Source organism: Streptomyces toyocaensis (assembly GCF_000725125.1).
Taxonomy (GTDB): Bacteria; Actinomycetota; Actinomycetes; order Streptomycetales; family Streptomycetaceae; genus Streptomyces; species Streptomyces toyocaensis.
The window spans coordinates 1-115,343 of sequence record NZ_JFCB01000022.1 but is presented as its reverse complement, the minus strand read 5'-3'; the positions used below and the strand labels follow the sequence as shown (position 1 = coordinate 115,343).

Sequence of the window (115,343 nt, the reverse complement as noted above, 5' to 3'; positions counted from 1 at the left end):
GGGGCCGGCCGTCAGGATTCCCCCCGTGGAGCTGCCGGTCACCGCCAACGGGACGTCGGCGTCCGGGCTTTCCGCGCTCGCCAGTTCGCCGACGCGGTGGACCGGTGGCGGCCTGGTCGGGACGACGGCCGGCAAGGTGTTCTTCACCAGGGCCAACGGTAGTGCCTACGCCTGTTCGGCGTCCGCGGTGAACAGCGTCAACAAATCCACCCTCCTGACCGCCGGTCACTGCATCGTGGACGGCCGTACGGGTGAGGTGTACAGGAACTGGGTCTTCATTCCGGGGTACGACGAAGGCGCACGTCCTTTCGGTACGTTCACCGCCGCGCAGCTTCTCCATGACGCGGATTATGTGAGCAGCGGCGGCAACCTCAACTACGACTACGGGTTCGTCGTCGTGTCCCGCGACAACACCCGCTCCCTGACGGACATCGTCGGTGGCCAGGGGCTCGCCTTCAACACCGCGGCCCCCGGTGTGCGGGTCCACTCGTTCGGCTACGGAGCGTCCGACGCCGAGGGCAACGGCCAGTGGATGAACCACTGTGAGGGTGACACGCGCGAGGACGTGGGACGCGCCGACTCGACGATGCTCGGCATCGACTGCGTGCAGACCGGCGGATCCAGTGGCGGTCCGTTCCTCTCGGACTTCGATCCCGCCAAGGGGACGGGATACACGGTCGGAGCCATCTCGGCGAGCGCGGCCGGGATCGAGTACTACGCCCCGCTGCGCGATTCCGCCTATGCCATCTACCGTCAGGCGGAAGTGCTGGACGGCGGAAATGTCGGCGAAATAGTGCACTCCAGTGGTCGCTGCATGGATGTGAGGAATTCCAGTACCGCGAACGGGGCCGTCGTGCAGCTCTGGGGATGCAACGGGACGGGCGCCCAGCAGTGGTACGTCGGTTCCGACGGTGCGATCCGGGCCCTCGGCGCGTGTCTCGAGGTTCCGGACGGGGCGACGGCGGACGGGACGCTGGTCCAGCTGTGGGAGTGCGACGGCGGGGCGAACCAGCGCTTCACCGTCACGGACGCGGGCGAGATCGTCGTCCGGGCAACGAACAAGTGCCTCCAGAACGCGAACGAGGACAACCGCATCAAGATGACCTCGTGCACGGAAGCCGTCGGCCAGCACTGGAAGGTTTCCGGCCATGCGAGCGAGGAGTGGGAGTCCGGCGAGCTCGTCGACAGCCGGGGTGACTGTGTGGACGTCCCGTCCTCCAGCCCGGCGAACGGCAGCAAGGTCCAGCTCTGGGGATGCAACGGGACGGGCGCCCAGCAGTGGTACGTCGGTTCCCAGGGTACGATCCAGGCCCTCGGCGCGTGTCTCGAGGTTCCGGACGGGACGACGGCGGACGGGACGCTGGTCCAGCTGTGGGAGTGCGACGGCGGGGCGAACCAGCGCTTCACCATCACCGACGCGGGCGAGATCGTCGCCCGGGCGACGGGCAGGTGTCTTGAGGCCGCCGAACCCGACGGAGGGTGGGGGAGCCACGTCAAGATCGCGCCGTGCAACGGGTCGGGCAATCAGAAGTGGACGATCAAGTACGGCACCCGGTAGGAGAGGCCGCTCCGGTCACGGCGGCCGGTGAGGGCCTCTTCTGTGAACCGCTGGGGTACCGCGGTACTCCAGCGGTCTTCTTCTGCCTCATCGCCGAGCCGGGGCACGGAGCCTGAGCCGCGTACTTCCCGTACCGCGTCGCTCTGCCCACCGGGGGCTGGAGCGGACGGCTCCGCGTACGGACGGTGCGAGCGGGTTCCGCGGTGGCGTCCGACGCTGTGTGGCTCATGCCTCCAGCAGTCGCTGGCCCACGTACTCGCCGTCCGCCGCCCCGCCCGGGACCGCGTACAGGCCGCTCGCCTCGTGCCGGATGTACTGCGACAGCGCGTCGCCGCGGTCCAGATGGCGCTGCACCGGTACGAAGCCGCGCAAGGGGTCCGCCTGCCAGCAGAGGAACAGCATGCCCGCGTCAGGCGTGCCGTCCTCGTCATGGCCGTCGTGGTAGGAGAACATGCGGCGCACCATGGTCGCGCCCTGGTTGTAGTCGGGCCGGCTGACCCGGGCGTGGGCGTTGATGGGGACGACGAGGTTTCCGTCGGCGTCGGTCTTCTCCAGTTCCATCGCGGTGGTCTCGGTGCCCCCGGTCAGGGGCGCCCCGTCGGACTTGCGCCGCCCGATGACCTTCTCCTGGTCCCCGCGCGACAGTTTCTCCCAGTCGTCGAGCAGCATGCGGATGCGGCGTACGACGACGTAGGAGCCGTTCGCCATCCAGTCCGGCTCGCCGTCGGCGGGGACGAAGACGCTCCTCCCGAAAGAGTCGTCGCCCGGGCGCGGGTTGCGGGTGCCGTCGATCTGGCCCATCAGGTTGCGGGCCGTCATGGGACGGGCGGTGGCGCCCGGGGAACGGTTGAAGCCGCTCATCTGCCAGCGCACACGGGCGGCGGAGCCCGCGTTCCGCTGGATCACGCGCATGGCGTTGAAGGCGACCAGCGCGTCGTTCGCGCCGATCTGCACCCACAGATCGCCGTTGCTGCGGGCCTTGTCGAGCCGGTCGGAGGAGAAGTCGGGCAGCGGGTCCAGTGCACGGGGCCGCCGATGCTGCAGTCCTGTCCGGTCGAAGAAGGAGTGACCGAAGCCGAAGGTGACCGTCAGCGAGGAAGGCCCCGCATCCCGGGCCACGTCGGTGTTCCCGTCACCGGCCGGTCCGCCCGCCATGAGCCGCGCGGCCGTCGCCGACCACCGGCGCATCAGCGCGGCGGCCTCCCTGCGGCCGGCTCCGGCCGTGAGATCGAACGAGAGGAGATGACCGCGTGACTGAAGTTCACTGGTGATGCCGGACTGATACGTCCCGTGGAACGGTGATCGGTCGGAGCCGAGCGCGGTGAGCGGCGTGACGTTCCCGGGCGCGGCCGCTGCGTGCCCGGCCACCCCAGCCGCGCCACCGAGCAGCATTCCGGTGGCGCCGGCCGTGCCGAGCAGCTGACGGCGTGACACACCCGACGCGCCCTTCACCCGGACCGGAAGGGACGGACGACGGGACCCGCTGTCGGGATCCACGGGCGAGGGCTGTTCGGACACGGCGCGGGCCAACCAATCTGCGTGTCCGGCGGCCCGCCGGGCGACGACGGTCCGCCGAGTGCGCATGAGACGACGTTCACTGTGGAATACGCCCCTCTGTCACGGAGTGTTGAATCCGAGGCGGAGAGGGGCATGCCGCACCACGGCTCGGTGCTGCTCAGTGGTCGTCGCGGATGGTGGTCGCGATGCCGTTCTCGATGACCACCTCCGCGGTGAAGCCCTTCTTGGCGGCCTTCTCCAGTTCGGCCTCGGTGCATTCGATGCCGCCCTCGCCGCCCTCACCGGTGTCCGTGCTTCCGCAGATGTCCCCGTACCCCCAGATCTCGGTGTCCTCGGCGAGGAGGAACTGCTGCTCGGTGCCCTTCAGGTCGGAGACGGTGTACTTACCCGGCGCGAGGTAGCGGACCTCGCCGAACCAGGTCCCGTTGACTCCATTGCCCTGGTCGATGCCCTCCTTCGCGGTCCCCGGGGTGTCCGAACTGCTGCCGGAGCCGGAGCCGGAGCCGGAGCCGGAGCCGGAGCCGGAGCCGGAGCCGGAGCCGGAGCCGGAGCCGGAGTCCGGCTGGGCGCCGCGCCGCTCGGTCACCTGCGTGGCGATGCCGTCCTTGACCTCCACGTCGGCGTTCACGGCGCCCTTCTTGGCGGCCGCCTCCAGTTCGTCCGGCGTGCACGGCGCGTCGACCTTGGTTCCGGCCTCGCCGCAGAGGGTCCCGGCGCCGTACACCTCGGTGTCGTCGGCGACCAGGAACTGCTGGTCACCCTTGCCCGGCACGGACACCGTGTACTTGCCCGGGGCGAGGAAGGTGACCGTGCCGTCCTTGAACGTGCCGCTCACACCCTTAGCGTCCTTCGCGTTCGCGGCATTCTCCACGGCCGCGGAGTCCTTGCCCGACGAGGCGCTGCCCGAGCCACCCTGACAGGCCGTCATCAGCAGTCCGGCGGTGAGGACGGTGGCGACGGCGACGGCGTTGCGCAGATGGCGGTTCATCATGGGGGTTGCCTTTCGAAGGGAGGGTGAGGGTACCGGCGGCGGGAGCGTCGTTCCCGCTCTGTGATCCATGAGAGGGATCCGGGGATCCCCTGGTCACGCCCTGTCTTCTTGCGAGGACAATCCCGTAACACGTTGGTGACGAACCATCACCGGTTGGCCGAGCCCGCTGCCGGTAAGCGGTACAGCCTGCTGTACCAGCGTTCGGGGTGCCTGGCGCAGTGATTTACGCACTGCCCGCTGATGTGCTGAACACGTCGCATCCAGCACATCGAAAGGACACGATGATGAGTCACCAGGCACCCGTCGGCACGGTGGCCGCACCGGCACCCCCTGAGCCGCCGACCCGCCCGGGACTGCGCGGTCATGTCCGGCGCTTCCCGCTGACCTGGTTCTTCGGCCTCGCGTTCCTGCTGAGCTGGGTGGCCTGGACGCCGTACATCCTGTCCGAGAACGGCCTGGGCGTGCTGCACTTCGCATTTCCCTCGGTGCTCGGCACCAGCCAGCTCCTGGGAGTCATTCCCGGTGCCTACCTCGGGCCGGTGCTGTCGGCCCTGGTGGTGACCGTTGTCGCCGACGGCCGCCCCGGCCTGCGGGCCTGGATCGGGCGGATGACCAAGTGGCGGGTCGGCTGGAGCTGGTACGTGGGCATCGCGATCGCGGTGCCTGCGGTGCTCACCCTCACCACCGTCCTGCTGTCCGGTCAGCGTCCCGGCATGCCGAGTGCGGTACTGCTGGCCGCGTACATACCGGGTCTGATCCTGCAGATACTGACCACGGGCCTCGCCGAGGAGCCCGGCTGGCGCGACTTCGCCATGCCGCGCCTGCAGCACAAGTTCGGCCCCCTGCGCGGCACCCTCGTCCTCGGCCCGCTGTGGGGCGTGTGGCACCTGCCGCTCTTCCTGAGTGAGTGGGGCGGCTGGCCGGACGTCTCCTGGGACAAGCCGGTGGAGTTCCTCGCCATCACCGTCGCGTTCAGCTTCGTCATGACCTGGGTCTTCAACCACACCGGTCAGAGCCTGCTGCTGGCCATGGTGCTGCACACCAGCGTCAACAACTTCTTCTCCGTCGCCTGGTCCGACATGTTCCCGTCACTGTCGTTCCGGTACACCGACCACGCGTTCCTGGTCAGCTCGGTGGTGGTGGCCGTCGTCCTGCTGGTGGCGACCCGGGGGCGGCTCGGCTGCCCGCCGGACGCCGTCGGCGGCCCAGCGGGGCCCCGCTGGGCCCAGCGGTGACCAGCCGTTGCTCATGGTGAGGTGCGCGACAGGGGGAGCAGACGGAGCTGGAGCATGGCGGCGAAGCGCGCCTCGGGGTCCTCCAGGTCGATGCCGCCGACCTCGGTGAGACGGCGCAGACGGTAGCGGAAGGTGTTGGGGTGGACGTGTACCGCGGCCGCGGCAGCGGTGATGTCGCCGAAGGCGTCGAGCCACGCGCGCAGCGTTTCGACGAGATTCGCACGGCGCCGCTCGTCGTAGGCGGCCAGCCTCGCGATCAGATCGCCGGGCTCGTCGCCCCGAGCCGCCACGAGGTCGCGCAGGTCGCAGAGGAGGGCTTCGACCTGTACGTCGGCGAGCCGGGCCACCCGGCGCTCGGACGCCCGGGCACGGAGCACCCGCAGCGCCCGGTCGGCGCCCGATCGCGCGTGCGCGAGGCCCACGGCGTCCGCACCCGTCGGGCCCACACCGATCACCGCTGCGGTACGCGTCACCACCCGGTCGAGGAAGTCGGCGGCGATCCGCACCGCACGCTCCTCACCGGTCCCGCCGTCCTGCTGGGCGGGGACAAGCCCGTAGGCGGTGTCGCCGAGCAGGGCGGCGGCGCAGTGCGGGTGCACGGCCGCCAGGTGCATCGCGAACGCGTCGGCCAGGCGCGCCCGCTCGGTCGCGAGCTCCGCCTCCGCCCCGGTCACCGGCTTTTCGCCGGTGTCGTCGCACAGTGCGAGGGCCAGTACCACGACGGGTCCGCCGGACAGGCCCAGCCTGTTCAGCGCCTCTCGGGCTCCCGCCCCTCCCTCGAGGGCGGTACTCACCAGATCGGCACGCAGCCTGCGTTCGACGTCGGCCCCGGCCCGCAGTCGGAGCATGTGGAGGGCGACGATCTTGGCCGAGTCGCGCAGCGCCTGTGACCGCCCGGGACTGAGGGGCTCGCGCACGGCGGCCCAGATCGAGCCGACCACCTCATCGCCTGCCCGGACGGCGACCGCCACCCGGGGCACGGTGGTGCCGTCCATCCCGTCCGGCAGCGGTGGGATGTGGACCAGCCCGTCACTGCGGTAGAGGTCGCGGAAAATGCCGCGGGTGGTGAGCTGACGCCAGAGCCGCTCGGGAACCTGACGGCCGAGGATCGTCTCGGCCCGGGAGGCGTCGGCCCTGTCCTGCTGGCCCGAGAAGGCCAGCACCCTTGAGTGGCGGTCCTCGATCGTCACCGGCGCGTCGATCAGCGCGGCGATCGAGTTGGCGAGCGCGAACAAGTCACCGGAGAGGGTACTGCCCAGGGTCTCGGGACCGTCCCCGCCGATGTCGCCCTCGGCGAGGACCGCGCGCAGCATGGCGGCCACCTGCACCCAGGACGCCCCGCGGGTCAGTGCGAGGAGCCCGACGCCCGACGCCTCGACCGCCGCCGCAACCCTCGCGTCCTCCGGTACGGGGGCTCGCACCACTAGGGCGACGGTTTGTCGGCGCCCCAGCTCACCGAGCAGACGGGCGACGTCGTCCGGGTCGCGCAGGCCGACGCCCAGCACCAGGGCGTGCGGCGGCGGCGCGGAGTCGTCCACGGGGTCGTGGATGACCACGCCGCCGATGGCCGCGGTGTCGCGCGCCCCGCCGTGGACCACCTCGAGCAGGGTGGCCCCTAGATGGTGCAGAACCCTGACCAGGCCACCGTGGGCGTGTGCGTTCATGGAACCGGCGCCTTTCGAGCTGATAGCGACGAGGGCACCACATCCGCCGCGTCCCGACAAGCCCGGCAGCCGGGTCCGCTCAGCAGCCGATGTCCCGGCTGCCCCGCCCCCTGGTCCGCCCGCACCCAGGAGACGCCCCGGCCGAGTCGTCCGGCTGAGAGGAAAGGTAAAAGGGTGAATATTTCACCAACCATTAGAATGCGGGTGGAAGCCTCTGGTGTAAACGCGTGGGGGGCACTTCCCGACGCGTGAGCCGGGCGAGGGATGATCATGAAGGCACACTTCCGCCGAATCCGGCACACCCCGCCCGGCTCGGCTTCCGGTACGGGTCGGCGCGCCCTGCTGAGTCCGCACAGCGCCGCCGGTCAGGTGTTCCTCCTCCAGGTCGTGATCGTGGTGCTGCTGGTCGTGGCCGCGGTGACGGCGCTGATCCTGCAGGCTCACCGGGACAGCACCAGGGAGGCCAGACGGCAGTCGGTGGCCGTGGCCGAGGCGTTCGCCAACGCTCCGGGCATGGAAGCGGCGCTGGACTCCCCGGATCCGACGGCGGTACTCCAACCGCGGGCCGAGACGGTCTGGAAGAGGAGCGGTGTCGACTTCATCACCGTCATGGACACGCACGGCATCCGTTACACCAACCCGATCCCCGACCGGATCGGCAAGAAGTTCGTCGGAAACATCGAGCCGTCGTTGCGCGGCGAGATCTTCGTCGAGACGCTCGACACTCCCTCGGGCCGCGTCGTCCAGGCGGTGGTGCCGGTGACCGGACCCGACGGCTCGGTGATCGGCCTGGTGTCCTCCGGGCTCAAGGTCCGTAACGTGACCAGTATGGCCGCGAACCAGCTGCCGATCATCCTGATCACCGGCGCCGTCGCGTTCACCGTGTCCACGACCGGGACGGCACTCGTGGCGCGCCGGCTGCGCCGCCAGACGCACGGCCTGGGCCCGGTGGAGATGGCGCGGATGTACGACCACCACGACGCGGTGCTGCACGCGGTACGGGAAGGCGTGCTCATCACAGGGTCCGACGGACGGCTGGTGCTGGCCAACGACGAGGCCCGGCGGCTGCTGGACCTGCCGGCGGACGTGGAGGGCCGTCCGATCGGTTCGCTCGGACTCGACGAGGGCATGGACGGAGTGCTTGCGTCGGGTGAGCCGGTCACGGACGAAGTGCGGCTGGCGGGTGACCGGCTGCTGGCGGTGAACAAACGGATCACGTCCCCCCGGGGCGGGCAGCCCGGCAGCGTGACGACCCTCCGGGACACCACCGAACTGGCCGCGGTCTCGGGACGGGCCGAGGTCGCCCGGGCCCGGTTGACGCTGCTGTACGACGCCGGCATGCGGATCGGGACGACACTGGATGTAACCCGCACGGCGGAGGAACTGTCCGAGGTGGCGGTGCCGCGGTTCGGCGACATCGCGGCCGTGGACCTGCTGGAGGCGGTGCCTCGGGGGCAGGAGCCGACATCCGAGGCATGGGGACCGCTGCGTCGCACGGCGTTGTGCGGCGCGGCCGGGGCAGCGGGGCTTCCCCCGGTGGGAAAGCTGATCACGGTCGTACCCGGGACCGCACCGGCCCGGGCACTGGAGTCGGGCCGGGCCGTCGCGGAGACGGCCCCGCGCGACGTGGCCGTTCCGCCGCCCATGGAGCAGGACCAGAACCCGGAGCAGGACCAGAACAAGGACCGGGACCAGGTGCGGGCGATGCCGGAGTACGGTCTGCGGTCGCTGGTGACGGTGCCCCTGCGGGCGCGGGGCGCGGTGCTGGGCATGGTGCACTTCTGGCGCACGGAGGGCCTACCTGCCTTCGAGGAGGACGACCTGGCCTTCGCCGAGGAACTGGCGGCACGGGCGGCGGTCGCCCTCGACAACGCCCGCCGGTTCACGCGTGAGCACGCGATGGCCGTCGCGCTGCAGCGCAGCCTGCTGCCGAGGGGGGTCCCGGAACAGAACGCCCTGGAGGCGGCATGGCGGTACCTGCCCGCGGAGGCGGGGGTGGGCGGGGACTGGTTCGACGTCATCCCGCTGCCCGGCAGCCGGGTGGCGCTGGTGGTCGGCGATGTCGTCGGCCACGGCCTGCACGCTGCGGCGACGATGGGCCGGCTGCGGACCGCCGTGCACAACCTCTCGGCGCTCGACCTGCCACCGGACGAACTGCTGGCCTACCTGGACGACCTGGTGATCCGCATCGACGCCGACAAGAGGACCGACGAGGAGCCGCGCGACGGCGAGAGCATCGGGGTGACGGGGGCGACGTGTCTGTACGCGGTCTACGACTCGGTGACCGGAACGTGCACGGTGGCCCGGGCCGGGCACCCGGCGCCGGTGGTGGTGCTTCCGGACGGATCCGTCGACAGTCCGCAGGTGCCCGTCTCCCCTCCACTGGGCCTCAACGGCATCCCCTTCGAGACAGCGGAACTGCGCCTGGTCGAGGGCTCGAAACTGGTGCTGTACACCGATGGGCTGATCGAGGACAGGAAACGGGACATCGACAGCGGACTCGAGCTGCTGCACGAAGCGTTGCGTGGTGCGTCGGACCGTACTCCCGAGGAGATGTGCCACATGGTCCTCGACGCGTTGCTGCCGGAGCACCCGTCCGACGACATCGCGCTGTTGGTGGCGCGCACCCGGTTGCTCGATCCGTCGAAGGTGGCGGAGTGGGACGTGCCGTCGGACCCGCGGGCGGTGGCGGGTGTGCGCCGGGAGTGCGCCCGGCGACTACGGGAGTGGGGCCTGGAGGAAGCGGCCTTCACCCTGGAGTTGATCCTCAGCGAACTGCTCACGAACGCGATCCGGTACGGGACCGAGCCGATCGGAGTGCGTCTGCTGTACGACGTGACCCTGACCTGCGAGGTGTCCGACGCCGGAAGCACATCCCCGCAGGTGCGCAGAGCCGCGACCACCGACGAGGGCGGCCGGGGACTGTTCCTGGTGTCCCACTACGCACAACGCTGGGGCACCCGCTACACGCCGGGCGGCAAAGTCATCTGGGCCGAACTGGCGCCGCATGCCGAGGGGGCCGGCGGCACGGCCGACATCACCGCCGACACACTCCTCGCACAGTTCGACGACTCGGTTTGACGCTGCGACGGACGGCGATGACATCTGTCGTCGCCGAGCACACCCCGGGTCGGGCAAGTTCGCCCACCCTCATCACGATCTGCGGTGCGGCGCAGGGGCGGGTCCCGGGGGCCGTGGGGTCGGCGGACCTCGGCGAGCACGGGTGGGGAGCAGAACCGCAGGTCGTGTCAGGGGCTCTTCGGACCGTCGGCGAGCGGCTCGGCCTCGTCGGTGCTCGTGGGGCGCACCCGCACGCAGAGATCCGTCCCCACGTCCCGCAGGGTGTGCCCGGCGATGGTCGTGCCCGCGCCGGTGCCAGTCGCCCGGGCCGAACCGCGCCACGACCCCGACCGGCGAGGGCTCGGCCGAGCCGCGCGCCCGCCGCGGTGCGGGGTGTTGTGGATCACCGGACAGCAGCTCGGCCGCGTTACGCCCGCCTGATACCCGGTGTCGCCTCAAGAACAGGTACGTCCACCACGAAGGTCGGGCCGCGGTCCCGGTGAGCGGCAGCGTGGTGCGGATACGGACCCGCGGCGAGACCTGGGGGGAGGAACCTTCCACCGGTCCGCGTAGTGCCGCAGCGGCGCCCCGTAGGCGAGTGGAACCGCTCTGGATGGTCAACCGCCCACTGGCGGTAAACCTCGGACGCGACCACCAGGCGGGGCACGCCGGATTTCTCCGGCGTCGTGTCGACGGCGTGCTGAGCGACGTCCACCAGGTTCTCGTTCGCCTTGGTGGAACGACATGTGCACGAGACCGGGGCGCCGGTCGGTCGGGTCATGTCGGAGCAGCCCTGCCGGTCCACGGCTGTCAGGCCCCTGGGATGTCAGGAGGCGGCCGCATCGCCGACCCGGCAGCGCGGGCAGGCACAGGGCGGGTACAGGTACTCCATCAGTGGCAGCGGCTCCCGGACGTCGGGAACGTCGATCGTGCCGTGGTCCTCGACGACGGCGCAAACCTGGTTCACCGTGTAGACGCGCAGGGTCATTTTCGTCCGCTGGCTCGTCGGCTCCGTGCTGTTCGTCATGTCGGTGCTCCTTGTCGGGGTGTCGGTGCGGGCCGCGTCCTGAGGGCGGTCGCTCGGAGTCCGGCTCACGTGACCACCTCGGCGATGAACGCGGCGAGGTTGGCCACGGTCCGCTGGACCTTCTCCTGCGGGGTGAGGGACTCGTGGAGGCGTCCGCCCATGCCCGCGTCCTTCTTCCCGCGTACGTACAGGGAACAGGCCAGGTCGCTGCAGATGTAGGTGCCGACCGAGTTGCCCTGCTGGCCGGCCTTCCCTGCCTTCGGTGCCACCATCAGGGAGACACCTCCGGTGTGCGTGGTCACGCACACCGAGCACATGCTGCGCCGGGTCTGCCACGAACCGGCGCCGGAGGAGCGCAGCTGGATGCCCACCGGGGGCCCGTTCAGCTCCGCCACGAGGTAGGCCCGGTCGGGGGCGCGAGGGTCCCGCCAGCCCAGGAAGTCCAGGTCGCTCCATGGCTCCCCGCTCAGCTCGCGGGGCACATACAGTCGCTTGGCCTCTCCCTTGGTGCAGTTCACGAAGGCGTTGCGGATCTCTGGTTCCGTCAGAGGTTTCACAAGAATGACGGTAATTTGCCTAAACAATTTAGGCAAGCCCATAATGTGTCAAGGCTGGCTCGGTGAGCGATGTGGAGGACGGGTGTGGCGCGCGCAGGACTGACCACGGAACGCCTGGTCAAGGCAGGGGCCGAGATGGCCGACGAGATCGGATTCGAGCAGACCACTCCCTCGGAGCTGGCCCGACGCTTCGGCGTCAAGACCGCGAGCCTGTACTCGCATGTGAAGGACGCCCACGACCTGAAGACCAGGATCGCGCTGCTCGCCCTGGAGGAGCTGGCCGACCTGGTGTCCGCCGCGGTGGCCGGCCGAGCCGGCAAGGACGCGCTGACCGCGTTCGCGAACGCCTACCGCGACTACGCCCTCGAACACCCGGGCCGCTTCGCCGCCACCCGGTTCCGGCTCAGCCCGGAGGCGGCCGCCTCCAGTGCCGGTGTGCGGCACGCCCAGATGTCGCGGGCGATCCTGCGCGGATACGACCTGGCCGAACCGCACCAGACACACGCCGTGCGACTGCTGGGCAGCGTGTTCAGCGGATTCGTCGGCCTGGAGGGCGCGGGAGGCTTCAGCCACAGCTCCCCCGACGCGCAGGAGAGCTGGACCGAGATCCTCAACGCCCTGGACATCCTCCTGCACACCTGGCCCACAGCGTCCTCATGAGGACCGAGATCACCCCTGTTCGGAACCGGCTCCGCCAGAAGACGCTGGCGCGCGGTGTGCCGTCGGAACGCGTGGAGAGGTGGCTGGGCACCGCCCGCCCGTGGGAGGAGCCGGTGACGGGCGCGGACGGCGCGAGTCGATCCGGGTCAGCCAGTTGTGAGGGCGAAGGGCCCGTTGTCGGCGAAGACGAGCTTGGCGAAGTTCTCGCCGATGCGGCGGTGTCCTTCGGGGCTGGGGTGGATCGCGTCCGGCAGGGGGAACTCGTCGTGATCGCTCTCGCCGTAGAGGTCGAGTCCGTCGAGGTAGTGGAGGTTGGGGTCCTCGGCGGACCGCTGCTTGACGAGGTCGGCCAGGACGTCGCGGACGATCGTGAGCGTCAGCCGTCCGGCGGCGGTCTCGGCCGGATCACCGGTGGCCTTGAACTTCAGGGTTCCACTGGAGAGGTCCGGCATGAGAGGTCCGGGGGTGTTCTCGTGGGTCGGACACAGGACGGGGGAGACCAGGAGCAAAGGGGTTGTGGGGTGGCCGTCGCGGATGGTGTCGAGGAAGCCGTGGATGGCGGGGGCGAAGGCGCGCAGGCGCATGGCGTCGCTGTTGACGACGTTGATGCCGAGCTTGACGCTGATCAGGTCCGCGCGGGTGTCGCGCATCGCGCGGGCGGTGAACGGGTCGACCAGCGCGCTGCCGCCGAATCCGAGGTTGATCAGCTCCACATCGCCTGCGGAGGCGGCCAGCGCGGGCCAGATGGTGCTGGGGAAGACGGCGTTGGATCCGTGACTGATGGAGCTGCCGTGATGCAGCCACACCCGGCGCCCGGTCTTCGGGGCCGGCTCGACGGGTGCGTCGGTGCGCAGGGCGATGACCTCGGTGATCTCCGCGTGCGGGAGCCAGATCTCGATGTCCTTCTCGCCGGTGGGGAGGCCGGTGAAGTGGGCGGTGCCGGCAGGGCCCGGGGTGAATTCCGCGGTCTGGGTCTGCATGTCGGTGACGGTGCGCAGGTTTCCGCCGTTCACGGTGGCCTGGGCGGTGAGGCGGCCGTCGACCAGGAGGTCGTAGACGCCGTCCGGCGGGGGCGGGAAGCCCCGGTAGATGCGTTTGGTCGGCAGGGTGTCCAGGCGGATGGCGGTGGCGCTCGTACGGAAGGCCAGCCGGACACCGGAGGGCTGAGCCTCGGCCACGGCCAGCAGGTCGTCGGGGATCTGGCGGCGCGCCCAGGCAGGCAGCCGGTGGGGCAGCAGGCCGTGGGCAGTCTCTTCCACGTCGAGGTGTCCGTGCAGGAAGTCGACGGTGATGGGGGTGGTGATCAGGTTCTGTTCGGTGCTCATTGCCTCAGGCCTTCTCGTTCTGGGGGTGAGGTGTCGGGTCGGTATGGAGAAGCCGTCGCGGGTGACGCGACCGGTCAGGGGGCGGACCGGCTCCGCAATGCGGTGTTGAGGCAGTCCAGGGTCCAGGCCCAGGACTGCTGCGCGGCGATGCCGGTGCGGTCGAAGCCGCCGACTGCCTCCAGGGAGGCGTGGCCGTGGAAGACGCTGCCCAGCATGCGGACCGCGTGCGTCTGGTCCGGCTCAGCCAGGTCGTAGCCGCGCAGGATCGCCCGAGTCATCTGCGCGTGCCGGACGCCGGCGCTGGCCGCGGCGGTCTGCGGGTCGAGCCGGTACCGCGCTGCTTCGTACCGGCCGGGGTGCGCCCGGGCGTAGTCCCGGTAGGCGTTCGCGAAAGCCGTCAGGGCGTCCTTGCCCGTCCCCCCGGCCACGGCGTCGGCGACCCGGTCGGCGAGTTCCTCCAGCGCGAACAGCGCCGCGAGCGTCAGCCGCTCCGGGCTCAGTCCTGCCCGAACCACAACCATCACCTACTCTCAGTATACCTATGACCAGCATGCATTAACCTATAACTTATAGGCAAATGAGCTCTCATCAAGGTTTGGCGACTCTTCAGGGGGTGAGCGCGACGGCAGGGCCGGCAAAGCCGCACGGGCCCCCTCACCTTGATGCGCACAAACGGTCCTATGTCCGAGCGAGATCAGACCTGACGGCCCGGCGACCGCGAAGCGCCCTTCCGGTTCGTCGAAACCCGTTCTCACTCGAAGACGGGTTCGGGGCACTTGTGAAAATTGGTTCGTGACAGCATCCGGGGCATGGCGGCCCCTCAAGACGCCTCCCAGAGCGACACGGACGACGTCGAGCGCCACCCCTGCCCACGCTGCCGGGCCGAACCCGGCTCGCCACGCTCCTGCGCAAGCCCGCCCCCGCCGACCGCGGCCCTCCTGGCCGGCCGTGGCGCCCGGCCCCTCCGTCCCACCCGTTCTCGACGCCCGACACCCCGACCGCCGACATCCGCATCGGGTGCGCGAGGTGCTCGACGCTCACCAAGGCGCAGCTCGACGCCCTCGCCAAGCACGGCATCCCGCGCGACGAGCACGAGAAGCAGGCGTACCCCGAAGCCGTCGCGGCGGCCCGCGCGGACGTCGCCGACCTCCAGGATGCCGACGACATCCCCCCGCCGAGTCCGCATCCGGCGGGCGGCCGGATGATCCGCTCATCCCGACGCCGGCCGGACCATGATCAATCTCAGCGGCACTTTCTGTACCGCAACTACTCACACCCGGAGAGCCCCGTGGGTTCACGGAAACCGAAGTCTCTTCAGTGTGAACCCACGGATCCACTGGTGTGCTTCAGCTCAGGGGATCCGTGGGTTCGGGTGTAACACGAGGATGCTGAGTGAGTCGAAGAGCTTCCGCCAGAACCTCGGCGTCGACCTGTGCCGATGTCCTGTCGCCGTATTCGAGGATGTCGTACTCGTCGTCCAGGTTAGCGAGTCGTTCGACCAACGGCAGTTCGTGCCCGAAGCGCTGGTGGATCCGAAAGGCCAGCTCGCGTGGAGTCAGTTCGCCGGCCAGCACCCGGGCGGCAAGTGCCCGTGCAGCGGCTTCCTGTCCGGCAACGCTGCCCACTGGGTAGAAGGTGAGGCCCAGTTCGTCGAGTGCTGGGGGAAGGAGGTCGGGGACGTCGTAGTCCGCCTCCGCACGCGTGCATGCGGCCAGGATCCGCAGGGCGGGACTGTCGAGGCCGGCGACGAGCGCATTGCAAGCTCCAGTGACGACATCGGTTGCACGGATCTCGCCCATGCTCCAGAGGGCGGCATGGTCCTGTAGGGCGAGTGCTGCTGCTTCGGTCGACGTCACTCGCCCATGATTCCCTTCATGGTGCATCCCGGTCGAGCCGGTTTCATCAAAGTTGCTGTTCAGCGCTCTGTTCCAGCAGAGCTCGTGCGGAGTCCGCGTAGCGCATGGCGGTCTTCTCGTCGAGCCCGAACACCTCGGCGAGGTGGAGGGGGTCGGGCCCATGGGTGAGGGCCTCTTCAAGCTGCCGGTCGACGCGGAGCCGCTCCAGCGTCGCGTCCTGTCCGCGCAGGGGCGCGCTGATCCAGTGATTGCTGGCGCGGTTGGTCTTCGTCGCGGTCTGGTTGTTGATCAGCAGGTGGAGGTTGGCCGTGTTCGGCCACCGGCGTCGCCGGTGTTCCAGCCAGTCCAGCAGCAGTTTCAGGGTGAGGTCATCGAGAGGGCGGACGCGTCCGGCGATCGCCAGTCGGCGGTTGCCGAGGTCGACGTCGTCGAGCATGAGGGTGGCGATCTGGGCAACCCGGGCGGCATGGACCGCGGCGAGGGCGAGGATGAGCCGCGTCGCCGGTGTGGTGGCCGCCGCGACGGAGCGGTCGACCTGGGCGGGGACGAGCGGTTGCAGCACGGCGTACTCGTACTGGCCGACCTTGATCCGGCTGGTCGGGTTGCGGAAGATCAGCCCGTTCCGCTTGGCCCAGGTGAACAGCGAACGCAGAGCCACGAGTTGGTCATGTCGCTGGTGGCCGTGCAGTGTCTTGACGTAGGTGACGACGTCGTCGCGGGTCACTTCCCGCAGGTGGTCGTAGTGGTTCGACCACTCCAGCAGGGCCGGACGGACTCGGTTGAGGTAGAGCCAGACCGTGCCTTCCCGTCGCGGGACGCTGCGGGGGCCGCCGTCGTGCAGGACGCGGGTCCAGCGCTCGGCTTCCGAGCGGATGCCGGGTGCGAGTCCTTCCAGCCGCTCGGCGAGCCAGCCCTCGAAGGAGGGTTCGCTGTCGTCCTCGAAGATCCCCATTTCCTCCAGGACTGTGACGACGTGGCCGAACCGCAGGTCCAAGGCTCGCAGCGGGGCGAAGGTCTCCGTGTGCCGGATGACGTCGCCCTCGACGTAGCCGGTGAGGACGAGGGCCAGGCCGCGGTTGACTGCAAAGCGAATGCCGCGTCCCCAGCCGCGGGCCTCGGCGAGTTGGTAGGCGAGGTACTTCGCCCAGGCCAGCCAGGGGCTGGCCAGGGCGAAGTCGGCCGGGTCGAGACGGCTGTAGTCACGGGGGACCTGTCCGAACAGCGGTAGCTGTCTCCAGTCGGCATTCGGCCGCCAGGCCGGCGCGGGTGGCGGCTTCCGGACGGCTCCCCGCCCTCCTCCGCGTCGCGCGACGACGGGTGCAGATCCTCTGCGGTAGTGCAAGCCCATGAAGAACAGTTGGTGGTGCCGGACGGCGTTGAGCCGGGCTCTCACGTCGGCTTCGGCCGGCGGCCGACCAGCAGTGGCCTTGGCATGGAGCCGGGCCTGGCACCAGCACAGACGGCAGTAATCCCACTTCAGTGGCTGGGTGCGGCGGCAGCCGGCACAGACGGCCGTCGCGTGGCTGCGGCCGAACATGTAGCAGGCGGGGCAGAGCCGTCCGCTGAAGTCACCCCAGGCCAGGCATCCGTCGCAGGAGTCCGTGGGTTTGCGGTAACCCTTCGGATACCGGCTCATGCAGGCGGCAGCGACCGGCCGTCGCGGCGCTTGGGCACCACCGCCGAAACCGGTCCGGCGGCGCCGACAGCGTTCTGGGTAACGCTCTCCTCGCCGGGACGGGTGACCTTCTGCGGTTCCGGGATCAGCAGGTCGCCGATCTCGCAGCCGAGCACGACGCAGATGACGTCCAGGTCCTCCAGCTTGAGGGAGACCGGCTGGCCGGACCACAGCCCGGACATCTTCCCGGCCGAGATCGCCAGGCCGTGCTCAGCCAGGCTCCGCTGAAGCTCGGACGCCTTCCAGATACCCTTGTTCGCGGCGGTCAACCGCAGGTTCCACCTCATCGGGCCAGTCCTTCCAGCCGCTTCGCGGCCCGTTCCATCCCGGCGACCCAGGCGTCCTCGACCCGGGTCTGCTGCACGTGGATATACCGCATCGTGGTGGCGATCCAGGAATGCCCCAAAACCTCCTGGATTGCAAGCAAGTCCAGCCCTTTCCCATAGAGGTGGGACGCGCAGAAGTGTCGCAGGACGTGCGGTGTCAACTTGTCCGTCCAGCCCGGCAGATGAGCCTCGACCGCGTTGTCGAGACCGTTGCGCAGGGCGTCGTCACCGACCCGGCGGGCGGAACCGTCGGTGTTCTTCCGTTCGCTCGGGAACAGCGGGGCGCCGGGCCGGGTGTGGTCGTCGTCGAACTGGCCCCACACGTCCTCGATGAACCACCGCAGCGTGCGGTCGGCGCCGTTGATCAGCGGCACCATCCGCTCGCGCGGTCCCGAACCGCGGGCGCCCTTGCCGTGGCGGACGTGGAGTTTGCCGAAACGGCCCAGGTCCCACTTGATGTCGTCCAGGTCGAGGCCGCATGCCTCGCTCACCCGCAGGCCGACCTGGGACATCAGCTTCGAGGCGGTGTAGTTCCTGGCGGTAGGGGCGAACTTGCGGCAGGTGGCCAGCTCACCGCCCCATCCGGTGAAGAGCGTTCCGATCTCCGGCTCGCTCGGCGGGATCCGCAGCTGAGCGTCCTTGGCCCCGCGCGGCCGGTTCATCTCGTCGATCGGGCACTCGACCACCCGGCCGGTCATCCGGTGCAGCTCGACCTTGTGCCGCAACTCCAGGAACATGAAGTACGTGCTCAGCGCCTGTGACCGGCCCAGCCGGGTGCCGCTGGGAGAGTGCCGCAGCACCTTCCCGAAGTACACGTCCGCGTCGGCGGGCTCCATGTCCCACAGTGGCCGGCCGAACCAGGACCTGATCTGATCCAGGTGACCGACGTCTCCGCGGATCGTGCCGTCCGCCAGCCCTGCCGAGGCCCGTGCGAGAACGAAACCGGACAGCACGTCGGTCTCGAACCGCTCCAGTTCCTCCGCCGATGCGGGCGCCCAGTGCTCACGCAGATCCCGTACGACTGCCAGCGCCGCCAACCCGAGCCTCCCCACCTTCAGCCCGACTGCGGAACGGTCGGACGCGATGAGAACGCTTCAGGAATCCCGAAGTTACGTCACAGGGCAGCAGAGCACACGAAGGAGGAAGAACGCCCTGGCTACGGGGCCAGCGACTCAGCGGGCCTCAGGGAAACTCACGGGATGTCGCACAGCTGCGAGTGGCGCATTGAGGCGACACTGCTGTGTCCTCGTTACCGCGGCGGCACGTGGCGCGGGCTCGGGTCCGGACCGCGAACGAAACCGGCAGCCCGCCCCACAGATGTCAGGCCACCGTCCTGCACCTGCCTCTCCAGCCGTTCGGGCCGTACTCAGGCGGAGAGGAACGTCAGCACGACAATGACGGCGAGCAGGGCGAAGGTCTCCCAGCGCATCGCACGTTTCAGCGTGCTCCAGGAGATTCCGGTGTCCGTGCGGGCGTTGTGCGAGCTGTGGTCGTCGTAGTCATCTTCGCTCACGACTGACGCCCCTCCTGTGTGTGCGACTGCGCTGGCGGCCCACCCGTCGGGGAAGAGCGCCGACATCGTGGGCGAACTCGCCCCGGGTGAGACGTCGAGCAGCATACCCAGGGTGTCCGCGAACTCGGTGCCGGCCGGCTCCCGCGCGGCCGCTCGCCCGGACTCCGGGTCGCCGTGGCTCGAACTCCCCCTGAGCCCGCTTCTCGTCGATGTGACCGGGGAGAACCCGGCACAGCCGGTGCGCCACCCTCGCCGGCCGTTCGTCCGTCGCGCTTCCCTCGATGACATCCGACCTCGGTCTGTCGGCCACGCAACCGCAGTGGGCCGTCAACGGATTTCGGGCCGCCCCGCCGGTTTCCTGCTGACGCCGCTCTCCTCCGTGCCCTGGCCGAACCGCCGGACGCACCCGGGACGGAGAGCCGCAACGACGGAGCGGGCCGGGCCCTGCCGGCCCGGCCTACGGAAACCCCTCCGGCCGCAACGGCTGCCCGGTCGTCGACCGGAGTCACTGACCTGCCTCGGAGCGACGCGGCGCGTGTTCCTCGAACTCGGCGTGGTGGACATGGGGGCTGTGTGCCGGCCCGCAACTCGTGCGAACTGCACAGGCCTGGGGCCGCTGACTTCGTGCGGAAGCACGGAGTCGCGTCCCGGGCTTTGTGTTCCGGCACGAATCCGTGCCGCGTACGGGCCCCTACGTTCACGGCATGTCGAAACTCAACGAGATTCACGGCTGGTGGGAGGAGCGGCTGCCCGCCCTCCTCGACCAGTACGGCGTTCCAGGCGCGGCGGTCGCCGTGGACCTGGGCGGAGAGGTCGCGGACCACGGCACGGGGGTTCTGAACCTGTCGACGGGGGTGGAGGTCAATGCCGACACCTTGTTCCAGATCGGTTCCATCACGAAGGTGTGGACGGCGACCCTGGTGATGCAGCTCGCCGACGAGGGTCTGGTGGAGCTGGACGAGCCGGTACGGGTGCGGCTGCCGGAGTTCCGGGTCGCCGACGAGTCCGCCTCGGACGAGGTCACCGTGCGGCAGCTGCTCAACCACACCGCCGGGTTCGAGGGCGACATCTTCACCGACACCGGCAGGAACGACGACTGTGTGGAGAGATTCGTCGCCACCCTGGTCGACGTACCCCAGCTCTTCTCCCCGGGGGAGTTGTTCTCCTACAACAACGCCGGCTACTGCGTGCTGGGCCGGCTGGTCGAGGTGGTGCGCGGCAAGCCGTTCGCCGCCTGTCTGCGCGACCACCTGTTGTCCCCGCTGGGCCTCACCCACGCCGCGCACGGGCCGGAGGAGGCGATCCTGCGCCGGACGGCGGTCGGGCATGTGCGGCCGTCACCCGAGGACGCTCTCGTGCCCGCCCCGGTGTGGGCGCTCGCCCCCTCGAACGCCCCTGCGGGCTCCATGCTCGCGATGCGCCCGCGGGACCTGCTGGCCTTCGCCCGGATGCACCTCGACGGCGGCACGGCGGCCGACGGCACGGTCGTTCTGCGGGACACCACGGCGAAGGCCATGCGGGAGCGGGAGGTGGAGCTTCCCCGGCTCGGGGTGATGGGCGATGCCTGGGGGCTGGGCTGGGAGATCTTCGACGGCGCGGGCACCCCGGTGATCGGGCACGACGGCACCACCATCGGCCAGGCCTCTTTCCTGCGGATGGTGCCCGAACACGACCTCGCCGTCACCCTGCTGACCAACGGAGGCGACGCCCTCGGCCTTTACCGCGAGGTCGTCGGACATGTGCTGCGGGAGCTGGCCGGCACGGAGCTTCCGTCGACACCGGTGCCGCCCGCCGATCCCCGGCCCGTCGACGCCGGCCGTTACACCGGTACCTACAGCTCGCGTCTGTTCGACAACACCGTCACCCAGGATGACGCACGCCGGGTCTGGGTCAAGTGTGTCCCCAAGGGGCTCGCGGCCGAGATGGGCATGGAGACGACCACGTTCGAGCTGGTCGCCTTCGATGGCGACACGCTCATCGCCGCGGAGCCGGAGAACGGATTCCACCAGCCGTACGCCTTCGTCGGCGGCGCTCCCGGTGGTCCCGCGCAGTTCCTTCACACAGGCCGGGCCGACCGCCGCACGTCCGACTGACCACCTGGGCCGGTGGTCCGCCCCGGCCCATGACGAGCCTTCTCGGGAGGCACCATGAAATACGCAGGGCCGACGACCATCGCGATGGCCGGAGCGCTGACCATCGCCCTGACCGCGTGCAGCGGATCCGGCGGCACGAGCACGTCCGGCAAGCCCGTCGAAGGGGGGACGTTCACCCTCGCCATCTCCGCCGATCCCGGTACCCTCGACCCGCACGCGACCGCGCTGTCCGTCGCCCACCAGGTCGGCGCGTTCCTCTACGACTCGCTGGTCGCCGTGGACGCCTCCGGCAAGGAGATCCCGGCGCTGGCCGGTACGTGGAAGAGCACGGCCACGACCGCGAGTTACACCTTGCGCAAGGGGATCACCTGCTCCGACGGCACCCCGCTCACCGCGACTGATGTCGCCGACAACATCAACTACGTGGCGGACCCGAAGAACGGGTCGAGCGCCATCGGACTGTACGTACCGCCCGGCGCGAAGGCGAAGGCCGACGACTCGGCCGGAACCGTTACCGTGAGCTCACCCGTCCCCGACGCGTTCCTCGGCCGGAACGTGGGTGGCCTGCCCATCGTGTGCCGCGCGGGCATGAAGGACCGCTCGATCCTCAAGCAGGGCGGCTCGGGCACCGGAATGTTCACCCTCACCGAGGCCGTCGCAGACGACCACTACTCCTTCACCCGGCGCAAGGACTACGCCTGGGGACCCGGAGGCGGGACGAAGGACGCGAAGGGCCTTCCGGACACGGTGGTGCTGCAGGTCGTACCCAACGAGGCCACCGCCGCCAACCTGCTCCTCGTCAACCAGGTCAACGCGGCCGTGATCACCGGGCAGGACAGGAAGCGGGTGGCGGAGCGGCTCGACTTCCAGCGCTCGATGCACGCGCCGCTGGGTGAGCTGTGGTTCAACCAGCGACGCGGCGCTCCGACCGCGGATGCCGGGGTGCGGCGCGCGCTCACCCAGGCCCTCGACCTGAAGGAACTGCGCACGGTGGTCACCAATGGTGGTGGCGAGCCGCCCACCGGGCTGGTCGCCAAGGGGCAGGGACCCTGCACCGCGGACACCGTCGAGGGAAACCTGCCGGACCACGACCGGGCCGCCGCAGAGCGGGCTCTCGACGCAGCGGGCTGGAAGCCGGGTGCCGACGGCGTACGGCAGAAGGACGGCAAGCGGCTCTCCCTGACGTTCTACTACCCGACCAGCCGCGGCATTCCGATGCAGAACGCCGCGGAACTGCTGCGTTCCTCCTGGCAGAAGGTGGGTGTGAAGGTGTCCCTGCGGGGTGCGGCCGACGCCCAGTTCGACCAGGTCATCTCCGGCGAGGGCTCCTGGGACGCGCTGTTCCTGCCGCTGACGGTCACCTTGCCCACTCAGGCCGTGCCGTTCCTCTCGGGCCCCACCCCGCCGGACGGCAACAACTTCGGCTCCGTCGACAACGCCGCGTACGAGGCCCACGTCGAAGCCGCCTCGGCGCTCCCCGGCGCGAAGGGGTGCGACGAGTGGGCCGCCGCTGAGAAGGCGCTGTTCCAGCAGGCCGACGTGGTGCCCTTCGCCGACCTGGTGACCCCGGTGTTCGGCAACCGCGCGACCTTCGAACTCGCCGACGGCTCCATCGTCCCGACATCGATCCGCATGGTCGGATGACCAGCCCCGTGACCCGGAGGCACCCGCACACATGAAAGCGCAGACGGCCGGCCGGCTCCTGTCCGGGCCCGGTACCCCACGTCCCCCCGCCGTGCCGGGCCCGGCCATCGGCCTGCTGGAACACCCCTGGACGCGTTTCACGGTACGCCGCCTCGGCCGCCTGGTGGTGTCGGTGTGGGTCCTGGTGACGGCCGCGTTCCTCATGATCCACCTCATCCCGGGCGACCCGGTGCGCGCCGCGCTCGGACTGACCGCGTCGCAGCAGGTGGTGGACCAGCGGAGGGAGCAACTGGGACTGAACGACTCCCTGCCGGCCCAGTACCTGCGCTTCCTGCGGGACCTGGCCGGGGGTGACCTCGGCGTATCGGTGACCAGTGGTCTGCCCGTGACGCAGACGATCGGTGACCGGCTGCCGTCCACCGTCGCGCTCGCCGTGGCCTCCTTCCTGCTGGCGGTGCTGCTGTCCGTGCCGCTGGGCGCGGCGATGGCGGTCCTGACCCGCGGTGGCCGCCGGCACCGCTCCGAACTGACCTTCACCTCCGCCGGCGTCCTGATCGCGACGATCCCGGAGTTCCTGCTCGCCGTGGGCCTCGTCTGGGTGTTCGGCGTGCGGTTGGGCTGGTTCCCGGTCGCGGGCCAGGCCGGAATCGACTCCTACGTACTGCCGGTGGTCTCCCTGGCCGCCGGGCCGGCGGCGGTGCTCGCCCGGATCGTGCGGATCGAAATGCTGTCGGTGCTGCACACCGACTACATACGCACCGCACGCGCCAAACGCCTGCCGGCCCGGCGCATCCATCTGCGCCATGCCCTGCCCAACGCCGTGACCGCGGGACTCACCATCGGCGGGCTGCTGCTGAGCGGCCTGGTGGCCGGCACGGTGCTGGTGGAGAACGTCTTCGCCTGGCCGGGCCTGGGCAGCACCATCGTCCGGTCGATCCTCACCAAGGACTACCCCGTGGTACAGGGCGTCGTCCTCGTCTACGGCACGGGGGTGCTGCTGGTGAACATCGCGGTCGATGTCGTGCTGGCCCTGCTCGATCCCCGTTCCGCGATCCGGGAGAGCTGACCGATGGCGGTGGAACACCGGACCCGCACGGCGGGCGAGAAGGAACCCCGAACCCGCGAGGACGGATCCCGGAGCGGGACGCGGGACGGCGGTCCGGCGGGCGGCGGCCAGTGGTTCGGCGTACTGCGCTCCCCGCTCGGCTGCTGCGCGGCCGGGCTGCTGCTGGCCGTGCTGCTGCTGGCGGCATTCGGGCCGCTGCTGTGGTCCGGCCGGGCCGCCGCCGTCGACACCGGCCGGCTGCTGCAAGGGCCCTCGGGCCATCACTGGATGGGCACCGACAACCTCGGCCGGGACGTCTTCTTCCGGGTCCTGGTCGCCACCAGGCTGTCGGTCGCCCTGGCGCTGCTGGCGACGGTGCTCGGTGTGGCGACCGGCCTGGTGCTCGGCGTGGCACCGGCTCTGCTGGGACGCCGGGCCGGCAGGGCGGTGACGGCGGTGGTGAACATCGCCGTGGCCTTCCCCGGGCTGCTGCTGGCCCTGTTCTTCGCCGTGGTGTTCGGTGTCGGCACCCAGGGCGCGGTGCTCGCCATCGGCTTCGCGACGGCACCCGGCTTCGCCCGGCTCACCCAGACGCTGGTGGCGTCGGTGAGCGAGCGGGACTTCGTCTGCGCGGCCCGGGTCGCCGGGGTCGGCAGGCTGCGGGTGCTCACCCGCCACGTCCTGCCGAACATCGCCGAACCGCTGATCGTCAACGCCACCATCGGCGCAGGGAGCGCGCTGCTGGCCTTCTCCGGGCTGTCGTTCCTCGGCCTGGGCGTCCAGGCGCCGTCGTACGACTGGGGGCGGCTGCTCGGCGAGGGCCTCACCGGCATCTACACCCATCCCGCCGCGGCCCTGGCGCCCGGTGCCGCCGTGGTGATCGCCGGGCTGGCGTTCAACCTGACGGGCGAGGCCGTCGCCAAGGCCGTCGGCATCCCCACCGCGCACGGCATCCGCCTGCCGCCCCCCGTCGGGAAAGCCGCCGCCGGTAAGGCACCGGTCGAGCCGGAAGCGGCTGCCGGGCCCGGCACGGAGCCGGTGCTGTCGGTGGAAGGGCTGCGGGTGAGCTTCCCCGGCCCGCACGGTCCGGTGACCCCGGTGCGCGGTCTCGGCCTCTCGGTCGGCCGGGGGGAGTCGGTGGGCGTCGTGGGGGAATCCGGGTCGGGCAAGAGCCTCACCGCGCTCGCCGTGAGCGGGCTGGTCGAACACCCTGGCACGGTGGACGCCGACCGTCTGGAGTTTCTCGGGACCTCCCTGCGCGACGGGGAGAAGAAGACGGCGGCCACCCGGCAGTTGCTCGGCACGTCGCTGGCCATGGTCTTCCAGGACCCCATGACCTCCTTCAACCCCACCATGCGCATCGGCCGGCAGCTCTCCGAAGTGGCGGAACAGCACCTGGGGATGAACCGGCGCGGGGCGTGGGCACGGGCGGTGGAACGGCTGCGCGAGGTGCGCATACCGGCGGCGGAACGGCGCGCGGCGCAGTACCCGCACGAGTTCTCCGGCGGCATGCGCCAGCGCGCGATGATCGCGCTCGGCCTGATGGGCCGCCCGGCGCTGATCATCGCCGACGAACCGACGACCGCGCTGGACGTCACGGTCCAGCGACAGGTCCTGCGCCTGCTGGAGCGGGTGCGTACCGCGGACGGCGTGGCCCTTCTGCTGATCAGCCATGACATCAACGTGGTGGCGCAGACCTGCGAGCGGGTCCTGGTGATGTACGCGGGCCGCGTCGTGGAGGAGCTGCCCTCCGACCGGCTGCTCACCGCCGCCCGGCACCCCTACACGCGCGCCCTCATCGCCACCGTGCCCCACATGGAGAGCGACCTCGACCGGCCGCTCCCCGTCATCCCGGGGCGGCCCGTCACCCCGGGCCAGGTGCCGTCTGGGTGCGCCTTCGCGCCCCGGTGCCCCGCCGCGCGGGACCGGTGCCATACGGACGACCCACGGCTCCGGGTGAGCGAGCCGGGGCACCGGATCGCCTGCTGGTATCCGCACACCGGTGCCACGGTCCGGCCCGACGAGCAACTCTCCGACCCCACCACGGAAGCGGGAGGACGACCGTGAGCGAGCTGCGGTTCGAGAACGTCACCGTGCGCTACGGCACCGGGCGCAGGGCACTCAGGGCCGTCGACGGAGTGAGTCTGACCGTGCCCCCGGGACAGGTCGTCGGCCTGGTCGGGGAGTCGGGCTCCGGGAAGTCGACCCTGGCCCGTGCGGCGGTCGGCCTCGCCCCCCTCGCCTCCGGCCGGGTGCTGCTCGGCGGGCAGGACGTCGTCCACCGTGCGAGGGGCGGGGGGCACCGGCCGCTGCAGATGGTCTTCCAGGACCCCTACGCCTCACTGGACCCGCGGATGCGGGTCGGTGACTCGGTGGCCGAGGCCATACCGCGCACCGGCCCGTCCGACGGAGCGGGGCGCCGCGCGGAGGTTGCCCGGCTGTTCGACCTGGTGGGCCTCGACGCGGGGCACGCCCTCTCCCGGCCGGCGGAGCTGTCCGGCGGGCAGCGCCAGCGGGTGGCGCTGGCACGGGCGCTGGCGGGACGGCCCTCGGTGGTCGTCGCCGACGAGATCACCTCGGCGCTGGACGTGTCGGTCCAGGGCACCGTGCTGAACCTGGTGCGCGACCTTCAGCGGCGGATGCACCTGGGCATGCTGTTCATCTCGCACAACCTCGCCGTGGTGCGCTACGTCAGTGACGTCGTCGCGGTGATGTATCTGGGCCGCATCGTCGAGTGCGGTCCCGCTCACGACGTACTGGCCGATCCGCAGCACCCCTACACCCGTGAGCTGCTGGCCGCCGCACCGCAGCGGGACGGGTCCGCGTGGGCCGACACGGGGCAGGGCGAGGGTGCCGTCACGGAGGTCGACCCGCCGGATCCGCACCACGTGCCGGCGGGGTGCCGCTTCCATCCGCGATGCCCCGTAGGGCCGTTGGTACGGCCCGATCGGGCCGAGTGCCTGACTCTCGATCCCACTCCGGGCTCCGCGGGCCGCGTGCACGGCGCGGCCTGCCACTTCGCCGCGGACCGGCTCCCACCGCCGGGTACGGCGCGGTGAGCGCGCCCGGCTTTCCCTGCCCCTACTCGATCCATCAGTGAGGAGGACCGCCATGACCCGGCCCCTGCGTCTGGAGGACCTGTCCGGTATCGCGACACCGGAGCAGCCGGCGCTGTCCCCGGACGCCCGGCGCATCGTGTACGTGCTGCGCACCGGTGACACGGAGACCGACCGGACCGTTCGCACCCTGTGGATGGTGTCGCGCACCGGCGGCGATGCCCGCCGGCTGACCCGCGGCGACGACGACCGGGCGCCGGCCTGGTCTCCGGACGGGACCCGTGTCGCGTTCCTGCGTACCGGCGACGGACCGCCGCAGGTGTGGCAGTTGCCCGTCGACGGCGGCGAGGCCGAGCAGCTCACCCGTTTGCCGCTGGGCGCCGGCGCCCCGGTCTGGAGCCCGGACGGCACCCGGATCGCCTTCACCGCGCCGGTCGACACCGACCCCGAGCGGAGGACACGAGCCCCGGGGGCGCCGGGCCGGCCGGTGGTCACCGAGCGGCTCGACTACCAGGTGGACGGTGCCGGACTTCTCGGCACGGTCCGCCGGCACCTGCATGTCCTCGACCTCGCGACCGGACGTTGCCGCCAGGTCACCGACGGGGACCGGCACGCTTCGCCGCCCCGGTGGTCCCCGGACGGCACGCGCCTGGCGTTCACCGCCGCGACCGGCCCGCGGGCGGACCTGACCGCCCACTCGGCGGCCCATGTCGTCGCCGTCGAGAAGGAAGGGGCGTCCGCGGTGCGGGTCGGCCCGGCCGAGGGTGTGGCGCTGAGCGCCGACTGGACCGCGGACGGTGGGGCGCTGCTGGTCATCGGTCATCCCGGGGCCCCAGTGGGCCATGCGCGGCTGCTGCACCTCCCGCTCGGCGGCGAGCCCGGCACCGGGGTGAGGGATCTCGCCTCCTGTCTCGACCGCAATGTGATGCCCGGTGGCCCCGGCTACCCCGGTGCGCTGCCGCAGCTCGCGGACGGCGGCCGCTCGGTGCTGTTCTGCGTCCGCGAACGGGGATGCACGCATGTCTACGCCACCGGTGTCGGTGGCCCGGACGGGCCTCGGCCACGCCCGGTGCTGGGCGGCGCCGGACGCACGGTGTCGGGCCTGAGCGTGCACGGCGGTACGGCCGTCACGGTGCTCGCAACGCCCACCTCCTTCGGCGAGATCGTCGCCGTCGACCTGGCGTCGGGCGCCGAGACGGTGTGCACCGCGCACGGCGCCGCCCTGGCCGATGTCGAGCTGTTCCCGCTCACGGAGCGGCAGTTCACCATCTCCGACGGCACCGTGGTGCAGGGCTGGCTGATCGAAGGGGCGCAGGAGGAGGACCGGCCGCGGCCGCTGCTGCTCGACATCCACGGCGGGCCGCACAACGCCTGGAACGGCGCCGCCGACCCCGTACACCTCTACCACCAGCTGCTCGCCGCCCGCGGCTGGGCCGTGCTCCTGGTCAACCCGCGGGGCAGCGACGGTTACGGCGAGGACTTCTTCGACGCCGTGCACGACGCGTGGGGTCTGGCCGACGCCAAGGACCTGCTGGAACCCCTGGACGCACTGGTCGCCGAGGGCCTCGCCGACCCCGGCCGGCTCGCGGTCACGGGGTACAGCTACGGCGGCTACATGACCTGCTATCTGACCGGCCTCGACGACCGGTTCGCCGCGGCCGTCGCCGGCGGCATCGTCAGTGACATGACCAGCATGGCCGGTTCCGCCGAGGACGGGCCCTTCCTCGCCCGGTACGAGTTCGACGGGCCGCCCTGGGCCCACGGGGAGCGGTATGCGGCCATGTCTCCCCTGACGCGGGTGGACCGGGTCCGTACGCCCACCCTGATCTACCACGGCACGGACGATCTGATCTGCCCGGTGAGCCAGGCCGCGCAGTGGCACACCGCCCTGCGCGAACGAGAGGTGCCCACGCGGCTGGTGCTCTACCCGGGCGGCTCCCACACGTTCCCGCTGGACGGTCCCCCGTCACATCTGCTGGACCTCAACCGCCGTGTCGCGGCGTGGGTGGAGCACCATGCGGGCGGCCGGCCGCCGATCGACACCGCGCACTGGCAGCGCCGGCTCGACGCCCTCGCTGTCCGGCACCGGGTGCCCGGGGCGGTACTGGGGATCCTGCGGACCCGTCCGGACGCGGGCGGCGCGCGGCACGACGAGTCGGCCGAGGCGGCCCACGGCGTGCTCAACGCCGATACGGGGGTGCCGGTGACCACCGACTCCCTCTTCCAGATCGGCTCGATCTCGAAGGTGTGGACGGCCACCCTGGTCATGCAGCTGGCCGACGAGGGGCTGCTCGACCTCGACGCGCCGCTCACCGCGGTGCTGCCCGAGCTGTCCCTGGCCGACCCGCAGACCACGAAGTCCGTGACGATGCGGCATCTGCTGACCCACACCAGCGGCATCGACGGTGACGTCTTCACCGACACCGGACGCGGTGACGACTGCCTGGAGAAGTACGTCGCGGGGCTGGCCGACGTGGCGGTCAACCATCCCCTCGGTGCCACCTGGTCGTACTGCAACTCCGGCTACTCCCTGATGGGCCGGGTCGTGGAGCAGCTCACCGGTGTCACCTGGGACCGGGCGATGCGCGAGCGGGTTTTCACACCGCTGGGACTGCGGCACACGGTGACCCTGCCGGAGGAGGCACTGCTGCACCGGGCGGCCATGGGCCACGAGGGGCACGACGGCGACGGCTCGCCACGGCGGGCGCCGGTGTGGGGCCTGCCCCGCTCGCTCGGACCGGCCGGGCTGATCACCTCCACGGCCGCCGACGTCCTGGCGTTCGCCCGGGCTCACCTGTCCGGGGGGCTGACCGCCGGCGGCCGGCTGCTGAGCGAGGCCGGTACCGCGGCGATGGCCGAACGGCACGCCGAGCTGCCTGACCCGTACACGCTCGGCGACTCCTGGGGCCTTGGCTGGTGCCGCTTCACCTGGGACGGGCGGCTGGTCCTGGGCCACGACGGCAACACCATCGGCCAGTCCGCCTTCCTGCGGCTGCTGCCCGCCGACGGCCTCGCCGTCACGCTGCTCACCAACGGCGGCAACGCCCGCGACATGTACGAGGAGCTGTTCGGGGAGATCTTCGCCGAGCTGGCCGGACTCGACATGCCGCGCACACCGGCGCCCGCGCCGCATCCCCCGGCCGTGGACGTCCGGCCCCACACCGGCGTCTACGAGCGGGCGGGGGCACGGATCGAGGTGCTGGAGCGGGACGGCGAAGGGGTCCTGCGGACCACGGTCACGGGCCCGCTGGCCGAGCTGATGGACGACCCGGTGGACGAGTACCCGCTGATCCCGCTCGACGCCTCCGGTGATCTCTTCGCCGTACGGGACCCGGACAGCAGAACCTGGCGGCCGGTGGTCTTCTACACGTTGCCGGGCGGCGAGAGGTACCTGCACTACGGGGTGCGCGCCACTCCCAAGGTGGTCTCCAAGTGACGGGGACCGCGCTGGTCGCGCACATGACCGCGGCGCTGCCCCGGATGCTCGCCGGCCTCGAGTCTCTCGTTCGCTGCGAGTCGCCGTCGGCCGACCTCGACGCGGTCGCCGCGAGCGCCGACGTGGTGGCCGAAGTGGGGACCTCCCTGCTCGGTGTCCGGCCGGAACGGATCGTCATCGAGGGGCGCGCCCATCTGCGGTGGCGGCTGGGCGACGGACCGCCGCGGGTGCTGCTGCTCGGGCACCACGACACGGTGTGGCCGATCGGTTCGCTGGACCGCCACCCGTTCTCCGTCGTCGACGGCGTACTGCGCGGCCCCGGCTGTTTCGACATGAAGGCGGGGCTGATCATGGCCTTCCATGCCCTCGCGGCCCTGCCCGACCCCTCGGGTGTCACCCTCCTGGTCACCGGAGACGAGGAGATGGGCTCGCCAACGTCGCGAGGGCTGGTGGAGGAAGAGGCGTCGCGCTGCGCGGCGGCACTGGTACTGGAGGCGTCCGCGGACGGAGGCGCCCTGAAGACCGGCCGCAAGGGGGTGTCGCTGTACGAGGTCGGGGTGCGCGGCCGGGCCGCCCATGCCGGACTGGAACCGGAGCGGGGTGTGAACGCCACCGTGGAACTGGCCCACCAGGTCCTCGCGGTCAGCGCGCTGCCGGACCCGGCCCGCGGGACGAGTGTGACGCCGACCGTGCTGGTCTCCGGCACCACCACCAACACCGTGGCGGAGGCCGGACGTTTCGCTGTCGACGTACGGGTGGCGGACGCGGCCGAGCAGTCCCGGGTGGACCGGGCGATGCGCACGCTGCGGCCGGTCCTTCCCGGCGCGAGGCTGGACATCGGAGGCGGCCCGAACCGGCCGCCGATGGAACCCGCCGCCTCCGCGGAACTGTTCGCCCGCGCTGTCGCCGTCGCGGCCCGGCTCGGTCTGCCCGAGCCCGTGGGCACGGCGGTGGGCGGCGCGTCCGACGGGAACCTCACCGCGGGCGTTGGTACGCCCACGCTGGACGGGCTCGGCGCGGTGGGCGGCGGAGCCCACGCCGATGACGAGCACGTGCTCGTGGCCGAACTCCCGGGCCGCAGCGCACTGCTGGCCGCGCTGACGGACGATCTGCTCACCGTTCCGGCGCTCCGGGCGGGCAGGCCCGCCCGGCTCCTCGGGGAAGGGCGCGCATGATTCAGCCATCGACGGCAGGAGGCATCAGGCCCGTGTTCGACTCGAACCACCACCCCGGGAGCAGCACGCACGCGGCCGTCGCGGACGCCGTCGCCCAGGCGGTGGCCGCCGCCGACGCCTCCGGGGTGCGGGTCCGGGAGGTGACAGCCGGCCGGGAACTCGACGAGGTGCACGCCTTGTTCGACCTCATCTGGCGGCCCGGTCCGACCAGTGCCCTGATGACCGGCGAACTGCTGCGGGCCCTGGCGAAGTCGGGCAACTACATCGGCGGAGCCTTCGACGGGGACGAGCTGATCGGCGCGTGCGTCGGATTCTTCGGCGCCCCGGCGGACGAGACGCTGCACAGTCACATCGCCGGGGTGTCCAACGCGGCCCGGGGCCGCAGTGTCGGCTTCGCCCTCAAGCTGCACCAGCGTGCCTGGTCGTTGCAGCGGGGCGTGTCGGCGATCAGCTGGACCTTCGACCCGCTGGTGCGGCGCAACTCCTACTTCAATCTCGTCAAACTCGGCACGCGGCCGGAGGAGTACCTGACGAACTTCTACGGCGACGTGCACGACGGCATCAACGGCGATGACGACACCGACCGCCTGCTCGTGCGGTGGGAACTGGTCAGTGAGCCGGTCCGTGCGGCCTGCGCCGGGGCGCCCGCGCCGGGCGACGTGGCGGCCTGCCGTGCGGCGGGGGCCGTGGAGGCGCTGGGCAGGGGCCAGGATGCCGGTCCTGTCCCCGGCACGCTGGACGGCCCGACCCTGCTGGTCGCGGTCCCGCAGGACATCGAACGGCTCCGGCTGACCTCGCCCGGGCTGGCCAGGGAATGGCGTGCGGCCCTGCGCGACGTGCTCGGCACACTGCTGGCCGGCGGTGCCCGGGTCACCGGATTCGACAGGACCGGCTGGTACATCCTGCAGAAGGGGAACCGATGAAGCTGACAGGCGTCGAACTCCGCCATGTCGAGATGCCGTTGGTGGCACCGTTCCGTACGTCCTTCGGCACCGCCACCGTCCGTGAGGCGCTGCTGGTGCGGGTCGTCACCGACGAGGGCGAGGGGTGGGGCGAGTGCGTGGCGATGGCGGACCCGCTGTACTCCTCGGAATACGTCGAGGCCGCCGCCGACGTCCTGCGCCGTTTCCTCGTCCCGGCGCTCGCGCACGCGGACCGTCTCGACGCGGTCGGCGTGGCGCCGGCCCTGGCGGCCTTCCACGGTCACCGGATGGCCAAGGCGGCGCTGGAGATGGGCGTCCTGGACGCGGAGCTGCGTGCCTCAGGGCGCCCACTGGCCCGTGAGCTGGGCGCGGTGCGGGACAGGGTGCCCTGCGGTGTCTCCGTCGGCATCATGGACTCGGTGCCCGCGCTGCTCGACAGCGTGGCGGGATACCTGGACGCCGGATACGTCCGCATCAAGCTCAAGATCGAGCCAGGCTGGGACGTGGAACCGGTCCGGGCCGTGCGGGAACGCTTCGGTGACGAGGTGGCGCTCCAGGTGGACGCGAACACCGCCTACGGCCTGGCCGACGCCCGTCATCTGGCCCGCCTGGACGACTTCGGTCTGCTGCTGATCGAGCAGCCGCTGCCGGAGGAGGACGTCCTCGGGCACGCGGCGCTGGCCCGGCAGATCCGTACGCCGGTCTGTCTGGACGAGTCGGTCACCTCGGCGCGGGCGGCGGCCGACGCGATCCGGCTGGGCGCCTGCGCGGTCGTCAACATCAAGCCCGGCCGGGTGGGCGGTTACCTGGAGGCCCGGCGCATCCACGACGTCTGTGTCGCGCACGGGGTGCCGGTGTGGTGCGGCGGGATGCTGGAGACGGGACTGGGCCGGGCCGCGAACGTGGCTCTCGCGGCGCTGCCGGGGTTCACCCTGCCCGGTGACACCTCGGGCTCGGACCGCTACTACCGCGCCGACATCACCGAGCCGTTCGTCGTGCGCGACGGTCACCTTGCGGTGCCCACCGGGCCCGGGATCGGGGTGGAGCCGTTGGACGACGTGCTCGACGGTGTCACCCGGCGGGTGGAATGGATCCCCGGCGGGGTGGGGTGAGACGCACTCCTGCCGTGCGTTCCAGGCGACCTCGGTCACCGTCCGGCACGACGGCCGCACGGGGCGGCCGTGTCCCGCTCCCGCTCCTGCGCATACCGTCGTGCACGTCTGCTCCCACCCGGCACCGCGCGGCTCGTGGGTTCTCACCTCCCGGTCTCCAGGTGCCTCCGAGCATGGTGGTCCTGCCTACGGATGTGGCGGCCCAGGCCGGGTCGCCGGTCCCGCCGTGGTGAGGACGGCACGACCTCCGGCCACGGCCGGCACCGCCCGTGGCCGGGGGCCGTGCCGCGGCACCGCGGTTCGGGCGTGCCTCGGTCCCGGCTCAGTCCGCCAGCCCCGCCAGCAGGCTGCGGCGCGCGGAGTCCACGTGCTCCTCGGCCAGTCGGGCCAGGGTGTTGGGGTCGCCGGAGCGCAGCAGCGCGGCCAGTTCGCGGTGCTCGTCGACCACGCGTGCGCGATAGTGGTCGTAGCCCGCGTCCGCGCGGCGCAACTGGAAGAGGTGCAGCTGCGAGCGGATGGTCCGCCAAGCGGTCGTCAGCCTGTCGTTGCCCGCAGCGGTGTAGATCTGGTCGTGGAAGGCGATGTCCAGCGCGACCAGGCGGCGGGCGTCGGCGGCTCCGGCGATCTCGGCCGCCATGTCGGCGACCGTCTGGTCCAGCCGGGAGAGATTCTCCGGTGAGGCGGTACGTCGCGCGGTGGTGGCGGCCAGTCGGTCCAGCGCGGCGCGCAGCGTATAGACCTCCTCGACGTCCTTCGCCGTGACATCGATGACCGTGGTGCCCCGGTGCCAGCCGCCCCGGACCAGCCCTTCACGTTCCAGCCGCGCCAGACCCTCGCGGACCGAGCCCCGGCTCACGCCGAGGCGTGCGGCCAGCTCCACCTCGCGCAGGGGGGCTCCGGGTGGGAAGTGCCCGGAGAAGATGGCCGCTCGCACGAGGTCGGCGGATTCGTCGGCGAGCCCGCGACGGGGGGCCTTCGGCAGTGCGGATGACATGTCTCGATGTTGACATCGAAACTGTTCGTTGCCAATTGGCTTGATGTCCTTATGTTGACATTCGACCATTAGCCTGAGCATGCTGCTCCGGTCAGCGAGCCCACGGAGGCGCACCATGACCCATCGACCCGCCATGCATCTGGCCATCCCCGTAGACGATCTGGCCGCCGCCCGTCACTTCTACGGCGGGGTGCTCGGCCTGCCCGAGGGCCGGAGCACCGACCACTGGGTGGACTGGAACCTCGAGGGGCATCAGCTGGTGACCCACCTGGTACCGAACGTTCCGCAGCTGGCGGGCACCAGCCGGGTCGAGAAGCACACCGTGCCCGTCCCGCACTTCGGCCTCCTGCTGGACGAGCGACGCTTCCATGCATGCGTCGACCGGCTTCGCGCCGCCGGGGTGCGCTTCGGCATCGAGCCCCACCTCCGCTTCCCCGGCGAGCCCGGTGAGCAGTGGACCATGTTCTTCCGCGACCCGGCCGGCAACGCCCTGGAGTTCAAGTCCTTCCGTGACGCATCCATGGTGTTCGCGCGATGAGGGGCGTCCTCGTCACAGGCGGCTCGCGCGGTATCGGCAGGGCCGTCGCACTGGCCTTCGCCGAAGGCGGCGACCGCGTCGCCCTGCAGTACGCCGCCCGCCGCTCGGACGCCGAGGAGACCCTGCGGCAGATGCCGGGCGAAGGACATGTCCTGCTCCGGGAGGACCTGGGCGAGCCCGACGCGGCCGAGCGGCTGGTGACCGAGGCGGTGAACGCGCTGGGCGTGGTGGATGTGCTGGTGAACAACGCGGCCGTGGGGCCCACGGCGGAGACACAGCACCGGATCCCGGACACCCCGCTGGCCGACTGGCAGCGGATCTGGCGCCGCATGGTCCAGGTCAACCTGCTCGGCGCGGCCGACCTGAGCTGGGCCGTCGCCCGGCACCTCATCGACCGTGGCGCCGGCGGGGCGATCGTGAACATCGGCTCACGCGGTGCGTTCCGGGGAGAACCGGATTTCCCGGCCTACGGTGCGACCAAAGCGGCGCTGCACGCCCTCGGCCAGTCGCTGTCGGTGGCGCTGGCCCCGCACGGCATCGCCGTCACCTCGGTCGCGCCCGGTTTCGTGGCCACCGAGCGCCAGGCCGCGCGCCTGTCAGGACCGGAGGGCGACCGACTGCGGGGGGAGAGCCCGTTCGGCAGGGTCGGGACGCCGGCCGAGATCGCCGCCACGGTCCACTTCCTGGCGTCTCCCGCGGCGGCCTGGGCCTCGGGAACCGTCGTCGACCTCAACGGCGCGTCCTACCTCCGTACATGACCCGCCGGCAACCCACGAGGAGGGCGGCCATGCCCACGGATACCGCGGACACCTCACCGAGCCGGACCGCGCTGGCTGTCCGCCACCTCGGCTTCGAGGACCTCGGACTTCTTGGACCGTTGCTCAGGGAGCGCGGCTACCTGACGCACTACCTGGATGTCGTCACCCAGCCGGTCGACACCGCGCTGATCCGGGCCGCCGACCTGGTGGTGGTACTCGGCGGCCCGGTGGGCGCCCATGACGCCGGCCGTTATCCGTTCCTGGCCGACGAACTCCTTGCGCTGCGCGCCCGGCTGGCCGACGGTTCGCCGACGCTGGGCATCTGCCTCGGCGCGCAGTTGCTCGCCCGTGCCCTGGGTGCGCAGGTCACTCCCGGCGCGGCACGAGAGATCGGCTACGCACCGGTGGAGCTCACCCCGGAAGGGACAGCCTCCCCTCTGCGCCACCTGGCGGGAGTGCCGGTACTGCACTGGCACAACGACATGTTCGGCATCCCCGGGAACGCACAGCTCCTGGCCGGCACGCCGGCTTGCCCGCACCAGGCCTTCGCGCTCGGTACACAGGTCCTGGCCCTGCAGTTCCATCTGGAGACCCCCGCGGAGGACATCGAGAGGTGGCTCGTCGGACACGCCGAAGCCCTGGCCGCGGCGGACATCCATCCGGCAGGTCTGCGCCGGGCGGCCGTCGAAGCGGCACCCCTCCTGCGCACCCGTGCCGTCGCGGCCGTCAAGGAATGGCTCACCGCCGCGGGCCGCTGAGCGGACCCGGCTGCCGGGCTTGTCGGGACGCGGCGGATGTGCGGCTTGATGGAGACACGTTGTCAGGACGGGGCGCGCAACGCCTCGACCGGTTCCATCCGGGAAGCCCGCAGCGACGGGTACACGCCCGCCAGCAGCCCGACCACCGCACCGACCACCGGCGCGCCGAGGGCAAGCCGGCCGTCGAGTACGGGAGTCCAGTCCTTGACCGCCGACACGGACACCACGACGACCGTGCCCAGAGCGGCGCCGATGACCCCGCCCAGCAGGCCGATCGTCGTCGACTCCATGAGGAACTGCCCGGCGATCTGCCGGCGCGAAGCGCCGAGGGCGCGCCGCAGTCCGATCTCTCCGACCCGTTCCATCACGGTGACCAGCGTGACGTTGGCGATACCGATGGCACCCACGATCAGGGAGACCAGCCCGAGCACCAGGAACAGGCTGTTGACGTCGCCCTGGACCCCTTTGCGTGCCTTCGACAGATCGGGCGGGGCGAGGACAGTGAGTGCCTTCGCGCTGTTGGGCGTCAGGGCGACGGGTGACTGCCTGGCGACCTGCTGCGCGGCGCCGAGGGAGGTGTTGATCAGGACTCGGTTCACCGTACCCAGGCCGAGGCGGTCCCTCGCTGTCGTGGGCGGCAGGATCACCGAGGTGGACAGGCGCTGCTCGCGCTTGAATCCGCCGAGGATCCCGATCACGGTGAAGGAGTGCCCGTTGAAGAAGACCGCGGGCGAGTCGTTCACCTCCGTGATGCCGAGGAGACGAGCCGCCTGGTCGCCCAGAACCGCCACCCGGGCGTGCCGGGCGATGTCGCCGCCGTCGTAGAACCGGCCGGCCGTGACGTCGCCTCGCACCGCCGCCGGCAGGGAGGGCGAGGCGGCGGCGACGGCCAGCGTCTGGCCGGACAGGCCACCGGGCGTGACCACGTCGTTGGTCCGCACCTGTACGGCGGCCAGTTCGTCCGTCTGCGCGAGCGCGGCGGACGATTCCACCCCGGCCAGCCGGTCCACGGCAGCGATGCCCTCCCAGTCCACCAGCGGGACGGTGTCGGACGCCGGGGGCGGCACCTCGACGGTGACCGAGGTCGCGGTGAGCGCGTTGAACCGGCCGACGATCTGGTGGGCGGCCGTCGACGCCACCCCGATCGTGATGACCAGCGTGCCGATACCCAGCACGGTGCCCAGTGTGGTCAGCGCGGACCGCAGGGGACGGGCCAGTACGCCCGCCACCGCTTCCGTCCACAGGTCTCTCGGAGCGATCCAGGGACGCCCGGCCTTCTTCTCCGGGTCCGCGGCGACAGCACGGCGACGGTGCCTCATGCGTACTCCTGACTGAGCTGCCCGTCGTGGATCCGCACCCGCTTGGTCGCGCGCCTGCTGACCGCCTCGTCATGGGTGATCACGACCAGGGTCATGCCCTGCGCGCCGAGTTGGTCGAAGAGGTCCAGGACCGAGAGCGTGTTCTCGCTGTCGAGGTTGCCGGTGGGTTCGTCGCACAGCAGCAGGGCCGGTTCGCTCATCAGCGCCCGGGCTATGGCCACACGCTGGCGCTCGCCGCCGGACAGACGATCGGGCCGGAAACCGTGCCGGTGGGAGAGCCCCACCCGGTCCAGTGCCGCTCTGGCGCGTTCGGCACGGCTGCGGCGCGCTCTGCCCGGGCGGGGCCTGCGGTAGATCTCCGCCAGCATGACGTTCTCTTCCACGGTCCGGTAGGGAAGCAGATGGAAGGACTGGAAGACGAAACCGATACTGCTTCCGCGCAGCGCGGTGCGCTGACGGTCCGTGAGGGCGCCGGTCCTGACCCCGTCCAGCCAGTAGTCCCCCGAGCTCGGGCTGTCCAGCAGCCCGAGCGTGTTCAGCAGGGTGGACTTGCCCGACCCCGACGGCCCGACGATCGACAGGTGCTCTCCTCGCCGGACCGTCAGGTTCACATCGCGCAGTGCGTGCACGGGCGGATCGGAGTCGAAGGTGCGATGGACACCGATCAGCTTGATGACGTCGCCTTCGTCCGGAATGTCACCGGGTGCCAGGGGTCCGGTCACTGGCCGACCACCACGAGGTCGCCCTTCTTGAGCGCGCCACCGTCCGGCTTCACCTCGACCAGCCCGTCCGCGGAGATCCCGAGGTCGACCTCGACACGCCGCACACTTCCGTCCCGCTCGACCCGTACGCGCGCCTGCCCGCCCGCCGAGGTCTGGACCGCGGCGACGGGCACGGCCAGGACCTTGCCGCTCGAGTCGCCCACCTCGATGGTCACCGTCACCGCGCCGCCCGCGTCCTTGGCGAGCGGGCCGGGCTTCGGGATGGTGACCTTCAGAGGCACAGGGTCCGACGTGCCGCCGCCGGACGCTCCGGTGGTCTCGGGCTCCCCACCGGCTTCAGCGTGTCCCGCGGCGTCCTTCGGTGCCGACCCCGGTGCGCCGATTTCGCTGAGCACACCCTTGGCTTCCTTGCCGTCCGCTGTCGTGACCTGGACCGCCGTCCCTTCGCGCAGGGAAGCGGCGTCCGCGCCGGGCACCACGGCGTCCACCACGACGTCGGAACTCGTCACGGCGGCGACTTCCCCGTCCGGGGTGTCACCGGCGCGCACCTTGGCCTTGTCGACCCGGACCGGAAACTCGGGCAGGAAGATCACTTCTCCCGCAGGCACCTTGGTCCCGTAGCCGGCCTTGAAGGAGGCCAGCGCGGAGTTCGCCAGCTGAAGCTGCTTCTCGGCCGACTTGATCTGCAGGCGCCGGACCTCCTTCGATTCCGGTCCGGACTCACCGTCGCCCTCGGACTTCCCGCCGTCCCCCCGCGCGGTGAGCAGCGCGAGCTGCGCGTCGGACACCGCGGTCTCGAGTTGCCCCAGTTGCTGCCGGTCGGCGCTGGTGGGCTCCTGCGCCGTGTACCCCTTGCTCCGGTACCAACGGCCGACCGCGGACGCGGTGCCCTGCCCGTAGGTCCCGGTGACGCCGCCCGTCGGGAAGCCCAGCCTGTTGAGGGCCTTCTGCAGTTGTCTGACGTCGTCCCCCGAGGAACCGGGGCCGATGGTCCGGTACATCGGTACCGGCCCGAGCAGCACCAGCACCGGCCTGCCGTTCACCTGCATGAGGACATCGCCTTCCGTCAGCCGGCTTCCGGCGGACGGCGCCTTGGTGACCCGCTGGGCGGCACCGGCTTCCTCGTCGCTCTCCTGGGACGCGCCGACGGACCCTGCCAGGGTGAGACTTCGCGGAGAGCCGTACTCCAGGCTGCCCTGGGCCACCACGGTGGCGGTCAGTGCACGGTGCTCCACGGGCACGGTCACCGCCCCCGCCTTCGGCGGCTGCTGCGAGGCCGCGGCATCGGCGGGTGACTGCATACGGGTGCCGGCGAACCAGCCGCCCGCCCCGACGACGGCGACCACGGCGACGATCACGCCCAGGCGCCTCGTACGGCTGCTCCGCCGCTTCTCGCGGGGCCTCATCCGTTGTCCCCGACGTAGGGGTTCTTCTTGTACTTGGGCCAGTAAGCGGCCCTGAACTGCTTGCCGCACTCGAGGTCCTTGAGCGCGAGGTCGATCTCACGGGCGAGCTTCGGCAGCGCTTCTTCCTTGCTCGGTTCCGACAGCACCTGGGCGCCCACCTGGAACTTCACCATGTCGCCGATGCCGGTGGGCTGGGTGGTGGTGACCGTGATGCCCTTCTTGCGCAGGCAGGCGGCGTACTCCTGGGCGAGGGAGACGAGTTGCGGGTCGCCGTTGAGGGCCTGCCCGGCCTGCTTGTCCCGCTCCGTCTGTCGCGCGTTCTCCCGTTCCTGCTCGGCTTTCGACTTGGGCGGTCCTTCCACCTTCAGTTCGGCCTGCGCGACGCAGCCGTCCTTGGGGGGACGCGGAGGTGCGGCAGAGTCGTCGATACCTTCCAACTGCCCCAACGCCTTCTTGTACGCCTTCTGCTGGGCGGCGGGAAGGGAGTCGAGGTAGGCGTCGTTGGGGTCGGGCTTCACTTCCGCGGAGGCCAGGGCCGGATCATTGGGGTAGACGGCGGGAGCGTAGAGACCGAAGCCGTACTTCTGCCGGTACTTCTTCGCCAGGGCGTAGTCCTCGCCGTCGATCGCCGAGGCCGCCTCCCCCGGTGACGTGAGAGCCTCGGCGACCGGTGTGTAACTGAATCCCCGCTCCTTCATGCAGGCGGCTATGGCGTTCTCGGTCAGGTAGTGGTTCTTCGTCTCCGGGTCGGCGTCCTCGGGGACGGTGAGCGCGCCGCCCGGCGCGGCCGACGGGCTGTCCCCGGCCGCGGTGCCCGCCTGGCCGCGGGAGGACGTGTCGGAGTCGCTCTGGCCGCATGCCGACAGGGTCAGCACGCTCATTGCCGCGAGCACCGTCCATGTAGTGCGCAAACGCAAGGTGATCACTTGTCCGTCCGATGAGGAAGTCGTCGTGCGGCGGCTCGGCGCCGTACGGGGACGGGCGGCCCGGCCGGGCCGCCACGGAGTGTGCCGTGGGCGCGGTATCGCCACCGCACAAGGAAAAGGACCTGGCCGTGCCGGTTCCCTGCACGATCCACGTGTGACGTCGGTCACGTTTGTGGCGGCCGTGGCTGTCGTACTCCGCTCGTCACCGCGTTACAAGGCGTGAGGCGCGCGGCCGGGGGCCGCGCACCCGAACCGATGAGGCACGGCAGACGAGGGGTGCAGCGCATGCGGACGGGAAGTACGACGGAGTGCTCGTTCGACGAGTTCGTGACGGCCCGTCGGCCGGCGCTTCTGGGGTACGCGGACACGCTGGCGGGCGGCGACCGTCACGCGGCCGAGGATCTGGTGCAGGAGGCACTCGTCAAGCTGTGGCTGGTCTGGCCGCGGATCGCGAACGGAGCACCCGAGGCATACGCCCGGCGGATACTGACGCGTGCGGCCGCACGAGCGGCCCGACGACGCTGGCAGGGCGAACGGCCCACGGAGAGGCTGCCGGAGCCCACCGTCACGGCCGACTCCGCGGGCCTGGTGGAAGACCGTCTCCGGCTGGGCGCCGTCCTGGCCCAGTTGCCCCCGCAGCAGCGGACAGCGGTAGTGCTGCGCCACTATTGTGATCTACCGGAAAGACAGGTCGCCGAAGATCTGAACTGCGCCCAGGGGACCGTCTCCTCGCTCGCCTCACGAGGCGTGGCGATGCTGCGGTCCCTGATCGCCCGCCCCGAGGCGGGCCTGCCGGCGTGAGCGGTGAGGTGACCGGCACCCTCTCCGTCCGCCGAGCGGAGATGCCCGGGGCGGGCGGACCGGGGCTCGGGACGGTGCGGCAGCCACGAGGCGCTTGGGGAATCCGTCCCGAGAAGCCCGGACGCGAGGGTGAAGGGGCGTCGGTGAAAGGCTCGTCGTCGGACTTCGAGCAGTTCGTCACGGCACGCGGCCCGCGGCTGCTGCGCGCGGCGTGGCTGCTGACGGGCGATGCCCACCTGGCGGAGGACCTGGTGCAAACGGTACTGGCCAAGCTGTGGCCCACATGGCACCGGATCGCCGAGGGCAACCCGGAGGCCTATGCCCGCAAGGCTCTGGTCACCACCTTCTCGTCCTGGTGGCGGCGGCGCTGGCGCGGCGAGGTTCCGCACGGGGAGCTACCCGAGTCCGCCACCGAGGACGTGTTCGCGGGGATCGATCTCCAGCATTCGCTCGCCGTCGCGGTGCGGTCCTTGCCGCCCCGGCAGCGCGCGGTGGTCGTCCTGCGCTACTTCGAGGACTTGAGCATCGAGGAGACCGCCGAGACGCTCGGTTGCCGGCCCGGCACGGTCAAGAGCCAGTCCCTCAAGGCTCTGCGCGCGTTGCGTGGCATGCCGGCCTTGCACACTCATCTCGAGGACGGGGAGCACGGTGCGCGACGCTGACGAACAGCAAGCGGGGGAGCGGCAGTTGCGAGAGCTGCTGGAACGAACCGTGCCGGTCCTGCCGGCGCCTGCGGACCGCATGCGCCAGGTCCACAAACGGGTGAGGACGCGCAGTCGACGACGCAGAGCACTGGCGGCGACGGTGGTGAGCGCTGCGGCGGTCGCCCTGTTTCACAGCCCTCTCGTCCAGCCGCTCCAAAGTCAGGTCGCCGCGCCGCCCTCGGAGCACCGGATCGCTCTCGCGGGCGGGGCGCTCCGTCTCGATGTGCCCGACGGCTGGTACGCGCGTGAGCAAGCGGGCCCGCCGGACACCGAGGGCGTCCTGGTCGCCAACAGGCCCGTGACGGCGACGCCGTCGTGCCTCGGCACGCCGGCCAGGGACGGCTACCCCTGCGCGTCCCTGCCTCGTCTCGCCGAGGGAGAGGCAGTGATCTCCTTCAGCCGCTCGGAGGAGCGGGACCGGGGGATCGTCGACACGGACACGGAAGTCGAACCCAGCCCGTATCCCGCGCCCGGCGAGCGTTGTCGTGCGCTCGGAGGGGACCAGGAGTGGGCACGCCCGGCTTTGGTTTCCTTCCGGCCCGGCGTCGGTGAGACGGTGTTCCCCTTCAGCGTCCGTGTCTGCCTCAACGGCGCCTCGGCCACCACGCTTACCGAGGTCAGAGAGATAGTCATCGGTGCGTCCTATGACGACGCCGCCACGTCGGCACCCGGCTCGGAGGGGGGCGAGGACGGCTGGGACCGGAGCGGTTACGACAGGTAGGCAGACGCGGCCGACTCGACGGCCGCCTCGCGGCGCGCACCGGACACCGGTGGGCGCCGCGACATCCGCGGGCCATGCCCACACCGGCGACCTGAGCCCCTGGCAGTCACCTGACCGCCCGGACAGGCCTCAGGGGACGCGTGGAACACCGAGCCGGACCGCAGGGGGAAACCGGGTCCGGCTCTCTCCGATGCGGGGTGTCAACGCACCTCGACGAAGACGGGGTTGGAGTAGAACCACAGGTCGTCCCAGGGGCTCTCCAGGCCGTCGGCGAGCGGCTCGGCCTCGTCGGTGCTGGTGCCGCGGACCCGGACGTAGAGGTCCGTCCCGACGTCGCGCAGCGTGTACCTGATGACCTGGTCGTGTCCCTGCCGACGCCAGTCGCTTGGGCCGAACCGTGCCACCACCTTCGTGGTGGGGTTGGTGTCGGAGTCGAGGTCGGAGCCCGGGCCCGTGACCTGTCCGACGATCAGGTCGACGCGGCGGACCTCCGGGTGGTCCCCGTTGGCGTTGCGTCCCTTGAGCGGCCGGAACCTGATCTCGATGTCCACCTGGTCGCGGTCACGGCGGTCGAGGACGAGCGTCTCGCTCGTGGCCGCACTGCGGTGCCGGCCGGCGACGGTGAGGTCGAGTCCGGTGATCAGGTCCCCGGTGCCCACCCAGATCCGGCCGTTGCGGAGCCCGTCCATGATGTCGGCGTAGTCCTGCCGGGCGTACACATGGGTCTTGCTGTACTCGCCGGGCCAGAAGTCGGAACCGCCCCGCGTCCAGTGCACGTGCGAGTCCGACGTCGCGGTGATCCACCAGCGGCGCCCCTCGCCCAGCAGCGCGTCCCACAGACCGCCCACCCGCGCGGTCATCTGGTCGAAGCCGCCGTACGTGGGGTGGTTGCCGTAGCCGCCGCGGGCACGGTCGACGAGCGGGCCGGCCTGGTGCCCCGGCGACCCTTCGAAGCCCACGTAGACGTCCGGCGCCACGTTGTTGCCGTTGCGGAACTCGCGCGGTGTGTCCTGTCCGTAGACACCGAGACCGGTGGCCGAGCGGGACGCGTGATGGGCAATGACCAGCGGCTTGTTCCGCATGTCCTTCGCGGTCTTCAGGAACTCGACCATCTTGGCCTCGGTGTTGCGGCCGGGGTCGGTGGGGAACGCGTCGTACTTGGCGAAGCGGTTCTCCAGCTCGAACAGCTGCTGGGCCTCGTCCGCGTGGTGCGGGATCATCAGCGTGTGGTGGTCCAGAGCCGGGGCGTCGAACTCCATGCCCCAGAACTGCAGGACCTCGGGCACCAGCACGCGCGAGCGCAGCAGGTCCGGATAGGCCAGCTCCAGGTTCACCTTCGAGTGTGTGGGACCGCCGTGGTCGGTGCACATGGCCCAGCTGAGGCCGAAGTGCTTGGCCATGATCGCGTTCGTGACGATCGGGTACACCGCGTCCGCGCCCTTGTGGAAGGTGGGCGGGGTGGTGGAGGTGTCGAACTCGCCGCTGTACTCGGAGTGCACGTGGTGGTCCCCGGCGCGCCAGGCCCTCCTGCGGGAGCCGCCGCCTCGTGCAGGGCCGCCCTCCGCGGCGGCCGCGGTCGTGGCCGCCGCCAGCGGGCTCGCGGCGACGAACGTCGCCCCCACACCGGCGTACTTGACCAGCTGACGTCTGGAGACGGCCGAGGAGGCCTCGTCCTGGATGGTGTTGTGCTTCACCGGAAGTCCTTCGTTCAAGTGTGCGATCATGCTGGGTGCGCTCGATTCTCGAGCCGCCCGCTGAACTCGGCGTGAACGGAGCCCGCCGGACCGGGAGAACAAAGCGTCGGTTGCCGGAGCCCGGCGAGGGGCGGGGCGGCGACGCCGCCGGCGCACCGGCCCATGGCCGGACTGCTCCGGTTCCTCGGCGCATACCGAAGCCGGAACCTGCTCCGGTTCAATGTTCCGTCCGCGAGTGGGGCGGCACCGATGTGCGTGCATATCCGCCCGCCGGGCAGCGGCCGGTGTCCCCTGGCGGTCGGTACCGAGAGCGTCGGCCTGCCCGACCCGCTCGCGGTGCCGGGTACTCAGGAGATCGCCCGGGCGGCCGCACCGGACAGGCCGTGGCCGGCGGGACGCCCTGCCGGCGGGGTTCCGGGCCGACCGCATCGGCAGCCTCCGCCGAGGGGCTCAGCCGGCGAGGGTGAGGAAATCTTCGACGGGCAGGGGCCGTCCGACGATCCGGGTGTCGCCCATCCAGCCGTGGAACCCCTGTCCGAACCTCTCGTCGAATTGGGTGGCGCCCAGGACGAAGGGCTTGCCGAGGGTGGCGATGCCGGTCGACGCCTGCGCCGGGTTGCGGGCGATCTCCGACCCGTCGACGTACATCACCGTGCGGCGGCCGTCGTTGACGACGGCGATGTGCATCCAGCGTCCGGCCGGCACGGAGTGGCTCCATGACGTGGGGTCGGCGTCCTGCCGGTGCGGGTACACGACGAACTGAAGGAACCGCTGTAAGGGTCCGGAGGATGCCGGCCGGGCGCGGGACGACATGCTCCAGGGTGAGGGCCGCCGCCCGGATGACCGCCGACCAGGCAGGAGGCCTCGCCTCCGCACGTGAGCGGTCCCGGGAGCACCCGCAGACCCCGGTCCACACCGTCTGGCGCGACAGTCGGGCAAGCATTTGCCCGTAAGTCTTCGGATCCGTCTGCGTGGCGTTCTTCCCCGGCGACCACGGGGGATGCGAGGGGACGCGCGATCCGGCTGCGCGTCCCGAGGCGGAAGCGAGGCGCCCGGCCGGCTGGAGAGCCGGCCGGGCGCTTCCGGCCCCGGGGCGACCCGGGGGGCAGCCGGTCAGGGGGTGTTGTAGCCGAGGGTGTAGGTGCCGTTGCCGCTGTAGGCGTGGATGCGGTAGCGGTAGTAGCCCGCGCTTCCTGTGTAGGTGAGGGTCTCGTCGGCCTGGGGTGTGGTTCCGCCTGCGACGGTGGTCCAGCTCGAGCCGCTCCACTTCTGCAGGTAGAGGTCGTAGTCGGAGTTGTCGGGTCCGTCGAGGCAGGCCTCGTGGGTGCCGGTGACGGTGGTGCGGAAGTAGGCGCCGTCCGGCTGGTAGGCACTGGAACCGGTCGTCAGAGAGCCGGTCCTGACGGTCTCGGCGTCCTCGCACTTGCCCGGAGCGGTGCCGTTGACGGTCAGCATGTAGGTGGCGGTACGGGTGGTGTGCTCGCCGGTGGCGGTCACGGTGACCGGGTAGGTGCCGGGCGGAGTGCCGGCGGTGGTGGTGACGGTCAGAGTGCTGCTCTCACCCGTGGTCAGGGTCTCGGGCTCGAAGGCCGCGGTGGCCCCGGCGGGCAGACCGGCCGCGGTCAAGGTCGCCTGTTGCGGCTCACCCGCGGTGGTCGCGGTCCTGACGGTGGCTGTGGTCCGGCCACCGGGATCGGTGGAACCGGCCGAAGGCTCCGCCACCACGGAGAAGTCGTGCGCCGGAGCGTCGGCGCAGTACTTGTCCTGTTTCCCGATCGCCCGGTAGGGGCAGTCCGCGTACTCGGCGAGGGTGAGCACCGACTCCTTGTTGCGGGCGGTCTGCTCGGGGATGACCTCGTCCGGGGGGTAGAACCCCGGGTAGGCGGAGGCCGGGTACATCTCGAAGACGTACGACCAGATGCCCTGGTCGCCCCACATCCAGTCGATGGAGTCACCGTCGGTGATGTACAGGTCGCTGCTCTGCTGCGGCGTGTACCCGTTGGTGGCGGCCATCTGCTGCCCGATGGTGCGGAAGGTGGCCTCCTGGTCGGCGCTCAGTCCGGTGTCGGTGTCGGAGTAGGTGTAGCCGAAGGGCCACAGGATGAGTTCCGAGTACGAATGGATGTCGATATGGGCCTTGATCTGCTGTTCGCCGCCGACCCGCCGGGACAGGACGAAGTCGCGCAGGACCCGGGTCTCGGTGGCCGAGAAGGGGGCGGAGCCCCGGTAGGTGTCGCTGGAGGGGGAACCGCTGGATCCGTTGCAGCACCCCCACTTGTAGCCGAAGTTCCGGTTCAGGTCCGTGCCCACGCTCGACGTGCCGGCGTTGGGCTGCCGGTTCTTGCGCCACGACCGGTAGGAGCCCGTGGCGTGGTCGTACTCGCTGCCGTCGGGGTTCAGCATCGGGATGATCCAGATCTCCCGTGAGTCGACCACGTTCGTCACCCGTGTGTCGCTGCCGTGCCGCGAGGTGAACAGGTCGGCCAGGTAGAGGGCCTGTTCGGTGGTGAGGTGTTCCCTGGCGTGGATGTTCGCGTTGAACAGCACCTCGGGTTCGTCCTCGTCGGTGCCGACGTTGTCGGAGATCTTCAGAGCGACGATGTCGCGGCCCTCGTGGGACTTGCCGACCACCGACTTCTGCGCGAGGCCCGGGTACGCGTCGACGATACGGTCGAGCTCGGCCACCGTCTCCGCGTAGTCGTGGTATCCGGCGTCGGCCGGCGGGAAACCCGCCGCCGCCCCGTCGGTCGCCCTGTCCGACGGAGCCGGTGGCACGCGCTCGACGGTGAACCCCAGGCGGCGGATGCTCCGGACCTCGGCGCCGGTCGCGGTGACGTAGATCGTTCCGTGTTCGACGAAGTCGACCGCCGCGCCGGTGGCGGCGATCCTGGTCCGGTCCGCACGCGTCTTGGCCCCCGAGACACGGTACTGGACCGACTGTTCCTGGGCGGCTGCCGCGGGGTCCGGTGCGGGACCGGCGGCCGCCGAGCCGACGGGACCGACGAGGGCGGTCGCCCCCAGGACGAGGGTGGACAGTAGTGCGATGCGCCATCGCATCGGTTCCTCCTGCGAAGTGGGGTGGATGAGGAGAGCGGGCGGGGCCGTGCCCCCACGAGAACCGGGACGGCCCCGCCCGCATGGGGTGAGCACCCGTCAGAGGTCGCTCACCTGGCCGGCGTGCTCACGTGGATCGGGCCGGCCGGCCGTGGCGTGCCGGGGAGGCAGCTGCGGCACACCGCCCACGGCAGCTCGGAACAGGCCGGGAGTCGGGCACTCAGGGGGTGTTGTAGCCGAGGGTGTAGGTGCCGTTGCCGCTGTAGGCGTGGATGCGGTAGCGGTAGTAGCCCGCGCTTCCTGTGTAGGTGAGGGTCTCGTCGGCCTGGGGTGTGGTTCCGCCTGCGACGGTGGTCCAGCTCGAGCCGCTCCACTTCTGCAGGTAGAGGTCGTAGTCGGAGTTGTCGGGTCCGTCGAGGCAGGCCTCGTGGGTGCCGGTGACGGTGGTGCGGAAGTAGGCGCCGTCCGGCTGGTAGGCACTGGAACCGGTCGTCAGAGAGCCGGTCCTGACGGTCTCGGCGTCCTCGCACTTGCCCGGAGTGGTGCCGTTGACGGTCAGCGTGAAGACCGCGGTACGGGTGACGTCCCCGTTGGTGCTGGTGGCGGAGACGGTGACCGGGTAGGTGCCGGGGAGCGTGTCGGCCGTGGTGGCGAGGGTGAGAGCGGAGGACTCACCCGCCGCCACCGTCTCCGGGGCGAACGTCGCGGTCGCCCCGGCCGGAAGGCCGGTCGCCTTGAGGGCGATCTTCCCCGGGTCACCCTTCACGAGGGAGGTGGCCAGCGTGGCCTTCACCGATCCACCCGGATCGGTGGTTCCGGCCTTCGGCGAGAGCGACACGGAGAAGTCGTCCTCTGCCGGTGCCTCGTTGCCTACGTGCAGCAGCTTGTTCGGTGAGCCGGATACAGGGTCGGTCACGACTCCGTCCGTCGCGTCGGTGACCATCGCGTCACGCACCTGCTGCGGCGTGTACGACGGGTTGGCGGCCGTCACCAGCGCGGCCACCCCCGCCGCGTGCGGCGCCGCCATGGAGGTACCGCTGTTGCTCTTCGTCGCGGTGTCGCTCGTGTGCCAGGCGGAGGTGATGTCCACACCGGGCGCGAACAGGTCCAGGCACGTGCCGTAGTTGGAGAAGTAGGCGCGCCTGTCGGTGCGGTCCGTGGCGCCCACGGTGATGGCCTCCGGCGTACTGGCCGGTGATGTACTGCAGGCGTCGGTGTCCTCGTTGCCCGCTGCCACCACGAAGGTCACGCCGTCCGCGACCGCCGCGGCGACGGCGTCGTTGACCGACCGCATCGTGGCACCGCCGATGCTCATGTTCGCTACGGCCGGCTCGCCCGGGTCGTGGTCGGAGGCGACCCAGTCGATGCCCGCGATGACATCGCTCCAGGCCCCTGACCCGCTGCAGTTCATGATGCGCACACCGACGACGGTGGCGTTCTTGGCGATGCCATGGGCCGTTCCGGCGACCGTCCCGGCCACATGTGTGCCGTGTCCGTGGCAGTCGCTGGGATCGTTGTCGTCGTCGACGATGTCTCTGCCGGGTACGACTCTGCCCCCGAAGTCCGTGTGGCTGGCCCGCACCCCGGTGTCGAGGATGTACGCCCGCACTCCGTCACCGGAGTTGGGGTACGTGTACGAGTCGTCCAGCGGAAGGGCACGCTGGTCGACGCGGTCCAGGCCCCAGGACGGCGTCGGGGACTGTGTGCCGGAGATGCTCGCCCTGCGGTCCCGCTCCACGTAGGCGACCGCCGGATCGGCGGCCAGGCGGCGGGCCTCCGTCTCCGACATCCGCACGCTGAACCCGCGCAGGGCGGTGCGGTAGGTGTTCGTCACCGTGCCGCCGTATTCGGTGGCCAGGCGCAGCGCACGGTCCACGGTGCCCGAGGCTGTGACTGCGCCGTCGCGGAAGACGGCGACGTAGGAGCCCGATATCGCGGTCGGGCCGGCGGTACCGGTGATCCGTCCTGTCGGCGCCGCCGGTTCCGGGGAGACGGCTGCGCCGGCCGGTGTCGGTGCGAGCACCAGTAAGGCCGCGAGCGCGGTGACGGCGCCGTACCGGCGGCGTCTGGAGGATTCGGACATGGAGGGCTTCCTTTCTGACGTTCTGATGACGCCGGGCTGCGTCCTCCTGATGCGGAGGGTGGCCCCGGCCATGGGTGAGGGGGATTGAGGTGAGGCCGATTCAGGGGGTGTTGTAACCGAGGGTGTAGGTGCCGTTTCCGGAGTAGGCGTGGATGCGGTAGCGGTAGTAGCCGGGGGTGTCGGTGTGGGTGAGGGTCTCGTCGGCCTGGGGTGTGGTTCCGCCTGCGACGGTGGTCCAGCTCGAGCCGTTCCACTTCTGCAGGTAGAGGTCGTAGTCGGTGTTGTCGGGTCCGTCGAGGCAGGCCTCGTGGGTGCCGGTGACCGTGGTGCGGAAGTAGGACCCGTTCGGTTGGTAGGCGCTCGCACCGCTGGTCAAGGTGCCGGTCTTGACGGTCTCCGCGTCCGCGCAGGCGTCGGGTGTGCCGCCGTTGACGGTGAGCGTGTAGGTGGTGCTGCGGGTGGTGTGCGACCCGGTGGCGGTGAGGGTGATCGGGTAGGTGCCGGGCGGGGTCGCGGCCGTGGTGGCGACGGTGAGGGTGCTGTTCTGGCCGGTGGTGACGGTGTCCGGGCTGAACACCGCGGTGGTGCCGGTGGGCAGGCCGGTGGCGGTCAGCCCGGCCTGCTGGGGATCACCTGCGGTGGTCGTGGTCCTGACCGTGGCGGTGGTCCGGCCGCCCGGGTCGGTGGACCCCGCCCGCGGGTCCGCCTCGACGGAGAAGTCCCGCGCCGGGGCGTCGCCCTCACCGGCCAGTTCCCAGACCGTGTGCGCGATGGCGTTGGTGGCGATGCCCATGGCCCGTGGGCCGACGTTGTCCATGGTGTCGCACGCGGAGTGGTAGCACGGGTCGTCGGAGGATCCGATGCCGCCGACCGGAACGTCGTGGCGGGTGAAGGAGGAGTGGTCGGAACTTCCGTCCCATCTGATGTCGTACGTTCCGATGTCCCGGCCGGCGAAGTACTCCTTGAAGACCGTGCTCACGGCCGGCGTGTGGCTGTAGACACCCCACCTCGTGGTGTTCTTCTGGCCGACCATGTCGAAGTTGAGATAGATGTCGATCTTGTCGCGTTCGGCCGCGCTCAGTCCGTCGGCGTAGTGGCGGGAGCCGATCAGGCCCAGTTCCTCCGCACCCCACCAGCCGAATCGCAGCCGCTTGTCGGGCCGCAGACCGGCCCGGGACACCGCGAGTGCGGTCTCCAGGACGGCTGCTGAGCCCGAGCCGTTGTCGTTGATCCCGGGACCGGCCGTCACCCCGTCCAGATGGGCGCCGGCGAACACCACGTCGTCCGGGTCGCCGTGCGGCCATTCCGCGACGACGTTCCAGCCGGTGGCCCCGCGGTAGGTGAAGGACTGGAGCGAGGTGGTGAACCCGGCCGCGTCGAGCTTCTCCTTGACGCAGTCGGCGGAGGCCTTGAAACCGGGCCGGCCGTGGGCGCGGTTGCCGCCGTTGGCGTCGGCGATCCGCTGAAAGGCACTCAGGTGCTCCATGATGTTCTCGGCCGGGATCTCCGGAGCCTGGCTGTTCGCCCCCGCGGCCGTCGTGCCGGGCGGAGTGCGGGTGTGCGGTGCGGTCGATGGCGCGTCGGTGCCCGCGAGGGCGGTACCGGAGGCGGCGGTCAGGGTGCCCAGCGCCAGGACCAGGGTGCCGGCCAGTGCGACGAGGCGTTGTCTCATGGAGGATGCCCTTTCGAAGAAGGTGTTGGGGGAGGGCGCTGTTCGTCGGTTGCCTGTCATGGACTGTCGTAGCCCAGGCTGTAGTCGCCGCCGCCCGACCGTGCCTGGATCCGGTAGCGGTAGTAGCCGGCCTGACCGGAGTGGGTGAGTGTCGTGTCCGCTCCCGTGGCCTCGGCCACCACCGTCCACGACCGGCCGCTCCACCTCTGCAGGGCGAGGGCGAGATCCGTGTCGTCGGGTCTGTCCAGGCAGGCCCGGTGTGTGCCGGAGACGGTTGTGCGGAAGAAGCCGCCGTCCGGTTGGTACTGGGTGGAGCCGGCGGGAAGGGTGCCGGTGCGGATGGTCTCGTGCCGTGGGCAGGGGGCCGGTGCCGACTGCCGGACCGTCAGGTCGAATGTGGTGGTGCGGCTGCCGGCCGAGCCGGTGCCGGTCACGGTGATCCGGTGGGTCCCCGCGGGCGTGCTCTTCGCGGTGGACACCGTCAGTACGGACGAGTTGCCCGAGACGACCGACGGAGGGTTGAACACCGCCGTGACGCCGACCGGGAGGCCGGACGCTGCGAGGCCGACGGTCTGCGGGTCTCCCGCCGTCGTGTGCGTGATGACAGTGCTGCTCGCCGTGCCGCCCGCATCGGTCTCGGCCGTCCCCGGCACCACGTCCAGGGAAAAGGAGTCCGCCGGCTCCCCGCAGGTGCCGGGGCGGCCGGGCTCGGCAGCCTGTGCGGGCACCGACACGGCGTCCCAGGCGGCCCTGACCGTGTCGAAACGGGCGCAGTCACCGGGGTACAGCTGCGTCACGGCGTTCAGGGTCGCCACTCGGGCGTCGGCGTACTCCCAGAAGGACGTCTTCTGCAGCAGCGCGGTCATCCATATCCGGCCCGCGGTGCGGATACCCAGGCCCGTCACGCTGTCCGGTCCACCGGCGCAGATGGGGCTGGACGGCTTGTCGCCACCGGGGTCTGATCCCTCGGCGACCAGGTAGAACCAGTGGTTGGCGGGTCCCGCGGCGTCGTGCACCTCGGTGTCGGGAATCTGTGGCGACCAGCAGTTCGGCTCGTCACGGGGCCCCGCCGAGGGGTCGTACATCACGCGCTCCGGGCCGCGTCCCAGGGCGTCCGCCTCCTCCGCGTACACGTAGTCCGGCTCGTCGGAGGGGTGGTTCGCGTAGTGCTCGGTGAGAGCGCCGAAGATGTCGCCCGTGGCCTCGTTCAACGCGTACGTCTCCGTGTAGCCGTCGAAGCCTCCCGGGGTGTACTGGAAGACGGAATGTCCGAATTCGTGTGCCACGACATCGAGTTCGGTGAGCTGCCGCTGACTGTCCTTGGTGTGGCCGATGTTGACTGTGTGGCCGTTCCAGTAGGCGTTGACCGCGTTCAGGCCCACGAACAGGGGGAAAGCGCCACCGGCGCCGTCGAATCCGTCCCGTTCGAGCCAGTCGCGGAGCATGTTCCACTCCTGCTGCGCCGCGTAGTAGGCGTCCGCGCAGGCGGTCTCGAGGTCGGTGCCGCTCCCGTTCCCCCAGGAGTCGTCCGGACCCGTGACGGCGCCGTTGCCCTGGATACCGCAGAACAGGCCGCGACGGTCGGGATCGGACATCGCGTATCCGGAGCTCGTACGGCGGGTGTCGATCACCGTGTCGTCGTAGTAGTAGCCGTTGCCGCTGCCGTCGAGCACCTCGTCCCATGTCACGGGTATGGCACCGGAGCGGGCGTCCACGATCACGTGCAGCCGGCTCGGTCTGCCGTTGCGGGAAGTGCCGGTCAGCACCACCTCGTAGGCCAGACGCTGTTCCGTTCCCGGGGCGAACACCACCAGACGGGTCTCGCTGACGCTGCCGGCATCCGGCATGCGCGTATGGGCGGCGGCCGCCGCCCGGCGGGGTGTGAGGTACGGAGTGACGTCGACGTCGATGGGTGGCCTGCCGTGCAGGGGGGTGCCCATCAGGTTGCCGGAGGCGTCGGTAACGGCCACGAAGTCGCCGCCCACCACGGGTAATTCCCGATAGGTCCGCTGGTAGGCGTGGTAGGTCAGCCCACGCGGACCCGCGGTGGTGCCGACGCGGATCAGCCTCTCACCGTCCCGTCCGGCTGCCAGATGCGTGAGCATCTCGCCGCTCCGGCCGCCGGGCGCTGTCTGCGCCGCGTACGGTGCCGGGCCCGGCATGATTGCTATGAGCATGACAATTACGCCAAGCAGTCCCAGTCTTCGCATGAGCCCGTCCTTGTCCGCAGACCGACGTCCGGCCGCAGGGCCGAACCGACGCTGGGCGGAAACGTGCCAGCCCCCGGTGTCAGTGGCAACGGTTCCCGTGCGAGGAGGCACATAACGGCAAAGGGGGCCCCGGCAGCCACCGTGAGGTGTGGGTCCCCATGGAGGGCGCCCCACCTGATCAGGTCATGGCCTGGTGCGGCCTGATGATGATGTGGTCTGCCATCCGGCCGGGCGCCGAGGGCCAGGGTCAGCGGAACGGCGGCTGCGGGCCGAGCCCTTGACGCGGGGGAAGGCTGCCTCCGGCTGACGGTGAGAGCGGCCCTCGGAGCCTTCGGGCAGGGAGCCCCGTTGATCGCATGTCCGATCGGTCACATCGGACAGGGCATGGAGACACATCGAGCCGCGTTGGCTGGCTGCCGTCATCGCACACACCCCGATCGCAAGCAGCGTGGCCAGTCGGCATCGGACACCCGGATCACGCGGGTCGGGCACCCGCGCAAGCGCCTGGAGCGGCCCATCCGCCGGCACTTCCCTGACCACACCGGTGAACAAGCGGGGTGACGTAACCGGGGCACGGACATGAGGGAAGAGGGAGCGACGAGCACGGCAGCCTTGCTGATCTGGAAGCGGCCGGCGGCCACCGGTTGAACGGGCTGTCGCCTGGCTCGTCCACCGGGGCAACCGGCGCCCGCGTTACCGCGGCACCCGCCCGAACAACACCTGGCTCCACACCCACAACCGGGCCACCGCCCTCAATCTCCGCCGCCTGATCAACCTGGGCCTCACCCACACCCACAACACCTGGCACCCCGGCATGACCACCGAATGACCGGAGGGGCTGCCCGGCCTCCGGCCGGACAGCCCCTCACCGAGATCTTCTCAGTCCCCCTGGGAGCGTACTGCTTCCCGCGCCATGGCGGTGAAGTCGCTGTACAGCGTGGGGTCGTCACCGTCGCCGGGCCACCACTCATACGCGGTCCACTCGCCGTTCTCCCCCATGCTGTCGGCGTGCAGCAGCCAGTAGCAGCCACTACCGCCGTCGTCGTCGCCGATCAGCAGGGAGCGCTTGAGCATGGGGAAATGCTCCCCGAAGACTTCCGGCTCCGACCATGCTTCCATGAGGTCGGCACACAGGTCGGCGAACCAGCCGATGTCCCCGACCTGGAAGAGGTCGACGAACCCGATGTCCTGCCAGCCGTCGCTGACCCGGAGGAAGTTTCGGTACGAGGGAGGAAGCCTCACCCCGAGCCGCTCCTCGGCGGCCACGATCGCTTCCTCGCTGGCCGGTTCGGCACCGGCCCACCCGGCCTCCAGCCGCTCCTCACTGATGACCTGCCGACCCTCCTCGATGGCCTCACGGACCTCGTCCGAGTTGATGTGCCTGGCGTTGTAGTCGGTGAGGAACGCACGCCATTCCACGACCGTCATGGTCGAAGGGGTCGTCATACTCAACTCCGATGAGTCACACGGTAGGTCTCGGACAGCCTTACACGACCCACTGACAGTCGAGGTTGTGCAAGTGCAGACGATCCAGGCTGCCGAGCCGACCTTCCGGAGACAGCACCGCCCGGTCCCATATCGCCCAACGATCATTGGGTAAACGTTGCTGCTTCCTTGCCCGGCCCTCCTGCACCGCACGACCGGCCGCCTCGCCCGCGGCAGAGCCGGTGTCAGCGACCCGGCGGCCGGCACACGCGACATGCGGGTGCCCGGAACGGAGCCGAGCAGGGCGTTATACCGCGGGGCCACCTGACCGCTGCCGGGCGACCACCGACGGTTGCAGAAGGGCGCCGGTCACGCCGATGTCGCCGGACTGACCAGCGCGTACTCCACCGTGTCGCAACCGCTCCGGCCACGCGGCGCGGGTCATGCCCCGTGCCGGATCGCCGCCGACCTCGCGGTGACGGTGGCGGACGGCGGCGAAGCGATCGCGGACCCGACTGTCCTGCGCGACCAGGGCGCCGGTTCGCGCCTCCTTCAGCGCAATGGCCGAACGCGGCATAGAGGTGTGATCGGTATCCCTCCAACAGCGGCAACGAGCCGACGGAGGTATGTGCCCTGGCGGGCGCGCGAATAGCAAATGACCGGTTGCGTCACCGCAACAGCCCAAAGAGGGACGATGCCCCTGTGTGAGAGCCCCCGGGACGCGCTCACCTGGTGCTCGGCTCGGCACGGCGTGTGGAACCGCGTACGACCACGGTGCACGGGACGACCGAGTTGCCCGGCTCCTTGCCATCGAGAACGTCGATGAGCGCCGCTACGCATTCGGCGCCCAGGCGGCGGGCGTCGAGGCTGAGCGCGGTCAGGGGGACCTCCCAGTCGGTGGTCCCGGCCGCCTGGTCGCTCGCCCGCATCACGCTGATCATGAGGTCGCCGGGGACGGTGAGGCCCAGTCGCCGGGCCGCGACGATGAGGGCTTGCCCGTAGGTCTCGTTGAGTCCGTGCACGGCGTCGGGCCGGTCCGGGGCGGACAGCATGCGCAGAGCCGCTTCGACGGGGTCCTCCGTGACGGCGGGGGTCTCGACGAGGGGGGCCTGGCCGGCCGTGGCGCACCACTGGCGGTAGAGACGCTCGCAGTCCTGGGTGTACGCGTCGGGTTCGGGGCCGGAGAGCAGGCCGACCCGGGCGGCGCCGGCCTCCCGTAGGTGGCCGAGAATCGCCGCCATGCCCTGCTCCAGGTCGCTCTCCACCGTGGGGACGTCCTCGTACCCCGGGTCGATGGGGCGGCCGTCCGTGACCACGGGCATGCCGCGCCGGGCGCAGTCGGCGAGCAGCGGATCCTCACGTACGGGGTCGACGATGATCATCCCGTCCATGGGGACGCGTGCCCACAGTCCCGAGGCCGGGTCGCCGGGGACGGCGACGAGCGCGTAGTCGCGCTCCACGGCAGCCATGGTGGCGCCCGCCGAGAAGGCTGCGTAGTAGGGCCGGTACGTGCTGGCCCAGGGGAGGTCCGCCATGTGGCCGACGACAAGGCCCAGGATGCCGGTCCGCCCGGAGACCAGGCCCCGGGCGACGGGGTCGGGCCGGTAACCGAGTTCGGCCGCGGCGCGGCGCACCCGTTCGCGGGTGGCCGGGGCGATCTGGCCCTTGCCGCGCAGGGCGTGCGACACGGTCGTGATGGACAGGCCGGTCGCCTCCGCCACGTCGCGGATGCCGACGCGCCGCCCCGCCCCCCTGGCGGATGCCGGTGCGCGGCCGGTCGTTCGTGTCGCGTCCTCACGGCTGGACATGCCTGTGTCGCCCTCCCCTTGTCGGCGGCCGGAGCGGCCCCGGTGCCACGCTCCCGCGCGGTCCGTCGGACATCGTGCCCGACCCGCTGTGCCCAAAACGTTTTGGTCTCCCTGTGCTCGGGCTATTGACGGACCCAAAACGTTTTGGGCACTGTAGCGCACCAATGGTTTCCGGCCACGTCCCTAGGAGCGCCATGCGCACCCTCCGTACCCTCGCCGTCCCCGCACTCAGTGCCGTGCTGCTGGCGGCCCTCACCGCCTGCGGCGGCTCCGCGTCCGCTGGCGGAGACTCCACGTCCCACACCACCGACTCCAAGGGGAAGCGCACCTACGGCGAGTGCGAGGTGACCGGCGAGCGCGGCTCGATCGGCCTGAAGACCGTCGAGAAGGACACCCTCACCGTCGTCGGTGACCTGCCCAGTCCCGGCTGGTGGAACGGCGACACCGTCCGCCAGATCGACAACGGCTACGAGTACTGCATGGCCGCGACCCTCGCCTACCGGGCCGGTCTGCCCAAGCTCACCGTGCGCAACGTGTCCTTCGACGCGCTGGTCGCCGGCAAGAGCAACGATTTCGACCTGGCCCTCGCGGAGATATCCATCACCGACGAACGCCGCAAGGTCGTCGACTTCTCCGCCCCCTACTTCGCCTCCAACATCGGCGTCCTGGTGAAGTCCGGCTCCAAGGCCACCCAGGACACCATCACCGGCCTCCAACTCGGCGTGAAACAGGGCACCACGGGGGCCGACTTCGTCCGCGACAAGCTGCGTCCGGAGAAGGCGCCGAAGGTGTTCGCCGGTGACGTCGAGCTGCAGGCCGCCGTCCAGGCCGGCCAGATCGACGCCGCCCTCACCGACGTCGCGATCATGCTCGGCAAGGCCAAGGAGTCCAAGGGCAAGCTCGAGGTGATCGGCCAGTACGACACCGGCGAGTCCTACGGAGCCCTCTACCCCAAGGGCAGCGAGAACGCCGCCGCCCTGGACGGAGCCATCGAGGAGATGAAGAAGGACGGCACCCTCGCCGGCCTCGCCTCCACCTACCTCACCAAGGCCTTCGGCGGGGACCCCGAGGCCATCCCGCTCTGGAGCGCCAAGTGACGCTGACCGCAAGCCCGTTGACCACCGGGCAGAAGGAACTGGCGAAGAGCACACCGCCCCCGCCGGCCCTGCCGCTCGCCGCCGTCGCGCTGGCGGGCGTCCTGATCACCGTGGTGCTGACCGGCGTCACCGCCGCGGCCGCCGGACGGGTGCTGCCCACCGCGGCGGCGGTCACCGGCGCCGCCGTGGTGGCCGCCGCGCTGCTCACCCTGCTCCGGCCCGCGGCGCGAGCGGTGAGCTCGGCCCGTACCGCCACCGCGGCCTGGAAGGAACAGCGGCCCGCCGACGCCCGCCGGGCCGCCTCCGAAGCCCGAGAGGACGCCTGGACCACCCTCGGCTGGTGTCTGGCCGCGCTGGTGCTGCTCGGTGCCGTCTGGTTCCTGACCACCAACGACCGCGCGGTCCAGCGCACCTTCTTCGACGGCTCGGTCATCGAACTGAGCTTCGGGGAGATCCTGTCCGCCTTCGGCACCAATCTCTTCATCGCCGTCGTCGCCCAGATCCTTATCCTCGCCTGGGGACTGACGCTCGCGTTGGCCCGGATGGCGCCGGGCCGGGCCGGCCGCCCGCTGCGGCTGCTCGCGACCACTTACATCGACGGCTTCCGCGCCATCCCGGCGATCATCATCATCTACCTGATCGGCTTCGGACTGCCGCTCGCCGAAGTGCCGCTCCTCAGTTCACTCAGCCCGGTCTGGTTCGCGATCCTCGCTCTCACCCTCACCTACGGCGCTTACGTCGCCGAGGTGTTCCGGGCGGGCATCGAGTCCATCGCCCCGGGCCAGACCGCGGCGGCCCGCTCCCTGGGCCTCTCGCAGAGCGCCACCATGCGCCACGTCGTGCTGCCCCAGGCCACCCGCCGTGTCGTCCCGCCCCTGCTCAACGACTTCATCAGTCTGCAGAAGGACACCGCCCTGGTGAACATCATCGGCACCATCGACGCCTTCAACCAGTCGAAGATCTTCGCGTCGAACCACTTCAACCTCTCCTCGGTCACCGTGGTCGCGGCCCTCTTCATCCTCATCACGATCCCCCAGGCCCGGTTCGTCGACCGGCTCATCGCCCGGGAACAGCGCCGCGGCAAGGGAGCCTGACATGCCCTTCATCGAAATCGACGCCGTACACAAGAGCTACGGCACCACCCCGGTCCTGCGCGGCATCGACCTGGACGTCGAACAGCACCAGGTGGTGACTCTGATCGGTGCCTCCGGCAGCGGCAAGTCGACGCTGCTGCGGTGCGTCAACGGGCTGGAGGACATCAGCGCCGGCGAGATACGGGTCGGCGGCGAGACCGCGTCGGGCCGCGGCACCGACGTGAATCGGCTGCGCCGCGACGTCGGCATGGTGTTCCAGCACTTCAACCTCTTCCCGCACATGAACGTCGTACGCAATGTCGCGCTCGCCCCGATGCGGGTGGCCGGAGTACCCCGAGCCGAGGCGGAGGAACGGGCCCGCACGCTCCTCGCCCGCGTCGGCCTCGCCGACAAGGCCGAGCGCATGCCCGACCAGCTCTCCGGGGGACAGCAGCAGAGGGTGGCCATCGTCCGCGCACTGGCCACCCAGCCGCGTGCCCTGCTCCTCGACGAGATCACCTCGGCTCTCGACCCCGAACTGGTCGCCGAGGTCCTCGACATCGTCCGCGAACTCGCCGACAGCGGCATGACCATGCTGCTGGCCACCCACGAGATGGGCTTCGCCCGGGAGGTGTCGCACAAAGTGTGCTTCCTGCATCAAGGCGTCCTGCTGGAGGAAGGCCCGCCCGAGCAGATCTTCGGCGACCCGCAGGAGGAACGCACCCGCGCCTTTCTGCGCCGCATCGTCGAGGCCGGGCGGCTGTGAGCGCGCCCCGGGTGCTCGTCGTGGAGCACGAGAACGGTACGGGCCCGGCCCAGGTCGGCGAACGCCTCACCGCGCGGGGACTGGACCTCGTCATACGCCGCCCCTGGGCGGGTGACCTGCTTCCCCTGACGCCGGACGACTACGACGGACTCCTGGTCCTCGGCGGATCCATGGGCCCCTACGACGAGGAACAGGCCCCTTGGCTGTCCGCGGCCGGCGACCTGCTGCGCCAGGCCGTCGCCCGGGACATGCCGACACTGGGCATCTGCCTCGGCATGGAACTGCTCACGGTGGCCTGCGGAGGCACGGTCCGACACTCCGAGCGGCCGGAGGTCGGCCTGTGCGAGCTGACGCCTCTGCTGCCCGCCTCGAGGGATGAACTCTTCGCCCCCCTGACGAAGGGCACGCCCCCGTGCGCCGTGCAGTGGCACTGGGAGGAGACCGCGGTCCTGCCCGAGGGCGCCGTCCCCCTTCTCACCAGCGCACGCTGCGCGCACCAGGCCTACCGCATGGGAACCTCCGTATGGGGTGTCCAGTTCCACCCCGAGGTGCTGGCCGACGACATCGCGGGCTGGGGTACCTCCGACGTGGGCCCGCTGAGAGCACTCGGCCTCGACCCGTCCTCGGTGGTCGCCCATGTGGCAGCCGAGGAGGAACGGTTGCGCGCGCTGTGGGGCTCCTTCGCCGAACGCTGGGGCGACATCGTGACGGCCCGCAGAACGGCACCGGTCCGTCCATGAGCCGGCCGGGCCCGGCGAGGGCGGCGGAGGACTGACTGCCCACAGCCTCACCGGACGCGGCCCGGCCCGGCCCGGGCCGCGCGGAGGAGGCGCCCCGGATTCTCGGCCTCGAGCAGGGCGCTCTCCGTCCCGCGGCCGCGCCGGCTCCTGGCCCTCGCCCCCCACCCGCTTCACGGCGTCCGGGCACGGCCAGGGCCCGTCCTTCGGAACCACGTCCGCAGCGACTTGCCGTGATGCCGAGCTCCGCGGCCACCGCCGTGTACGTCCGCTTGCCGGCCGCGGCACGGGAGAGCGCGACAGCGTCCCTCCTGAACTCCTCGGCATACGCAGAACTGCGTCCCGTCTGGACATCCCTCCCTTGCTGGACCATCGAGATCTCTTGTCAGGGTGTCCATTCCAGGGGATCAGTCCTAGACACCGCTAACTGCACGGCATTGGATCCAGCCCTCGATCGCGGACTCGGGCAGCCGCTTGGTCAGATGCTGCATCGGCCCGCTCTCGCGTCAGATGCAGTCCCTCGGCCTGGGCCCGGCCCACCAGTTCATCGATGAGCCGGGCGTCCACCGCCTTCGACGTCTGCAGTTCAGGCGTCCCGGTGGACCCGACCAGCCGGCCGATCACACGCACGGATGGGGGAGGGGGACAGCCAGTCAGCCCTGCGTCACGGGTGGAAGGTGGTGAAGTAGTTCGCGGGGAGAGTATTGAGCCAGGCGTGGGTGACGCCGGTCCAACCGATCCTCACGAAGTCGTCCTTGCCATCGCCGTCGACGTCGGCGAACTGGATATCCTTGGGAGGAAGGCCAGTGTCACCAGCGATCTTGCCGATGTCCCGGTACGTTCCGCCCGAGCCCCTTGGCCCTTCGTTGATCCAGGCCCTGGCGCCGCCTTTGGCGGTGATCAGGATCCGGTCGTCGCGCTTGTCCCCGTTGATGTCGGCGTATCTGATCTCCCGGGGGTTCTGCAGGGCGCCGCTGATGTTCTGGGGAGAGGTCCAGTCCAACCACGTGCGGCCGTCGCCGTTCTGGAAGTCCCGGTTGTACCAGGCGGTGGTCGTGCCGTCCGGCTCGATCAGCAGGTAGTCGTCCCGGCCTCCTCCTGTGACGTCGGCGAACCGGATTTTGGTGGCAGGGTCGATCGTCAGGGACTTACCGGCCGACCCCTTGTCGAAGACACTGGCCACCCCTTCGTACTTGTTCGCGCACATCCGCGCACCGACTGGGTTATCGGCCTTCCAGGTATAAACCTGCAACCTCCCTGTCAGGTCGACCGACACACAGTCGGGGAAGTCGTCACCGTCCAGGTCGGCGAAGCGCAACTGGTTACCCACCACTCCAGTGGGGGGCTTGTAGGAATTCTTGCCTTCGACGAAGGGCACCCAGCCCTTGCCGGAGGGGCCGCCGTTCCACCAGAAACGGAAGTTCTGGTGCTGGTCGACCGTCACGAACTCGGCCTTGCGGTCCTTGTTGATATCCACCATCCAGAACCGGTTGGTAGAGGGGAACTGCTGGGACTGGATGACACCGTGGTCCTTCCAGCCCGGCCCCAGCTTGCTGCCGCCGTTGTCACCAGTACCTCCGGTGCCGCCGGGACCGTCGTCTCGCGTCGGGCAGGCGTCGGACACCGCTTCGCCGTCCTGTTCCAACGGTTCCAGGATCCACCCCTGATCGTTGGCCTTGTTGGCGGCCTTCACAAACGCCGCGCCGATCTTGTCGTAGCCCTCATCGGTGGGGTGAATGCCGTCGGAGGTGTGGATGTCGGAAGGTTCCAGGTGGGAGATGTCGGTGTAGACCACGGACAGGCCACGCTGTACGAACCGGTCCACCAGCGCTGGGATCTGGGCGGTGAACTTCTCGCCGCGGGCGTTCCTGGCGGGATCGTGGAAGGGCTGTAGTCCCGCCACCAGCACGGTGGCGCCCGGGACGTCGGTGGTGACCTGATCGATGAGCGCTTCCAGCCGGTTGATGGCGCCGTCCATCTGGTAGTCCTGGATGGCGTCGTTCCCGCCCGCGAGGACGGTGACGACATTGGGGAGGTAGAGCGGGACGGAGCAGCTCGCCTTGCCGGCGATCTCGTTGATCCGGTAACCCCGCCAGCCCTCGGTCTCCCGGTCAGGCATCGTCCCCACCCGGACCGACCCCACCCAGTCCACTTCAGGTGTGGCGTCCTTGTCGTCCTGGGTCCCCGCCTCGGCGAGGGACGGCGAGACCCTGTGCTCGCCGGTCTTCCCCGCATTGCGGTCGGCGATCTGTTGCAGTCCCCGGTCGACAGTGTCCCGGTAGCCATTGCCGTCGGAGCTGCCTTCACCCCAGGTGGTCGAGGACCCCAGTGCCATGACGCGAATGGCCCGCTTCAACTCGTCATGGGGCTCGTACACCTTCATGCGGGCTTCCTGCTGCAGCCAGTCGTGCACACAGTTGCGCTGGGACCCGCACAGCGGGTTGTCGTATGTCGGGGATATGTACGCGTCGGCCGGGCGGTTCGAGTCAGTAACGCTCAGCGAGAGGACACCCGTGACCACTCGGACCCGAGGGCTGCCCCAGTACCCGGACGGCCCGCCGGAGTCCCCTTCCCGCAGCCTGGCCTTGAGCGCTCGGACCTTGTAAGCGGGACCGCCCGCGCTGTCCTTGAGTCCCTCTTCGTTGTCGTTCACCTTGGTGTACGCGCCCTTGAGGACGGGGGACGCGGTGCAGGACGCGCAGGTCTTACCCCAGCCGTAGGACTCAAGTTGGCTTTTGAACCTCACCTTCTTGTTCGGCGCCAGCTTCGCGTAGGGGTGTCCCTGGGTATTCAAGTGCCCTTCCGTCGGCGCAGTCTCCAGAACCGCCAGGTCATGACGGAACTTAACTGAGACAACGTTGTGCCTGTTGCCCTCACCCAACGTGGTGGAGCCCACCCGTACGAAGAACTCGTAGAACGGAGCGAATTTGAAACAGTGTGCGGCAGTGAGGATCCAGCGCGCGCCGGTGACGACCCCTGAGCAGGCGAACTGGTCTGGCCTGCCGTCCACGCCTTTTAGCCATATCTGGGCCATATCGGTCCCGGAAGCGGAACTGGTGAATCCGTCCTCGACTGCCTTGGCCTGGGGTGCGGGTGAGATCAGGAGGGATCCGCAGGCCAGAATGCCTGCCAGGACAACGACCCATCTGAACCGCCACGCTTGATGGCGCAACATTTCTGACATGATTCTCTCTCTGTATGCGCGGCATCCACGCGTCGCGGATGCCGTCACGACCAGCGGGCGGGCGGGATCAGAGATCCGCTGACGTACCCAGCCATGCGGATGGCCCGCCGGGAGGGACCTCCGGCGGGCCATCCGCTCACGGTCTACTTGCCGTAGTAGGCGTTGTAGACGGAGACCGTCGACGTGTTGTTCTTCTTGTCCGTGACCTCGGCGCGGAAGGAGATCGCCTTCCCCTTCGCCGGGTTCTTGACAGTGATCTTCCCCTTCTTGACCGTGGTCTTCTTCCAGGTCTTGCCGTAGTCGTAGGACACGTACACCGACAGGGACTTGAGGTTCTTGCCCTGGGCGGCGCCCTCCACGGAGACCGGGATCGTGGCCTTCTTGCCGGCCGTCACCTTGCTGTCCAGGCCCGTGGCCGCGAGGAAGCGGACCGTGGAGGCCGGAAGCTGCTTGAGGTCGGCGGTCTTCTTGGAGCGGAAGGTCCAGCTCGCGTCGATCCGCGTGGACGCGGCGGCGACCTCGGCGCTCCGCTTGACCGAAGTGGTCAGCCTGTACGAGGCGTCACCCGGCGGAACCTCGAACTCGTCAAGGCCGTTCGGAGTGCCGTCGTACGAGCCGATCTTCTTGCCGTTGCGGTAGAGACTGGTGACGGCCGAACTCGTCACCGAGTCACCGACGTGGCCTTTGCCGTCCGAGAAGAGGTACAGAGAGCCGTAGATCTTGTTGCCGTTGCGGAAAACACCGTCGTCCTTGGTGAGACTCGGGCCGAAGACCGCCGTGTTCACGGTCTCCCTGTAGGTCTTGCCGCCCTTGAAGGTCTTCCCCTCACCGATGAGGTAGACGGTGTCGAGGTCCGGCGGGCCCTCCTGCCTGTGGTCCTCCTGCGCGAAGTCGATGTTCCATGTGACCTTGTCCGAGGTGGACAGGTGCAGGGTGTGGGTGCCGGGCAGCCGCTGCGGGACACCGATCGACGACCAGGAGATGCCACCGGGCAACACGAACCGTGCGTCGAACACACCCTTCTTGCCCGGGGCGGGCGCGCCCATGCTGACCTTCACCGTGGCCAGGTCACTCGCCTTGTAGTGCCGGGTGTAGCCGGTGGCGAGCCTGTCGACCCCGGAGACCGTGGCGATGCTGTACTGCTCCTCGTCACCCTTGTACCAGTGCGCGTCCCACTGCTGGGTGAGGACGCCCTTGGGGAGCCGCGGACCGACGTGCGCGGAAGCGAAGCCGTTGTACGACTCGAGCAACCAGCCGCCGCTGTAGGACGAGTCCTTCGTCTTCAGGTCGTAGTCGACCGAGGCGAACAACGGCGTGGCCTTCTTGTCCGGCACGGTGATGTCCACCGGCTTGGCCTTACGGGCGTCCAGTGTGACCGAGGTGTTCCTGGTGACGCTCACCTTCGGCTGGGCGAGCCAGTCGAGACGCTTGTAGTCCTCGGCCGGGCCGAGGAAGACACCGGAGTCCAGGAAGTAGTCGCCCTTGGGAACCCGCAGCGTGACAGTGCCGTCGGAGTCGTGGAGGTCGAACACCTTGCCCGTGGCGGTACCCGTCGTGGCGGCCAGGGTCGACCAGTGGTTGCCGGTCGGCTTGCCGTCACGGCCGAGGACCTTCACCGTCACGTCGTACGACTCGACCTCGCGTTCCACCGCGGCGGCCGTGCGCACGGTCTGCCCGCCGCCGGTGGCGACCACGTACGCGGAGTAGGCGCCGTCGACCGTGCCGCCGAGCTTCGTGTTGACGGTGACGTCCACGGAGGCCTTGCCGCCCGCCGGGACCGTGACCGTGGTGGCGCCCAGCGTGAAGAAGCCGGCCGGGGCCGCCTTGCCCTTGGGGTTCGTGGCGGTCGACGTCAGCTTCAGGGTGACGTCCTCGGTGCCCAGGTTGCGGTAGGTGAGCTGCTTGGTGACCGGCTTGTCGTCGGTGTGCGGCCACTGCTGGAGACCGAAGCCCAGCGAGACGGGCTCGGCGATCACCGTCTGTGTGATCGCCCGGTCGACCTGGACCCGGCCCGAACCCTGCTCGAACGCCGTGTACTCGCCTGCCTTGGTGGAACCGGTGAGCGCACTCTTCAGCTCGGTGTGCTTCCACTGCGGGTGCTGCTGCTTCAGGATCGCCGCCGCGCCCGCCACGTGCGGGGTCGCCATCGACGTACCCGAGATGGTCATGTACCCATCCGGCTCCTCGCCCACCTCCCCGACGATCAGGTTGCCGTCGGCCGAGGCGGCCGTGATGTCGACGCCGGGAGCGGTGACGTCCGGCTTCAGACCGCCGTCGCCGGTGCGGGGGCCGGTGGAGGAGAAGTCGGCGAGCTTGTCCTTGCCGTCGACGGCGCCGACGGTGAGGGCGGCGTCCGCGCTGCCGGGCGAACCGATCGACTGCGGGCCCTCGTTGCCGGCCGCGACGGCGAACAGCACGCCCTTCTCGGCCGAGAGCCGGTTGACCGCCTCCTCCAGCGCATCGATGCCGGGGGTGTCGGTGCCGCCCAGGCTCATGTTGATGACGTCGGCACCCTGCGAGGCCGCCCACTCCATCCCGGCGAGGATGCCGGAGTCGTCACCGAAGCCGGAGTCGCTCAGCACCTTGCCGTTGAGGATCTTCGCGCCGGGCGCGACGCCCTTGTATCTGCCCTTGGACTTGGCGCCCGTACCTGCCGCGATGGACGCGACATGGGTGCCATGGCCGTACCTGTCGCCAGCCGTGGGCGCGGAGGTGAAGTTCCTGGACGCGGCCACCTGGCCCTTGAGGTCCGGGTGGGTGGCGTCGACGCCGGTGTCCAGGACGGCGATCTTCACGCCCTTGCCGTCGTAGCCGGCCGCCCACGCCTTCGGCGTGCCGATCTGCGCCACGGACGTGTCGAGAGAGGCCTTGCGGACCCCGTCCAGCCACACATGGGCGACACCGGAGGCGGTCTTGTCACCATCGGTGACGGCCTCCCACAGATCGGAGGCGTCCTTGTGCGAGGTCTGCACCGCGTCCGCGTTCAAGGCTGTCAGGGAACGGCGCAGATCACCCGCCTCCCGGACATCCGCCTTGGCGGCCTTCGCGGAACCCCGGTAACCGACGATGGCCCTCGGGCCCCGCTTCTGGGAGCCACGCATCGCGGACTTGTTCAACTCGGTGACGTCGAACAGCCGCCGGTCGACCTTGCCGGTCGCGATCAGCCGGGCCGCGTCCGCCGGGATCACCAGCGTGTGCCCGTCGACCCTGCGGACATGGAAGGGCACGTGTTCCCGCCCCTTCGCCCGCTCCAAGCCCACCACACGGCCCTTGGCGTCCACCGCGACCCGGTCACCCGTGATCAGCGTGATGTGGTGCTTCGCCTTCAGCGACGGCCCCTTCGCGGCGCCCGCCTTCGACGACACCTGCGAAGCGGTGGCCGACCGCTGCTCCCCGTCCGCCGACGCCGGGCCGGCCATGCCCGCCGCGAGCGCCACGGCGGCCGCCCCCGCGACCGTGGCCCCGCATGCCCTTCTCACTTTTCTGCGCACGTCCTTCTCCCCCTTGAGGAGTCGCCGGATGGGATGTCACATCACCCGGCAGAAGTGGTCCCGGGGCGCGCCTGCGCGCCCCGGAACAAAGTCTTCCGGCACTGATCAAGCCCTTCAAGGACAGTCGGAAAGCGTGGGGAATCCGATGGGCGACCTTAACTGCGTTGCCGTAACTCCGTTACGGGACCGTGTGGTTGTGGCTCAGAGGGCGGTACCCGAGCATGAGGAGACGACGTGACGGCCCGGCTTGACGCCGTAGTTGCCAGAACAGTCCCCGGGCATTCCGGGAGGGACGGCTCGATAGGGTTCCCCGCATGAGGCCTGAGGTGCTGAACAGACTGAGCCGATACCGTGCGGAGCTGACGGCGGAGCAAGTCCCCGCCGCCGTCGTCGAACAGTGGACGGACGCCGCCCTCCCCTGCGCGACCCTGACTTTGAACGGCGCCGGACCGACCGTAGGCCGCTATGGTGGTCCCCTCCTCCTCCCCCCTGATGCCCCGGACCCCGAGTTTCCCCTCGTCGCCTCGCTCAATTGTGCCGACCTGTCCGAAGAGGTGACGGGACTCCCGCTGCCGCCCGACGGCCGTCTGCTGCTCTTCGGGTTCCCCGACCCGGATGCCGGAGGCGAGGTGATGTACGTGCCCGAGGGCGCGACCGTCGAGGAACGCGCGGGAATCTTCGACTACTCCGAGGAGAACGGCCTGGAGGACTGGCGGGAGATACACGAGGCGTTCTGGCAGGGCGACCTGCACCTGACCGCAGATGTGTCCCTGCCGTTCCACAGCTGCAAGGCGGTGGCCACGGCACGGGGCTGGCGCAGTGAGGAGCTTCCCTGGGCTCCCTACGACACCGTCCACGACGCGCTGTTGGACGTGTGTGCCAGTGGCTTCCCGGCCGGCGGGTGGGTGCAGGTGGGTGGGCACCCCAAGCACGAATCCATGGACACGAACCCTGTGGAGTCGGTTGCGATCCATGCGGATGAGACCGGGGACCTGAGGGACTGGGTGCTGCTGGCCGAGTGGCATCCCAACATCGAGGGGAGGGAGGGATTGTCCCTTCACTGGGCGATCCGGAGGCAGGCGCTCGCCGCCCGGCGCTTCGACCTGGTGGAGGTCACGATGTCCTGGAATCCATGAGCGTGACCTCGCAGTGGGGTGCCGGACCTTCCCGGTTCGCGGTGATCAGCGGGCACACCCGGTACCGCGTGTGCCGGTCTCCGGCATGTCCGCGTGCGATGGACCGCCGCCGCGGCGTTGGCCGCGCGGGCGAGGAGTGGTCCGGCGCGGCCTGCGCGGCGGGGCCTCGTGGGCCCCTGTCCCGCGCGGCTTTTGGGAAGTCCTTCGGCGAGGAGGCCCTGTGCGGCTTGCTGCGGCACATCGAAGGGCACACACCGTGGCGTGGGCATGCTCCGGCCCGGGAGGGCGTCGCGTCGGTCCGCCACTCGCCTTCCACGCAGTTGACGTTGCCGGTTCGCTCGCGACCAGCAGAGTGCGGCGGCTCGGGCGTCTGCGCGGTGGGCGGTGTGCAGCAGGCTGTGATCAGGCAGTGTCCCGGGACCGCGGGCGTCACCGTCGTCACCCGGCCTCCGTCGTGACATGCTCGGCGCCCTCCCGCAGTGCGGCGAGGATGCTGTCCTTCTCGGCCCGGTAGCGCTCCACGGAGGCCAGCTTGACCCCTTCGTATCCGCGGACGACGTCCGGCAGCTCCGCGAGGCGGCGGACCACGGGAAGCGTCTCCTCGGTCAGGAGCGCGAGCGAAGCGCCGAGCGACGCCCGGTAGTCCTCGGCGAGCTCACGCTCGACCCGGCGCACGGGATGCAGGCCGAAAAGATCGAGGCGCGTCCCCCGCACCCTGCGCAGGGCACGCAGCAGGACGAGGACGGGGCGGGCCCAGCGCCCGACAGCGATCTTCCGTTCCATGCCCACGGCCCGGAGAACGGGCGGACGCAGCAGAGAGGACCGTCGGCTCCCGCTCCCGAACGCCGCATCGATGTCCGCGTCGACGACTGGATCGAGGGCGAGCCGCGCCACCTCGTACTCGTCCTTGTACGCCATGAGCTTGTGGAGGTAACGGGCGGCCGCCTCCGTCAGCTCGGTCGAGCCGTCCACGGCGGCGCGCTCCGCGTCCGCCACCCGCCGGACGAACTCGGCGTACCGGCGGGCATACCGCAGATCCTGGTAGCCGATGAGGTCGGCCACGCGCACCGTGAGCAGCCGGTGCAGTTCGGATCCCTCGTCGCCGGTGACCGTGGCCACGAGCTCGGTGGTTCCGCGGGGCAGTGGCGGCCCCGCGATCTCTTCGGGCGCCGGTCCTGCCACCGCCGCGCGCAGCGCCTCCGGATCGGCGATCGCCTGGCGGCCCCGCCGGAACGCCTGGATGTTGCACTCCACAGCCACCCCGTTGAGGGTGATGGCCTCCTCGACCGCCCGCGCCGGCACGGGCAGCACCCCGGTCTGGTACGCGGCTCCCACCAGCAGCATGTTGGCGTACTGCTCGTCGTCGAAAAGCTGTGTGGCCAGTGCCCCGGTATCCAGCGCGACAAGCTGACGGCTCACCTCGCCGACGGCGTGCCGGACCACGTCCGGAGCCGGGAAACCGACCTCCGTGTCGACCACCATCTGCCCGGTGGGGATCTCGGTGGTGCTCATGACGGCGACCGTGCGCTCCGGGGAGGCGACCCGAAGATACGTCGGATCGGTCGCGACGAGGGGATCGCAGGCGAGGTACAGGTCGCAGCTCCGCTCGGTGAGCTTCGCGCCCTGTTCCACGGCCTGCGCGGTGATCTTGATGTCGGAGACGACGGCGCCGCCCTTCTGGGCGAGACCGGTCTGGTCCAGGCTGCGCGCGTGCTGGCCGTCGATGACGGCGGCGGTCGCCAGCACCTGCGAGACGGTGACGATGCCGGTCCCCCCGATACCGGTGATCCGCATGCCGAAGGAGCCGTCCGATGTCCTGCGGACGGCCGGCTCAGGCACGTCACCGGCCGCCAGAGCGGGCGGTCCGGCGTGCCGCGGCCGGCCGGCCGGGGTGATGGTCATGAACGCCGGGCAGTCGCCGTCGAGGCACGAGTAGTCCAGGTTGCACGAGGACTGGTCGATGCGCGTCTTGCGGCCGAACTCGGTGGGAACGGGGTGCACGGAGAGACAGTTCGATGCCCGGCCGCAGTCACCGCAGCCCTCGCAGAGGCGCTCGTTGATCCACACGCGCGTCGTCGGAGTGCCGGCCTTGCCGCGCCGCCGTGCCCGCCGCTTCTCGGCGGCGCACTCCTGGTCGTGGATGAGAACCGTCACGCCCGCGGTGGCCCTCAACTCCGCCAGCGCTTTCTCGATGCCGGCCCGGTCGAGCACCCGCACCGCCCTCGGGAGCCGGGCGCGGGGAACGCGCGCCTTGTTGTCGGTGGTGATGATCACCTTGGCGACGCCCTCGTCGAGGAGCGTGGCGGCGAGCCGGTCGACGGGCAGAGCGCCGACGGCGTCCTGGCCGCCGGTCATGGCGACCGTACCGTTGTAGAGCAGCTTGAACGTGACATTCACCCCGGCGGCGACCGCCGCCCGCACGGCCAGGCTGCCCGAGTGCATGAAGGTGCCGTCGCCTATGTTCTGCACGAAGTGGCCGACGTCGACGAACGGCTGCATCCCGATCCACTGGGCGCCCTCCCCGCCCATCTGGGTCATCCCGACGACCGTGCCCACCTGCTCGGCGTCCATGAACACGACCATCGCGTGACAGCCGATGCCCGCTCCCACCGGCGAGTCGCCGCCCGCGGTGGTCGAGGTGTTGTGCGGGCAGCCCGAGCAGTAGTAGGGGCTGCGGGCCAGGAGCGGCAGGGACAGAGTGGCACGGGGTCCGGGCCGCCGGCGCCAGACGCGGGCGGCCTCGACACCGAGTGCCGCGAGCACTCGGGACAGGCCGGAGGTGACGCCGTCCGTGTCGAGTTCTCCCGAGCGGCTGAACAGCGGCTGCCCGTCCGGACCTTCCTTGCCGTGGACCGTCGGGACCTGGGCACGGCCGTAAAGGATCTCCTTGACGGCGGCCTCGAGGAACGGTCTCTTCTCCTCGACGACCAGCAGATGGTCGAGACCCTCCGCGAACTCGACGACGGCGTCGCGCTCCAGGGGGAAGACCATGCCGAGCTTGAGGATTCTGATGCCTTGGCGGGTCAGGTCCGCGTCCGTGAGCCCGATGACACGGAGCGCCTCACGGACATCGAGATAGGTCTTGCCGGAGGCGAGAATGCCGATCCTGTCGGACGGCCCGCGCTGCACCACCCGGTTGAGGCCGTGCAGCCGGGCGTACTCCAGGGCCCGCGGGAGCCTGCTGTCGTGCAGGCTGCGCTCGAGCGCCATGAGCTCGGGGCCCAGCAGCATCGCACTCGGCCGGTGCGGGCTGGGACCCGCATCCCCCTCGACGACCGCGATGCGGTTCGGGGTGACGACGGCCGTGGACATCGCGTCCGCCACCGCGGTCGTGATCTTCATCCCTGCCCACAGGCCGCTGAACCGGGAGAGGTACTGCGCGTGGATCCCGAAGTCGAGGACGTCCTGCGAGTCGGCCGGGTAGAGCGTCGGGATCGCCAGGTCCGCGAGCGTCGCCTCGCTGACGCACGGCACGCTGGACGACTTCGCCCCCGGATCGTTGCCGACCAGCGCGACCGCACCGCCGAGGCGGGCGGTGCCCACCAGGTTCGCGTGCCGCAGGGCATCGGAGGCACGGTCCAGGCCGGGTGACTTGCCGTACCAGATGCCCATGACGCCGTCGTAGCGGGACATGCCCACCTGACCGGCCAGTTGGCTGCCCATGACCGAGGTCGCGGCGAGTTCCTCGTTGAGCCCCGGCTTGTGGACGACGTCGTACTCGCGCAGCAACGCCTGGCGCCGTGCCAGCTCGATGTCGTATCCGGCCAGGGGCGATCCCTCGTACCCCGACACGAACGTCGCGGTGCGCAGACCGTCGCGACGGTCGCGCGCGGAACGGTCCAGCAGGATGCGGACCAGGGCCTGGATACCCGAGAGGTGCACTACGCCGTCCGGGAGGCGGTAGCGGTCGTCCAGACGCAGGTGCCGGCCGTCCTGCCGGCCGGCTTCGGTGAAGGATGACGTCATCGCCTTCTCCTCTGAACGGTGGCACGGCACGGCGATCGACCGTGTCCCCAGCCATGGTTGGCGCGGCAGAAGCCGGGATGGTGTGCTGATGGGCCAGGAGTATGCGGGCGAAGGGAACCATCTGACAATCTTGTGCGGAAAAGTTGGGCCAATGGCCCAGTGGGGGTGTCGCACTGCCTCCGCCGGCGGGCCGGATGCCCAGCGAACGCCGACTGCCTGGGCGTGTGCGCCCCCGGACGCGCATCGGCGGGCGGCGACCGCGCACAGTGGCGTTTCCGGGCTCACCGCAGGAGGCCTGGGACCATGAACGTACTGAGCGGGCTCCGCCGGAAGGCGCCCGGGTCCGGTGCGCGGGGAGAGGGGGCTGAGCACCGCGGGGCAGGTAACCGGTGCGGGCCGGCCGGTCGCCGGCCACTTGGGCGGACCGCTGACGCTCCCCACCGGTGCCCCGGCCTTGACGAGACGCTGGACCCGATCGGGACCCCTGGATCTCGTGGCGCCGCCCGCAGACATGACGGACTCTGTGCTGCCACCCGGCGGCCGGCTCCTGCCGTTCACCGGATCCCGCGACCGTGACGCCGGTACAGCAGCGGTGCACCACCCGCCGGGACCTGCGTCGAGGAGCGCCCACGGAAGTGGTGGGAGAGGGGAGGAGGCGATCTCGGCGTGCTCGGCCGGACCGGGCTGCGGATCGGCGGACACGCGGAGGACGGCCGGGGGAGCGTCGGCCTGGGACCGCTCTCGGCCTCTGTACGGGGTGAGCGCGACGGCCCGGCCGGGACGAGGACGCGCCACGGCCCGCTCCCGGCTCCTGGCGAAGCCGCCGACCGGCCGCCGGACGGGGCGAGTGCCCGGTTGCCTGGCGTCAGGGGCCGACGGCAACCGGGCCGTGTGCGGTCAGCGCCTGCCGAGCGTGCGGATCACCCGGAGGGCGTCCACGTCCACCTCGGCGACGCTCAGGTCCTCGTTGAGAACCCACGCGGTCTGCGAGTCGGCACTGAAGCTGATCGCCTGACGGGGAGCCTTCAGGCCCGTCACGGTGCCCTTCACATCCCCGGTGCCGGGGTCGATGGCGGTCAGTGAGTTCGCGCCCTTGTTCCCGGAGAACAGCACGGTTTCGTCGGGGGAGAGCGCGGCACCGTAGGGCTGGTCGCCCACATCGACCGTGTCCCGGGTCTCACCGGATGCGGTGTCGACGATGTAGATCTTGTCGTTGCCGCTGCTGGCGGCGTACAGCCTGTCGCCGGCGCGGTTGACGGACAGTCCGCGTACGCCTTCGAATCCCTCGATCTGCTTCAGTTCCTGCGGCTTCTCGGTGGTGAGGTCGAGGACCGTGATCCGGCCGCCCTTGCCCCCGTCGAAGTTGGTGACGTACAGCTTGTCACCTTTGGGTGCGAGCTTGATCCCCTGACGAGGTTCGGAGAACCCGGTCAGCACGGTCTCGGGCCGGTTGGCGGCCTGGTCGATGACGGTGACGGTGTGGGAGGCCGCGTTGTTGGCGTACAGCAGCCTGCCGTCCTTGCTCTGCGCGGTGCCGAACACACCGGCGCCGAGCGGCAGACGCTTCACGACGTCGAACGTCCGCATGGAAATCCGGTCCACGACACCACGGGCGCTGTCGGACACGGTGAAGGTCTTGCTGTCCGGGGCGAACAGGACGTTGCGCGGGCTGACATATCCCTTGATCTCGGCGATCTTCCGGCCGCTGCGTAGGTGAATCACGGAGAGGTGGTCGGAATCGGAGTTCGTCGCCACGGCGAATCGTTCGTCGGGGCTGACCGCCAGGGAATTGTTGGTCGCGTCGACGACCGGATCACGCATGTCACCGACGGCGCTGGTGTAGGCGCCGAATGACACCACTGTGCGGTGCATCAGCGCGGTCTTCGACGTGCTCTTCTCCGGAGCATCCGCATTCGCCGAAGCCATCGTGGCCGGCAGGGCCAGCGCGGTGAATGCGGTGGTGCTGAGAATCACCCGGCGAGTCATCCTGGTGTTTGTCACCCGGACCGTCTCCCTTGTTTTATGGTGTCCGCCTGAGCCGACACCACGATGAGCATGTGCGAGTCACCGGCTCGCGCTGTATCCGCGCCCGGTAGCGGGGTCGACAATGCGTGTGCGAAATGGGCGGCATACGCACGAGGTCCACTGTTCCCTGCGCCGGCTCGCTCTTCCGTCGGCTCGGTGACTGATCTTCAGTAAGGGATACGCCTGTGATTCCAGGTGTGTTGAAGAGATATCGATCCATCTTTTCGAGCCGGGTGACCGGTTTGCCGTTCCCGGTCTTCCATCTCGGTCCGTGAGGTGGGAGGCGTTGACCGTTCGTGGCCGCGTCGCTACATTGCACTGGCTTGACAACGTTGTCCGGACTGAGAGGTGCTGATGAGCCATCGGGGGAACGATGCCGCACAACGAGGCGGCATGCGACCGGTGCCCACGGGGAGCGACGGGATGACGCGCCGCGGCCTCATCCGGCGGACGGGGATGGCGGGTGCCTCCGCCGCCGGCCTGTCTCTGCTGCCGGGCACGGCACACGGCGCGACAGCCGCATCCGACGAAGGAATCCGAGCAGTTGGCGCCGAAGGCAGACGCCGACGCCCGACGACCGTGCCGGACGAGGTCATGCAGGAGGTGTACGAGGAAGTCAAGACGCCCTACCGGTACGGACCCGTGCTCACCACACCGCCGGATGCGGAACTGGTCGATTCCCCCAGCGTCTTCCGCCATCGCGGCCGCTGGTACATGGTGCACCTGGTGTTCCGCGAGGACGGCTACGAGACCCGGCTCGCGTCGAGCCCCGACCTGCTCGACTGGACGCCCGAGGGAACCGTTCTCCCTTTCCGGCCGGGCGCCTGGGACCAGAAGCAGGCTGCCGGATACATCGCGCTGCAGGACACCGAGTGGGGTGGCTCCGCCCAACTGCAGACATTCGACGACCGGTTCTGGATGAGCTACCTCGGCGGTCCCGACCCCGGTTACGAGGGCGGACCGCTGTCCGTCGGCGTCGCCTCCACCCGGACCCCGCACCTGCCGCAGCCATGGGATCGCCGGGACGCGGCGGTTCTGGGCCCCGACGACCCCGACACCCGCTACTGGGAACGCTCCAAACTGTTCAAGAGCAACATCATCCGCGATCCGCAGGCCCGCCTCGGTTCCGGCTTCGTCATGTACTACAACGCCACTGGCGCCGGAGGGTACGGCAACGAGACGATCGGTATGGCGGTCTCCGACGACATGGTCCACTGGCGCCGTTACGGCGAGGCTCCGGTTCTCACTCCGTACGAGTGGCACGGCGTCGCACTCTGTGGCGACCCGCAGGTCGTCCGCATGGGGGACCTGTGGGTGATGTTCTTCTGGAACACCATCGACCGTACCTCCAACGGCCGCTTCGACTCGTTCGCCTGCTCCTACGACCTGGTGAACTGGACGCCGTGGCGGGGGCCGAAACTGACCAGCTCCACCCGGCCCTGGGAGGCGAACCAGGCGACGAAGCCGTGGGTCGTCAAGCACGACGGCGTCGTCTTCCACTTCTACAACGCCCAGTCGACGACCGGCGCGCAGAGCATCGGGCTGGCCACGTCGAAGGACCTGCGTGGCGAGTCGGAAGGCCCGATCACCGTGTCGGCCTCCCACACGTGGATGTACGACTCGCCCATGGCCGTGGTGGACGGGGTCGTCGCCGGCACTCCGCGCTGGACCGCCTACAACTCGCCCAACACCGTCGACTGGCTGCAGCTGGACTTCGACGCGCCGCGCCGCTGCACGGGGCTGACCGTCCACCTCTACGACGACGGCGGAGGAGTGCAGCCGCCCCGGCAGATGTTCGTCGAGCACCTGCGCGGACGCCGCTTCGAACAGGTCACCGGTGCCCGTTGGGACCCCGCCGGCCCTCGCGCCGGTGCCAACACGGTCACCTTCTCACCGGTACGCACCTCGTCCCTGCGCCTGCACTTCGTCCACCGTGAAGGCGGCTACCAGCGCCCGGGCAAGGGCACGTACTCGGGCGCCACCGAGGTCCGGCTCGCTCCGTGACGGCAGGTCTCCCGGCCCGGGACGCGAGCCATCTGTGGACTGCCAGGCCGGGACCACGCAGGGCTTCGAAACGGAACTGCCGATCGTCCCGGTACTTCAGCCACTGCGTCGCGTCTCCCTCTCAAGGAAGGACCGGAAGGTGCGCGCGGGCCGGCCGGTGAGGCGCTGGACGGTGTCGGTGATGCGGTCCTCCGCCCCGTTGGCGATGGCGCGGTCCATGTCGGTCAGCATGGCGGCGAACTCCGGCGGTACCTGGGCCGTGAGGCGATCGCGCATCTGGTCGTAGGACAGGCGGCGGTGGGTCACGGTCCGGCCGGTGACTTCGGTGATGACTGTGGCGATGTCGTCGTGGCTGAGTGCCTCGGGTCCGGTGAGGACGAGATCGGTGTTGGGGGCTTGTTCGTCAGTGAGAGCGTGGACGGCGACGGCCGCGATGTCCCCGGCGTCGACGAAGCCGACCCGGCCGCTGCCGGTGGCGGTCCAGATGGTGTTGTCGTCGCGGATGCTGCGGGCGTGTGCGTGCGTGTCGGTGAAGTTCTGCATGAACCACGAGGGCCGCAGTACCGCCCACTGTTCGAAGAGGTCGGGCAGGGCCTGGTGCACGGTTCCCACCGCCGGGCCGCCCCTGGGGATGGCCGAGGAGCTCAGCAGCACCGCGCGGTGCACACCGGCGGCGCGGGCCTGTTGGAGGAACGGCAGCATGATCGCGGCGGGGTCGGAGTCGCCCAGGGGCGGTATGAGGTAGACGCGGTCGACGCCGTCGAGGGCGGCTGCGTGGGTGGTGGGGTCGTGCCAGTCGAAGGTGACCGGTTCGGCGCCGGCGACCGGGGTGGCCCGGCGGCTGGCGGCTTTGACGCGGTGGCCCGCGGCTGTCAGCTGTGCGGCGGTGCGGCTGCCGGTGGTACCGGTGGCGCCGGTGACCAGAGTGGTGGCGGTGGTGGTGGTCATCGGCTGCTCCTGGTGAAGTCGGTGCCGGGCTTGAGGACGGCGAGGGGGTTCCAGTAGTCGCGGTAGGAGGTGATGTGCCCCTCTTGTACGGTCACGACGGCGATGTAGGTCATGTCGAAGGGTGCGTCGCTCTCCACCAGACGCCCGGTGCCGCGCATCTCGACGACGATGGTCTGCGGGTCGGTGGTCTGGTGGATCCGCAGGTCGGAGAAGTCGTGCAGATCGACGTGGTCGGGGTAGTGGCGCATGTAGGCGGCGATGGCCTCCTTGCCCTCCAGACGCTGGGGCCAGCCGTCGGGGGCGAAGGGGAACTCCATGAGGCCGTCCTCGGCCCACAGAGCGACCCACGCGGAGATGTTCTTGTCGAGCAGCAGCCGCAGGCTGTGGCGGTACAAAGCCGCCGGAGCGGTCGGTGCGGGCATGAGTGTCCTCCAGCATTAGAATGCGGACTCCGGGTCCGCTTCTACGATATGGACCCGGGGTCCGTTTTACAAGTGGAGGAGCAGCATGTCCGAGCGCAGGTCCCGCAAAGACGCCGCCCGTAACCGGGAGGCCGTACTCGCAGCCGCCGACGCCCTCTTCGCCCGCTGCGAGAGTCCCGCTGACATCACCATGGCCGACGTCGCCGCGGCGGCCGGCGTCGGCAAAGGCACGCTCTTCCGGGCCTTCGATGATCGCGCTGGACTGCTCCGCGCGCTGTACGAGGCACGGCTCGAACCGATCAGAGAAGCCGTCGAGGCCGGCCCGCCGCCCCTGGGGCCCGCAACTCCACCGAGGGATCGCGTAGTCGCGGTGCTCGACGCCCTCCTCTGCTTCAAGCTGGACAACCGGCGCCTCGTGCTGGCCTTGGAGGAGGGCGGGAGCCCCAGCCCGTACCGGGCGGAGCATTACGAACGGTGGCACAGCATGCTCCGAGCCGTCCTGGAGCAGATCCCCGCCTTGACCGACAGTGACTTCACCGCCCACGCCCTGCTCGCCGCCACGCGAGCCGACCTCGTCGAGCACCTGGCCGGGGAAAAGCGCGTTCCGCCAGAGAGGATGCGGGCACAGTTGGCGAACTACGTCGCCAGAGTCCTGGCCTCCGGCCCACCGCAAGATCCAGCGCGGCTGTCCGCAGAATGACGCGCGGCTCGGAGTACCCGTGCCGTTCGCGCGGCGGCACGGTCGCGTCCGCCAACCGCACCCGCCACTTCCCCCCGTCACACAGCGTGTTCGCCGCGGCCGTCGTCCTGCCGGGCCGTCGTCCCACCGGGTTTTGGCGGCCGGTACGGGCAGAGCGTGCCTCCGGTCACCCCCGGGGAGGTGTGGACTCCAGTGCCAGACCGGCGAGGACGGCTCGAAGGAGGCGCTCCGTCTGCAGGTCCGCGACCTCGGTATCGGCGAGGGACACCAGCTTGTCGGCGAGGAGGGTTCCGAGGCCGTGCACGGCTGCCCACACGGTGCATCCCGCGCCGTCGCGGGCTGCCTTGCTCAGGACTCCGGCGTCGACGAGCCGGTCGAGCTCGGCTTCGATCACGTCCTGCGGGTGTGGTGAGCATGCCACCTCGTAGCCCCGGGCACGGAAACCGAAGGCCAGCCGTGCGACGGCGGGGTCGTTCGTGATCCAGCGGATATAAGCGCGGCCCGCCGCGAGGATGCCTCGTAGGTCGTCGACGTCCGGCCCTGCCGTCTCCGCTGCGGCAGCGGACATGCGGGTGCCGAGCTGGGCGAGTACGCGTTCGGACAGGGCGTGCATGAGCGCGTCGCGTGAGGCGAAGTGATGGTAGGCGGCGCTCGGACTGACCCCGACCTGGGCCGACGCTTCACGCAGTGACCAGCCCGTGTCTCCACGCTCGCGGACCAGCTCCTCGGCGGCGTCGAGCAGGGCCCGGCGCAGCTCTCCGTGGTGGTAGCGCTTCCTGACCATGATCCATCTCAACATCGCCCAGATGCGTGCCGTCGTGCAGGCACCGCGATCGGAACCTGGTGAGACGGAAGGGTGGCCAAGTCCGCCACCGCCTCTTCGTAGCTTACGTCGGGCACCCCGCGGGAGGTACCGGGCGCCCCTGACGTGAGCTCTGGGCCGGCACCGCTGGTCCGCGGGGCGCGACTGGCGGGTGGAGCCCGTCCCGGAACGTCGGCATCGAGGCCGCTCGGTGCGGGGCGGCCCCCGTCCTGCCACATGCCGCCGTTGATCCCCCAGCCGGAACCATGCCGGCCGCCCGGCGCGTTACTCCATTTGGCGAGGCCCGGTGACGAGGAGTGTATGTGCGGAGAGTGGTCGGAAAACGTCTGGGGATGATCGGCGGGGGTGCCGCGGTCGCGGCGGTATCGGTCGTGGCGGGCACCCTTCTCGCCGGTGGCGAGAGCGGCAGCATCGCCGCACCGCATGCGTGCCGGACCGCCGCACACGGCGCCGCGCCGCAGACCGGGCCCGCAGCGGACCGTCCGGTTCGGACCGGTGCGGCACCCGCCGCCGACTTCGACGGCGACGGCCACCCCGACATCGCACTCGCCGGGCCGGCCGGAGACGTCGGGGACAGCGCCCTCGCCGGGATTGTCGCGGTCGCGTACGGCACCAGCACGGGGACGGACCTCGGCCGGTGCCAGCGGCTCACGCAGGGCGATCCCCTGATTCCGGGGAAGCCCCGCGGCGAGGCGTTCTTCGGATTCGACACCGTGGCCCGTGACTTCGACGAGGACGGCTACACCGACCTCGCCGCCTCCGTGTTCGAGGGATGCGACCCCCATGTGATCATCATGTGGGGCTCCGAACGCGGGCTGACGCGTGCCGCCCGGGTGCCGGGGACAGACGGCAGCCATGTGCCCTGGGCCACTGAACCGTGCCTGGATGAGCAGCTCGCCGCCGGCGACTTCGACGGTGACGGGCACGCCGATCTGGTCTTCGGCCTCGGCTCCGAACGCGGCCTGCTGAAGGGACCGTTCCTGCGTGACGGCTCGCCCGCCGGCACCGGGCGCGTGCCGGTGCCCCGGGCGCCCGACGAGAGGGCGGACGACATGGCCTACCAGGAACTGGTGGCCGGGGACCTCAACGGCGACGGCATCGACGACCTGGTGACCTTCCACAACGACGACACCGGTCCCGAGACCGTCGCCTGGTCCGAGCTGCACTGGCCGGTGAGTTATCTGCAGGGCGGCCGGGACGGCTTCACACAGCCGGACACCGTGCGCCTGCCCGACGCCGCGGCGGGCGCGGTCGGCGACGTGGACGGGGACGGCTTCGGTGACCTGGTCCTCAGCCCTCGCGGTGGCGGGGTGAGCCGCAGCTCGGTGACGGTGGTCCACGGCACGGAGTCCGGACCGGGAACCAGAACCACGACACTCGACCGCGACACACCGGGCGTACCCGGTGAGGAGCCGGGCGACGAGGACGGTGTCTTCGTGGCCCTGGACACCGGTGACGTCAACGGCGACGGCTACGCGGACGTCGTCGCGGGAGCCCCTCGGGCAGAGGTGTACGCCGAACCGGGCCCCGAGGAGGTGCTGTTCTTCCCGGGCGGCAAGAACGGCCTGACGGGTCGGGGCGCCCGGGCGTTCGACGAGCGCGATGTGCACGGCTTCGCGAACAGCGGGCACAACTTCGGGCGGGCCGCGCGCCTCACCGACATGGACGGCGACCACAGGGCCGACCTCGTGGTCACGGCTCCGGGCAACTGGGAAGCCCCCGGATCCGCGTGGATGCTGCCGGGATCCGCCGCCGGCCCTCTGCCCCAGGGCATCACCCAGTTGCACGAGGGCACCTTCGTCGGGCCCGGGGAGTGGGCCGATCTGGGATCGGGCATTGCCCGTTAGAAGAACCATAGGTGTCGCCCATGCCGGATGTCTCTCAACTCCGTCCGAAGGAACAGGACGGTTTGTTGTCCTACCTGCTTCTGAGGCAGTGGGGGCGCCCCCGCCTGCGGGCCGTCCTCGGCGCGGGGGCGGCGCTTGTGGTGCCCGCTGTATGGCTTTGCCTCGCATCCGGACCCGACCCCGGTGACCACCGGCCGACGGTGGTGTGCTCCGACGAGAGCGGCACCAAGCTGACCGCCGACCTCGACGCGGACGGGCGCCTGGACGAGATACGCGACCCCCATCGCTCGGGAGACGCCACGGTCGTCTTCAGCCGGGCGACCACCGCTGTCGAGGTCCGGGTGGGCGAGGCTCGCACGGTGTGGCAGAAGGCCCGCAGCGCGCTGGTCCCGGACACCGCGACCCGAGGCGCGTTCGGCGATTTCGACGGCGACGGATATCTCGACCTGGCCCTGTTCCACAGCCGGCGCGACGTCGGAGACAGCACCGCCTCCCACCTGCCCGTGCATGAACTTCGCTACGGGCCGCTCGCCAGGGACTTGAGCGGCAGCCGCACCCGCCACATCGACGTCGCAAGGGCGTCGTTCGTCAGCGATGCGCGCGCGACCGACGAGAACCATGATGGACGGGCCGAACTGCAGGTGTTCCAGTCCGTCGGTGACGGGGGCCTCGGCCGGTACACCGGACGCCACACCGAGGACGGTCTGACCCTGGGCGACGAGCCGGTCGACTACACCGGCACAGCGGGTCCCGATGACCTCCCGTCCGGATGGCGCGACTTCGGCATCTGCGTGTATCCCACTGCGTAGGCAAGACCAATCGAGGAGACGCCCGGCCGGCGACGGGTGGCCCGCCTCCGGCTTCCGGGTGGGGCCGGCCGCCTCCCCGTCGCGCCGCCTGATCTCCACCGGGCGCTCGGGACTTCGTCCTCTTGCACGCCGTCCCCACCGCTGTGCCCGCCCGCGAGGCGCGCGCCGGAACCCGGCGACGACGAGTACGACGCTCCTGACGGCCGCCGCGCTCGTCGTCGCCGTGACGGACACACCCGCGGCGGACTCACCTCATGTGCCTTCCGGCTTCTGCGGCGACGGGTGGTGCCTTCGAGTGACACGGTGTGCCACTTCGTCATGAGTGCACGTCCGGCGCGCGAACCGGCCCGCGGACCGGAAAGTACCATCATGGACAACGCCCGGCCGCCGTCCGGGCACTGGTGACGTCACGCGTTTACCCACCTCTCAGACGCAGTGCGTGCGATGCCATTCGATCTCCGCGTGGCCCGCCAGAACGACCTCGCCGAAACCGGCGTATCGCTCATCGAGTTCTCCGTACTTCACGGCGAAGAGATACGCACCGTACTCACCGTCCGCCGACGCTGTGCGGGTGTCCAGCAGGATCACGTCCTCGCCTCGTGTCAGACACAGCGCGTGCAGCAGCACATCACGGTCCCCGGTGCCGCCGACGGTGTTGACGCACCCCGGGTGAGTACTCCGGAACCAGTCGATCTCTTCACAGGAGCGCAACGCCTCGGTGTACTGAGAGACAGGTCCGAAGCCGTTGCTGGCCGTCAAGAAGCCGCGCAGGCTCGGAGGCAGCGGAACCCCGAGCCGTTCCTCGGCCGCGTCCAGTTGTCTTGCGGTCGCCGGCTCGCGCCGGAGCCGGAATCCCCGTGGCCGATCCGATGCCGGACTCCGATGGGCGGCGGACACTGTGCCGAGGTACCAGTCGGCGAACTCGGCGAGATGGATACGCCACTCCTCGGCGGACACAGGCACATGCCGCTGGAGTGTCTCGTCATACCGCATTGCTCCCCTCTCGCCTTTTCCCGCGGTGACTGAAGCGCGACGGGGCCGCTGTACGAATCCGCGGACGCCTCCACAGGGCCATCCTCGTGAGAAGCCCGTCCCGCAACACCAGCGCATGCGCCAGTACGGCCAGCATGTGCATCGTGAAGAGAAGGAAGAGGGCGTAGCCGAACACCGCATGCGTCTCGCGCAATGCGGAGTACAGTCCCGGATCCGGCGGCACGATGGCGGGCATGTGCACACCGCCCAGCTCGAACGGGGTGTCGGACGCCGACACCATCGCCCAGCCGACGAGTGGCTGGGCCACCATCAGACCGTAGAGCAGACACTCGGACGCGGTGGCCGCACGCCGTTCGGTGCGGTTCATCGAACGGGGAAGTGGCGGTGCCCGGTGGGTGAGCCGGTACATCAGCCGGATCACTGCCAGGGCCAGGACCCCCATGCCGAGGGGTTTGTGCACGGACACCAGGAAACGGTAATCGCCCAGGGAGGCCATCATCCCGGCGCCGATGAAGAGCATGACCACGACAAGGCCGGCCATGACCCAGTGCAGCCAGCGGGAGAAGAGCGGGAACTGCGCCGGTTCCCCGGCAGGTGAGGCAAGGACCTCGCGATCGTCCGCTGCGGCCTCAGACATCGCTCTCCTCGGCCGCCTTCACCGGACTGGTGCGTATGCCCTCACCGGCTCGCCGTGTGAAGGACTGCGCGTACACCGCCGAGCGGGCGCTGAGCAGGGGGTCACTGGAGGGTGCGATTCCTCGGGGCACCACGGTGGGATCGAAGTTGATGTCCCGCCCCTCGCCCGCCGCCTCGGTGCGCGCCGAGGTGAGAGTGAGGACCCCGGCGTCGATCGTGCGACGGGTGTCCGGCCAGGCCGCGGTGGCGTCGTCGACGGGATCCTCGGGACGGCCGATGGTGAGGACCATCCGCCATCGCAGTGGACCGGCGTCCAGGGCGGCGATCAGCTTCTCGAACAGTTCGTTCCTGCCGAGCGGCCCCTTGGCGGCCGGGCGCACCGGCTGGAGGGGAATCAGTGACCAGCGGACTGGCACCGTGTCGCCCGAACCGTTGGTGAAGTGGAAGGTGTTGAGACCGTTGAACGAGCTGTCCGCGAAGCCCGATGTGGGCGGGTGCTGCTTCGCCAGCTCCATGGCCCGCACCGTCTCGGGATGCTTGGCGAGGAAGGCCGCGGTCTTTTCCGGATCGGGCTTCCCCGTCCCGGGCATCGCCTTGAACGCGAGCATCCGTTCGTAGAAGCCCTGAGGTGTACGGTCCTGGAAGACGGGGCGGTTGATCATCGCGGTGCGCCACTGTTCACCGTCCGGCAGGTCGAATCGCAGCCCGAGACCCCGTACGGTCTGCGTGGCGTCGGCCACATCCGGAACGCCCCCGGACAGCGAGAATCTCCCGGTCACCGGAGTTCTTCTGCCGTCTTCGAAGACCACGGCCTCGGAGACGGCATTCCCGGCCCCGTTGGCCAGGAACGACCCGGCGACACCCACACCCTTCGCGTGGTTCCTCCGGAAACCGGCGTGCTTGCCGAAGACGGTTTCGAAGCCGTCCGTCAGCCGGCCGGGTGTCAGCCTGTCCGGGGTGAGCCGGCCGCTCGCGAAGAGGAACGCACCGAGATCGACCGCCCCGACACCGGCCACCGCTCCGATGCCCAGCAGGGCGGCCCTGCGGCTCGGCGCGCGGGATGCGGGTGGGGGTGCGGGGGACTGTAAGTCCTCTCGTTCCAAGGGGGACTCCTGAGTGTCATGCCTGCCGGCACCGGTGTGCCGGACAACGGTGTCACTGGGGGATACGCAGGCACGGGCCACACCGTTGACGGGAAACCGGGGTTCCGGTCTGGTTTTTCACGTGCACCCGCGGTGGGCGTGATCACCGCTGTGATCAACAGCACGCCTTGTCCGGCCACCGAAGTGACCGGGACAGCGTCTTCGTCTTCGCGCCGGAAGGCTTTGTGTGGCGCCTCCCGGTTTCTCACCGCGTGAAAACGAGGACCCGTGCTGAATGCTCTCTTCAACCGGGCTGGCCGCCCCGTCGCCGCATGCCTGGCCGCTGTCGGAATCGCCACCGCCGTTCTGATCGGCATGGACGGCCTGGACACGGTGGTGGGCTGCGGGACCGCCTACGACGACTACCCCTCCGAAACGGCGAAGGACTGGGTCACGCAGGCCGATCACGTCGTCGTGGCCACACCGACCGCCGAGCAGGAGATCAATCGGCGGGACTTCACCAAGGGGCCGATCCAGTATGCGACCGACCGCTCGGTGACCTTCCGGGCGGACGACGTCCTGTGGTCCGCGAAGAGCCCTCGGCACTCACTTGGCGACACCTTTGACATGGTGGCCGCCGGCTGGCGCGTGTACCGGGAAAGCGGTGCCCGTACGAAGGCCACGAGCGCGTACGCCCCCCGGCTGGAAACGGGCCACACCTACCTCCTTGCGCTGCGCTGGGCGGACGACGGCTGGACCGTTCTCGGCGAGGGCGCCGCTGTTCCGTTCGACGACCGGACCGTCGCCCGGGGTGAGTGGTGCGGGCGGGTGCTGAGTGAGGAGGACGTCGCGAGAGGGGAGCGCTTCTCCCGCATCGAGGACAAGAGCCTGGAGAAGCTCCTTGTAGGCCAGGACGACGAGGCGGTGAAACGCGAACTGGAAGGGGTGAGAGTGAAGAGGGACCAGTAGACGCCCCGGTGCCGGAGCCCTGCAGACGCCGTTCGTGGTCGCTGGACCGCACCTCTGCCCCGCGGCGGGGCCGGCCGTGGTACGGGGGGCGGACGATGGACCTCAACCCGGAGACATCAGGTCAAGCGGCCACACCACCGGTGAAGGAACGCGACCGAGCCCTGCCGAGGCAGGACGAGGTGCCGGCCGGGGTTGCCCGTAGCTGTTCGTCCGGGACGGCGAGCGCCGCCCAGACGGTCTTGTCGGCAGGGGTGCTTTCGCGGCCCAGCCCGCGGGCCAGTGCCAGCACGATGGTCAGACGAAGCGTCTGGAGCAGGAGATCAAGGCCAGGATGCCGGAGTGCTCGCTCATGGGGATCGCGGCAAGGACCGCGTACTGGGTGGACTTGCGGCAGCGCTTCGGCCCGGCGTCCGGCAACGAGCCGAAGCTGGACGATCCCTTCGGCCGCTACGTCATCACGACGTTCGTGAAGGGCACCAGCATGGGCCCGTACGAGGCCGCCCGGCACATCCCCGGCGTGAGCGGCCATGAGCTGGCCTATGTGGCGAACCGGCACTTCTCGATCGTGCTGCTGAACGAGGCGATCGCCGACCTGGTCAACGCCCACGCCCGCCTGGACATCTCCCAGGCGTGGATCGCCTACCACCACATCTCCGACACCTACGTCGCGCTGTTCACGCACTTCATCCCGTGCGGCGTGTGGGAGGCCGTCTACATCATCGAGGGCCTGCTGAAGAACTCCTCCGAGGCGGAGCCGACCACGGTGCACGCGGACACTCAGGGCCAGTCTCAGCCGGTGTTCGCGCTCGCGCACCTGCTGGGCTTCGACCTGATGCCCAGGATCAGGAACTGGAAGGGCCTGAGCTCCTACCGGCCCGGCAAGCAGACGGAGTACATGCACATCGACGCGCTGTTCGGCGAGCCGGGCAAGAACGTCATCGACTTCGACCTGATCGAGTCCCAGTTCAAGCACCTGATGAAGGTAGCGGTCTCCGTACGGGAGGGGGCGATCCTCGTCCACGCTGATCAATCGGCTGCGCTCGGGCTCCAAGAAGAACGCCACCTACGCCGCCTTCCGTGAGGTCGGCCGCGTGATCCGCACCCGTCCAGCTGCTGCGCTACCTCTCCGATCCGGCGCTTCGCCGGCGGGTGACCGCGGCGACGAACAAGACCGAAGCGTTCAACGGCTTCTCGCAGTGGATCGGCTTCGGCAACCGCGGCGTGATCGCGGACAACGACCCGGTCGAGCAGGAGAAGGCGATGAAGTTCAACGCGCTGCTCACAAACGCGGTCATCTTCCACAACGCCCCAGACATCGCGGAGATCGTGCGGCAGCTACTGGAAGAGGGCTGGACAATCGAGCCAGAGGACCTGGCCCGCATCTTGCGTACCTGACCGAGCACATCAACCGGTTCGGCGAGTACTCCACCCACGAACTCGGCATCCAGCCCGAGGCGTACGAGACGAAGCTGAATGTCGACTTCACCCAGCTCCGCGAGCAGGCCCCGACTGCCGCCGACCTTGGTCAACCCGCCTGAGCCGGCCTCCATACCGTTGCCGTTGCGTCGTCGATCAACCTCGGCGGCGGCAACGGCTGCACGCCCCTTTCACCAGTGGCACCGTGCTGTGCTGTGGCCGCTCGGATGGGTTTCCTCAGGGTCCGCCGACGGCAGGACCTCGGCCTGCCCGCAGTGGCCTGACCCAGGAGCAAGGGTCGAGAAGTGTCACCTGATGACTACCGGGTGACCGCTGTCTGCCGGGCGATTCGTCGGATCCCAGGGAACGATGGAGAACACCGAACCGCGCCGGAAGGACATGTCATGACCGCCACCGCACCCAAGGCCCCGACTGCACCAGGGGTGCGGTCCTGGTGGGGGATTCCGTACGCCACCGCCGAGCGGTACTGCCGCCCCGTGGCCGCGGACTTCGATCCGTCCTCCCTCACGACCGCAAGGGCGTCGTCTCCGTCCAGCCCGACAGCGGCGACTGGCTGGAGGTGGACAGCGGGATGGGCGAGGACTGCCTGAACCTGAACGTGTGGGCCCCCGAGCGGCCGGCCGACAAGGCGCTTCCGGTGACCGTGTACGTCCATGGCGGCGGATTCGAGTACGGCGCGAACACACAGATCACCTCGAACGCCGCCGGCCTCGCCGCGACGGACGCGCCGCGGGCGTGTCCATCAACTACCGGCTCGGCGCCCTGGGCGCGCTGTCGCTCTCGCAGTACGGCGGGCGGCTGGCGCAGGCCAGCAACCTCTTCCTCCAGGACGTCATCGCGGCCCTCACCTGGATCCAACGGAACATCGCCCACTTCGGCGGCGACCCCGACAACGTCACCGTCTACGGCCACAGCGGCGGCGCCTACACGACCTTCGGGCTGCTCGGCGCCTCCTCCGCCGACGGCCTGTACCGGCGGCTTGCCGGGTTCTCCGGCGGGCCTGCTCGCATCATCCCGGCCTGGTGGGCCGAGGAGCTCGCGGAGCGGTTCGTCTCCGAACTCGGCGTCGCGGACAACCCCGACAAGCTGATCGACCTGGACGCGGCCTCGCTGGTGGCCGCCCTGCACAAGGTCGGGGAGGGCGAAGAGGTAGTCCGCCATGAGCGCGGCGCGTACCTCGGCCGGGGTCCGGCCGCCCTGGTCGTAGGCGTCGACGAGCCTGTGGGCTCGGGAGCGGGAAAGTCGCCACCCGGCGACTTCGTCGGTGACGCGGTCGAGCGTGTGCGGGTCGAACCGGTCGAGGTCGTGTACGACTTTTGAAGCCCGCGCGTGCAGTTCGGTGACGACATGGCCCTACTGACCTACCAGCTGTACGCGAACACCAACCTCATCGACATGAAGTACAACTGCATCGAGCTGTACCAGCAGGAAGGAGACTCCCAGTGGCGCGTCATCCACTCCACCTGGTCGTTCATTCGCCCGATGGACATGGACTTCGGCTCCGCCGAGAAGATCGTCTGAGAACCGTCAGTACGCCCTCCTCCGAGGGCATCGATCGACCTGCGGATGGCTCCTGAGAGCGAACCCGACTTCCCCCAGCCCAGGAAGGTCTACTTGGCGAGAATAGCGCGCAGATGCGGCACGTGGAGGCAGCCGACGACGTCGTCATGATCGCGCTTACACCTCCGGCCCGGACGGCCGGACGAGGACGGCGCCGCGGAGACCACGGCAGCCCGCTTACGGAGGGCTCGTCGACCTGAGCAATGACCTCGGCGTCCCCACGACTGCCGGTCGGGCTGCGGCGATTCGCCAGCACGTCCTGGAGATACCGGCCCCCGTCGTCGCCGACGCCCTCGGCTATCACCACGTCACCACGACCAAGCTCGTCGGCGAAGCCGGAGGAACCTGGAGCCGATACGCCCCCGGCGACCACACACGGTCAGAGGCTGGCTTCCCCGGGGCACTGGCGACAGTTGAATGCGAGAGCCCACCAGTACGGGACCCCCAGCCCGAACCAGTTGTCGTTCGACGACAAGCTTCAGAGAAGAGAGGAAAGACCGTCGAGGAGCCTGTCCACGTCGTCGGCGGTGTTGTACGGCGCCAGGCCAACCCGCAGGGCGGGGTCCCCCAGCTTCAGGGCGGCGAAGGGCTCGTACGCGTAGAACGACCCGGCGGGGGCCAGGACGTCGCGTGCGGCCAGATACACCTGGGCCTCCCGGGCGTCGCGGCCTTCGAGGGTCATCAGCAGGGTCGGGGTGCGGTCGGCTGCTTTCGAGTGCAGGGTGACGGCGTCGCCCAGCGCGCGCAGCCCCTCTTCCAGCCTCGTGCGCAGCACCTGCTCGTGCTCGTGCAGGGAGCCCAGCGCATGGGCGAGTTGCTCCCTGCGTGTGGCCCGCGTGCCCGGGTCGATCGCGGCTAGGAAGTCCACGGCGGCGGTGGCGCCCGCGAGGATCTCGTAGGGCAGCGTGCCGAACTCGAAGCGCTCCGGCACGGTATTGGGGGACGGCAGGAGCTTGTCCGGGTGGGAGGATTTCGAGGAGTTCGGGCGCTCCCGCGAGCACACCGCAGTGCGGTCCGAGGAACTTGTAGGGCGAGCAGACGAACAGGTCCGCGCCCAGCGCGGGCACATCCACCAGATGGTGGGCGGCGTAATGCACCCCGTCGACGTACACCAGGGCACCGACCTCGTGCGCCAAGTCGGCGATCCGGCGGACGGGCGGCTTGGTGCCCAGCACGTTCGAGGCCGCCGTGACCGCGACCAGCCGCGTCCGGGGCGACAGCGCCCGCTGGAACGAATCGAGGTCGACCTCCGTGGTCTCGCTGTCGATCTCGATCCAGCGGATCGTCACTCCGGCGCGCTCAGCCGCCTGGATCCAGGGGCGGACGTTGGAGTCGTGGTCCAGGCGGCTGAGGACGATCTCGTCGCCGGCCTTCCAGCCCTTGGCCAGGTGACGGGAGAAGTCGTACGTGAGCTGGGTGGCGCTGCGCCCGTGGACGACGCCGTCGGCGGGCACATTGAGCAGGTCGGCATAGGCGGCGCGGAACTCCGCGACGGCGCGCTCGGCGTTGAGCTCGGACGGGCTGACAACCCCTCGGTTGGAGAGGGGGCCGGTCAGTGTCGCGGCGATGGCGTCGGCGACGGGGCGGGGGGTCTGGGTTCCGCCCGGGCCGTCGAAGAAAGCGAGGCCGTGGTCGAGGGAGGGGAAGTGGGCCCGGAGGGCGGTCAGGTCGATGGTCATGGCCTCGGTTTTCGGGAAAAGTGCGGCGGTCATGCGGACGGCTAAAGGCTGTCCCGTAAATGATCTTCAGTAGGCGAGGCTCGGTTCAGGCTCGCAGCTTCGTCAGGCGCTCAGCTCATCTGCTGCGCTTCAGGCCCGGGCGGGGAAGTCAGGATGGTCGGTGTAGGGCGAAGCAAGGTCACGCAAGTCGTGGCACGGCCAGGGGTCGCGAGCGTGACGGGCCAGGATGCGCCGCTTGGCCTCGATCTCGCGCAGGACGCGGGCCGGGTCATGCAGAGCCACGTGCAGAGCAATCGTGGGTTGAAAGCCGGAGAGGTCAACCTGACAGAAGTCGACCGTGTGTCCGTGGGCAGACCACTCCCCGCATCCGTCACCGCCGCAGCGCCGGGCCAAGTCGGCCTCCTCATCCAGCCGCGCCTCAAGGAACCTCACCAGTTCGACAGTCATATGAGCATTCTCGATGTTGTGCCGGACGTCATGGAACGATCTTGCGGTGGCTGGTGTGATCACGGCGTCGGAGCCGTCCTGGATAGTCCCGTTCACCGGGCTGAGCCCGCGGCAGTTCGGGAAGCTGGTGACGGTTCTGCGGCGCGAGGGTGCGGACGCGGTCCGCAGGGGCCGGCCGTGGAGCCTGCCATTGGAGGACCGGGTGCTGCTGGTCGCGGCCTACTGGCGAACAAACCTGACCATGCGCCAACTGGCCCCGCTGTTCGGGATTTCCAAATCCGCGGCAGACCGGATCATCGATCACCTCGGCCCGATGCTCGCCCTTCAGCCCCGCAAGCGGTTCGCGAAAGACACCGTGCTGATCGTGGACGGCACCCTGGTGCCCACCCGCGATCACACCATCGCCGAGCAGTCCAAGAACTACCGGTACTCCACCAACCACCAGGTCGTCATCGACGCCGACACCCGCCTGGTCGTGGTGGTCGGCCGGCCCCTGCCCGGCAACCGCAACGACTGCAAGGCGTGGGAGGAGTCCGGCGCGAAGGCCGCCGTCGGCACGACCCTGACCATCGCCGACGGCGGCTATCCGGGCACCGGGCTCGTGACGCCCCACCGACGACGCAAAGGGGAAGAACTGTCCGACTGGAAGCAGGCCCACAACACGTCCCACAAGCAGATCCGCGCCCGCGTCGAGCACGTCTTCGCCCGCATGAAGACCTGGAAAATCCTCCGCGACTGCCGCCTGAAAGGCGATGGCGTCCACCACGCCATGCTCGGCATCGCACGGATGCACAACCTCACCCTCGCCGGATAGACCACCCAGCTGTACAGCAACCCACCATGCCCGAGGCCACTCAGAGATCATTTACGGGACAGCCCTTAGGGAGCGGTGGGCGACAGCGCAGGTGAGGCGCGTTCTTCCGGCAGGTTGCCTAGACTCTGGCACCCGGCAGCAGAACACGTAAAGCGATGGACCAAGAAGAGAGAGTTCACAATCCATGAAGGCTCAGCCCGACCTGAAGCTCCTGTCCACCTTCATGGCCGTGGTGAGCTGTGGCTCCATGGCCGAAGCCGCAGCAGCCCTCGGCTACGTGCCCTCCGCGGTGTCCCAGCACATCGCCGTGCTGGAGCGCGACATGGGCATCGAGCTGCTCGTCCGCCGCCCTGGCAGCCGGCTGATCCTGACTGCGGCCGGCCGCTCCCTCGCGCAAGCGACCGAGACACTCTTCGAGGCGACCGCCCGATTCCAGGACGCCGCCAACGGCATCTCGAACTGTGAAATCGCCGAATTGCGCGTCGGCGCCTACCCCAGCGCGATGAGCCACCTGTTCCCCGGGATTCTGTCTGCTCTCAAGCCCCGTGGCCGCGGCGCCCGCATCCGCCTCATCATCGTGGAGACACAAGAAGGGTTGCCCAGGGTCAAATCGGGGGGCCTGGATCTGCTCATCGCCTACCGATACCTGCCCGAGGACCCACCGACCACTTCCGGTGAGTGGACCATCACCTCCCTGGGGCACGAGCCGCTGGTCCTCGTCACGGGCCCACGGCCGGGCCGTCGCCCGTTGGAACTGGCGGAATGCCTTGAGATGGAATGGACCTCAGGCCATGCACACAGTCCCGATCGGCGTTTGCTGCATCGCTGGGCCGGAGAACTGGGGATCTCTCCCGACGTAACGCTGGAAACCGAAGACCTGCACAGCATGTTGGCCATGATCAGAGCCGGATTGGCGGTGGGTCTGATCCCGGCCACTCTCATCAGTGGAGAGAACGACCGGCCAGGAGTCGAACGGGTTGTTCTTCCGCCCGAGGTCGCACCGCTCCACCGCGAGGTCCTTGCCGTGAGCAGACCCGGCATCCGCCCCCCGATCATCAACGAGTTGGTCACGCTGCTGGTCGAGGCTTTGAAGAGCGTCCAGTCGTAGTCACGGTGAGGAACGCGAAGCCGGTGCACCCCCGGCGAACACACACGGTCACCATCTTGCTGGACTCCACCGAGAACTGGCGACAGTTGAATAGGCTAGCTCACCAGTACCAAGGCCAGCTTGCGGAGGGGCTCGTAGCTCACGGCAGAGCCTGGGATTCCCCAGCACATGTGCTCCGCAGGTGGCCGCAAAGCGGGGTGGAGCGGTTCTTCGGGCAGATGTAGCCCGTCAGGGCTGCCGGGTCGACGGCTTGCTGGTGGATTCCGCGTCCTGCTCCTGTCCGGTCGTGGCGGACCAGCTGGCGAGCAGCTTCAGTCCGTCCTCGGCGGCGGTTTTGGGGGGCGCGCTGTAGACAACCACGCTCAGGCCGCTTTCGCCCGGCAGGCTCATGGTCTCCTGATCGAGTTCCAGGTCGCCGACGAGCGGATGGTTGAGGCGTTTGGTGCTCTCGCGGAAGACATGCACGTCGTGAGATCCCCACATCACGCGGAAGGTGTCGCTGCGGGTGGACAGTTCACCGATCAGGTTCGACAGCTCCCGGTCGTATGGGCTCTTCCCCGCCTCGACGCGCAGCGCGCCCACGGCGAAGCGGGCCATGCGCTCCCAGTCGGTGTAGAACCGCCTGGCTGCTGGATTGAAGAACGCGAACCGGGCGACGTTCGCCCCGCAGGTCGGGTCGGCGTACATCTCCGAGTACAGGGCCCGGCCCAGTGGGTTGGCGGCCAGCGTGTCGAGGCGGTTGTTCATCACGTATGCCGGCATCCCCGGCATGCCTACGACGATCCGCGCCACGCTCGGCCTCAGCGTCGGCCGGACCTCCCGCTGCCGTGCCCGCGCCTCCGGCGCCGGCCCGGCAGCGCGGGCGAGGTCGTACAGGTACATGCGCTCGGTGGCATCCAGCCGCAGGGCGCGAGCCAGGGCGTCCAGCACGCTGTCGGAGACACCTTGGAGGTTGCCGCGCTCCAAGCGCGTGTAGTACTCGACGCTGACCCCGGCGAGCGTGGCGACCTCTCCTCTGCGCAGTCCGGGTACCCGCCGCTGACCGTAGGTCGGCAGACCCGCCTGCTCGGGGGCGATCTTGTCGCGTCGGGAGCGGAGGAAAGCGCTGACTGCGTCCCGGTTGCCCATGACGACAGGGTAGGCAGGCCACGCGAGCAGTGGGGGACCCTGCCAGTACCCCTCACAGCAGAAACTCCCACGTCACGCCCTCCTGCCGTTGCATGGTGCGTGCCCCAATCCTCTGGGGACCGACCGGTGCGAGGACGCATGTGCCCCCGGGTCGGCCGACCTTTCCAGTACCGGAACAAAACCGAAGGGCACGCAAGATGAGCAACCAGATGAAGACGCTGGCGGAGAGCCCCGCGCAGGTCGTGCGAGGGCTGTATGACGCGCTGAGCAAGGGCGACGTGCCGGGTGTCCTGGCCAAGCTCGCCCCCGAGGTGATCATCGACGAGCCGACCCAGCTCCCCTACGGCGGCGTGCACCAGGGCCGCGAGTTGTTCGTGCAGTCGATCCTGGGCGCGATGATGGGCTACGCCAACGTCGCCATCACCGATGCCGAGGTGTTCGAAGGCCCGGCCGGCGTCATCGGAAGGCTCACCGGAACGCTCACGGCCCACACGACCGGTGAGGAGTTCCCGCTGACCATGGTCGAGATCCACCAGGTCGAGGACGGCACGGTGCGCAAGATCGACGTCTACACCAAGAACCCCCACGAGCTCGCCGCGTTCTACGCGCGCGCCGAGGCGGGCACCCGCTGACGACGGCACCTCGACAAGATTCCGGCCGAGTTGCCCCACGGCAGCGCGAGCAACTCGGCCGACTCATCCCAGCCCAGGCCCAGGCCGTCGCATTGATGACCCCTATCCGCATCAGCGTCACCGCGACCAGCCACGCGCACCACACAGCGAAGGAAAATCATGACCACCACCTGGTTCATCACCGGCACCTCCTCAGGCTTCGGGCGACTGCTCACCGAACACCTGCTGGCCCGTGGCGACCGCGTTGCCGCCACGCTCCGCCGGCCCGAGGCTCTCGATGACCTCCGCGCCGAACACGGCGACCGGCTCTGGACCGCCCCGCTCGATGTCACCGACACCGAGCGAGTGCGTCGCGTCGTCGACGAGGCGTTTGAGACCCTCGGCACGATCGACGTCGTCGTCAACAACGCCGGCTACGGCGTTCTCGCGTCCGTCGAGGAGGCGTCCGACGGACAAATCCGGCGCGTCATCGACACCAACCTGCTCGGCTCGATCCAGGTCATCCGTGCCGCCCTCCCGCACCTGCGCGCCCAGGCCCGAGGCCGCATCCTGCAGGTGTCCACCGCGGGCGGTCAGACGACCTACCCCAGCCTCGGCTACTACCACGCCTCCAAGTGGGGCATCGAGGGGTTCTGCGAGACCGTCGCCCGCGAGATCGCGCCGTTCGGCCTGGCCCTGACCATCATCGAGCCGGGCGCGGCCCCCACCAGCTTCGGCACGTCGCTGGACATCGCACCGCCCCTGCCCGAGTACGAGAACACCCCCGCGGCCGACACCCGGCAGGCGTTCCTCGGCGGCCACTTCCCGGTGCCCAACAACGCAGAGAAACTCACGGAGGCGATGATCGACCTCGTTGACTCCGGCGCGACCCCGCTTCGCCTCCCGCTCGGCCCCGACACCTACGAAGACGTCCGCGCCGCCCTCACCGGCCGGCTCGCCGAACACGAAGCTCATCGCGACGTCGCCCACTCAGTGGCGGCCACACCCGCCCGGTGACCGAAACCCGCGTCACTAGCCGCCGACGATGAGTGACTACGCGGATTCGCCCTACTCGGCGATGTATGCCGCGCGGTTCTCCGCGATGATCGCCCGGCGCCCTCTACGCTGAGGTGGTCGACCGAGGAGAGGGCCAGCATCTGCCGCCTCTCGACGTTGGACGTGATCAGTACGCCTTGTCACCGCTGACGTGACTGGGCCGGTTGCGGGGCTGCTTACCTTGCGGGCAATTGCTGCAATTCCCCCTGGCGGGCGGCCTGCCCGGATCATCCGCGCCATCCAGAAGGCCGACGGTCAGCGGCTGTGCACTGCTCAGATGGGATGGAGCGACGCGCCCTCCTGGCTGGCGCCGGGCGAGCCACCAGCGACTGACGTGCCCTCGTGTGCCAGTGACGCGGGAGAGCCGCTCCCCGCCACTGAGGCGGGCGCGGCCCGATGAAGTAGCCGCCCTGCGCTGGCTGCTCGACCCGGCAACCAGCTTCCTGGCCCTGCGGCTTCGTGCTCAAGAACGCGGCCGTATATCTTACGACACGGCCTGGCGGCTGGCACGTCAGCGGCGTTCTTTACCTTTCGTCGCCGGAGTCCTCGGCGAGATATCCGTGGTGCCGATACACCATTTCGCGGGCGGTCCAGTTGCGGATGAGGTCTGGGGCGTCCCCAGGAACTGGTCGATCGCTTCCGTGTAGCGGCAGTAGCGTCCGGGTGCGTGAGGGCGATGCCGAGGTGCGCATTCCGCTGCGGGCATAGTGCTCGTAGATGGCCATGTGGTCCGGTGCGGCTGCTGTGAGGACGGCGGAGGCGGGGGGAGTCACTGGTGCGGAAGCCCGGTAGTCGCAGAGGCTGAGGAGTTCGCCGGTGTGCGTTCGGCGGGGCCACACCGACCTGGCGAGCGCGGCCTTCTCGACGACGCTACGGACCCTCTGGTCACCGCCGTGCCTGCCCTATTCCTTGGGCGCGTCGCGCGCCTGTGGAGGTTGGTGTATGCAGACTCGAAGCCTCGCGGCTGCTGGCGCCGAGCGGGGAACAGGGGATCGGGATGGCTCGTGGCAAGCGGGGCTTTCGAGGAGCTTGCAGACCGGCGAGTTGGGGCCGGCCACGGTTGATCTGTTGCGGCGGCTGGTCCACCAGGTGCGCCGTGCCTCCGGCTTTCCGCCCCGGGAGGGCGCACCAGACGCCGCACGTGGCTGCTGAACGGCGCCGCGTGCCTACGACGGGGGCTGCCCCGTGGTGCGGAGGAAGGAAAGCGGGCCTCAGCCCAGAGTCCTGGCCCGTGCAAGCACGTCGGACGGGGCCTTGGCCACCGAACCGGTATCGAAGGGCGGTTGCGGGTCGTACTCGGTATAGAGCTGGATCGCCTGGGCCGTCACCTCGTCGGTGAGCAGAGCGGCCAGCCGGAGGGCCATGTCGATGCCGGAGGACACCCCGGCCGCGGTGATGATCCGGTCGTGCCGGACCACCCGCTCGGGAGTGTAGACAGCGCCGTACGACTCCAGTTCGTCAGCCCATTCCCAGTGGGTGGTGGCGGCCAGACCACGCAGCAGGCCGGCCGCGGCCAGTACCAGGGCACCAGTGCACACAGAGGTGGTGAAGCGTGTGTGGGAGTGGATCCGGCGCACCCAGTCGAGGAAATCCGGGTCGTCCATCATGGTCCGGCGGCTGTCCCCGCCCGGGATCAGCAGCACATCGCAGCGTTCCACCTCGGTGTACCGGGTCGGAACGTGCACCGGCAGTGAGCCCAACGCGTCGGGGACGGGGCCCGGATGGGCTGTGACAAACCGCACCTTGGCACCGGGTGCGTACGCGAGGATCTCGTACGGCCCGATCGCATCGAGCGGCTCGAAGCGGGCGAAGAGCGGAATTACGATGTCCATGCGGCGCAGCATAGCGACTGTCCTGTACATTCCATCAGGGTCTGTATGTCTTGGCGGCTCACCTCCGGTGTCCTGCACCGCTGTTGCCCTTCGCGCTGACGACCTCCGAACCTGCGGGACGCTCGCGTCGGGTCAGGCGGCCACGCCACTTGTGAAGGAACCCGACCAAGCCCTGCCGATCCAGCACGATGGGCTGGTCGGGGTAGCTCGCAGTTGATCGTCGGGGACCACGAACGCAGCCCAGACGGTCTTGTGAGCGGCGGTGCTTTCGCAGCCCAGTCCGTCGGCCAGCGCCAGCACGATGGTCAGGCCCCGCCCGTGTTCGCAGTGCTCGGAGGCGCGGCGAGTCACTGGCTGCTCGGGGCTGTCGTCCCGTACGGCGACGGTCAGGTACTTCTTGTCGAGCGTGAGCTCGATCTGCAGGGGGCCGTGAGCGGTGTGGGTTTCGGCGTTCGCGGTCAGTTCGGAGGCCACGAGAGCGGCGTCGTCGCAGACCTCACCGAAGACGCCCCAGTTGTGGAGGGTGTCAAGGGTGCGGCGGCGGGCGACCGACGCGGGCCTCGCCACTCCGGCGAGCGGCAGACGAAGGACGTGGGGGGCCTGAGCCCGTGGCGTGTCCGGATCGAGGGGGTGGGGGAGCGTTATCTGTGTACTCATGGCGGTGATGTCCTGCGGGAGCGGCGGAGGGTGGTGTCAGTGTGTTTGTCGCATGCAGCCGGTCATGACTCCATGGTGGATTTGGCATATTTACATCGCGAGTGGCCCTCTTGCCTGCTTTCGCTAATTTCCTGCCACCCGCGGCCCGAGGTCGCCGACCAGGTGAAGTCCCTCGGCGGTGAGTATCTCGCGGTGGACACGGCCCACGAGGCGGGCAGCGACGGCTATGCCAAGGTCACCTCCGCCGACTGCGACCGGGCCGCGGCCGAGCTTTACCACGAGCAGGCCCGTGACGTGGACATCATCATCACCACGGCGCTGATCCCCGGGCGCCGCGCACCGCGCCTGGTGACCGCCGCAGATGTGGCGGCGATGAAGCCTGGCAGCGTCATCGCCGACATGGCCGCCGCCCAGGGCGGCAACGTCGAGGGCACCATCCCCGGCCGCAGCGTGGTCACCGATACGGTGTGACCATCATCGGCTACACCGACCTGGCGTCCCGGCTGCCCGACCAGGCCTCGCAGATGTTCGGCACCAACGTGGTCAACCTGCTCGCGCTGGTCACACCCGGCAGGGACGGCCGGCCCGTCCTCGACTTCGACGACGTGGTCCACCGGACCGTCACCGTGGTCCGTTCGGGCCTGGTCACCTGGCCGCCCCCGCCCGTCGCCGTCTCGGCCGACCCGCAGGAGGAATCCGCCGCAGCGCCGGCGGACGCCGGACGGTCGCCGCTCACCCCGGCGCGGCGCTACGGCCTGATGGGGCTCGGGATGCTGGCCACCTTCCTGCTGGTCGCCCTCGCACCGGCTCAACTCGCCGAGGCTTGACCGTGTTCGCGCTGGCCGTGGTCATCGGCTACTACGTCATCGGCAAGGTCCACCATGCCCTGCACACGCCGCTGATGTCGGTCATCAACGCCATTTCCGGGATCGTGGTGATCGGTGCCTTGGTGCAGATCGGCTACGGGAGCAGGCTCGTCACCGTGCTCTCCTTCGCGGCGATCCAGCTGACGAGCGTGAGCATCTTCGGAGGCTTCGCCGTCACCCGCCGCATGCTGTCCATGTTCTCGAGAGGCTGACCGATGACATCCATGACGGTTTCCCGCGCGGCCGACCTGGTCCGGCCCTGCTGTTCATCCTCAGCTTCGCCGGCCTGTCCCAGCACCGGACCTCGCGGGCCGGCGTCGTCTACGGCATCGCGGGGATGGCGCTCGCCCTGTCCGCCACGGTCGTGGCCGCGGCGGACAGCAACTCCGGCGGCGCGATCGCGGCGATCCTGCTGGCGACGGCGGCCGGAGCCGCGGCGGGGCTGTGGCGGGCGCGGCGCGTGGACATGACGCAGATGCCCGAGCTCATCGCCGTGCTGCACAGCTTTGCCGGCCTCGAGGCCGTGCAGGCCGGCTGGAACAGCTACCTGGAGGTCGAGGCCCACGACGCGCAGCCCCACGTCCCCGCCGAACTGCTGCGCATACACCACGCCGAGGTCTTCATCGGCATCTTCATCGGCGCGGTCACCTTCACCGGCTCCCTCGTCGCCTTCCTGAAGTTGTCCGCGCGGATCAAGTCCCGGCCGCTGATGCTGCCCGGCAAGAACGCCTTGAACCTCGGCGCGTTGGCAGCCTTCGCGGCGTTGACGGTCTGGTTCACCGTCAGCCCCAGGCGGCCGCTGATGGTCTCGGTCACGGCCCTGGCGCTCGCCCTGGGCTGGCACCTGGCGGCCTCCATCGGCGGCGACATGCCCGTCGTCGTCTCCATGCTCAACAGCTACTCCGGCTGGGCCGCGGCGGCGGCCGGATTCGTGCTCGACAACAACCTGCTCATCGTCACCGGCGCGCTGGTCGGATCCTCCGGCGCCTACCTGAGCTACATCATGTGCAAGGCGATGAACCGATCCTTCCTCTCGGTCATCGCGGGCGGTTCCGGCATCGAGGCCGCGCCGACCGGTGACGAGGAGCAGGGCAGGCACCACGAGACGAGGGCCGAGGAGGCGGCCGGGCTGCTCGCCCGGGCCCGGTCGGTGGTGATACCCCCGGCTACGGCATGGCCGTGGCCCAGGCACAGCATCCGGTCGCGGAGCTGACGCGGCGACTGCGCGAGCGCGGGGTCGAGGCCCGCTTCGGCGTGCATCCCGTCGCCGGGCGCCCGCCCGGACACATGAACGTGCTCCTGGCCGAGGCGAAGGTGCCGTACGACATCGTCCTGGAGATGGACGAGATCAACGACGACTTCGCAGACACGTCGGTCGTCCTGGTCATCGGCGCGAACGACACCGTCAACCACCCCGCGGCGATGGACGATCCCGCCAGCCCGATCGCAGGTATGCCCGTGCTCCGCGTGTGGGAGGTTCACCTCGGCGGTGACCGGACGTCACGTGACGGCGGCGCGCCGGAGGTGAGTGGAACGGCGGCCAAGAGGGCGGGCAGGAATCCGCACCGCCCCGGCCGCTACTGATAGGCGGCGACGCTGCGAATCTCGATCAGCCGCCCAGGCGTGGCGAGGCCACTTGCCCCGATCATGGACCAGGCTGGCCGAGAGTCCCTGAAGAAGCGGCTCTTGATGTTCAGGAAGCCAGCCAGGTGCTGATGGATGTCCACGTGGTAGCTGACGACTTCAACCACGTCCGTCAACTGCAGACCTTCCAGCCGCAGTACTTCCTCGGTGCGACGAAGAGCCCACTCGGTCTGCCCTTCGATGTCTTCAGGGCAGGTCCCGTCCGGCCGAAGCCCGATCAGACCGGCGATGAACAGCAACCCGTTGCTGCGCACGGCGGCTGAGTAACCGAAGCGCTCGAACGCGCCTGCAGTCACCCCGAAAACCTCGTTGTCCTCCGGTACCTCTACGGTGCTGAGGGGCATCACCATCATGTCCTTTCCTGGTTTCGCAGTGCAGGGGAGGAGCAGTCCACCTCTGTTCGCCGTACGCTCATTCGACGATGAGCGGGACTGCCTGTTTCAACAGACTTCCGCCACGACGTCCCCGATCGAGGGGCCTGCCAGCGCTGTCGTGCAACACCTGAGGAGGAGGCGATCGCGGGCACGCCGACACCCTCAGTTCGCGCGCCTTGCTTCGGCGGTCGGTGAACCAGCGGCCGCCGACGCAGGCGCCGGGTGCCCACACGTGGCGTGATCGGCCTTGGAGGATCCACCGGACCGTGCCGAACGGTTCGTCAGCAGCAGTCCGAGCATGGCCGCGACCACGAGGACGAGGACGAACACCGTGTACGCGCGGGCTGCGGTGAGGAGTCCCCCGCCGTGCACGACCAGCACCCCGGCGACGACCGAGGGCACTCCCATGCCGAGGTAGCAGACGACGAAGAGGACGGACATCACCCCCGCCCGCTCGGCCGGCGTCGCGCGCGTGACAACCGTCCGGATCGCGCCCTGGGTTCCGGCGCCGAAACCGACACCGGCGATGAATGTGCTGCCGAAGAATCCGAGTGTCGACTCCTCGTCGATGGCCGCCAGCGTGGCCAAGGACGCCACCGCGAGCAACAGGCCGCCCAGCAACATGCCCGCACGCGGTGAGATACGGCCGAACGCGACGGCGGACAGCGCCCCCGTGGCAGCTACCAGGAAGAGGCCCAGCCCGGCTGTTACCGTCGAGTCGGAGCCGGACAGTTGCCGGGCGAGTGCCGGACCGAGCGAACCGTGGAAACCGGCGAGCGCCCACGTGGCGAAGAGCATCGGCGCCGCCACGAGCACTGCCCCACGCACGCCGGGTGGGGCGGCCAGTTCCGGGACCAGGGCGGCGCGCGCGCCCGGCTTGCGGCTGACGGTCTCCGGCATGCGGATCACGGCGACGCCCTGGATGACGAACACCCCAATGAGCAGCACATACACCAGATGTGTGGGCGCCGGTGCGTACTGAACCAGCAGTCCGGACACCAGCGCGCCCGTGCCGGTACCCACGCCCGGAGCCGCGGAGTTGGCGAGGGCACCGCGGTGCCGGTCGATGTCCAGCATCGCGGCCCCCAGCGCACCGAGGGCGCCGCCGGTGGAAAGGCCCTGGAGTATCCGCCCAAGCAGCAGCGCTTCCACGCCTCCCGCGGTGACGAGGACCACGAGCGCGGCGGTCTGCAGGCCGAGCGCGGCCAGCAGCACCGGGCGACGTCCGATGTGGTCGGAGATCCGTCCGAACACGAGCAGTGACGCCAGCACGGCGATCGCGTAGACGCCGAAGACCACTGTGGTGGTGATCGACGAGAAGTGCCATTCGGTCGCGTATGTCGCGTACAGCGGCGTCGGCGCGCTGGAGGCAGCCAGGAAGGACATGACGATCGAGGCCAGCAGTACCAGGCCGCCGATGCCGGGACGCTGCGGGCATACCGCAGGTGCGCCGTGCCGTGAGGCGTTTTCGTTAGAGGAACGGGCGGGTTTCACCATCACCTCGGTGGAGCGGGGCAGAAACGCCGGCAGTGGCATCGGGGTGTCCTCGGTGGCCGCCGGCAGAGGCGCCGTTGGTCATTGTTCGGGTGAAGTGGCTACCGTGTGTGCCCGTCCGGGTAGGCGGCGACGGCCCGCACCTCGAGCAGGAACTCCGGCCGGGCCAGGCCGGACACCCCGATCATCGACCAGGCAGGGAACGGCTCCTTGACGAAGCGCTTCTTGACCTCGAGGAAGCCGGCCAGGTGCTTCTGCATGTCCGGGTGGTAGCTGACCACCTCGACGAGGTCGGACAAGGCCAGCCCTTCGAGACGCAGCACCTCCTCGGTGCGGCGCAGTACCCATTCGGTCTGCTCCTCGATGGTCTCGGGAAGGCTGCCGTCGGGCCGGTACCCCACCTGGCCGGCGATGAAGAGCAGTCCGTGGGCCCGGACCGCGGCTGAGTACTCGAAACGCGTGAACCCCCCGGTCGTCGTTCCGAATACTTCGGAGTCCTCAGGGATGCTGACGGCGTACGTGGTCACGGTGAGTAGTCCTTTCATGGTGGACAGCGCGTTGTTCTGCCCTCGTGGGTGTTTTCCGGTCGGATCCGGTTCCGGTCAGCTGCCCCATCGGGAGGTGCGCGCGGCTTCCTCCATGCGCGTTGTCCGCGGAGGACTGCCGCGCTCACGGAGCAGTTCTCCGCCGACGGAGTAGCGTGGTCCGTTCGCCGGGTGTCTGGCAGCCTGGGTGGCCATGGCCTCGACGATCGAGCTGATCATCGACAGACGGGGGTAGAGCTCATGGATTTCATGTGCCTGCTCGTCGCTCACGGCGTCCGGCGCGATCCCGGGGCCGATGACACCGCCGAAATCCACGCAGACGCCCTCCCGCACCAGCAGAGACAGCGCACCGCGGCGCTCCGCGATCTGTGACGTGGTGTGCAGGGCGATGGCCTCCCACACCGCGTCGATCTCGGAAGCGGGCAGCCCGTGTTCGGTGAGGAACTCGGCGGCGCGGTCGGCGCCGACCACTTCGAACCGCTGGGTGTGCTCGCCCTCGGGTGACAGCCCGAGGTCGTGCAGCACGCAGGCGAGGAAGAGCAGCCGTTCGTCGTGGTCACGCCCCGCGACCATCCCGAGGCGACGAGCCACCAGTCGCGCGAACAGGTAACTGCGGATGCTGTGGTTGGCGATGGAGGGCGATTCGGTACCGGTCACCAGGCTCAGCGCGGCGTGGGCCAGGGGAGTGTCGGGCAGGGATGTCACATCGCCCGTCGTGCCGCCCGTCGTGCCGCTCGTCTCGCCGGAAGCCGACTCGGGAGCCGGTTGGGAAACAGATCCGGTCATGGCATTAAGCCTCGTCGCGGAGCGGTGCCTCGACGAGTGGCAGAAATGCCTCTTTTCGTTAGGATGATGCCATGACCGTCCATCGAGTGGTCGTACTGGCCCTGGAGGGGATGGCGCCGCTCGACCTGGCCATCCCCTTGCAGATTTTCGCTCCCCGCGCGGAAACCCCGTACCAGCTCTCCGTATGCGGACCAGCAAGTCCTGTCCCCACCACCAGCGGTTTCGCGCTGGCCGTCACCGGCGGTCTGGACGGCCTCGACTCGGCCGACACACTGATCGTCCCGGGGTTCGGGCAAGGATTCCGGCCTCGGGAAGAGCCACTGCCGCAGGAGGTGCTCGACGCGCTGACCACGGCCCATGACCGGGGCCGCCGCGTGGTGTCGATCTGCACCGGCGCCTTCGTGCTGGCCGCAGCCGGCCTGCTCGACGGGCTCCATGCCACCACCCACTGGCAGTACACCGACGAACTCGAACGTACCTATCCCGCTGTGAATGTGGACCGCGACGTGCTCTACGTGGACCAGGGTGACATCCTCACGTCTGCCGGGGTGTGCTGCGGCATCGACCTGTGCCTGCACATCGTGCGCCGCGACCTGGGCGCGGTGACGGCCAACCAGATTGCCCGGGGCATCGTTGCCGCACCCCACCGCGAGGGCGGTCAGGCCCAGTACGTACCCGCACCCGTCGCCGACGCCGGAGACACGGCACTGGCGGACACACGGGCATGGGCCCTGGAACGCCTGGATGAGACGCTCACCGTCACCCAGCTCGCCCGCCACGCCGACATGTCGGAACGCTCCTTCATGCGCCGGTTCACCGAGGAGACAGGCACAACGCCACTGCAGTGGCTGGTGGGCGCCCGGCTCGGCCTGGCACGCGAGCTCCTGGAGACCACCGATCATTCCATCGACCGCGTGGCACGTGACTCCGGCCTGGGCTCGGCCGCCAATCTGCGCCTGCACTTCCGCCGCGCACTCGACACCACCCCGACCGCCTACCGCCACGCCTTCAACCGCCACGTGCCGAACCCGGGCACCTGAGGCCGGCTCCTGCGAACCGGCGTTCAGTCCGTGGAAACGCGCGCTTGGAGGTGAACCAGCCCGGCCACCCCGAACTGGAGCGTGACCGGCAGTGTGCGCCGAGCCTCCGTGCTCTGCGCCTGAGGGAGTTCCACGCTCGGACCGTTTCCGTCGGCGTCAAAGGTGACGATGGAGCCCGGCTGCAGCAGAATTCCCGCGCTGGACAGTGACCCGTTTCCCTCCGTGGAACTGCCGCCGACCAGCACGCCTCTGCCGTCGGTAGACGTTGCGACCATGCCGAGGTGTTCCGGCACACTGCTGTTGTTCCGCACGGACATGGCCAGAGTGCCGCCGCCGGAGCGGTCGAGGTGTGCGACGGCGTTGGTTATCGCCAGGTCGATACCGGCGATACGCACGCTGACCCCGCCGGGGGAGGAGGTGACGCCGCTGGCAGGAGTGTCGGCGGATGGGCCGTCACCGGTGTTCGCGCAGCCCACGGTCAGCACGGCGAGTGCCGCGGACAGGAAGACGGCCAGTGTTGCTCGTTCGCCAGTCGCGTTTCGCATGGCTGCATCATGCCGTGGCCGGTGGGACGTACGGCCATCACCCCTGTGCCAGAACTTCAGTTGATCATCCGTCAGGTTCGTCAGCTAGACTGAACCGCGGTGCGGCGCCGCCCCCCGTCGGCGCCGCACCGCATCGTCCGGTCATCCACGGGGAAGCCTTGACCAGGTGCACCGTCTCCGTTGCGCAACCCGGCCTGTGTGAGCAGATGCCTGCACCGCGGTCCTCGCTCGCCGTTCTGAGCCGCCCTCTCATGCGTCCGTGACGCGGAGCCCGGCGTGCGCCTTGTAGCGGCGGTTGACGGAGATCAGGTTGGCGACCAGCGACTCCACCTGGTGGGCGCCCCGCAGCCGCCCGGCGAAGACGCCCCCCGATGATCACCTTCTGGCCGGCCTTGGCGAGCCGGTGGGCCAGGCCCTTGCCCTGTGGCCCGGTGCCGCCGAGCACGCCGACGACGAGCCCGGACACGTCGGGCAGGTCCCACGGGTCCTTGGCGGGGGCCTTGGCGGGCGGCTGTGCGCCGTCGGTAGAGGTCATGCGCAGACCTTACGACCGCACCTTCGTTCGACCCGGGTGAGGTCCGTCACCAAGCTTGTGACGGTGCGTCCTGGTAGGGCCACAGCCGGTGCACGCACCCGGCCGGTATCTCGGCGCTCGCGTCGGTCAGCACGCGGTCACATGCCCTTTTTTGCCCGGTCCGGCGGAGGGCGCCCCTTCGTTGAAGGCAATAACAACGCTCCGCATGGACTGACGAATGAACGAGCACATCGAGAAGGCTGGGGTCTTCAATGCCGAAGACGACGCCGACCGTGGACGGACCGGGACGGCCGCTGTCGTCGCCGCGTGGTCGTCGTGGGGGCGTACGCTTCAGGAGGGCCGTTCCAGCAGGAACAGCTCAACATTCGCCAGTTCCGTGCTGCGCTGGATGCGGAACTTCTCCTTGAGCAGGTGTGCCTTCTGCGCCGCCATACCGGCGAACGGATCGCCGCCACGGCCGGCGGAGACGAGCCAGATGCGACGGTACGCGGTGGCGCAACTGACGGGGTCCGGGCACTCCCCGGCTTCGTAGCTTCCGCGTTGCTGGGGGGTCTCGTACAGGAAGACGTCCGTGGGTCTGGGGCCTTGGCGCAGCTCGTAGTCGAGGGCCGGCGGGCATTGCGGTGATGGGTGTAGGCGATGGCGTCCCCCGGGCGCTGACCGGCGAGGATCGTGGTGGCCACGGAGTGGTAGTCCGGCTCGCGGGGGGTGTTACGGGCGATGGCCTCGCGGCCGAAGGGCACGCAGGCACTCAGCACGGCAATCAGGACGAGGGTCACTCCTCGGCCCGGCCGGGCGGTGAGACGCTGGATGCCGATGGTCGCCAACAGGATCCATGCGGGGACGGTGAAGAGCAGATAGCGGTCCAGGAACAGATGCAGCCACCACGCCGTCACCACAGTGATCAGGAAAGGGGCCAGAGCCCACAGTGCGAGCGGGATGAGTGGGGTCACGGCGTCAGCGCCGGATCCCGGCTCCCGGGGCAGCCGCCATCGCCGCGCCCTGGTGAGCGCGATCACCGCGCCGCCGATCACGACGGCCGCCGCCGGAGACCGGAAGAGCATGTACGGCATGGAAACGATGTCGTTCCATGCGGGTGTGTTCCAGGCGATCTGCTGAGCCTGGCCACTGGCGAGGACGACCAGCGGAACGACGGGCGTCAGCCCGGCGGTCACCGCCGCCGACCACGCGGTCACACTGCCCCGGTCGCCCTCGCCCCGCACGCTCAGCACTGTCCCGAGGTGGGCGATCAGCGCGGTCAGGGCCACCATGTGGGACCAGCCCATGAGAGGGACGGTCACCGTGTAGAGCACCCATCGTCGCGGTGTCGGCCGTTCCAGCGCACGCAGCAGTGCGAGAAAGCTCAACAGGGCCGCCAGCATGGCCAAGGCGTACGGCCGTGCTTCCTGCCCGTAGCGCGCGACAGTCGGGACGATCGCGAAGAGCGTGCCGGCAACGAGTCCGCCCCGGAGGCTACGGGTCATCCTGCGGCCGAGAAGTCCGACCAGTCCGCCGGCCGTCGCCATGGCGAGTGCGGAGGGCAGCCGCAGGACGGTGAGGGAATCGCCCGACACCGACACCCAGAGGTGCATGAACACGTAGTACGGCACGAGGGCCAGGTCCACATGGCGCGTGAGCTCGTACAGGTCGCCGAGGGACAGCGATGCGGCCCACCAGGTGGCGTGTTCGTCCCGCCAGCTGCTCCGTTCGCCCAATCCCCGCAGGCAACCTGCCAGTGTCGTCAGCGCGGGGACGTGGAAGGCGGCACCGGAACGTAGCTTTCCACAGCGGGTACCGGCTGGAAGTGTGTCACGACTTCCTCGCATCGAGCCCGCCTCGACCTCAGCCGCCACGATGCCCATCATCTCCGGCGTACTGAATCAGCAGGTGAACGGTGCGCCCCCGCTCGGTGAACGCTTCGCATGCGACGGCGCGACGCGTGCTCGGTCGTTTGCCGGAACGAGCGCGTCCTGTCGACTGAGACTCTCTCACCACATACGACGCCCCGCCGTTCGAGTCGGGCAGGGGTTTCGGCGAGGATGGGAAGGCCGTCCGACACCTGGTGTGGTGCCGGCCACTTCCTGGCAGTGAGGACTCCTGTGCGACACCGGAGACGGCCACCGCACGTCCATTGGCGTAACTTCGGGGAACCGGCCGCCCCAGCAGCGCGCGGGGCGTCACAGGCGAGGAGTGCAACATGGAGGACGCACAGGACATGGCCCGCAGGCTGCGCGCCGTGTGCGATGAGCTGTCGGACCGCTTCTACGAGCGGGCGGACGTCGTACGGACGCTGGTGGTGACGCTGCTGGCCGGTCAGCACTCGCTCGTGCTCGGCCCGCCCGGTACGGCGAAGTCGGAGCTGGCGCGGGAGCTGACGGGCCGGATCGAGGGGGCGGCCTACTGGGAGATCCTGCTGTCGAAGTTCACCGCGCCGACGCGGATGTTCGGTCCCATCGACGTCGCCGCGCTGGCCCGGGGCGAGTACCGGCAGGTCTACGACGGTCGCGCCACGACCGCGCACGTCGCGTTCATCGACGAGATCTTCAAGTGCTCGACGGCCGCGCTCAACGAGACGCTGGGCTTCCTCAACGAGCGGATCTACCACCCGGAGAACGGGGGTGCCCCGGTTCGCTGTCCTCTGATCGGGGCCATCACGGCGAGCAACGAACTCCCCAGCGGGGAGGATTCCGCCGCCATCTACGACCGGCTCCTGGTGCGCATCGAGGTCGGCTACCTGGAGGATCCGTCGAACTTCGCCGCGCTGGTGCGGTCGGCCGTCGGCCGGCCGACGGCACCGACGCCCCCGACCACCGTGGAACTGGCCGCGTTGCGGCAGGCCGTGGCCGAGGCCGTCCCGGCCGTGGAGGTCCCCGACGTGATCGTGGACGCGGTGGTGACGCTGCGGGCCGCCCTGCGCCGCAAGGAACTCGTCGTCTCCGACCGGCGCTGGCGGCAGGCGGTGCGGCTGCTCCAGGCGTCCGCGTACCTCGACGGGCGCACCGCGGTGGCGGAGACCGATCTGTCGGTGCTGACGCATGTGCTGTGGGACTCCCCAACCCAACGCCCGGCCGTGGAGCGGGAGGTGCTGCATCTGGTCAACCCGGACGCCAAGGAGGCGCTGGACCTGGCCGACGTCATCGAGGAGCTGGAGACCCAACTCGACGCCATGGCCGGTCAGTCCCGTGAGGCACTGAGCGAGTGGGTCATCAAGAACGCTCACCACAAGCTCGCCATGGCAGGCAAGCGCCTGGAGCGACTGCGGGAGGAGGCGGCGAACGCCGGCCGTTCCACCACCGCCATCGACCGGGTCACCGGCCGTCAGCGCGCGGTCCGCGCCCGTGTCCTCACCGAGGCCCTCGGCATGGACGCGAGCATGCTGCAGGCACAGCCATGAGGCGGCACCATGAGTGACACGCACAGCAGATTCGACGAGCTGGCGGGCAGCTGCGGGAAGTGGCTGTCCCTGTCCGCCGCCACTGCCGGACGGCACAAGGCGGCCGTGGTCGCGGATCCGTTCGACCGGTTCGCGTGGCGGGACGTATACGAGCAGTCGGCGGGGTTGCGCGAGCTGGCGGCCGAGCTGCGCTCCCGCCACGTCCCCGCCCCCGACCTCCTCGCGGACGTGTTTCTGGCCGCCTACCAGGCCGCCCCGCGCCTGCGCGACCGCGCGGAGATGGCCCCGTCCCACATGGTCAACCACCGGGTCGTCGCCTCACTGCTGCACTCGCCGGAGTTCGCCGGGCTGCACCGGGAGACAGCCGGTGACTCATATGCCGCCGCCCTGGCCGTACTCGCCCAGGCCTCCGTACTGCGCGGTCTCCTCGAGCGCTCCCAGGAGGCCGGAGACCGGGCCGCGGGGGCGGACAGGGCCCACCAGGAGGCCGTGACCGCGGCGAGCGCCGTGTGCGAGGCGCTGCGGCAGGCCGCCGAGGAGGCCGACGAGAACGGCGCCGTTCCCGCTTCGGCTGCCGATGCCGTACGCCGATCGATCGAGGCGGCCGAAGCTGCCGAGGCCACCGTCCGGCAGGAAGCCCGTGCCGCCGCGCGGGCCCTCGCTGTGGCGCTTCCCGGCATCCGTGCCGCCGCACGGAACGCGACGGCGACAGCGGCCGAGGCGGTCCGGCAGGAGGCCGCGCTGATGCGCGCGTGGGGCGTCGGTTCCGGCGAGCCGGTGCGGATGCCGTTCGACGAGCGCGCGCGGCTCGCCGAGCGGCTGCGCGCCGGCAGGCTCGCGCAGTGGGCCGAACTCATCGGCCGTTTCCGGCGGATGGCCGGCGGCGAGCGCGCCCGCAAGGTGGAGAACGTCACGGGCGAACTGGTCGGTGTCACCCTCGGCGACGACCTCTCCCGGGTCATCCCCTCCGAGCTGGCGGTCCTCGGTGTGCCGGAGCTGCGCGCGGTGTTCGCCGCGCGCTACGCCGCCGGGGAGCTGATGCTGTACGACTCCCAGGGCGAGCAGACCACCGGACAGGGCGCCGTCATCGCGTGTGTGGACACCTCGCACTCCATGTACGCGGAGGGGCCCGGTGGGGTCACCCGCGAGGCCTGGTCCAAGGCATGCGCCCTGGCCCTGTTCGACCAGGCCCGCCACGCCGGACGTGACTTCGTCGGCATCCTCTTCTCCGCCGCCGACAAGATCCGGGTCTTCCGCTTCCCCGCCGGTCGGCCCGCCCCCGTCACCGATGTCCTCGGCTTCGCGGAGACCTTCCTCGGCGGCGGCACGGACTTCCAGCGTCCCCTGAGCACGGCCGTGGACCTGCTGGAGCGGGAGTTCAACGACACGGCCCGCAGACGCGGTGACATCGTGATGATCACCGACGACGCCTGCGAGGTGACGGAGACGTGGGTGCGCGGCTGGAACGACGCCAAGCGCCGCCTGGGCTTCCGTCTCTTCGGCGTGGCCGTCGCCACCCCGGACTCCGCCACCGCGTCCGGATCGGTCCTGGAGTCCCTGTGCGACAACCTCCGTACCATTGACGACCTTACGGACGTCCACACCGCCGCCGACCTGTTCCGCCTCATCTGACGGGGCGCCACCACTGGCGTGACGCCGGCCCATGACCCATGGGTGGAGAGCCGAGGCTTGCCCCGGGCTCGTCTGCCCTGGTCGGCTCTCTCCTGCTGTGACACGGTGACATCACTGGCCCGCGTACGTGGGTGCCAGGCATGCGCTGACCGTTGTGTTCTCCGCGCTGCGGCCGGAGTTGGCGCCGCAGACGATCTCGATCACGCTGGGGCGTCTGACCTTCGTGGCGGGCGGCATGGCCGAGGAGTCCCGTACGGAGGGTGTGCGGCGGGCCACCACTGGCCCCGAGATCACCGCGGACGACGTGGCACGCGAGGTGCTCAGGGCGGTGGGTGCCGACCACGACCGCGTACGGGTCGGCAGCACCGCGAAACCGGCCTGGCGGGTGAGCCGCCCGGCACCCCGTGTGTATGCGTGGCTGATGGCGCGGCGGCTGTGCGGGGCGGGTGACTGCGGATTCGTACCGGGATGCGTCTTGGCCATATGCGATACCGAACCGGCCAGCTGACTTGCTTTCAGGTGCGGCCGAGAGAGTAGGTATGTCGTCGTGATACATGACGACAAGCTCGATGCAGACCAGGCGGTCAGGGACACGCTCGCCCCCCTGAAGGCCGTGGACCGAGGAACCTACGACCGGGCGGTGGGCTATGTGCTCCAAGGCGCCGGGCCGTCCGGCGATGAGGCCGAGATGCTCTCGGCGCTGGAGGCGCTGCCTGCCGAGGAGGCGAGGCGGCTGATCGACTTCCTCGACGAGCCCGGGCCCGGGGGCCGCGAGGGCTTCGTCTCTGCGGACGTCGTCGCGCAGCTCGACGCGCTGCACCCCGGCTGGACCGCGTACGCCGCCGAGCGCACCCGCGGCGTCGTGTACGCGGCCGCGGACCCCGCGGCGATCGCGCGGCTCGGCAGGGTCCTGCTCGCCGTGACGCGCGAGGTGACGCTCGACCACTACGACGAAACTTCCTGGAAAAGGGTCAGGACAGACGTCGTCCCGCAGGGCGTGCCGGCCTGGCTCGCCCTGGTCGTCAACGACGCGGCGCACTTGGGCTATGAGCCGAGGAGGACACCCGCGCTGGAGTTCATCGCGACGCGATGGACCCCCGACTTCGTCCGGGACGTGGCGGTCGCCGGCGGCGTCCCCGAGGACGCCGCGACGAGCGTAACCCTCACCGTGCTGCTCGAACGGCACGCACCAATCCGCAACGACTTCGACAAGCTGGTCGAGACCCCTGCCGGACGGGCCTTCCTCAACCGCCACGCCGCCGTCGTCGCCGAGGTGGCACCCCTGCTCACCACCCTGGGAAAGATCAAGACCGTCGCGCTCGTGAGCCGGGACCCGTCCGTGCACGGCGGGCTCCTGGCGCAGCTCGCGGTCGACGACCAGCGGCGGGTCAGGGTCGCGGCGCTCGCCGAGCTCGCACGCCTCGACGCGCGCACGCAGACCGGGCTACTCGCGCCGCACCTCCTGACCGCGCCCGTTCAGGCACTGCGTGAGGTGCTGGCGCAGCTGACCGGGCTCGACGGCGGCCCTGCGGCGATCGACGCCGCGCTCTCCGCGATACCGGACGATGCCGACCGGGCGGCGGCCCTGCGCACCGTGGCCGAACGCGGGCGCGCGCAGCGCGAGCCGGTGGCGGGGCTGGAGGTTCCCGCTCGCCGGCCGGTGCCGCCGGACACGCTGCCCCCGGACCTTCACGAGGCGCTGACCGGGCTGGCGACCGGTGCCCGGTTCTTCACCGCTCACCTGACCGAGGGGCTGCAGGATCTCACCGACGTGCGGGACGTGTTCGGGGTGCTGGCCGACCAGGGTCTGCCCGATCCCGCGCGACGGCTCGCGTCGTTCCTCACGGTGCGCACCGACGGGACGTACGGCCCGACGATCGGTGACTGCATGTCCGAGGCCGACGCCGAGCGGTGGTGGCCCCTGTTCGCCGAGCGGCTGGACCTGGCGGACGAGTACCTGGAGCTTCTCCCCGGACCGGACCGGGCCGCCTGCCCTCCGACGACCGCCGCGATGCTGAAGATCCTCGCCCACTTCCCGGTGGTCCCCGACGTGCTGGTGCCCCGGCTGACCGGTCTCGCGCTGAGCGACACCCGCTACCGGCGCGGTGCACGGCGCGTGCTCGCCCGGCACCGGGTGGCCCGCTCGTCCGCGGAGCGAGGGCTGCGCGACGGCGCAACGAAGACCCGCGCGTCAGCGGCCGAGTGGCTCGCGGAACTGGGCGAGGCGGACGTGGTCGTGACGCTTCGGGCCGCGCTGGCCACGGAGACCAGTGACCTGGTGCGATCGGTCCTCGCCAGAGCCGTCGAGGCCGCCGGCGCAGGGACCGCCGTCGAGCCCGGGTGGTTCCCGCTGGAGCTCGTGCCCGCCGCCGCCTGGGAACCCGGGGCCCCCGTCCCGCCGCAGGTGCTGCGGAGGTGGTTCCCAAGGGCTCTCGACGAGCTGGGCCGGTTCCGGGAGAAAGCCGAGGAGCTGGGCGTTCCCCGCGAGGACATCGATGCGTGGCTGGGGATCGCGCGCCCGTCGGCCGTGCTGAACACCCGGGGGTCCGGACCGGTCGTCGGCCGGCTGGGCGGACCGGTGCTGCTGCCGCCCGACATGCGGCTGCCCGGCGAGGAACCGGACGACGAATGGGCGGACCCCCTCATCGCGACGATCGACCTGAGCGCGCTGCCCGACGGCGCCACGAACCTGCCGCTTCCGGGAACCGGCACGCTGATGCTGTTCGCGACTCCCGGGCTGGGAGAGACCTCGGGGTCGGCGGTGTACGTCCCGGCGGGCACGCCGGTCGAGGAGCGGCACCTCAAGTTCGACCCGGACGGTTACATCGACGCCGACGAGTTCACGTGCGAGGTGTCCGGCGACCTGCACGTGGAGTACGTGGCGTCCCTGCCGGACTACGGAGTCGACGAGGTCTGCGCCCCCCACCGGTTGGCCGACATCCCAGGGCACCCCAGCGTCCACCGCTTGTTGCGCACGGCGTGGGACAGCGTCCTGGAGGACCATCCCCACAGGTTCCGTCGGTTGCCCGATCTCGAGCTCGGCGGGTACCCGCCGAGAACGAGGGCGACGGCGACCCCGTCGCGTACGTCTCGCAACGGACCGGCATCGACGGGTGGGTGCTGCTGGCAACCTGGAAGCCGGGCGTGGACGGCTTCGAGTCGTCGACGATCTACTGGGCGGTCCCGCACGACGACCTCGCGGTGGGGAGGCTCGACCGCGTAAGGATCGACGATCACTCCAATCCCTGATCCCGTCCGGGACGCCTGCGGAGTCCGGACCGCTCGCAGCCGTTCGGACCCGCGATCCGGCCGTGCCCGTTGCCCCTGACGCTGACCACCTCGTGGTCGAGCGGGGTCCTGGCGACCAGCAGGTGCAGGGGGACGCCGAGCCGGGCGAGGGCGGCGACGACGACGTCCATGTCCTTGTGACAGCCGCCGACCAGGCACACGGCCGCCTCCGCAGCCGGGATACCGAAGGCGTCCCGGGCCCGGACGCGTTCGACGTCGGTGATCCGGTCGCCTTCATCGGCGACGGCGAACGGCCGCACCTGGAGCGGCAGACGGGGGGAAGCGGGCGGCCGGCTCGTCGCGATACGGCGTCGGCGGGCCCGAGTACCCGGGTACGCCGTTCGCCGTGGCGGGTCAAGCGGCCGATCAGCCGCAGCGCGGCGTTCTCGGTGGTCACGAGCTTGTGGACGAACCGGGTGTGCGGCCCGCCGAGCAGCCCGGCGGCGCCGTGCAGGGCATCGCTGGCGTTGAGCACCACCACCGTGGTCATGGGCCATGCAAGGCGGCGACCGGCGCGGATAGAGGCGGCCTCGGTCAGGCAGCGGGCCACCAGCGTGACCTGGTGCGGAAAGCGCCGTACAGCCGTGGGCCACCAGCCGGAGGCGAACGCCCGCCGCCCGGCAGCGGCCACCGCCGCGGCGGCGGTCCCGGTCGCCGCCAGCACGGCCGGCACCGCCCCGGCAGGTCCGGTGACACCCGGCGAGCACTACCTCGACTCCGGCTGCCCCTCCGCCATCTGATTCACTCCGCCGCCGCTCAAGGCATCACCATGGTCACCCCGGCCTGCTCGACCACTCGCCCCAGGCCAAGGCCCCCTCCGGCTACGACAAGAGCGCCTTCCGCATCGACTGGAAGACCCGCCAGGTCCGCTGCCCCGAAGGCCGCACCAGTGCCGGCTGGCACCCGGTCAAGCAGCACGGCCGCGACGCCATCGTGATCGTCTTCGCCCGCTCCGACTGCCGTGACTGCCCCGCCCTGAACCTGTGCATCGCATCCTGGCGCGGTCAGCATCGAGGGCACCATCAACCAGGCCCTGGATGTCACCGGCCTGTGCCGGGCCCGCTACCGGGGCCTGGCGAAAGTCTGCCTCCAGCGGCGCGAGCACCGCATCGCACCCGTGC

88 protein-coding genes and 7 pseudogenes (1 of these 95 running past the window's edge) are annotated in these 115,343 nt (G+C 70.1%); 47 read left to right on the top strand and 48 right to left on the bottom strand.

Going from position 1 to position 115,343, the window contains the following annotated elements:
* A protein-coding gene (locus tag BU52_RS33055; protein ID WP_200881252.1) for a ricin-type beta-trefoil lectin domain protein crosses the window boundary here: on the top strand, nucleotides 1-1,558 show its 3' portion. Its footprint begins 125 nt before the window's first position; 1,558 of the gene's 1,683 nt are visible here — the last part of the coding sequence; its start codon lies off the left edge, out of view; it ends in the stop codon at nucleotides 1,556-1,558.
* Nucleotides 1,559-1,783: 225 nt separating this feature from the next.
* On the opposite strand, the gene efeB is transcribed toward BU52_RS33055, so the two are convergent.
* On the bottom strand, nucleotides 1,784-3,142 hold the full coding sequence (gene efeB / locus BU52_RS22420; RefSeq protein WP_078903393.1) for an iron uptake transporter deferrochelatase/peroxidase subunit: 1,359 nt from the start codon (nucleotides 3,140-3,142) through the stop codon (nucleotides 1,784-1,786).
* Between the two features lie 91 nt (nucleotides 3,143-3,233).
* The gene (locus BU52_RS35980) at nucleotides 3,234-4,067 is read right to left on the bottom strand and encodes a hypothetical protein (RefSeq protein ID WP_078903392.1); all 834 of its coding nucleotides are present in this window, start codon (nucleotides 4,065-4,067) and stop codon (nucleotides 3,234-3,236) included.
* 281 nt (nucleotides 4,068-4,348) lie between these two features.
* Here BU52_RS35980 and BU52_RS22410 point away from each other — a divergent pair, with 281 nt between their 5' ends.
* On the top strand, nucleotides 4,349-5,302 hold the full coding sequence (locus tag BU52_RS22410; protein WP_051858507.1) for a CPBP family intramembrane glutamic endopeptidase: 954 nt from the start codon (nucleotides 4,349-4,351) through the stop codon (nucleotides 5,300-5,302).
* 11 nt (nucleotides 5,303-5,313) lie between these two features.
* Here the strand turns inward: BU52_RS22410 and BU52_RS22405 are convergent, their stop codons facing one another.
* Complete coding sequence (locus BU52_RS22405; RefSeq protein ID WP_037937187.1) at nucleotides 5,314-6,966, bottom strand: PucR family transcriptional regulator; 1,653 nt, start codon at nucleotides 6,964-6,966, stop codon at nucleotides 5,314-5,316.
* Between the two features lie 270 nt (nucleotides 6,967-7,236).
* On the opposite strand from BU52_RS22405, the gene BU52_RS22400 reads away from it, so the two are divergent.
* Nucleotides 7,237-10,047 carry a SpoIIE family protein phosphatase/ATP-binding protein gene (locus tag BU52_RS22400; RefSeq protein WP_078903399.1) on the top strand — a complete coding sequence of 937 codons (2,811 nt, stop codon included), beginning with the start codon at nucleotides 7,237-7,239 and terminating at the stop codon, nucleotides 10,045-10,047.
* A gap of 805 nt (nucleotides 10,048-10,852) precedes the next feature.
* On the opposite strand, the gene BU52_RS22395 is transcribed toward BU52_RS22400, so the two are convergent.
* Nucleotides 10,853-11,053, bottom strand: a complete 201-nt coding sequence (locus tag BU52_RS22395) for a hypothetical protein (protein ID WP_157847905.1) — start codon at nucleotides 11,051-11,053, stop codon at nucleotides 10,853-10,855.
* Nucleotides 11,054-11,118: 65 nt separating this feature from the next.
* A complete protein-coding gene (locus BU52_RS22390) occupies nucleotides 11,119-11,610 on the bottom strand; it encodes an FBP domain-containing protein (RefSeq protein ID WP_037937183.1) in 492 nt (163 codons plus the stop codon).
* Nucleotides 11,611-11,694: 84 nt separating this feature from the next.
* Here BU52_RS22390 and BU52_RS22385 point away from each other — a divergent pair, with 84 nt between their 5' ends.
* Nucleotides 11,695-12,270, top strand: a complete 576-nt coding sequence (locus BU52_RS22385; RefSeq protein ID WP_037937180.1) for a TetR/AcrR family transcriptional regulator — start codon at nucleotides 11,695-11,697, stop codon at nucleotides 12,268-12,270.
* A gap of 146 nt (nucleotides 12,271-12,416) precedes the next feature.
* On the opposite strand, the gene BU52_RS22380 is transcribed toward BU52_RS22385, so the two are convergent.
* From BU52_RS22380 to BU52_RS35745, 7 genes are all read right to left on the bottom strand, one after another.
* A complete protein-coding gene (locus BU52_RS22380) occupies nucleotides 12,417-13,595 on the bottom strand; it encodes a GDSL-type esterase/lipase family protein (RefSeq protein WP_037937177.1) in 1,179 nt (392 codons plus the stop codon).
* A gap of 74 nt (nucleotides 13,596-13,669) precedes the next feature.
* A complete protein-coding gene (locus BU52_RS22375) occupies nucleotides 13,670-14,116 on the bottom strand; it encodes a TetR-like C-terminal domain-containing protein (protein WP_407702058.1) in 447 nt (148 codons plus the stop codon).
* A gap of 825 nt (nucleotides 14,117-14,941) precedes the next feature.
* A complete protein-coding gene (locus BU52_RS33930) occupies nucleotides 14,942-15,451 on the bottom strand; it encodes a hypothetical protein (RefSeq protein ID WP_235216401.1) in 510 nt (169 codons plus the stop codon).
* Nucleotides 15,452-15,497: 46 nt separating this feature from the next.
* A complete protein-coding gene (locus tag BU52_RS22365) occupies nucleotides 15,498-17,087 on the bottom strand; it encodes a hypothetical protein (RefSeq protein ID WP_051858505.1) in 1,590 nt (529 codons plus the stop codon).
* The gene (locus BU52_RS22360; protein WP_037937167.1) at nucleotides 17,084-17,413 is read right to left on the bottom strand and encodes a helix-turn-helix domain-containing protein; all 330 of its coding nucleotides are present in this window, start codon (nucleotides 17,411-17,413) and stop codon (nucleotides 17,084-17,086) included. The genes BU52_RS22365 and BU52_RS22360 overlap by 4 nt, the downstream gene beginning before the upstream one ends.
* On the bottom strand, nucleotides 17,410-18,489 hold the full coding sequence (locus BU52_RS22355; RefSeq protein WP_037937165.1) for a tyrosine-type recombinase/integrase: 1,080 nt from the start codon (nucleotides 18,487-18,489) through the stop codon (nucleotides 17,410-17,412). Before BU52_RS22355 ends, BU52_RS22360 begins: the two co-directional genes overlap by 4 nt.
* Before the next feature lie 329 nt (nucleotides 18,490-18,818).
* On the bottom strand, nucleotides 18,819-18,965 hold the full coding sequence (locus BU52_RS35745) for a hypothetical protein (RefSeq protein ID WP_167343534.1): 147 nt from the start codon (nucleotides 18,963-18,965) through the stop codon (nucleotides 18,819-18,821).
* 704 nt (nucleotides 18,966-19,669) lie between these two features.
* Between BU52_RS35745 and BU52_RS22350 the strand changes: the two genes are divergently transcribed.
* Genes BU52_RS22350 through menC form a run of 9 tightly spaced genes read left to right on the top strand, consistent with a single transcriptional unit; the run spans nucleotide 19,670 to nucleotide 33,449 of the window.
* Entirely contained in the window at nucleotides 19,670-21,058 is a 1,389-nt protein-coding gene (locus BU52_RS22350) for a serine hydrolase domain-containing protein (RefSeq protein WP_037937257.1), read from the top strand.
* 54 nt (nucleotides 21,059-21,112) lie between these two features.
* Complete coding sequence (locus tag BU52_RS22345) at nucleotides 21,113-22,702, top strand: ABC transporter substrate-binding protein (protein WP_037937164.1); 1,590 nt, start codon at nucleotides 21,113-21,115, stop codon at nucleotides 22,700-22,702.
* 31 nt (nucleotides 22,703-22,733) lie between these two features.
* Nucleotides 22,734-23,768 carry an ABC transporter permease gene (locus BU52_RS22340; protein WP_078903391.1) on the top strand — a complete coding sequence of 345 codons (1,035 nt, stop codon included), beginning with the start codon at nucleotides 22,734-22,736 and terminating at the stop codon, nucleotides 23,766-23,768.
* A 3-nt stretch (nucleotides 23,769-23,771) separates the two neighbouring features.
* Nucleotides 23,772-25,814 (top strand): dipeptide/oligopeptide/nickel ABC transporter permease/ATP-binding protein, encoded by a 2,043-nt coding sequence (locus BU52_RS22335; RefSeq protein ID WP_078903390.1) that lies wholly within the window; start codon nucleotides 23,772-23,774, stop codon nucleotides 25,812-25,814.
* Entirely contained in the window at nucleotides 25,811-26,806 is a 996-nt protein-coding gene (locus BU52_RS22330) for an ABC transporter ATP-binding protein (RefSeq protein WP_037937163.1), read from the top strand. The genes BU52_RS22335 and BU52_RS22330 overlap by 4 nt, the downstream gene beginning before the upstream one ends.
* Nucleotides 26,807-26,858: 52 nt before the next feature.
* On the top strand, nucleotides 26,859-30,239 hold the full coding sequence (locus BU52_RS22325; protein ID WP_037937160.1) for a serine hydrolase: 3,381 nt from the start codon (nucleotides 26,859-26,861) through the stop codon (nucleotides 30,237-30,239).
* 44 nt (nucleotides 30,240-30,283) lie between these two features.
* Nucleotides 30,284-31,414 (top strand): M20/M25/M40 family metallo-hydrolase, encoded by a 1,131-nt coding sequence (locus BU52_RS22320; RefSeq protein ID WP_200881254.1) that lies wholly within the window; start codon nucleotides 30,284-30,286, stop codon nucleotides 31,412-31,414.
* A 32-nt stretch (nucleotides 31,415-31,446) separates the two neighbouring features.
* Nucleotides 31,447-32,337: a hypothetical protein gene (locus BU52_RS22315; RefSeq protein WP_037937158.1), complete on the top strand. Its 891-nt coding sequence runs from the start codon at nucleotides 31,447-31,449 to the stop codon at nucleotides 32,335-32,337.
* Complete coding sequence (gene menC / locus BU52_RS22310) at nucleotides 32,334-33,449, top strand: o-succinylbenzoate synthase (protein WP_037937156.1); 1,116 nt, start codon at nucleotides 32,334-32,336, stop codon at nucleotides 33,447-33,449. Before BU52_RS22315 ends, menC begins: the two co-directional genes overlap by 4 nt.
* Before the next feature lie 322 nt (nucleotides 33,450-33,771).
* On the opposite strand, the gene BU52_RS22305 is transcribed toward menC, so the two are convergent.
* Complete coding sequence (locus BU52_RS22305) at nucleotides 33,772-34,443, bottom strand: GntR family transcriptional regulator (RefSeq protein WP_037937155.1); 672 nt, start codon at nucleotides 34,441-34,443, stop codon at nucleotides 33,772-33,774.
* 115 nt (nucleotides 34,444-34,558) lie between these two features.
* Here BU52_RS22305 and BU52_RS22300 point away from each other — a divergent pair, with 115 nt between their 5' ends.
* The 3 genes from BU52_RS22300 to BU52_RS22290 are packed head-to-tail and all read left to right on the top strand — an operon-like array spanning nucleotide 34,559 to nucleotide 36,497.
* Nucleotides 34,559-34,981 carry a VOC family protein gene (locus BU52_RS22300; protein ID WP_037937154.1) on the top strand — a complete coding sequence of 141 codons (423 nt, stop codon included), beginning with the start codon at nucleotides 34,559-34,561 and terminating at the stop codon, nucleotides 34,979-34,981.
* The gene (locus BU52_RS22295) at nucleotides 34,978-35,739 is read left to right on the top strand and encodes an SDR family NAD(P)-dependent oxidoreductase (protein ID WP_037937153.1); all 762 of its coding nucleotides are present in this window, start codon (nucleotides 34,978-34,980) and stop codon (nucleotides 35,737-35,739) included. Before BU52_RS22300 ends, BU52_RS22295 begins: the two co-directional genes overlap by 4 nt.
* 29 nt (nucleotides 35,740-35,768) lie before the next feature.
* The gene (locus BU52_RS22290; protein WP_037937151.1) at nucleotides 35,769-36,497 is read left to right on the top strand and encodes a glutamine amidotransferase; all 729 of its coding nucleotides are present in this window, start codon (nucleotides 35,769-35,771) and stop codon (nucleotides 36,495-36,497) included.
* Between the two features lie 62 nt (nucleotides 36,498-36,559).
* Here BU52_RS22290 and BU52_RS22285 read toward each other — a convergent pair whose 3' ends face one another.
* Genes BU52_RS22285 through BU52_RS22270 form a run of 4 tightly spaced genes read right to left on the bottom strand, consistent with a single transcriptional unit; the run spans nucleotide 36,560 to nucleotide 40,825 of the window.
* Nucleotides 36,560-37,816 (bottom strand): ABC transporter permease, encoded by a 1,257-nt coding sequence (locus tag BU52_RS22285; protein WP_078903389.1) that lies wholly within the window; start codon nucleotides 37,814-37,816, stop codon nucleotides 36,560-36,562.
* A complete protein-coding gene (locus BU52_RS22280) occupies nucleotides 37,813-38,538 on the bottom strand; it encodes an ABC transporter ATP-binding protein (protein WP_235216400.1) in 726 nt (241 codons plus the stop codon). The genes BU52_RS22285 and BU52_RS22280 overlap by 4 nt, the downstream gene beginning before the upstream one ends.
* On the bottom strand, nucleotides 38,535-39,944 hold the full coding sequence (locus BU52_RS22275; RefSeq protein WP_051858503.1) for a peptidoglycan-binding protein: 1,410 nt from the start codon (nucleotides 39,942-39,944) through the stop codon (nucleotides 38,535-38,537). The genes BU52_RS22280 and BU52_RS22275 overlap by 4 nt, the downstream gene beginning before the upstream one ends.
* Nucleotides 39,941-40,825, bottom strand: a complete 885-nt coding sequence (locus tag BU52_RS22270) for a hypothetical protein (protein ID WP_051858502.1) — start codon at nucleotides 40,823-40,825, stop codon at nucleotides 39,941-39,943. The genes BU52_RS22275 and BU52_RS22270 overlap by 4 nt, the downstream gene beginning before the upstream one ends.
* A 330-nt stretch (nucleotides 40,826-41,155) precedes the next feature.
* Here BU52_RS22270 and BU52_RS22265 point away from each other — a divergent pair, with 330 nt between their 5' ends.
* The 3 genes from BU52_RS22265 to BU52_RS22255 all read left to right on the top strand — a co-directional run bounded on the left by BU52_RS22265 (nucleotide 41,156) and on the right by BU52_RS22255 (nucleotide 43,096).
* A complete protein-coding gene (locus BU52_RS22265; RefSeq protein ID WP_037937147.1) occupies nucleotides 41,156-41,671 on the top strand; it encodes a SigE family RNA polymerase sigma factor in 516 nt (171 codons plus the stop codon).
* 143 nt (nucleotides 41,672-41,814) lie between these two features.
* Nucleotides 41,815-42,333, top strand: coding sequence for a SigE family RNA polymerase sigma factor (locus BU52_RS22260; RefSeq protein WP_037937145.1), 519 nt, complete (start codon nucleotides 41,815-41,817; stop codon nucleotides 42,331-42,333).
* A complete protein-coding gene (locus BU52_RS22255; RefSeq protein WP_037937142.1) occupies nucleotides 42,320-43,096 on the top strand; it encodes a hypothetical protein in 777 nt (258 codons plus the stop codon). Before BU52_RS22260 ends, BU52_RS22255 begins: the two co-directional genes overlap by 14 nt.
* Before the next feature lie 200 nt (nucleotides 43,097-43,296).
* Here BU52_RS22255 and BU52_RS22250 read toward each other — a convergent pair whose 3' ends face one another.
* From BU52_RS22250 to BU52_RS22225, 6 genes and pseudogenes are all read right to left on the bottom strand, one after another.
* Nucleotides 43,297-44,790 (bottom strand): CehA/McbA family metallohydrolase domain-containing protein, encoded by a 1,494-nt coding sequence (locus tag BU52_RS22250; protein WP_037937140.1) that lies wholly within the window; start codon nucleotides 44,788-44,790, stop codon nucleotides 43,297-43,299.
* A 450-nt stretch (nucleotides 44,791-45,240) separates the two neighbouring features.
* Nucleotides 45,241-45,603, bottom strand: a complete 363-nt coding sequence (locus BU52_RS22245; protein WP_268747623.1) for a LamG-like jellyroll fold domain-containing protein — start codon at nucleotides 45,601-45,603, stop codon at nucleotides 45,241-45,243.
* Between the two features lie 936 nt (nucleotides 45,604-46,539).
* Nucleotides 46,540-47,847: pseudogene (locus BU52_RS22240) on the bottom strand (M14 family metallopeptidase); the annotation flags it as partial.
* Between the two features lie 217 nt (nucleotides 47,848-48,064).
* Nucleotides 48,065-49,927, bottom strand: a complete 1,863-nt coding sequence (locus BU52_RS22235; RefSeq protein ID WP_063830023.1) for a S8 family peptidase — start codon at nucleotides 49,925-49,927, stop codon at nucleotides 48,065-48,067.
* A 100-nt stretch (nucleotides 49,928-50,027) separates the two neighbouring features.
* Entirely contained in the window at nucleotides 50,028-51,599 is a 1,572-nt protein-coding gene (locus BU52_RS34930; protein ID WP_063830022.1) for a M20/M25/M40 family metallo-hydrolase, read from the bottom strand.
* 56 nt (nucleotides 51,600-51,655) lie between these two features.
* A complete protein-coding gene (locus BU52_RS22225; protein WP_167343533.1) occupies nucleotides 51,656-53,776 on the bottom strand; it encodes a M4 family metallopeptidase in 2,121 nt (706 codons plus the stop codon).
* A gap of 667 nt (nucleotides 53,777-54,443) precedes the next feature.
* Here BU52_RS22225 and BU52_RS36460 point away from each other — a divergent pair.
* Nucleotides 54,444-54,638, top strand: a pseudogene (locus BU52_RS36460) (hypothetical protein); the annotation flags it as partial.
* A gap of 50 nt (nucleotides 54,639-54,688) precedes the next feature.
* Here the strand turns inward: BU52_RS36460 and BU52_RS22220 are convergent.
* Nucleotides 54,689-55,255 (bottom strand): SMI1/KNR4 family protein, encoded by a 567-nt coding sequence (locus tag BU52_RS22220; RefSeq protein WP_037937137.1) that lies wholly within the window; start codon nucleotides 55,253-55,255, stop codon nucleotides 54,689-54,691.
* Nucleotides 55,256-55,959: 704 nt separating this feature from the next.
* Nucleotides 55,960-57,042 (bottom strand): LacI family DNA-binding transcriptional regulator, encoded by a 1,083-nt coding sequence (locus BU52_RS22215; protein ID WP_051858498.1) that lies wholly within the window; start codon nucleotides 57,040-57,042, stop codon nucleotides 55,960-55,962.
* 194 nt (nucleotides 57,043-57,236) lie between these two features.
* Between BU52_RS22215 and BU52_RS22210 the strand changes: the two genes are divergently transcribed.
* Genes BU52_RS22210 through BU52_RS22195 form a run of 4 tightly spaced genes read left to right on the top strand, consistent with a single transcriptional unit; the run spans nucleotide 57,237 to nucleotide 60,718 of the window.
* Nucleotides 57,237-58,139 (top strand): ABC transporter substrate-binding protein, encoded by a 903-nt coding sequence (locus BU52_RS22210; RefSeq protein ID WP_078903387.1) that lies wholly within the window; start codon nucleotides 57,237-57,239, stop codon nucleotides 58,137-58,139.
* Nucleotides 58,136-59,233, top strand: a complete 1,098-nt coding sequence (locus tag BU52_RS22205) for an amino acid ABC transporter permease (RefSeq protein ID WP_200881249.1) — start codon at nucleotides 58,136-58,138, stop codon at nucleotides 59,231-59,233. Before BU52_RS22210 ends, BU52_RS22205 begins: the two co-directional genes overlap by 4 nt.
* Before the next feature lies 1 nt (nucleotide 59,234).
* A complete protein-coding gene (locus BU52_RS22200; RefSeq protein WP_037937135.1) occupies nucleotides 59,235-59,978 on the top strand; it encodes an amino acid ABC transporter ATP-binding protein in 744 nt (247 codons plus the stop codon).
* A gap of 20 nt (nucleotides 59,979-59,998) precedes the next feature.
* Nucleotides 59,999-60,718: a type 1 glutamine amidotransferase gene (locus BU52_RS22195; RefSeq protein ID WP_157847904.1), complete on the top strand. Its 720-nt coding sequence runs from the start codon at nucleotides 59,999-60,001 to the stop codon at nucleotides 60,716-60,718.
* A gap of 661 nt (nucleotides 60,719-61,379) precedes the next feature.
* Here BU52_RS22195 and BU52_RS32865 read toward each other — a convergent pair.
* Together BU52_RS32865 and BU52_RS22185 are read right to left on the bottom strand one after the other, a co-directional pair.
* On the bottom strand, nucleotides 61,380-63,899 hold the full coding sequence (locus tag BU52_RS32865; protein WP_167343532.1) for a GDSL-type esterase/lipase family protein: 2,520 nt from the start codon (nucleotides 63,897-63,899) through the stop codon (nucleotides 61,380-61,382).
* A gap of 143 nt (nucleotides 63,900-64,042) precedes the next feature.
* Nucleotides 64,043-67,318 carry a S8 family peptidase gene (locus BU52_RS22185; protein WP_078903394.1) on the bottom strand — a complete coding sequence of 1,092 codons (3,276 nt, stop codon included), beginning with the start codon at nucleotides 67,316-67,318 and terminating at the stop codon, nucleotides 64,043-64,045.
* 386 nt (nucleotides 67,319-67,704) lie between these two features.
* On the opposite strand from BU52_RS22185, the gene BU52_RS22180 reads away from it, so the two are divergent.
* Nucleotides 67,705-68,526, top strand: a complete 822-nt coding sequence (locus BU52_RS22180; protein ID WP_078903385.1) for a DUF1963 domain-containing protein — start codon at nucleotides 67,705-67,707, stop codon at nucleotides 68,524-68,526.
* A 438-nt stretch (nucleotides 68,527-68,964) separates the two neighbouring features.
* Here BU52_RS22180 and BU52_RS22175 read toward each other — a convergent pair whose 3' ends face one another.
* Both BU52_RS22175 and BU52_RS22170 read right to left on the bottom strand, forming a co-directional pair.
* The gene (locus BU52_RS22175) at nucleotides 68,965-72,492 is read right to left on the bottom strand and encodes an indolepyruvate ferredoxin oxidoreductase family protein (RefSeq protein ID WP_051858493.1); all 3,528 of its coding nucleotides are present in this window, start codon (nucleotides 72,490-72,492) and stop codon (nucleotides 68,965-68,967) included.
* An 897-nt stretch (nucleotides 72,493-73,389) separates the two neighbouring features.
* A complete protein-coding gene (locus BU52_RS22170; RefSeq protein ID WP_051858491.1) occupies nucleotides 73,390-74,466 on the bottom strand; it encodes a YncE family protein in 1,077 nt (358 codons plus the stop codon).
* A 630-nt stretch (nucleotides 74,467-75,096) separates the two neighbouring features.
* Between BU52_RS22170 and BU52_RS22165 the strand changes: the two genes are divergently transcribed.
* On the top strand, nucleotides 75,097-76,521 hold the full coding sequence (locus BU52_RS22165) for a discoidin domain-containing protein (protein ID WP_051858489.1): 1,425 nt from the start codon (nucleotides 75,097-75,099) through the stop codon (nucleotides 76,519-76,521).
* Between the two features lie 96 nt (nucleotides 76,522-76,617).
* On the opposite strand, the gene BU52_RS22160 is transcribed toward BU52_RS22165, so the two are convergent.
* Together BU52_RS22160 and BU52_RS22155 are read right to left on the bottom strand one after the other, a co-directional pair.
* Nucleotides 76,618-77,469: an NmrA family NAD(P)-binding protein gene (locus BU52_RS22160; RefSeq protein WP_037937128.1), complete on the bottom strand. Its 852-nt coding sequence runs from the start codon at nucleotides 77,467-77,469 to the stop codon at nucleotides 76,618-76,620.
* Nucleotides 77,466-77,891 carry a nuclear transport factor 2 family protein gene (locus BU52_RS22155; RefSeq protein WP_037937127.1) on the bottom strand — a complete coding sequence of 142 codons (426 nt, stop codon included), beginning with the start codon at nucleotides 77,889-77,891 and terminating at the stop codon, nucleotides 77,466-77,468. Before BU52_RS22155 ends, BU52_RS22160 begins: the two co-directional genes overlap by 4 nt.
* Nucleotides 77,892-77,976: 85 nt before the next feature.
* Between BU52_RS22155 and BU52_RS22150 the strand changes: the two genes are divergently transcribed.
* A complete protein-coding gene (locus tag BU52_RS22150) occupies nucleotides 77,977-78,591 on the top strand; it encodes a TetR/AcrR family transcriptional regulator (protein ID WP_037937125.1) in 615 nt (204 codons plus the stop codon).
* A gap of 166 nt (nucleotides 78,592-78,757) precedes the next feature.
* Here the strand turns inward: BU52_RS22150 and BU52_RS22145 are convergent, their stop codons facing one another.
* Nucleotides 78,758-79,375, bottom strand: coding sequence for a TetR/AcrR family transcriptional regulator (locus BU52_RS22145; RefSeq protein WP_037937123.1), 618 nt, complete (start codon nucleotides 79,373-79,375; stop codon nucleotides 78,758-78,760).
* 350 nt (nucleotides 79,376-79,725) lie between these two features.
* Here BU52_RS22145 and BU52_RS22140 point away from each other — a divergent pair, with 350 nt between their 5' ends.
* Nucleotides 79,726-81,261, top strand: coding sequence for a VCBS repeat-containing protein (locus tag BU52_RS22140; protein WP_235216398.1), 1,536 nt, complete (start codon nucleotides 79,726-79,728; stop codon nucleotides 81,259-81,261).
* Nucleotides 81,262-81,326: 65 nt separating this feature from the next.
* A complete protein-coding gene (locus BU52_RS22135; protein ID WP_157847903.1) occupies nucleotides 81,327-82,070 on the top strand; it encodes a hypothetical protein in 744 nt (247 codons plus the stop codon).
* Between the two features lie 426 nt (nucleotides 82,071-82,496).
* On the opposite strand, the gene BU52_RS22130 is transcribed toward BU52_RS22135, so the two are convergent.
* Genes BU52_RS22130 through BU52_RS22120 form a run of 3 tightly spaced genes read right to left on the bottom strand, consistent with a single transcriptional unit; the run spans nucleotide 82,497 to nucleotide 84,802 of the window.
* On the bottom strand, nucleotides 82,497-83,027 hold the full coding sequence (locus BU52_RS22130) for an SMI1/KNR4 family protein (protein WP_051858485.1): 531 nt from the start codon (nucleotides 83,025-83,027) through the stop codon (nucleotides 82,497-82,499).
* Nucleotides 83,028-83,052: 25 nt separating this feature from the next.
* Nucleotides 83,053-83,700, bottom strand: a complete 648-nt coding sequence (locus BU52_RS22125) for a cytochrome b (protein ID WP_078903383.1) — start codon at nucleotides 83,698-83,700, stop codon at nucleotides 83,053-83,055.
* Nucleotides 83,693-84,802: a catalase family peroxidase gene (locus tag BU52_RS22120; RefSeq protein ID WP_200881247.1), complete on the bottom strand. Its 1,110-nt coding sequence runs from the start codon at nucleotides 84,800-84,802 to the stop codon at nucleotides 83,693-83,695. Before BU52_RS22120 ends, BU52_RS22125 begins: the two co-directional genes overlap by 8 nt.
* 267 nt (nucleotides 84,803-85,069) lie before the next feature.
* Between BU52_RS22120 and BU52_RS22115 the strand changes: the two genes are divergently transcribed.
* The 6 genes and pseudogenes from BU52_RS22115 (at nucleotide 85,070) to BU52_RS22100 (ending at nucleotide 88,708) form a co-directional block, all read left to right on the top strand.
* On the top strand, nucleotides 85,070-85,750 hold the full coding sequence (locus BU52_RS22115; protein WP_051858482.1) for a hypothetical protein: 681 nt from the start codon (nucleotides 85,070-85,072) through the stop codon (nucleotides 85,748-85,750).
* A gap of 349 nt (nucleotides 85,751-86,099) precedes the next feature.
* Nucleotides 86,100-86,831: a Tn3 family transposase gene (locus BU52_RS32860; RefSeq protein WP_157847902.1), complete on the top strand. Its 732-nt coding sequence runs from the start codon at nucleotides 86,100-86,102 to the stop codon at nucleotides 86,829-86,831.
* 29 nt (nucleotides 86,832-86,860) lie between these two features.
* Nucleotides 86,861-87,145 (top strand): Tn3 family transposase, encoded by a 285-nt coding sequence (locus BU52_RS36855; RefSeq protein WP_327150537.1) that lies wholly within the window; start codon nucleotides 86,861-86,863, stop codon nucleotides 87,143-87,145.
* Nucleotides 87,146-87,758: 613 nt separating this feature from the next.
* Nucleotides 87,759-87,821 (top strand): annotated as a pseudogene (locus BU52_RS36850) (hypothetical protein); the annotation flags it as partial.
* A 101-nt stretch (nucleotides 87,822-87,922) separates the two neighbouring features.
* On the top strand, nucleotides 87,923-88,507 hold the full coding sequence (locus BU52_RS22105; RefSeq protein WP_268747622.1) for a carboxylesterase family protein: 585 nt from the start codon (nucleotides 87,923-87,925) through the stop codon (nucleotides 88,505-88,507).
* Between the two features lie 27 nt (nucleotides 88,508-88,534).
* Nucleotides 88,535-88,708, top strand: coding sequence for a hypothetical protein (locus tag BU52_RS22100; protein WP_200881245.1), 174 nt, complete (start codon nucleotides 88,535-88,537; stop codon nucleotides 88,706-88,708).
* 517 nt (nucleotides 88,709-89,225) lie between these two features.
* On the opposite strand, the pseudogene BU52_RS22095 reads toward BU52_RS22100, so the two are convergent.
* Both BU52_RS22095 and BU52_RS22090 read right to left on the bottom strand, forming a co-directional pair.
* Nucleotides 89,226-90,426, bottom strand: a pseudogene (locus BU52_RS22095) (cysteine desulfurase-like protein).
* 129 nt (nucleotides 90,427-90,555) lie between these two features.
* The gene (locus BU52_RS22090) at nucleotides 90,556-90,873 is read right to left on the bottom strand and encodes a DUF6221 family protein (RefSeq protein ID WP_037937120.1); all 318 of its coding nucleotides are present in this window, start codon (nucleotides 90,871-90,873) and stop codon (nucleotides 90,556-90,558) included.
* A 46-nt stretch (nucleotides 90,874-90,919) separates the two neighbouring features.
* Here BU52_RS22090 and BU52_RS22085 point away from each other — a divergent pair, with 46 nt between their 5' ends.
* Nucleotides 90,920-91,687, top strand: a complete 768-nt coding sequence (locus tag BU52_RS22085; protein WP_078903382.1) for a transposase — start codon at nucleotides 90,920-90,922, stop codon at nucleotides 91,685-91,687.
* 184 nt (nucleotides 91,688-91,871) lie between these two features.
* Nucleotides 91,872-92,795 carry a LysR family transcriptional regulator gene (locus BU52_RS22080; protein WP_037937117.1) on the top strand — a complete coding sequence of 308 codons (924 nt, stop codon included), beginning with the start codon at nucleotides 91,872-91,874 and terminating at the stop codon, nucleotides 92,793-92,795.
* Between the two features lie 228 nt (nucleotides 92,796-93,023).
* Here BU52_RS22080 and BU52_RS22075 read toward each other — a convergent pair whose 3' ends face one another.
* Nucleotides 93,024-93,923, bottom strand: coding sequence for a helix-turn-helix transcriptional regulator (locus BU52_RS22075; RefSeq protein WP_037937115.1), 900 nt, complete (start codon nucleotides 93,921-93,923; stop codon nucleotides 93,024-93,026).
* A gap of 197 nt (nucleotides 93,924-94,120) precedes the next feature.
* On the opposite strand from BU52_RS22075, the gene BU52_RS22070 reads away from it, so the two are divergent.
* Nucleotides 94,121-94,555, top strand: a complete 435-nt coding sequence (locus BU52_RS22070) for a nuclear transport factor 2 family protein (RefSeq protein ID WP_037937113.1) — start codon at nucleotides 94,121-94,123, stop codon at nucleotides 94,553-94,555.
* 159 nt (nucleotides 94,556-94,714) lie between these two features.
* Complete coding sequence (locus tag BU52_RS22060) at nucleotides 94,715-95,551, top strand: SDR family oxidoreductase (RefSeq protein ID WP_037937110.1); 837 nt, start codon at nucleotides 94,715-94,717, stop codon at nucleotides 95,549-95,551.
* A 1,250-nt stretch (nucleotides 95,552-96,801) separates the two neighbouring features.
* On the opposite strand, the gene BU52_RS22055 is transcribed toward BU52_RS22060, so the two are convergent.
* Both BU52_RS22055 and BU52_RS32850 read right to left on the bottom strand, forming a co-directional pair.
* Nucleotides 96,802-97,422 carry a DJ-1/PfpI family protein gene (locus BU52_RS22055; RefSeq protein ID WP_037937214.1) on the bottom strand — a complete coding sequence of 207 codons (621 nt, stop codon included), beginning with the start codon at nucleotides 97,420-97,422 and terminating at the stop codon, nucleotides 96,802-96,804.
* A 132-nt stretch (nucleotides 97,423-97,554) separates the two neighbouring features.
* Nucleotides 97,555-98,079 carry an ATP-binding protein gene (locus BU52_RS32850; protein ID WP_051858478.1) on the bottom strand — a complete coding sequence of 175 codons (525 nt, stop codon included), beginning with the start codon at nucleotides 98,077-98,079 and terminating at the stop codon, nucleotides 97,555-97,557.
* Nucleotides 98,080-98,217: 138 nt separating this feature from the next.
* On the opposite strand from BU52_RS32850, the pseudogene BU52_RS22045 reads away from it, so the two are divergent.
* Together BU52_RS22045 and BU52_RS22040 are read left to right on the top strand one after the other, a co-directional pair.
* Nucleotides 98,218-99,157: pseudogene (locus BU52_RS22045) on the top strand (Re/Si-specific NAD(P)(+) transhydrogenase subunit alpha); the annotation flags it as partial.
* 3 nt (nucleotides 99,158-99,160) lie between these two features.
* A pseudogene (locus BU52_RS22040) lies at nucleotides 99,161-100,421 on the top strand (NAD(P)(+) transhydrogenase (Re/Si-specific) subunit beta); the annotation flags it as partial.
* A 101-nt stretch (nucleotides 100,422-100,522) separates the two neighbouring features.
* Here the strand turns inward: BU52_RS22040 and BU52_RS22035 are convergent.
* The 4 genes from BU52_RS22035 to BU52_RS22020 form a co-directional block, all read right to left on the bottom strand.
* Nucleotides 100,523-100,942, bottom strand: a complete 420-nt coding sequence (locus BU52_RS22035) for a Rid family hydrolase (protein ID WP_235216397.1) — start codon at nucleotides 100,940-100,942, stop codon at nucleotides 100,523-100,525.
* Nucleotides 100,943-101,125: 183 nt separating this feature from the next.
* Entirely contained in the window at nucleotides 101,126-102,499 is a 1,374-nt protein-coding gene (locus BU52_RS22030; RefSeq protein WP_235216396.1) for an MFS transporter, read from the bottom strand.
* A gap of 59 nt (nucleotides 102,500-102,558) precedes the next feature.
* On the bottom strand, nucleotides 102,559-102,984 hold the full coding sequence (locus tag BU52_RS22025; RefSeq protein WP_037937109.1) for a RidA family protein: 426 nt from the start codon (nucleotides 102,982-102,984) through the stop codon (nucleotides 102,559-102,561).
* Nucleotides 102,985-103,059: 75 nt separating this feature from the next.
* The gene (locus BU52_RS22020) at nucleotides 103,060-103,788 is read right to left on the bottom strand and encodes an HD domain-containing protein (protein ID WP_078903381.1); all 729 of its coding nucleotides are present in this window, start codon (nucleotides 103,786-103,788) and stop codon (nucleotides 103,060-103,062) included.
* A 71-nt stretch (nucleotides 103,789-103,859) separates the two neighbouring features.
* Here BU52_RS22020 and BU52_RS22015 point away from each other — a divergent pair, with 71 nt between their 5' ends.
* Nucleotides 103,860-104,828, top strand: coding sequence for a GlxA family transcriptional regulator (locus tag BU52_RS22015; protein WP_037937105.1), 969 nt, complete (start codon nucleotides 103,860-103,862; stop codon nucleotides 104,826-104,828).
* A gap of 23 nt (nucleotides 104,829-104,851) precedes the next feature.
* Here the strand turns inward: BU52_RS22015 and BU52_RS22010 are convergent, their stop codons facing one another.
* From BU52_RS22010 to BU52_RS22005, 3 genes and pseudogenes are all read right to left on the bottom strand, one after another.
* Nucleotides 104,852-105,373, bottom strand: coding sequence for a hypothetical protein (locus BU52_RS22010; RefSeq protein WP_107061231.1), 522 nt, complete (start codon nucleotides 105,371-105,373; stop codon nucleotides 104,852-104,854).
* A gap of 328 nt (nucleotides 105,374-105,701) precedes the next feature.
* A pseudogene (locus tag BU52_RS33905) lies at nucleotides 105,702-105,908 on the bottom strand (NAD(P)-binding domain-containing protein); the annotation flags it as partial.
* Between the two features lie 248 nt (nucleotides 105,909-106,156).
* Nucleotides 106,157-107,770, bottom strand: coding sequence for a glycosyltransferase family 39 protein (locus BU52_RS22005; protein WP_157847901.1), 1,614 nt, complete (start codon nucleotides 107,768-107,770; stop codon nucleotides 106,157-106,159).
* 335 nt (nucleotides 107,771-108,105) lie between these two features.
* Between BU52_RS22005 and BU52_RS22000 the strand changes: the two genes are divergently transcribed.
* The 4 genes from BU52_RS22000 (at nucleotide 108,106) to BU52_RS32845 (ending at nucleotide 114,157) form a co-directional block, all read left to right on the top strand.
* Nucleotides 108,106-109,302 carry an AAA family ATPase gene (locus BU52_RS22000; RefSeq protein ID WP_037937096.1) on the top strand — a complete coding sequence of 399 codons (1,197 nt, stop codon included), beginning with the start codon at nucleotides 108,106-108,108 and terminating at the stop codon, nucleotides 109,300-109,302.
* A 9-nt stretch (nucleotides 109,303-109,311) separates the two neighbouring features.
* Nucleotides 109,312-110,934, top strand: a complete 1,623-nt coding sequence (locus tag BU52_RS21995; protein WP_037937094.1) for a VWA domain-containing protein — start codon at nucleotides 109,312-109,314, stop codon at nucleotides 110,932-110,934.
* Nucleotides 110,935-111,061: 127 nt separating this feature from the next.
* A complete protein-coding gene (locus BU52_RS21990; RefSeq protein WP_157847900.1) occupies nucleotides 111,062-111,442 on the top strand; it encodes an SDR family oxidoreductase in 381 nt (126 codons plus the stop codon).
* A gap of 39 nt (nucleotides 111,443-111,481) precedes the next feature.
* Nucleotides 111,482-114,157, top strand: a complete 2,676-nt coding sequence (locus BU52_RS32845; protein WP_051858471.1) for a hypothetical protein — start codon at nucleotides 111,482-111,484, stop codon at nucleotides 114,155-114,157.
* Between the two features lie 10 nt (nucleotides 114,158-114,167).
* On the opposite strand, the gene BU52_RS32840 is transcribed toward BU52_RS32845, so the two are convergent.
* On the bottom strand, nucleotides 114,168-114,482 hold the full coding sequence (locus BU52_RS32840; protein ID WP_051858464.1) for a hypothetical protein: 315 nt from the start codon (nucleotides 114,480-114,482) through the stop codon (nucleotides 114,168-114,170).
* Between the two features lie 207 nt (nucleotides 114,483-114,689).
* Between BU52_RS32840 and BU52_RS35335 the strand changes: the two genes are divergently transcribed.
* Entirely contained in the window at nucleotides 114,690-114,962 is a 273-nt protein-coding gene (locus BU52_RS35335) for a hypothetical protein (RefSeq protein ID WP_157847899.1), read from the top strand.
* Nucleotides 114,963-115,343 lie beyond the last annotated feature (381 nt).

Bases quoted from the DNA above. Each gene is read 5' to 3' on its own strand.
- BU52_RS22340 (WP_078903391.1), top strand. From the start codon at position 22,734: ATGAAAGCGCAGACGGCCGGCCGGCTCCTGTCCGGGCCCGGTACCCCA.
- BU52_RS22375 (WP_407702058.1), bottom strand. From the start codon at position 14,116: ATGGTTGTGGTTCGGGCAGGACTGAGCCCGGAGCGGCTGACGCTCGCG.
- BU52_RS22365 (WP_051858505.1), bottom strand. From the start codon at position 17,087: ATGAGCCGGTATCCGAAGGGTTACCGCAAACCCACGGACTCCTGCGAC.
- BU52_RS32850 (WP_051858478.1), bottom strand. From the start codon at position 98,079: ATGAGTACACAGATAACGCTCCCCCACCCCCTCGATCCGGACACGCCA.
- BU52_RS22235 (WP_063830023.1), bottom strand. From the start codon at position 49,927: ATGTCCGAATCCTCCAGACGCCGCCGGTACGGCGCCGTCACCGCGCTC.
- BU52_RS22160 (WP_037937128.1), bottom strand. From the start codon at position 77,469: ATGACCACCACCACCGCCACCACTCTGGTCACCGGCGCCACCGGTACC.
- BU52_RS22000 (WP_037937096.1), top strand. From the start codon at position 108,106: ATGGAGGACGCACAGGACATGGCCCGCAGGCTGCGCGCCGTGTGCGAT.
- BU52_RS22345 (WP_037937164.1), top strand. From the start codon at position 21,113: ATGAAATACGCAGGGCCGACGACCATCGCGATGGCCGGAGCGCTGACC.
- BU52_RS22150 (WP_037937125.1), top strand. From the start codon at position 77,977: ATGTCCGAGCGCAGGTCCCGCAAAGACGCCGCCCGTAACCGGGAGGCC.
- BU52_RS22055 (WP_037937214.1), bottom strand. From the start codon at position 97,422: ATGGACATCGTAATTCCGCTCTTCGCCCGCTTCGAGCCGCTCGATGCG.
- BU52_RS22185 (WP_078903394.1), bottom strand. From the start codon at position 67,318: ATGGCCGGCCCGGCGTCGGCGGACGGGGAGCAGCGGTCGGCCACCGCT.
- BU52_RS22100 (WP_200881245.1), top strand. From the start codon at position 88,535: ATGGCCCTACTGACCTACCAGCTGTACGCGAACACCAACCTCATCGAC.
- BU52_RS22060 (WP_037937110.1), top strand. From the start codon at position 94,715: ATGACCACCACCTGGTTCATCACCGGCACCTCCTCAGGCTTCGGGCGA.
- BU52_RS22210 (WP_078903387.1), top strand. From the start codon at position 57,237: ATGCGCACCCTCCGTACCCTCGCCGTCCCCGCACTCAGTGCCGTGCTG.
- BU52_RS22245 (WP_268747623.1), bottom strand. From the start codon at position 45,603: ATGTCGTCCCGCGCCCGGCCGGCATCCTCCGGACCCTTACAGCGGTTC.
- BU52_RS22005 (WP_157847901.1), bottom strand. From the start codon at position 107,770: ATGGGCATCGTGGCGGCTGAGGTCGAGGCGGGCTCGATGCGAGGAAGT.
- BU52_RS22400 (WP_078903399.1), top strand. From the start codon at position 7,237: ATGAAGGCACACTTCCGCCGAATCCGGCACACCCCGCCCGGCTCGGCT.
- efeB (WP_078903393.1), bottom strand. From the start codon at position 3,142: ATGCGCACTCGGCGGACCGTCGTCGCCCGGCGGGCCGCCGGACACGCA.
- BU52_RS22200 (WP_037937135.1), top strand. From the start codon at position 59,235: ATGCCCTTCATCGAAATCGACGCCGTACACAAGAGCTACGGCACCACC.
- BU52_RS22335 (WP_078903390.1), top strand. From the start codon at position 23,772: ATGGCGGTGGAACACCGGACCCGCACGGCGGGCGAGAAGGAACCCCGA.
- BU52_RS22020 (WP_078903381.1), bottom strand. From the start codon at position 103,788: ATGACCGGATCTGTTTCCCAACCGGCTCCCGAGTCGGCTTCCGGCGAG.
- BU52_RS21995 (WP_037937094.1), top strand. From the start codon at position 109,312: ATGAGTGACACGCACAGCAGATTCGACGAGCTGGCGGGCAGCTGCGGG.
- BU52_RS32865 (WP_167343532.1), bottom strand. From the start codon at position 63,899: ATGTCAGAAATGTTGCGCCATCAAGCGTGGCGGTTCAGATGGGTCGTT.
- BU52_RS32860 (WP_157847902.1), top strand. From the start codon at position 86,100: ATGGGGATCGCGGCAAGGACCGCGTACTGGGTGGACTTGCGGCAGCGC.
- BU52_RS22410 (WP_051858507.1), top strand. From the start codon at position 4,349: ATGATGAGTCACCAGGCACCCGTCGGCACGGTGGCCGCACCGGCACCC.
- BU52_RS22300 (WP_037937154.1), top strand. From the start codon at position 34,559: ATGACCCATCGACCCGCCATGCATCTGGCCATCCCCGTAGACGATCTG.
- BU52_RS22380 (WP_037937177.1), bottom strand. From the start codon at position 13,595: ATGAGCACCGAACAGAACCTGATCACCACCCCCATCACCGTCGACTTC.
- BU52_RS22305 (WP_037937155.1), bottom strand. From the start codon at position 34,443: ATGTCATCCGCACTGCCGAAGGCCCCCCGTCGCGGGCTCGCCGACGAA.
- BU52_RS22295 (WP_037937153.1), top strand. From the start codon at position 34,978: ATGAGGGGCGTCCTCGTCACAGGCGGCTCGCGCGGTATCGGCAGGGCC.
- BU52_RS22125 (WP_078903383.1), bottom strand. From the start codon at position 83,700: ATGTCTGAGGCCGCAGCGGACGATCGCGAGGTCCTTGCCTCACCTGCC.
- BU52_RS22360 (WP_037937167.1), bottom strand. From the start codon at position 17,413: ATGAGGTGGAACCTGCGGTTGACCGCCGCGAACAAGGGTATCTGGAAG.
- BU52_RS22265 (WP_037937147.1), top strand. From the start codon at position 41,156: ATGCGGACGGGAAGTACGACGGAGTGCTCGTTCGACGAGTTCGTGACG.
- BU52_RS22350 (WP_037937257.1), top strand. From the start codon at position 19,670: ATGTCGAAACTCAACGAGATTCACGGCTGGTGGGAGGAGCGGCTGCCC.
- BU52_RS22220 (WP_037937137.1), bottom strand. From the start codon at position 55,255: ATGACGACCCCTTCGACCATGACGGTCGTGGAATGGCGTGCGTTCCTC.
- BU52_RS22070 (WP_037937113.1), top strand. From the start codon at position 94,121: ATGAGCAACCAGATGAAGACGCTGGCGGAGAGCCCCGCGCAGGTCGTG.
- BU52_RS22155 (WP_037937127.1), bottom strand. From the start codon at position 77,891: ATGCCCGCACCGACCGCTCCGGCGGCTTTGTACCGCCACAGCCTGCGG.
- BU52_RS22325 (WP_037937160.1), top strand. From the start codon at position 26,859: ATGACCCGGCCCCTGCGTCTGGAGGACCTGTCCGGTATCGCGACACCG.
- BU52_RS22010 (WP_107061231.1), bottom strand. From the start codon at position 105,373: ATGCGAAACGCGACTGGCGAACGAGCAACACTGGCCGTCTTCCTGTCC.
- BU52_RS22015 (WP_037937105.1), top strand. From the start codon at position 103,860: ATGACCGTCCATCGAGTGGTCGTACTGGCCCTGGAGGGGATGGCGCCG.
- BU52_RS22405 (WP_037937187.1), bottom strand. From the start codon at position 6,966: ATGAACGCACACGCCCACGGTGGCCTGGTCAGGGTTCTGCACCATCTA.
- BU52_RS22030 (WP_235216396.1), bottom strand. From the start codon at position 102,499: ATGCCACTGCCGGCGTTTCTGCCCCGCTCCACCGAGGTGATGGTGAAA.
- BU52_RS22215 (WP_051858498.1), bottom strand. From the start codon at position 57,042: ATGTCCAGCCGTGAGGACGCGACACGAACGACCGGCCGCGCACCGGCA.
- BU52_RS22075 (WP_037937115.1), bottom strand. From the start codon at position 93,923: ATGGGCAACCGGGACGCAGTCAGCGCTTTCCTCCGCTCCCGACGCGAC.
- BU52_RS22270 (WP_051858502.1), bottom strand. From the start codon at position 40,825: ATGAGCGTGCTGACCCTGTCGGCATGCGGCCAGAGCGACTCCGACACG.
- BU52_RS22175 (WP_051858493.1), bottom strand. From the start codon at position 72,492: ATGACGTCATCCTTCACCGAAGCCGGCCGGCAGGACGGCCGGCACCTG.
- BU52_RS22180 (WP_078903385.1), top strand. From the start codon at position 67,705: ATGAGGCCTGAGGTGCTGAACAGACTGAGCCGATACCGTGCGGAGCTG.
- menC (WP_037937156.1), top strand. From the start codon at position 32,334: ATGAAGCTGACAGGCGTCGAACTCCGCCATGTCGAGATGCCGTTGGTG.
- BU52_RS22285 (WP_078903389.1), bottom strand. From the start codon at position 37,816: ATGAGGCACCGTCGCCGTGCTGTCGCCGCGGACCCGGAGAAGAAGGCC.
- BU52_RS22395 (WP_157847905.1), bottom strand. From the start codon at position 11,053: ATGACGAACAGCACGGAGCCGACGAGCCAGCGGACGAAAATGACCCTG.
- BU52_RS22275 (WP_051858503.1), bottom strand. From the start codon at position 39,944: ATGAGGCCCCGCGAGAAGCGGCGGAGCAGCCGTACGAGGCGCCTGGGC.
- BU52_RS35980 (WP_078903392.1), bottom strand. From the start codon at position 4,067: ATGATGAACCGCCATCTGCGCAACGCCGTCGCCGTCGCCACCGTCCTC.
- BU52_RS22080 (WP_037937117.1), top strand. From the start codon at position 91,872: ATGAAGGCTCAGCCCGACCTGAAGCTCCTGTCCACCTTCATGGCCGTG.
- BU52_RS22320 (WP_200881254.1), top strand. From the start codon at position 30,284: ATGCTCGCCGGCCTCGAGTCTCTCGTTCGCTGCGAGTCGCCGTCGGCC.
- BU52_RS22090 (WP_037937120.1), bottom strand. From the start codon at position 90,873: ATGACTGTCGAACTGGTGAGGTTCCTTGAGGCGCGGCTGGATGAGGAG.
- BU52_RS22035 (WP_235216397.1), bottom strand. From the start codon at position 100,942: ATGATGGTGATGCCCCTCAGCACCGTAGAGGTACCGGAGGACAACGAG.
- BU52_RS22290 (WP_037937151.1), top strand. From the start codon at position 35,769: ATGCCCACGGATACCGCGGACACCTCACCGAGCCGGACCGCGCTGGCT.
- BU52_RS22145 (WP_037937123.1), bottom strand. From the start codon at position 79,375: ATGGTCAGGAAGCGCTACCACCACGGAGAGCTGCGCCGGGCCCTGCTC.
- BU52_RS22225 (WP_167343533.1), bottom strand. From the start codon at position 53,776: ATGCTCATAGCAATCATGCCGGGCCCGGCACCGTACGCGGCGCAGACA.
- BU52_RS34930 (WP_063830022.1), bottom strand. From the start codon at position 51,599: ATGAGACAACGCCTCGTCGCACTGGCCGGCACCCTGGTCCTGGCGCTG.